The organism is Hymenobacter lapidarius (assembly GCF_001816145.1).
GTDB classification, from domain to species: domain Bacteria; phylum Bacteroidota; class Bacteroidia; order Cytophagales; family Hymenobacteraceae; genus Hymenobacter; species Hymenobacter lapidarius.
In genome coordinates this window covers 1-97,500 of record NZ_MDZB01000044.1, presented here as the reverse complement: position 1 = coordinate 97,500, position 97,500 = coordinate 1, and the positions used below count along the sequence as shown (strand labels likewise).

The following is a 97,500-nucleotide window of genomic DNA, read 5'->3' as shown; positions in this document are numbered from 1 at the left end:
GCCGGCGGGGGCGGAGTCGGGGCCGGGCGCGCCGTGGGAGCGGGCCGGGGCCGGGGCCATTAATGCTTACTGAACCATCCGCCATGACTGTTATTGCTTCTCCCCGCCGGTGGTTGGGCCTGCTGTTGTTGACGGGCTGGCTGTTCGAAAGCCAGCCGGCTGCTGGGCAGGCCGTGGGCAGCGGCCAGCCCACCGGCAGCCCGGTCGTGGGCGCCGATAGCGCGGCCCGGCACGGCGGCTTCACGGCGGCGCTCAGCTACGGCAGCAACTCGTCGTTCTTCGGGCGCACCCAAACCACGCGATACCCCTACCTGGCTGGTGAGTTGACCTACAAAAGCCGCTGGGGCGTTTGGGGCTCAGCCGTGAGCTACGACTTGTTGGGCACCAGCAGCTTCGTGGACGAAACCGACCTATCGGCGGGCTGGGACTTCGACGTGTCGAGGAAAGTGGACGCTTCGGTGAGCTACTCGCGTTTCCTGTTCGCGGCCAGCAGCCCGCTGGTGAAGTCCAGCGTCAACAACTCCTTCGACGGCTATCTGGGCTGGGACTGGGGCCACGTGTACTCGCGCCTGAACGCGGCCTACCTGTTTGGCGACACCAACGACCTGTTCCTCGTGCTCGATAACTCCCGCAACTTCGAGTTTGAAAAGGTCTTCACGTCCAAGGGCTTCCTGGCTATCGAGCCCCGCGTGAGCGCTACTGCCGGCACCCAGCGCTTTGCCGAAACCAGCCTGACGCAGCAGGTGCAGCGCGGCAACAATCCCGGCCGGGGCCGGGGCAATGGCGGCACCCCCCCTGCCGTCGTGACCACCACGACCACCCGCTTCCAGGTACTCAACTACGAGCTGCGCCTGCCCGTGACCTACTCGCTGGGCGCGGTGTCGGTGCAGGTGGCCTGGCGCTACGCCGTGCCCGTGAACCTGCTGCCCGACGACGTGTCCGGGGCGCGCTCCTACTTCACCAGCAGCCTGTCGCTGAACCTTTAACCTCGCTTTTGTCACCTATGACCGTTTTAATCGTAGAGGATGAGCGCACCTTGGCCCGCGAGCTGGGCATCTTCCTGCACAACCACAACTTTGCCTGCACCGTGGCCCGCACGGCGGCCGAAGCCCGCTGGCAGCTGGCCGACACGCCCTTCGACTTCGTGCTACTGGACCTGGGCCTGCCCGACGGCGACGGGCTGGACGTGCTGGCCGAGGCCAAGCAGAACGAGCTGAGGGCAGCCGTCATCATCCTCACCGCCCGCTCGGCCGTGGAGGACCGCATCGGTGGGCTGGAGCTAGGGGCCGACGATTACCTGGCCAAGCCCTTTTCGCTGCCCGAGCTGCTGGCCCGGATGCACGCCATCACCCGCCGCCGCTTCGGGTTGCACAAGCCCACGGTGCCGGTGGGCGCGTTTTCGCTCGACCTGCAAAACCGCCGGCTGCTGCACGCGGGCCAGGATGTGAGCCTGTCGGTGAAGGAGTACGACGTGCTGAGCTACCTCGTGCTCAACAAAAACCGGGTGCTCACCCGCCTGCAGCTCACCGAGCACATCTGGGGCAACCTCTCCGAAGCGGGCTTCGATTCCAACTACATCGACGCCCACATCAAAAATCTGCGCAAGAAGCTGGGCCAGTTTGCCGACACCGACTGGCTCGAAACCGCGCGCGGCTTGGGCTACCGCGCGCGGCTGTGAGGCGGGGGGCGACAGCAACCACTGCAAGCCGAAGCGTCGTACTGAGCTTGCCGAAGCATCGCTACCTCAATCGTAAACAATACCGTTGCAACGCAGCAGTAGAGATGCTTCGGCAGGCTCAGCACGACGGTTTTCTTATCTACTTACCACCTCCCGCTTGAAGCTCAGTACCCAATTCTCTCTCTTCAATGCCCTTTCCCGCGTGGCCATTCTGCTGCTGCTGGTGGGGGTGCTGCCGCCGGTGATGAGCCGGCTGGCGCTGCTGGCGACCGACCAGCGGCTGGAGCAGAAGAAAGAGAAAGTGCTGCGCCTGATTCGGCGCAACGGTATTTCGGATTTCATCGAGAGCGGGCAGTCGTCTTACGGCAGCTACAACCTGCTCAAGGAGGAGTTTATTTCCCTGGAAGCCATTGTGCCGGGCCCGAGGATTGACGTCATCGACGACTCGAAGCGGGCCGTGGAGGACGAGATTGTGGAGTACCGGGTGCTGAGCTACTCCTTCGCGCAGGGCCGGCAGAACTACCTGCTCGAAATCGGGCGCAGCACGGGCAGCATCGGCGAAACGGAGCGCAACTTCCGCCGCTACGCCCTCTACATCCTGCTGGTGGCCGCGGCCCTGACCACGCTGGCCGATTTGGCCTTTTTCCGCTACCTGCTGGCTCCGTTCTACACCATTATCCGCCAGCGGCTCCGCAATAGCCATTACCCGCCGGCCTTCGACTTCGAGCCCATCGCAACCAGCACCGCCGATTTTCGCTACCTCGACCAGAGCCTGCGGGAGATGATGGCCACCATCCAGGCCTCGTTCAGTAAAGAGCGCAAGTTTATCGCCGACGCCTCGCACGAGCTGCTCACGCCGCTGGCCGCCCTGCAATACCGCTTCGACAACATGCTGGCCGACGAGGGCCTGTCGGACGAGAACCTGGTGCGCGTGGTCGAATCGCAGCGCACCGTGTACCGCCTGCGCACCATTATCAAGTCTTTGCTCATGATTTCCAAGATTGAAAACGACCAGTTTGCCCGCACCGACACCGTGTCGCTGGCCGAGTTGGCGGCCGAGGTATGCGAGGAAGTGCGGGACCGCCTGGAGGTGTTGCAGCTCACGCTCACCTGTATCGTGGAGCCCGATTTTACGGTGCCTCACTGCAACCGGGGCCTGCTCTTCACGCTCGTGTTCAACCTGGTGAGCAACGCCATCAAATACAACCGCGAAGGCGGGCTCATCTACGTGCTGGGCCGGCCGGCCCCGATGGGCGGCGGCCACGTACTCGAAGTGCGCGACACTGGCCACGGCATTGCCAAAGAGCAGCTGCCGCGCCTGTTTCACCGCTTCGACAAGGGCGCCACCGCCGACCCCGACAGCTACGGCCTGGGCCTCTCTATTGCCCGCACCATTGCCGACCTGCACGGGATTGAAATAGACGTCAATTCCATCGAGGGCCTGGGCACCTCGTTTCTGCTCACATTCCCGGAGCGGAAATAATGCCCGCCCAGAGCCGGGCCTCCTGCTGAAGCAACCGTTCAAAAGTAAACGGGCTGTCCTGTGCCATAGCACCTGACTGGCCCAGACGCAAAAACCCGGAAAACCCCTTTCCGACGGGAGAAGGCATTTTCCGGGTGCTCCGGTTGTGAATGTGTGAGCCTCTTATTGGACTCGAACCAACGACCTGCTCATTACGAATGAGCTGCTCTACCAGCTGAGCTAAAGAGGCGTAATCCCCGGCCAACGTTTTGGATAGGACTGCAAAGATAGGCACCGCGCCGGAAGCCGCGCAACCACTGTTCGGGAAAAGTTTGGCAACCCCTTCGCCGGGCAGGCGTTTTACTTCACAACCACTCCTTCCTGCCATGAAATTGCTTCCTTCTCTCGCCGCGGGCTTTTCGGGCGCCGTGGCCCTCACTGTCCTGCACGAAACCGTGCGCCACCTGCGCCCGCAGGACGCCCCGCGCATGGACGTGCTGGGCATGCGCGGCCTGCGCAAGCTGTTCGGCAAAGCCAACCTGCCCCAGCCCGACCGCGACACCCTCTTCGACCTGACCATGGCCGGCGACGTGCTCAGCAACGGCTTGTATTTTACGATGGTGGGCAGTGGGCGCCACGCGCTGCGCCGGGGCTTGCTGCTGGGCGTGGCCGCGGGTGCCGGCGGCGTGCTGCTGCCCGGCCCGCTCGGACTGGGCGAAGCCCCCAGCAACCGCACGCCCCAAACTCAGGCCATGACCGTGGCGTGGTATACCGTGGGCGGGCTGGTGGCCGGCGCCGTGGCCCAGGCGCTGCGGAAGAAGTAGGGGCACCAAAATAAGTCCAAAACATGTTGCTCAGGGGTACGTCTGCATGCGCTGGCCGTATCTTGCGGCGGCATTTACGTTTTTAGCTCTATGCGTTTCTGGTTTATCTTTATTCTGGTTTTTATTGCGCTGCGCTACGTGCTGCCCATTGTGTTGCGGCTGGTGCTGGCGGGCTTCGTGCGCAAGCAGATGCGTAATGGCGGCTTCATGGTACCCCCGCAGCAGCAGCCGGGCCCGGCTGCGGTTCCCGGCGAAGTCCGGGTGGACTACGTGCCGCCCGCAGCCGCTGAGCCGGAGAAGCCGCAGGGCTTTAAGGGTGGCGAATACGTTGATTTCGAGGAGGTAAAATAGCGCGCAAGGTTACGCGAAGTAAAAAGTAAGTCTCGCTAGGTGTTGTACTCACATCCTGGCGAGACTTACTTTTTACTTCGCGTAACCTTGCGCGACTGTACCTTCGGGCACGTTTTTGTGTTTTTTAAAATCGCCCCGATGGCTGCTGTTGCTTCTGCTTCTCCTATTTCGTCTGCGCCCTGGTGGCAGCGGGCTTTGCCGCACGTGCTGGCAGTGCTGTTTTTTGTGGCGCTGGCCTGCCTGTACTTCTCGCCCATCGTGTTCGAGGGCAAGAGCTTGGCCCAGCACGACATCACCCAGTTTCAGGGCGGTGCTCACGAGGCCCAGGAGTACGCCAAGGCCATGGGCCGCGAAGCGCTGTGGACGAATTCCATGTTTTCGGGCATGCCCACCTACCTCATCAGCCTGCACTTCCCGGGCGACTGGTCGGGGTACCTGCAAACCATCATGACCCTGGGCTTGCCCGCCGTGGTGGCCAATTTGTTTCTGGCGCTGCTGTGCGGCTACATACTGCTGGTGGCGCTGGGCGTGCGGCCACTCATAGCCGTGGCCGGGGCCGTGGCGCTGGGCTTTTCCAGCTACAACCTCGCCATTCTGGCCGCGGGCCACAACACCAAGAGCATTGCCCTGGCCTACGCGCCGCTGGTGCTAGGCGGCGTGCTGGTGGCGTACCGCCGCGATAAGTGGTTGGGCGCCGCGCTGTTTGCCGTGGGCCTCACCCTGAACGTGCGCGCCAACCACCTGCAAATCACCTATTACCTGCTGCTGTTGGTTGCCATTTTTGGCGTCATGGAGCTGGTGGCGGCCTACCGCGCCGGGCGTCTGCCCGAGTTCTTCAAGCGCACGGCCTTGCTGGGCTTGGGCGCGGCGCTGGCCGTGGGCGTGAGCTTCGGCCGCCTCTACACCACCCTCGAATACAGCAAATACAGCAACCGCGGCCGCACCGAGCTGAAAACCCCGGCGCTCGGCCAGGCCCCCGCAACGGCCGCCGGTGACGAGAGCACGGGCGTGGACCGCGACTATGCGTTCCAGTACAGCTACGGCGTGGGCGAAACCATTACCCTTCTTATTCCCAACTTTTACGGCGGCGCCAGCGCCATGCCGCTCGGCACCGATTCTAACCTGGCCAAGGCGGGCCTGCCGCAGGAATACCTGGCCGGTATGCCCACCTATTGGGGGCAGCAGAGCTATACGGCCGGCCCGGTGTACATGGGCGCGGTGGTGTGCTTCCTGTTCATACTGGGCCTGTTTGTGGTGGACAAGCGCACGCGCTACTGGCTGCTGGCTGGCACCATCTTGTCTATTCTACTGGCCTGGGGCAAGAACTTTGAGACGTTCAACTACCTGATTTTCGACCTGCTGCCGGGCTACAACAAGTTCCGGGCGGTGAGCATGGCGCTGGTAATTGCGCAGCTGGCCATGCCCATTTTGGGTGCTTGGCGCTCAGCCGCGTGCTGCGCCCCCGCGCCACGCCGCAGCCCGTGGCTCCCGCCGACGCGCAGCTGCACCCAGCCCTGGCCAAAGCGGTGAAGGCTGCCGGTACCACGGTGGCCGCTCCGGTGTCGGGTGAGGTGGCGGCCCTGCTGCCCCAAGTGCTCTACGCGGGTGCCATCACGGCGGGTCTGTGCGTGCTGGCGTATCTGGCCAGCTTTAGCTTTGATTTTGCTGCCCCTATTGATGGGGAGCTGACCAAACAGGGCTTCACGCCGGAGCTGCTCACGGCCCTGCGCGCCGACCGCGCCGATCTGCTGCGTAGCGACGTATGGCGCGGGCTGCTGTTCATTGGCGCGGCGCTGGGCGTGCTGTATTTTCATCTGAAGGGCAAGCTTAATACAATGCCGGCCGCCGCTATTATGGTGCTGCTGGTGCTGGTTGATTTGTGGGGCGTGGACAAGCGCTACCTCGGCAGCGACAAGTTCCAGCCCACCAGCATTGCGGCCAGCTTCCAGCCCACCCCGGCCGATGAGCTGATACTGCGCGACACCGACCTGAGCTACCGCGTACTCAACCTGGCCAATCCGTTCAACGAAGCCCAGACGTCGTACTTCCACAAGAGCATCGGCGGCTACCACGGCGCCAAGCTGCGCCGCTACCAGGACCTCATCGAGCGCCAGATTTCCAACAATAACCAGCAGGTGCTCAACATGCTGAACACCCGCTACCTCATCACCGGCGACCCCAAACAGCCCGTGCAGCGCAACCCCGGCGCGCTGGGCAACGCCTGGTTTGTGCGGGAGGTGAAAGCTGTGAACAGTCCCGATGAAGAAATGGCGGCCCTCACCACGCTCAATCCTGCCACCGAGGCCGTGGTGGACGTGAGCAAGTTTGCCCAGCAAAAAGCAGCCAGCTACGACGTGACCGGCTCCACCATCGGCTTGGCTGGCTACACCCCCGACGAGCTCAAATACCGCTACACCGCTACGAAACCCGGCCTGGTGGTTTTCTCGGAAATCTACTATGCCGATGGCTGGCAGGCCTTTATCGACGGCAAGCCGGTGCCGCACATTCGGGCCAACTACGTGCTGCGCGCCCTGCAGGTGCCGGCCGGCTCGCACACCATCAGCTTCAAGTTTGAGCCCAAGTCCTACGCTGTTGGCAACGGGGTTTCGCTGGCTTCGAGCATTGCCTTGCTGCTGGTGCTGGCGGGGGCGGGCGTGTACGCGTTCCGCCGCAAGCGGGTAGCTGATGTGCCGGTGGTTGCCGTGCCGGTAGCTTAGTCTGGAGCAGTAACGGCCCGGCACCGAACTTTTTAATTCAGGTTTTGTGGAGGAGCTTTTGCAGGAAATCAACGAGCCCGTAGCAGGCGCGCACGGCGTGCGCCTGTTGCTGTGGCGCGATGATTTGGTGAACCCCACTTTGCCCGGCAACAAGGCCCGCAAGCTGAAATACAACCTGGTGGCGGCCCGGCAGCAGGGCCACCACGCCTTGCTAACCTTTGGCGGCGCGTACTCCAACCACATAGCCGCCTTAGCCGCTGCGGGCCGCCTGTTCGGTTTCAAAACCATTGGCCTGATTCGGGGCGATGCGCCAGCGAAAGGCTCTGGCCCCGCGCGGCTAAACCCCACCCTGGCCCAGGCCACGGCCGATGGCATGGCCCTGCACTACCTGGACCGCAGCAGCTACCGCCGCCGCGCCGCGCCGGAATTCCTTGCCGAGCAGCTGGCGCGCTTCGGCCCGGCTTACGTGCTGCCCGAAGGCGGCACCAACGCGCTGGCCATCCCCGGCTGTGCCGAGCTGGTGGCCGAAATCCGCCAGCGCACGGCTTTTGATGCCCTGGCCGTGGCGGTGGGCACGGGCGGCACCCTGGCCGGGCTGGTAACAGGGCTTGCCGGAACCGAGCAGGCGCTAGGCGTGGCAGCGCTGAAAAACGGCGGCTTTTTGCAGACCGAAGTTGATGGGTTGACCCAGCTGGCGGCCGGGCAGGCGTTCACCAATTTCTCCCTGCACACGGACTACCATTTCGGCGGCTACGCCAAATATTCTGCGGAGCTGTTGGGCTTCATTCAGCAGTTTCAGGCCCGAAACGGGGTTCTGCTCGACCCCATTTACACCGGAAAGCTGCTCTTCGGAGTGCTGGATTTGATTGGGAAAGGCTATTTCCCGCGGGGCAGCACGGTGGTGGCCATTCACACCGGCGGCCTGCAAGCCTGGGCCGGCTGGCGGGAGCGGTTTGGGGGCAGCGAAGCTTAGGAGGCAGGTCGCGGTTCTCACTCTGCACCATTTAGGCCGGGACGGCCGCTACCCGCAGGTAGAGCGCATTAACGGCGCGGGTGCTCAGGCCGGTGAGTCGGGCCGCGTCCGAGGCTGTCAAATCCAAGGCAAAGAGCCGCAACAGGTAGCGAAATTTGACCTCTTAAAGTTTGCTGCACTAGTAATAGCGGTTATAAAGCTGAATAACAGTAAGTTATGTCCAAATTTCTGATTTTTGCTTCCTAAGCCCCTTATTTAATAACGCCCTTTTATAGACTTTTGCCGCCCTCCAAACCCCGTTCAAAGCCCTTGGATGCTGACCCACGGGCACCAATACGCCGCTTGGACTTCGCCTCGGGCACCGCACCGGCATTAATGAGGGCCACGGCCACGTCCTTACGGCAATTGATACGGGCCACGTCCACGTCCTTGCGATAGGAGAAGTATCTGGTAAGCACGGTACCAAAAAATAGCAGCAAGATGCTCAGCATGTTGGATTCCATAGGTTCGGGTCAATAGTCCCACCAGTACCCCACGACCAGAAAACTGCCGCTCCAGTGCTTTGCCATTGCTTAAGCAGAGCGGAGGAGGATACAATAATTTCATGGTGTGAGGCTGGCATGGTGAAAAGCTAGAATTCTTCACCTTCCCACAATTTCGGGACAATTGCACCCAGAAAAAAATCAAACTTGGTTTGAAAATATCCTGGCTGTCACAGGCCATAGCAAGCTCGTGTTCGCCGCCGTTAATTCCGATTGCCCTATTTGTTTAACAGCGCCCCATTGTTCCGGGCGAGTAGTGCTGGGCAAGGGCAAGCAGGGAGCGTGTCTAGAGGCACTTTCTATCTTGGTAGTGCTCCACTTCCAGGGCGGCCAGGACGAAAACCATGGGCAAGACTGGCGCCAGAAACCGCACGTCCCAGTCATCAACAGTGAGCATGGTGATGGCAGTTTGCAGGAGGAAAATGCCGGCCAAGAATAGCCGGCCGGGCCGCCAGATGCCAGTCCGCTGGGTGGCCAGGGCCGCCAGCACGTAAGCGGGCCACAGCACGGCCACGCCCACCACCCGGTGCGCCAGCGAATAATGCGGCTTGAGGTAGCTGATGAAAACGAACAGCTTGCCCAGCATCAGCCGGCTTAAATAAAGCGGGTTGTGCAGGGCGAAGTACACGACCCGCGCCACCGGTCCGGTGCCCGGCGGCGGCATGTTGAGCGGCTGGGCCTGGTGCACTGCCCACAGTTGGTACTGGAAAATAAGCTCGCCGCGCTGGTAGGTATCCATCAAATAATAGGTGGCGAGCTGGTGGTTGAGCAGGCGCCAGAGCAGGGGCGAGAGCAGCACCAGTACCAGGAGCGCCAGGCGCCACGGGCGCGGGTTGGGGCGCCGGCGTAGGGCATCGAGGCCCGCCAGCCCGGCCGCGAGGGCCACCATGAAACCATTGGGTCGGGCCAGCGCCGTTAAAATCAGCACCAGAATCAGCAGCGCCCAGTCTTTGCGCTGGCCCTGGCACACCCGGGTGAAAGCACCGAAGGACAAGGCCACCAGGCTGATGAACAATGACTCGGTGAGTAGGAAAACGTTGAAACGCTGAATGTCGGGCCAGGCAATGAAGAGGAAGGTGGCCAGCGCCGCCGCCCCGCACCGGCCGCCCGCCAGCCGCCGGGTGCCCCGGTAAATGGCCCGCGTGGCCAGCGCGGAAACGGCCATTTGCCCGGCCACTATGCCCCACCAGCCCAGGCCCAGCCACAGCCAGAAGCTCTGAAACAGCGGGTAGAGGATGTAGCGCAGGGTGTGGCCCGGCTCGAAGTAGCCGCGCTCGGCAATGTTGGCGGCGTAGCCGAGGTAGTGGCCGCTGTCGTTGACAAAGTGGGGGCCCCGGAACTGTCCCAAAAACGCCAACTGCACCAGCACCCACAGCCCCGCCAGGAGCGCCGGGTGGTGCGGGCCCAGGCGCTGGCCGAGCGAACGAAACAGGGAAAGCAAGTGCATTGGCCACAAAGCTAGGGCACTGCCCGGCCCAACGCCGAGGCGTGGCGCCCGTACTTTACCGTATATGAACATCATTCGCCTTTTTCGCCGCCTGCTCCCGCTGCTTTTCCTGGTGGGATTGGGGTGGTTTTTGTGGCGCCAGGTGGCCCCCACGCTGAGCACCTGGACCGGCTTGGTCGACCCCAATCCCCAAATAACCGTGACGCACAACACCGTGCTTACGCAAGTGGAAGCGCTGGGCCGGCTGGAATTGGTGCGCTACCGATTCAAGGACGTGGTGGAGTACAAGCGCCGCACCTACCGGTTTTTGCCGGAGTCGAAAGTAGCGCTGGTGGTGGCCGGCGAAGCCGTGGGCTGCATCGACCTGCGCAAGCTGAAGCCGCAGGACGTGGTGCTGGAAGGCGACTCGGTAGTGCGCGTGTCCCTGCCCGCGCCCGAGCTGTGCACTTTCCAAATCAACCACAAGCAAAGCCGCGTGTTCAGCACCGAAAACGGCTTCTTTCAGGATGCTGAGCTGGTAGACGAAGGCTATAAATACGCCGAGGCGCAGGTGCGCAACGCTGCCCTGCAATCCGGAATCCTGGCCGAAACCCAGCGCAACGCCGAGCAGATTCTGGTCCCTTTGCTGCGCACGCTCACCGGGCGCCGCGTGATACTGGGGCAGCAGATGCGGCTGCCGGAAACGGGACCCAAGCAATAAGCCGCGCTACTCCTCGTCCTCCGGTGCTTTGCCCAAGTCGTCGAGGGCCATTTTTATCAGGTCCTGCTCGTAGCCTTTGCCGGTGAGGTACTGCGAGATTTTCATGCGGCGCACGCGCGGGTTCTTTTCTTTTTCCTGGCGGTCTTTCTTCTCCATCACGTCGACCAGGTTCTGGTAGTATTCCTCGCCGTCGATTTCCTTCATGCCCGACTTGATGCAGTACTCGCTGAGGCCCTTGTGCTTGAGCTCTTGCAGGATGCGGCGGCGGCCCCACTTTTTGTGGCGGTAGTGGCCCCGCACAAAGGCCTGGGCAAACCGCTCCTCGTCCAGTAGCTTTTCGCGGCTCAGGCGGATGATGATTTCGCCGGCTTCGTCCTCGTCCAGGCCGTAGGAGCGCAGCTTTTGCTCTACTTCTTTCTGGGTGCGCTCCTGGTAGGCGCAGAAGGCGGCAATTTTTTGCAGGGCCTCGCCGGGCGTGTACTGCTTGGGCGTTTTGTCGGGGCTTTTGAACATAGAGGGGAAGCAAGTAGCTAATAATCCTGAACAATGCGACCGGCACTTCGTTACCCAAGCCGGCGCACATTTGTGCAATTACTACTCCGGAGCCTATGCTCCCCGCTGCTTGAAACTGGAATTGACCCCCGGCGTCCGCCAGATGCTGCTGAGCACCTTATTCTTTGCGGGCATGAATGCCTGCGTGAAGCAGCTGCACCACCTGCCCGCGCTCGAAATTATTTTCTTCCGGTCCATCTTTTCCATTGTGGCCAGCTACGTGGCCCTGCGGCGGCTGCACGTAGCCCCCTTCGGCAATAACTACCGCCTGCTCATCAGCCGGGGCAGTACCGGGGCGCTGGCGCTTATTTGCTACTTCCTGGCGCTGCAAAATCTGCCGCTGGCTACGGCCGTGACGGTGCAGTACCTGGCCCCGATTTTTACGGCCGTGCTGGGTATCTGGCTGGTGCGCGAGCCGGTGCGCCGCTGGCAGTGGGCGTTTTTTGCGCTCAGCTTTGGCGGCGTGCTGCTGGTGCAGCAGGGTGGCCCGGCCATCTCCGCTACCAGTGCCGCGGCCACGGGCGGGCTGGCCTTTCTGGGCATTGGGGTGCTGGGGGCCTTTGTTTCGGGCCTGAGCTACAACGCTATCCGGAAGCTGCGCGGGCGGGAGCATCCGTTGGTTATCGTTTTTTACTTTCCCCTGATTTCGCTGCCGCTGGCGGCGGTGGCCTGCCTTTTCCAGTGGACCACGCCGCACGGCACCGATTGGCTCTGGCTGCTGGCCTGTGGCGTTTTCACCCAAGGCGCCCAGCTCACCATGACGCGGGCCTACCAGATGGAGCGTCTCAGCCGCGTGGCCCCGCTCAACTACCTGGGCATGTTCTACGCCCTGGGCCTGGGCTACCTGTTTTTTGCCGAAGCCTTTGGGCCGCTGGCGTATGCGGGCATGGCGCTGGTGCTGCTGGGCGTGGGCCTGAACGCTTGGTACACCAACCGCGTGGATGCCCGCGCCGCCGCGCTGCCGCCCGCCGAGGAAGTAGTGGCGTAAAGTGGCCCGCCCCCGAAAAGAAGCACAGGCCACGCCAAGCGCAGAAAAAGGGGGCGTGCGGCCAAAAGTCGGGTTAAAACGTTTGAATTAGAGGTTTCCCCTTTTTCTTAACAACACCCCTAAACAGAAACAAGGTGATAAATTAAAAATGGGGCTGAGAAAGCGCTGGAAAGGGGCCTAAAACTTGCAGTCGAACCGGCCCTCGGTGACGCGCGCGGTTTTTCCGCCCGGAATTGGCGTTCCGTTGCCCGTCAGCCCGCTCGTGACCTCGGCGGGCGTGAACTCGAAGGTGCCCGACACGACGCGGGCCACGGTATCGAGGCGGGTCACGACCAGGCGGCCCGGAGCGCCGGGGCCGGTGAGTAGCTCCTGGGCCGGGCTCCGCTTGAAGGTAAAGCGGGCGTAGGCGGTGGGTCCGTTGACGACGGACGGGTTGGCGCTTTGGTCGAACGTGAAGGTGCCGGGCCCGGTAATGTCGGGCACGTACAGTTTCAGGCTCGTTTCGCCATGCACGTGCGTCCGGTCGTCAATGTTCTTGGTCAGGGTAAGCTCCAGCGGGTGCCGCCCGCCCCGGACTTTGCGCCACAGGGCGTCAATGGCCGGTAGGGGGGTGCCGTTCATCATCTGGCCGTTGTGGCGGGGCACCCAGGTAAGGCCGTCCACGACGCAGCCGGCGGTGTTCGCGCCGGTCTGGGTGGCGGCCGGCATCTTGTCCTCGGGCACGGGCGCGAGTTGCGGGTTGCACCGGGTCAGGCCCAGCAGGGCGGCGAGCAGCAGAACGGGGGTAGAAAATTTCATGGGCAGACGCAAAAAAAAATTATTGAAAACCAGCTCCTAACGGAGGTTAGGTACGGAGCAGCGTGTTTCTGTTCACGCACAATTTAGGACCCCGGCTGCTGGAAGCAGCCATCGTCCGGGATGCAAAGGCAGGGGGGAGCAACACGACCCCTGCAAAACAATGGGTACTGCTCAATTGGGATGACCACGATGTTCGTCAGCACGAGTTCTGGTAACGGAACGGCCCCGGGCGGCTGAATCTCAGCCGGGACTGCGTACCACTCGTATATCGTCGCCCATGGGGTTTGTTGCGTTTGCGGAGTGAGTTTGTACCGGGCAGTAAATTGGGTGCCGACCCCATAGCACAGGGTGTCTGGGAGGTCGAACACTTTCGCTTGTGTGTACAGCCTTCCGGTCCAACCGGGCAGTTCCAACGGAGCAATATCAACAACCCACCGGGGACGGGGATTCTTTGAATTCGCATTAACTGTCGTTTCAATCCTGACTACTCGAGCAGTTACCACTTCAGTTTCCGAAGTAAATTCTTCTTTTTGACAACTGTTGCTCATGGCCACAGCACCAAGGCCAACCAAGGCTAATATCCGCATGGTTATCATCATTAAGACTTAAAAGGTGAAGTGGCGAAAAAAGGACAAGCCTGATTTCTATCGAAGACGACCGGTGACGATGTGCGTTGGTTGCATGATGCGGTTCGAAACAACTCGGTGGATACGGCAAACATCCTCTTTTCGTGAAGAGCTGGATGCGTATAGACGATGAGCAATGCTAGGATGTTGTTAATCAAATAGGGCAAAACCTCCAACTCAAACAGGTTGAGCCGGCCTTCAGCTTCACGCCACCTTTTCCGCCCCTGGCGCGACCTGTACTCAGCTTTCCGACAGTTCCTAACGTACAGCGGCTGCAATTGCGTCAACCCACAAGGCAACCTTATGGCCCTGGCTGGCATTTGTTGCTGCATGGGCCCGTAACTTGGACGAGCCTTTTTCTGCCATTTGCTGCTTCTATGTTGTCGACTGCGTTGCGTCTCGTTGGGTTTGTGTTGTTGCTGAGTGCCTTGCCAGGGTTGAGCTGGGCCGGCCTCATCAAGGGCACGGTGCGCGGGGCCAACAGCGAGGGCCTGGCGTTTGCCAACGTGGCCGTGCGCGGCGCCTCCACCAGCACCGGCGCCAACGAGCAGGGCCAGTTCCAGCTGCGGCTGCCAGCGGGGCAATACGAGCTGGTGTTTCAGTACGTGGGCTACCGGCCCCAGATTCAGCCGGTGCGCGTGCAGGGCGGCGACACCCTGCTGGCCGTGAACGTGACGCTGCAGCCCGAGTCCTACAACCTGGGCGAAGTGCTGGTGAAATCCACCGACCGCGACCCGGCCTACGCCATCATTCAGCAGGCCCAGCAGTGGCGGGCCTACCACCGGCGCGAGGTGGCCTCCTACCGGGCGCGCATCTACATCAAAAGCCTGGGCCGCATCAACGACACGCCGGAGAAAATCATGGGCCTGTTCAAGCTCGGTCCCGACATCAAGAAAGGTATTTTCTACCTCTCCGAAAGCCTGTCCGACTTCAGCTTTACGCAGCCCAACGTGGTGAAGGAGCGTATGATATCGAGCCGGGTGAGCGGCGACTCGCGGGGCCTGAGCTTCAACCGTGCCAGTGCGGGGCGCAACCTGGGTTTCTACGACAACCTCATCAAGCCGGGCTTCTCGGAGCGGGGTTTTGTGTCGCCCATCGCCAGCAACGCCATGCTGTTCTACAAGTACGAGCTGGTGGGCAGCACCCCGCAAGGGGGCGCGACGGTGCATAAAATCCGGGTGACGCCTCGCCGCCGCACCGACCCAGTTTTCACGGGTTTCATCTACATCGTGGACGGGTCGTGGCGCATTCATTCCGTGGCGTTGAACCTCGACAAAGACGCGCAGATTGACTACGTGGACGAGCTGACCATTGCCCAGCAGTACGCCCCGGCACCCGGCAACGCCAACGTCTGGCTCCTGCAGTCGCAGCAGGTGCGGGCCAACCTGTCGGGCCTGGGGTTCAAGGGCTCGGGCTACATCACGGCCGTGCTTTCCAACTACGCCAGCGTGGTGCCCACCTACCCCACGCCGCCCGTGGCCGCCACCCCGCCGCCCGTGACGGAAAAAGACGATGCGCCCCTGGGCCAGGAAACCGCCGCTCAAATTCGCAAGCGCAAGCCCGACCTGCGCGGCCTCAGCGCCCAAGTGCGCAAGCAGGTGAAAAAGGCCCAGCGCGACTCGCTCAAAACCGACGTGCTGGCCCAGATGCCGCGCGGCCAGGTGCAACTCATCGAGAAGGGCGTGAACGAGCGCGACTCCGCCTACTGGGACCAGGTGCGCCCCGTACCCCTCACGGCCGAGGAGCAAAAAGACTACGCCGTGAAGGACAGCACCGAAGTCATTCGGGCCTCGCGCCCTTACCAGGACTCGCTCGACCGCAAGCGCAACGAGTTCCAGCCCATCAACTTGGTGCTGGGCGGCTACACGTACCAAAACAGCTTCAAAAAGCAGTCGGTGTCGGTGCTGCCGCTCTCGCGCATTGTGCAGTATAACACCGTGGAAGGGGGCGTGCTCAACGCCCAGGCGGTGTTCCGGCAGCGCACCGACGACCGGCGCTCCTTCACCTTCACGCCCACGCTGCGCTACGGCTTCAGTAGCAAGGAGCTGAACCCCAGTCTGGAAATTGCCTGGCAGCTGCACCCGGCCAAGGTGCAGCGGGTTTCGCTTTCGGTGGGCCGCACCATCGAGAATTTTGACCGCAACTCGCAGCTCACGCCCGCCATCAACAGCGTGTACACCCTGCTGGCCAACCGCAACTACGCCAAGCTCTACCGCCGCGAGGGCGCCGAGTTTTCCTTTGCCACCGAGCCCCTCAACGGCCTCAATCTGAACGCCAGCGCGGCCTACTTTGACCGTTACCAACTATATAACACCACCACTGAGCTGCTGCGCGACGTGCGCGGCCGGGCGTTCACGCCCAACCTGCCCGTGAGCGAGGAATTGCCCAACGCCAACTTCGGCCAGAGCCAGGTGCTCACTCTGGGGTTGTCGCTGGATTTCAAGCCCGGCCAGCGCTACATCAGCCGGCCCGATGGCAAGTTCAACCTGGGCTCCAAGTACCCCACTTTCAACCTGCAGGGCCGCTTGGCCGTGCCGAGCGTGCTGGGCTCCGATGTGCGCTACCTGCTGCTGCAAGCCGGCGTGCGCGACAACGTGCCGCTGGGCCTGCTGGGCACCAGCAGCTACCGCGTAAGCGTGGGCGGCTTCGTGGGCCGGCAGCAGAGCATGACCTTCGTCGATTACCGCCACTTCTCCGGCAACCAGACCGTGCTGGCCGGCAACTTTAGCAACTTCCAGCTGCTGGACTACTACCGCTTCAGCACCAACAACTCCTACCTCGAAGCCCACTACGACCACCACTTCAACGGCTTCTTCCTCAATAATATTCCGCTGCTGCGCAAACTGAAGTGGCAGGAAGTGGCCACGCTGAACTACCTCACCACCCGTCAGGCCGGGCACTACGTGGAGTTGGGCGCGGGCATCGAACACATCTTGAAAGTAGTGCGGGTTGACTTGTACACCGCCCTGCAAAGCGGGCAGAAGCTGGGCACGGGCGTGCGGGTTGGCATCGGGTTCTAGGGGGATGCAGGGATAGTACCCGAAACGTCATGCCGAGCGCAGCCGAGGCATCTCGCTCGATTCGTTAGACGGTGCGAGCGAGATGCCTCGGCTCGCTCGGCATGACGTTTTAATAGTGGTTCTCACGGCTTTCACTGCACGCTCTGAGTCCGCCCTCGTGCCGGCCTCAACAGCCCGCTGTCCGCAATTCAATCTAAGCACCAAGCCCATGCCGTAGCTTGCCTGGCCGGTACCGGCCTTATCTTGCTCGCTATGCGTTTATTTCCTTTGTTGATGCTGCTGGTGCTCAGCCCGCTGGTGCTGCTGGCCCAGGCCCAGGTGCCCGAAACGCCCTCCGAGCCCGCCCCGGCTGCGGAGGCCAAGCGCGACAAGCCCAGCTTTATTCCCTTTCCCATTGTGTTTTCGCAGCCGGAAACGGGCCTGGGCTACGGGCTGGCCGTGCTGCCGGTCTTCCGGCTGGGCACCGACACCACCACGCGCAAGTCCAACGCCCGGCTCATCGGCTGGCGCACCCAGAAAAAGCAGAGCCTGATTCAGCTCACGCACAGCGTGTTCACGCCGGGCGAGCGGTATCTCTTCTCCGGCGAGGTGAGCTTCTACAACCAGTTTCCGATTAACTACTACGGCTTCGGGCCCGAAACGCGGCTGGAGGACAAGTCGGTTATCGAGTACAAAGTCCTCATTTTCAACCAGCGCGCGCTGAAGCGGCTTGCGCCGGGCTTGTTTGCCGGCCTGCAGTACCGCCTCACCGACCTGCGCGACGTGCAGCTGAACGAGGGCATCGACGACGACCCGCTGCGCAGCCGGCTCTTTGACCGGCCCGCCCGCGAGTACCAGCAGAACACCTTCATTTCCGGCCTGGGCCCGGCCCTGCTCTACGACGCCCGCGACAACGTGCTGAGCACTTTCCGCGGCAACTACCTGGAAGTATCGGCCCTGCTCAACGGTGGCGCCCTGGGCAGCGACTACCGCTTCGGCCGCTACCTGCTCGATGCCCGCCACTTCCGGCCCCTGACCACCGATAATAAAACCATTCTGGCCCTGCAGCTGGTGGGGCAGTTCCAGGGCGGCAATGTGCCCTTCCGGGAGCTGGCCAACCTGGGCGGGTCCAACCTGCTGCGGGGTTTTTACGAAGGCCGCTACCGCGACCGGCAGCTGCTGGCTGCCCAGGCCGAAGTGCGCCGGGTGCTGTTCGGCCGCTTCAACGGCGTGCTCTTTGGTGGCGTGGGCCAGGTGGGCAACACCCTCGGCGATTTCGACCAGGGCGGGCTGAAGGTGGCGGGCGGCGCCGGCCTGCGCTTCCGCTTCAACCGCCTCGACCGCCTCAACGTGCGCCTCGACTACGGCGTGGGCACCGGCAAATCCACCGGCGTGTACTTCAGCATCGGCGAAGCATTTTAGCGCCGGGTTTATGCTGCTGCTTGCCTTTTGCTGGACCATTTACTTCGCGCTGCACAGCCTGCTGGCCACCACTTGGGTGAAAAGCGCCGCGGCCCGGCAGTTTCCCCGCGCGGTGCGCTTCTACCGCTTGGCCTACAACCAAGTATCGGTGTGGGGCTTCCTGCTGATACTGCGCTACCAAACCCAGCTGCCTGCTACGCTGTTTTTTGCGCCCGGCCCGCTGGTGTTGGCCTTGGGCTACGCACTGCTCGCGCTGGGCGTGCTGGTGGCCGTGGCCGCCCTCCGGGGCTATGACCTGGCCGAGTTTGCGGGTTGGGCCTACGTGCGGCGGGGCCCCGCCGCCGCCGATGGCACCCTGCGCGTTGCGGGGCTCAACCGGCTGGTGCGCCACCCGCTGTACCTGGGCTTGTTGCTGGGGCTGGCGGGATTCTGGCTGCTGGCTCCCTCGGATGTTCGCAGCGTTTTTGTGGGCTGCAATGTGGCCTACATCTTGGTGGGCACGCGCCTCGAAGAACGCAAGCTATTTGCCCGGTTTGGGGCGGCCTATGCCCGCTACCAGGCCCGCGTGCCGCAGCTGCTCCCCCTGAAATGGCGAACCACCCCGCCAGGCAACGCGCCCAGTTAACGGCTGCTTAAACGAATAAGCCCAGTAGGGTAGGGCCTTCAGCATTACGTGCGGCTCCTGCCTTTGGCGCGCTCCGTTTTATCCCTGGCCAGTATCCATCCCGTGGTCGTTCCGCCCTGGAAGCAAGCTGCTGGGGCTTCTCTCCTTCCACTTCTGCTTCTTCGATTATGAAACACTTCCTTCTGGCGCTGTGCCTGCCAATTGCCCTTGGAATGGCCCTCCCCGCACGGGCCCAAACCACGTCCGTACCGTCCGTACCTCCAGCAAATGCTAATCGAACGGAGGAATACTGCCAGGTGAAAGCACGGGGCAAGTGGAACGGCCGGGTTGTGGTGTCAATCGATTACGGGCAGCAGCAAAAGCCACTTTCCGAGAATCTGTTTCGCGACCCGGCGGCCAGCCGGTAGAATTCAATTCGGCCATGGACGCGCTGAACTGGCTGAACGCCCAAGGCTGGGAGCTGGCCAGCACCTTCGTTCTCGTCGATGACGGCGATAGCGCGGCGTACTACGTGCTGCGCCGTCGTTTGCCGAAGTCTGGTTAAAACCACCGCTAAAATAAACGCGGCCAGTACCTTCGCTACTACTCCTTGCGTTGACGTTTTCCTACTATGCCCTTCTTAGAAATACTGTCCCTAGGGCTGTTTTTTTTCGTGTTCCTGCACGTTCCAGCCTTTGTGTTTTACAACCGCACCCGCATTCAGCAGATGCTTTACTACATAAACCTATGCCGGGGGCGCGAGCTAAAAGAGATAGATTATTTGGACTTGCTGGATGAATACACCTCCTTTTTGGGATACGCCAGCTTCTCGCCCAACCGCAAGTACTACCCGAGCCTGTACACAAACGCGGCCTTTGCTGCCTTTGCCCACCGGTCCAAACGCATCATGCAATACTTCGCGTTGGTGCTGGTAGTCGGGGTGCTGAGCATGATGCTCCTAGACCTCGTCCAAAAGTAGTGGACCTCCTCCTATACAAGTCCTTCGCGGCCACCTCAACTCTCCTGCTGTTCAATGCTCAATGCTATTTTTTTTATCCTCTTCATTCACGTAGGAGTGGGGGCGTTCTACAACAAGTACCGCATCCGGCAACTCCTGAAGTACATCAGCTTGAGTCGAGGGCGGGAGCTAACCGAAGCGGAGTTTCTGGTGTTGTTGCGGACTTACACCTCATTTTGGGCCCCCTACCGCTTTTCCCCCAGCCGCACGCGCTACCCGGCGCTCTACACCAACGAGGACTTTGTGACCTTCGCCCGGCAATCCAAGTACGTGATGATGTACGTCTACGCCGTCGCAATTCCGTGTGTCGTGTGGATGTGGAGTTTGACCTAACTCGCGCAGACCCACCGCTAGTACTGTTCGGCTAAAACCTCCTTTCTCTGAACTACGGGCTACAGCCCAGCACTTGGTGCCTCCACACCTGCTGAGGGGTGACGCAAGTTCAAGAAATTAGTTTACCATTCAAAGTTTAAGTAACCTCACTTAGGGATGAGTTTGCTAAACTCGTTTTGAGACTACTTGAAGCAGTTGATATCTGTCAGGATATTCCCGCTTGAGGGGCAAAAAGCAAACGGGAAAACATGACTGGCTCTGAGCCCAGTCCCGCCTCGCCCGCCTGCCCGGGTTGCTCCTGGTATCGCAGCGCGGCTGGAAAATCCATTGGTACGCGTTGGGAGTAGATAAGCCAGCGGCGCGTTGCCCCGCTGAGTCGGTTACCTTGCGACTCTTTTCTTGCTTTAGCCCCTGGATATGCGCTTGTTGGAAGTATTGACCCCCGCTCAGGTCCGCGAATTCATTGAGTTTCCGGTGCGGCTGTACGCCGGCGACCCCAACTACGTGCGGCCCCTGGACCGGGACATTGAAACGGTGTTCAACCGGGAGAAAAACAAGTATTTCCGCCACGGCGAGCTTATTCGCTGGCTGCTGGTGGATGGCGCGGGCAAGACCCTGGGCCGGGTGGCGGCCTTCGTGAACGAGCGCACCGCTCACACCTTTGCCCAGCCCACGGGCGGCATGGGTTTCTTTGACTGTGTGGACGACCAAGCGGCGGCCGACGCGCTGCTCAACGGCTGCCGCGAGTGGCTGCAGGGCCGGGGCATGCAGGCCATGGACGGCCCCATCAACTTCGGCGACCGTGACCAGTGGTGGGGCCTGCTGATTGACAACTTTGGCCCGCCGCTGTACACCCAAAACTACAACCAGCCCTACTACCAGCGCCTGCTGGAAAACTTCGGATTTCAACTGTATTTCAATCAGTTCACCTACTTCCGTAAGGTGGCGGCGCCGCTCACGCCCGAGTACCAGGAGAAAGCCTCGGTGCTGTTCGAGGACCCCAACTACAGCTTCGAGCACCTACGCGTAGCAAACCTGACCAAGTACGCCGAGGACTTCCGCCAGATATACAACAAGGCCTGGGTGAAGCACGACGGCGTGAAGGAGATGGCGCCCGAGCAAGCGGCCAACATCATGCGCAAGCTGCGGCCCATCATCGACGAGAAAATCTGCTGGTTTGCCTACCACCACGGCCAGCCGGTGGGTTTCTTCATTGCCCTGCCTGAGCTCAACGAGCTGTTTCGGCACGTGGGCGGCAACCTTAACTGGTGGGGCAAGGCCCGGTTTGCCTGGTACCGCTGGCGCGGGGCCGTGCGCACCATGACCGGCATTGCCTTCGGCATCGTGCCCGACCACCAACGCAAGGGCCTGGAAATGGCCTTCATCCTGGCCGCTTCCAAAACCGTGCAGGACACCAGCAAGGTGCATTACGAAGACTTTGTGATGAACTGGATTGGCGACTTCAACCCCAAGATGATGCGCGTGGCCGAAACCATCGGGGGCGAAATCTGGCGCACCCACGGCACCTTCCGCTACCTGTTCGACCGAAGCCAGCCCTTCGAGCGCGCCCCGGTGATAGAGTAGCTGGTGAGGTGCCCGGGCACCTCACCCCCGGCCCCACGCCGCTTGCAGCTTCACCCGTGCCCAAAATTCTCACAAAAAAAGCCCTGACCAGTTGGTCAGGGCTTTTTGCTGCGCCTGCTTTTTGGGCAGGTTTAGAAGGAGTAAGCGACGCTTACGGTCACATTGCGGGGCAGGATGGGCCGCACCAGGTTGTAGGCGTTTTCGGCGATGGTCTTGCCGTTGGCGGCGCGGGTTTTGAGGTATTCGGCCGAGAAGTTTTCGCCGTTGCGGGCGGCGGCATCGCCGAAGCCGATGGTGTTGAGCAGGTTGGAGCCCTGCACGCGCACCTGCACGCCTTTCAGGTTGCCGCTGGTTACGTCGTACACAATGCCGCCGAAGAGCACGCCGTAGCTGGGCAGCAGCAGGTTGTTGCGCTTGGTGGCAAACCGCTCGCCAAACCAGCGGTAGTTGGCAAACAGGTTGAAGCCGCGGTAGGTGTAGTCGGCGCCACCTTCCAGCAGTAGGTCGGGGGTGTCTTCAAGCTTGTTACCCTTCAGGTTGATAACCTGGGTGCCGGTGCGGGCGGGGGTTTGCGGGTCGAAAGGCACCTGAATGTTGAAGTCCAGGAAGCGGGGGCGCTGCACCGTGCCGATGCCGCGCAGGGTCAGGCCGGCCACTGGCGAGTAGGCGGCTTCCACTTCCACACCCAGGTTGTCCACGTTGCCGCGCTGGGGCACCAGGGTCAGGCCGCCGTTGGCGTCCGAGGTCTGGATGGTGAACGGAATGTTGGTGTTGCGGCTATAAAAAGGCACCACGCCGGCACTAAACTTGCCGCTGGCCACTTTCACGCCCGCTTCGGCCTGCAGCACGCGCTGCACCTCGCCGCGAATGGTCACGCTCTGGTCGCGGGGGTTCACGCCGTATGCAAACTGGTCGTTAGTCGGAGCCACGCCCGAGTTGCTGTAGCGGGCATAAGTAGCCACCTGGTCCGAGAACTTATAGTTGGCGCCCAGCGAGTAGTTGAAGGTGCTGAAGTTGAAGTCCCAGGTGCGCAGGTCGCTCACGTTCTGCAGGAAGCGGTTGTCGTAGAACGTGCGGTACTGGCCATCAAGGCCGCCGTTGGAGCCGCCGAAGCCGTTGGCGGCCGTGGGCGGGCCCACGAAAGGTGTGAACCGCGAGTCGGGATTGATGAGCACCGCCGTTTTGGGCGAAAAGCCCTTGGCGTGGCTGGTCTCGAGGCGCACGCCGCCGTCGAAGCGCAGCTTATCGGTGGCCTGCCACTGGTCGCCGGCGTAGTAGCTCAGCACCTGCGTGGTGTTGGTGGAATTGAAGAGCACGCCGCTGCCCAGGCTCTGGAAAAGGAAGCCGTTTTTGGTCACCTCAATGGGCTGACCGCCAAACAAAGGGCCCTGCGTGGGAATGGTAATGTTGAGCAGGCGCGGCCGGTTGGCCACCTCCTGCACCACCAGGTTGTAGCTCAGGCGCTCCTTGATGGTGTAGCGGCTGGCGTAGAAGCCGCCGGTGAGCTGGTGCTTGCCCACCGTTTTCTGCAGCTTCAGGTTGTTGATGGCGTTGGTGGCGGGTTTGTCGTCGGGGAAAATACCGGCGAGGTTCACCAGGCCATTGCCGTTGAGGTTGGCAATGTCGATGGGCGTGCGGGTGGGGTCGTCGGCGTAGGTAAACACCGGCGTGCCGGCGCCCAGCGGCCGCAGCGCGGCGTACTGCGCCGCCAGGCCCAGGCCCGGAATGGGCGGCTGGATGTCGTACACGCCGTCGGTGCTCAGGTTGGCGTCGAGCAGGCGGGCGTTGTCGGTAAGGGTGAAGCCGTTGCCCAAATCAAAGAACACCTCCGACGACACGGCCTTGTAGCGGGTGTGCTGGCCGTTGGCCAGGTCCCGGGTGAGGTCGCCCTGGCCGTTGTTGAAGGGGTTCGGGATGGTGGTGACCTGCTGAAACTGCGAAACCATGGTGCCGCGGCGGAAGTCGGGGCCGCCGGGAATCTGCTGCGGATTGTTCAGGTTTTGATAGGGAATGCTGGTGTAGTAGGCCACCCGGTCGTTGAGGTACTTACCGTAGAGCCGCACGTAGCCGTTTTTCAGGTTATAGGTCACGTTGGCTTTCACGCCGCCGCCCACGTTGGCCGGGAAGCCGGCGTAGCGCGTGCCCACGTCGTAGCGGTAGAAACCGCCGATGTTGAAGCGCAGCGGCGTGCCCTTGATGGGGCCGCCCAGGTTGGCATCAATCCGCTGCAGGCCGCCGAGCTGGGCCAGGCCGGTGCGGTCGGAGTAGAAGCCCTGGTCGCCGCCGGTCAGGCGCACAATGCCGTGCAGCTTGTCGCCGGTGCCGGTCTTGCTCAGGAAGTTGACGATGCCGCCGGGGGCGTTGTTGGCCGCTAGGCCCGCCGAGCCGCCGCGCAGCACCTCGAGCCGGTCGATGGTTTCGTCCACGCGGAAGTGAATGTCGGACTTGGCAAAGGTGAGCGAGCCCACTTCCAGAATGGGCAGGCCGTCTTCCATCAATTGCAGGAAGCCGAAGCCCGACTCCGCGTTCACCGGCAAGCCGCGGGGCGAGACCGAGTTGGCCGCTTCGCCGCCGTCGGAGTTTACCCGGAAGCCGGGCACGGCCATGAGCAGGTCGGCGGTACCGCGCGACACCCGGTTCTGAATCTGCCGGGCGTTGAGCGTGGTGACGGCCGTGGAGCTTTCCAGCTTGCTCTGGGGGTTGAAGTTGCCGGTAACCACCACGCCGTCCATTAGCAGGGGGTCCCGGGCCAGCGAGGCATTGAGGGTGGCGGTACCGCCGGCGGTGACGGTGATGGCTTGGTTAGCCACCTTATAGCCCAGGTACGACACCGTGGCAGTGTAGCTGCCCGCCGGCGCGGTGAGCGAAAACGACCCGTCGGCGCCGGTGGTGGTGCCGAGGTTGCCGGGGTTGAGCACGACCGTGGCGCCGACCAGGGGCTGGCGCTGCTCGTCGGTAACGGTGCCCGTGACTGGGCCGGAAGCGGCGTTCTGCGCGTACGCGGCCGGTGCCAGCGCACAGACGATGGCCACCGCGGGAAACAGTCGCCCTAAAAGGGTAGTGTTTGGAGTCATGAAGGATGAAATTAGACGGAAATGCGAAACTACTCGGTCGTAGCGCCAAGACAATACGGACCACGTTACTCGCTGGATTTTCAGCAAGGCAAATTGTGCGGCCTGCCCCCCCCTAAACCGTCAGGAACAGCCGTGGCAGCATCCAAACTAACATTCGCTGCGTAGGTTTGTGACGGGACCGATTCTGGTTCTGTTTTGGCTGTTCAGTGCCTCTTGCCTTATGACGTTTAACCGTTTCTCGCAATCAACTTCGCGCCGGGCCGTCCTGGCTCTGGTGCTGCTGGCGTCGCTCCTGATGGGTAGCTGCAAGTACGTGCGCTACATCAAGCAACTGGACCCCACGATGGCCGGCACCAAGCCGGTTGACCACGTGCCCTATAACGCCCTGCTCAAAAAGCACGTGGACGCGCAGGGCATGGTGAACTACCGCGCCTTCCTGGCCGATTCGAGCCAGCTCAACGAGTACCTGACCACGGTGAGCAACAACCTGCCCAACGAGCAGTGGAGCAAAAACGACCGGCTCGCCTACTGGATAAATGCCTACAACGCCTTCACCATTCAGCGGGTGTTGCGCGGCTACCCGGTGAAAAGCATCCGCCAGCTGGGCGGCGACGAAACGCTGGTGAATACGGTGTGGGACCAGCAGTTCATTCGCTTGGGTAACGACAAGGACAAATACAGCCTCAACGATTTGGAGCAGCGCCTGATTCGGCGCAAGTTCAGCGGCGAGTACCGGGTGCACTTTGCCCTGGTGTGCGCGGCCATCTCGTGCCCCAAGCTGCGCAACGAAGCTTATGTGGGCAGCCGCCTCGAGCAGCAGCTGGAGGACCAGTCGCGCGATTTCATCAACAACCCCACCAAGAACAAGCTCACGCCCGCCAACGCCCCGCAGGTATCGTCCATCTTCGACTTCTACCCCGGCGACTTCAAGAAAGACGACAACACGCTCTCAAAAACCATCAACAAGTACTCGACCGGCCCCAAAGTGGATGCCGAAATCCAGCCCACGTTCATGACGTATAACTGGGACTTGAACGAGCAGAAGTAACTGCTGCCGCTATGCCGTCCGGCGCCCCGGTCACGCTTCGCTTTGGCGGCGCGTAGCCGGGGCGCTGTCGTTTGAAGGGCGCCGCCCCGTGCACTCGGTCATCTCTTTGGGGTGTTGAGCCCAGTACGTTCACCCACAAGCCACTTATCACATCCCCAGCTATTGGGTGCAGGCATTTCCCCGGCATAAAACCCCTCGCCCGCAGGTCTGATTTCCCTGTTTTGCGCCGCCTAACCCGCGAATGTCCCTGAACCGGTCCGGCCAAACCTTTTTTGCGCTTATCAGCAAAAACATTATGACGGGCCCAGGCGTTAGGCAAGCGTAATTCTTTTTTAATCATCACTTTATTGCATCCCATGAACCGCATTTTCTCTACTCTCCTGCTGGCCACCGGCCTTTTGGCCGCCAGCGGTTGCTCCGACGACAGCAACGACACGGCACCCGCTGCCCCAGCCCTGCCCGTTGTTTCGGCCGCCTTTTCAGGCGCCCAGGAAGTGCCCGCCGTGGCCACAGCCGCCACGGGCAATTTCGCCGGCACCTTCGACCGTGCCACCCGGGAGTTGCGCTTTACTGTCACCTACTCTGGCCTGACGCCCACCGCCGGCCACCTGCACACCGGCGCGCCCGGCGCGAACGGGGCAGTCTTCCTGCCGTTCCCTTTCAACAACGCGGCCAGCACCGGCTTCGAGTCGCCCATTAATGGCACCACCATCCTGAGCCCGGCACAGGCAACTGCTCTGTTGGCCGGCGGCGTGTACGCCAACCTGCACACCGCCGCCACTCCCAGCGGTGAAATCCGCGCCAACCTCACGGTTAAATAAGCATAGCGCCTGCCCATTGGCATGCCCCGAAAGCTCAGAAAGCACCGGTCCATCAGGCCGGTGCTTTCTGAGCTTTCGGGGCATGCTGGTCAGGATGCCATTGGGTTCCGGAAGGTTCGTTCGGGAAGCCGGTAAGATATCCGAAGCGTCTCGTTACTGATTCTTAATAGCCCGCATCAGATTGGCCAGGGCGGGCGCCGGGTAGGCTTTGCCGCGCGACACCACCGTGTCAATTTTCCTGATGTTGTTGATGTCCTCCAGCGGGTTGGCGGTCAGCAGCAGCAGGTCGGCGTCTTTGCTTGGGGCGATAGTGCCGGTGCGGCCGGCCACGCCCATAAACCGGGCCCCGTTGATGGTGGCCGTCTGCAGGGCTTGCAGAGGCGTGAGGCCGGCCTGCACCAGCAGCAGCAGCTCGTCTTGTAGCGAGGCGCCGGGGTAAATAAACGAGTTGAAGGGCCCGCTGTCGGAACCGGCCAGAATGGGAACCCCTTCGGCCTGCATCAGCGGTATCAGGCTCATAAACTTGGCGTTAAGCTTGCGGCTGAAGGCGTTGGCGGCGGGCGACTGCAGGCGGGCGCTGGCCAGGCGCCGCGCATACGTGGCCTGAATCTTCGGGTCGATGTAAGCCCGCAGGGTGTCCTGGCTGTGGTCGTTACCGGGCAGCTCGGCCAACGTTTTCTGGATGTGCAGCGTGGGCACTGCGGCCGTCTGGCGCTTGGCCATCAGCTGGAAAATTCGGGTGGCGGCGGCGGGGCTGTAGGTGTCGTATACGGTGGGCAGCACGGCAAACAGGCCCAGCGGCTTGGGCGTTTTCAGGCTGGCTTTCACCAGCGCCGTGAGGCTGTCTTCCTTGCTCGAACAGGCTTTGAATACGTAATAGAGGTGCTCGGTTGCATCCAGGCCATTCTTCACGGCGTCGCTCAGCTTCACCGAGTAGGGCATGTGGCCGGTGGTTTTCATGCCGCGCCGCTGGGCGTACTTGATGGTGTTGAGGTAGGCCGCACCGGAGATTTTGCTGTCGTAAATCTTCACGTAGTCCACCTTCAGCCGTTGCAGGGAATCGAGGGCCCGGCGAATCTGGGCGGGCGTTTCCACTTCCAGCGAGCCGGGCCAGTACGCCTGGGGCCCGTCAATCTTGGGGCCGGAGGTGAAGATGTTCGGCCCCGCGATGCGGCCGGCTGCCAGCTCGCTGCGCCACTGGTACACGCTGGGTGTGAGGTCGCCGCCAGCGTCGCGCACCGTGGTGATGCCGTGGGCCAGAAAGAGCGTCAGGCTCTTTTTGTTGGCCGCAATCAGGCTGTCGCCGCCCCGGAAATGCACGTGCATGTCCCACAGGCCCGGAATGAGGTAACGGCCGTTGCCGTTCACGTACTGTTTGGCGGCGTAGCTGTCTTTGTCGGCCACTTGTATCTCCACAATCTTGCCCCTGGCAATGGCCACCACTTGATTGGGGCGCAGCTCCCCGGTCACCACATCCACAATGGTGACGTGGTTGATAACCACATCGTAAATCTCCAGCTTGGTGGGCCGGCGGGCGCAGGTGGCCAGCAGCACGGTCACGGCCAGGCCCAGGAGTAGTCGAAGAAATATCATGCGGAAACGAGCAAGCGGGGGCGGCAAAGTTAGGCGGGTATTCGGACCGTGAACTCGGCAAATTCTCCCGCCTGGGTTTCCATGGCCAGGTTGCCCCGGTGGCCTTTGGTAATGATGTCGTGCGCGAGCGACAGGCCCAGTCCGGTGCCATCGCCGGGGGGCTTGGTGCTAAAGAAAGGATGGAACGCCTGCGCCGCCACGGCCGCCGACATGCCCACGCCGTTGTCGCGCACCCGGATTTCCACCTCCGGCCCCACGCGCTGCGTCGTCACGCTCACCATGGGTTGGTAGCCCGGTTCCTGGGCCTGCCGCTGCCGCACCGAATAAAGGGCGTTGTTGAACAGGTTGAGTAGCGCCCGGCCGAGCTCGTCGGGTACCACCGCCACCGGCTGCAAGCCAGGGGCGAAAGACGTGTGCAGCTCAATAGCCGACGCCGCGCCCGGCATCGGCTTGCCGTGGTCGGTGCGCAGCAGGTACTCGGCCACCAGGGCGTTGATGTCGGTGGGCTGCGGCTCGCGGGTGCCGGTGCGCGCATGGTCCAGCATCTCTTTGATGATGGAAGAGGCGCGCCGGCCGTGCTGGCTGATGTTCTTCAGGTTCTGCTTCAGGCCGGCCATTATTTCCCGCTCCAGCTCCGCCGAACGCGCCGTGCCGGGCTGCTCTTTGTCAATCATGGCCATGCTCACTTCGGCAAAGTTCTGCATGAAAGCCAGCGGATTGCGCAGCTCATCGGCAATATCAGCCGATAGTTCTCCCACGAAGCTCCATTTCTCGGCCGCCACCAGCTGGGCCTGGGTGCTCCGCAGCTCGGCCAGCGCGGTTTCCAGCTCCTGGCGCTGCGCTTCAATGCGGGTGTTGCGCTCGTTGAGCAGGAGGTTGGCCTGCCGCTGCTGCCGGTTGTTGCGCCACAGCAGGAACGCCACCGCCCCAATCACGGCCACCAACGCCAGCAACGCCAGCCGTTGGTAGCGAGCGGTTTGCAGTTCCTGCTCTTCGCGCTGGGCCTGCTGGCGCTGCTGCTCATTGAAGGCCAGCAGCTGCAGCCGCTGGAATTTCTCGGGGCCGAATAAGCTGTCGTGCGTGGCCATAGCCAGGCGCTGGTAGTGGAAAGCGCTGTCCACGTTGGCGCGGGCCTGGTACAGGCGCGTGAGCAAGTTGCTGGCCTCCAGCATGGTCATGCGGTAAGACACCTGCCGGGCGGTGCGCAGGGCTTGGTAAGCGTAGCGCAATGCCGAATCCGGCTGTTGCTGCGTGTGGTACAGGTCGGCCATGAGATACGCCGCCATAGCGCGGTTGCGCAAATCGTTGCTGGCGTAGGTTTCCCGGATAGACCGTCGGAAGTAGGCAAAAGCGGCCGCGGTGTGGCCCAGGCGGGCCTGCACCGTGCCCATGTTGCGCAGGGCCAGCGCCACCGCCAGCCGCGGCTGCGGATGCCGGGCAATCAGGGCTTCGGCGCGCTGCTGGGCCAGCAGGGCCGAGTCCAGCACGCCCAGCTTCTCGTAGCAGCTGCCGATGTTGGTGAAGGCGCCGGCCACCCAGGCCTGCTGGCCGCGCTGCTCGAACACGGCTTTGGACTGCTGGTAGTAGCGCAGGGCCTGCCGGTACTGGCGCAGGTCCAGGCTGATGTTGCCCAGCGCATTCAGGCTGCTGGCTTCGCCCTCGGCATCGGGCAGCTCGCGGCACAGCTGCAGGGCCTGCAGCTGCGTGGCAAATGCCTCGGGCAGCTGGCCGCGCTCGCGTTGCACGGCGCCCAGCATGCTCAGGGCCCGGCCTTCGCCCTTGCCAAAGCCCACGCGGCGGGCCACCGCCAGGGCCCGCTGGGCCAGGCGCACGGTAGAGTCCGGCCGGGAAGCCCGGTAGGAGTAGGCCAGCTGCAGGAGCAGCAGCACGCGGCCGGAGTCGGCGGGGGCCTGCGCCACGGCCCGCCGCAGGCTGTCGCTGGCGGCGGTTTGCGCGTTAGCCACTGGCGCAAGGCCAGCCAGGAGCAGCCACAGGAGCAGCACCCGGCGCAACACAGAAATCGAGAGGCAAATGGCGATAATGAGAGAAGCTAGGTGAGCCAAGCCCCCTGGCAGGTAGGTGCGGCTAATGGAACGGTCGGGAGTAGGGTAAGCGGGGCCGGGCCTCACGGCCGGCTTCGAGGGGAGCACACAAGTACGAGAAAACTAACTGATGTGGCTGGGGTCGGGATGTGCAGGCGATTGTTAGCTAATGGTTTATCAGGGCTGGGCTCATCGCCAGCGCACCTTCTGGCCAGCCTGGCCGGCGTGCAGCCGGGCCGGTACGCTGGCCAGAATCATGTCGCGCAGAGCTGCGAGCAGGGTGGTTCGCACAAAGCCGTGGTGCACCACCAGGCTCACCTCGCGCACCGGCGCGGGCGCCTCAAACCGCTTGATGCAGGGGTTGTGGTCCACCTCGTCCAGCATGGCCAGCTCGGGCACCACGGTGTAGCCGTGCTGCCGGCGCACCAGCTCCTTGAGCGTTTCAATGGACCCGCTTTCGTAGGTGACGACCCCGCTGGGGGAGGCTGCCTCGCACAAGCTCAGCACCTGGTTACGGAAGCAGTGGCCCCGTTGCATCAGCCACAGGCCGGGGCGCTGCAGGTCGGCGGGGCTCACGGTGGCTTTTGCCGCCAGCTCGTGGGTTTCGGAAGCCAGCACCAGAAACGGCTCGTCCAGCAAGGGCAGCTCCTGCAGCTGCCGGTCGTCGAGCGGCGTCACCAGCAGGCCCACGTCGAGCCGGTGCTCCTTGAGCTGCTGCATGATGTCCTCCGACTGCAGCTCTTCTATCCGAATGCGCAACGCGGGATACGCCGTGGTCAGGGCCACCAAAAAGCGCGGCACCAGGTAAGGCGCCAGCGTCGGAATCACGCCCAGGCGCAGCTCGCCCACCACGTCGCCCTTCTCCTCCTGCACCAGCTCGCGCAGCAGCTGGGCTTCGCGCAGCACCAGGCGAGCCCGCGCAATGACTTTCGTGCCCACCGCGGTGGGTTCGGCCCCGCGCTGGGTGCGGTCAAACAGCAGCACGCCGAGCTCTTCTTCCAGCTTCTGCACCTGCACGCTGAGCGCGGGCTGGCTCACGTGGCTTTTTTCGGCCGCCAGACCAAACTGCCGGTGCGTGTCCAGCGCGACGAGGTAGGTGAGCTGCTGCAGGTTCATGGGGTTCGGCTTAGTAGGGTCTGGACGAAAGCTCAGCACAGTCATGAGGCGATGACGAGGTACACAAATATAACCTAAGATTATTAGTTGAAATGTTGTATTTGTTCTGACTATGAGAATGTGCTACTGTCTCTGTCTTCCGGCATGGCATCGTGGCGGCTATCGATTGGCAACAAATAAAAAGCCGTCCTGACTGCTCAGAACGGCTTTTTTTAGCGTGGATTATGGCTGCCTATTGGGCCTTCACTTTGAGGTTTTCAAAGCTGCCTTCCAAGATGATGGTGCACTTGGGGCCGCCAAACGTAATGGTTGCGCTGGGCTCGTTCTGCTCGGGGGCCCGCACTTCGTAGGTGCCGCTCACCAGCTGGCGCTTGGCGTCGTAGGCCGTAATGGTGACGTTGCCGGTGAGCTCGCGGGTCGTTTCGCTGAAGCGGTAGAAGGCCCCGCTGCTGCCGGTGGCGGTGCGCACGGTGTAGGTATAGGAGGTAAAAACCGGGTCGGTGGGGCGGTTACGGCAGCGTAGGGCGTAGGTGCCCGTCCACTTGGCCGAGAGCTTGGCGCGGTCTACTTCGAAGTACGCATTGTCGGTGCCCGCCTCAAAATCCAGCGCCAGCACCTGCGGCCCAAGGGTGGCGGTGGCTGTGATGTCGGACGGCCGGTAGCCGGTGCCGTAGCCCGAGTGCGCGGCGCCGCCTGCGGGGGTGGTGGTTATGAAGTCAAAGTAGCTGCTCATTTGAAAAGCCGGCTTGGGGTCGGCGGGGGCGGGAGTGTCGTCCTTGTCCTTGTTGGAGCAAGCGGCGAAGAGTCCGGAAGCAGCGGTGAGGGCCGCCAGCAGCAGCGTGCGGGTAAAGGTTTTCATAGAAATGCAGATGTGGCAGTCAGCCGGGTGAGACGCTTACTGCTTAGGCAAAGGTTGCGCCAGTTCTGGGTGTGCCCCGGCAAAAAAAGTTCCTTTCCGCAGCAAATCCTGTGAATCACTGCGGAAAGGCACTACGTTAGTATGCACAAAATTGAGTTGGTCAGCGCTATAAGGATTTTTTACGCTCGGCTTGAAATTTCTTTAGTTGCGGCGCAATCACCTTTTTATCGCCCACTACCACAATGGTCATGGCTTCGGGGCGCACGTACTTGCGGGCCGTTTCGCTCACCTGCTGCGGCGTCACGGCGTTGATATTTTTTACCTGCTCGGTGAGGTAGGTTTCGGGCAGGCCGTGCAGGTCCAGGGTGTTGAGCTGGCCGATGATGCCGCCGGGATTGGAATTGCGGAGCACGAACATGCCGCCCTCGTAGTTCTGAATCCCCTGGAGCTCATCGGCCGAAGGCGGGTTTTTTTGCAGCAGCTCAACCTCCTTCATGATTTCGCGCAGCGAATTGTAGGTATCGGCCGTGGTCACGTCGGCGTTCTGCGTCCAGTTGGAGGTTCGGTATTTGGTGTCGAGAAAGCTGTAGGGCGAGTACGTGTAGCCCTTGTCTTCCCGAATGTTGCGGGTGATGCGCGAGCCAAACGAGCCGCCGAGCAGCGAGTTCATCACGCGCAGCCGGATGTAGTCCGGGTGGCTGGGGTCGATGACCGGCAGGCCCACCACAATGGTCGACTGCGGCGCGTTGGGCCGGTCCTGGGTCAGCACCTCGCCTTTGTTCACGGGCGTGGCTACTTCAATGCTGGGGGCGGGGCCCTTCGGGAAGCTGGCCCACGCCGCCGTGATGGCCTGCCGCAGCGGCGCGGCGTCGAACCGGCCGGCCACGTACACGCTGGTGCGCTGCCCGCCGTACTGGGTTTGGTAGAAATTCCGGGCCTGTTCCAGTGTCAGGGCATCCACTTGGGCATCAGTGGGCAGGGCGCGGCCGTAGGGGTGGCTGCCGTAGAGGGCGCCCGAGAATTTCTGCCGGGCCTGCACGCCGGGCTGCGACCGTGCCAGGGACATTTGCCGTTTCAGGTCGGTTTTGAGGCGGGCTATTTCCGCGGCGGGCATGGCCGGGTGCAGCACCACATCGGCTAGCAGCGTGGCCATTTCCGGGGCGTACTCGCTCAGGCAGGAAGCCCACAGGTAGGTTTGGTCGGCGCCGGCCGAGATGCTGAGTGTGCCGCCCATGCGCGCCACCCGCTCCGCCAGCTGCGTGGCCGACATCGTGGCCGTGCCCTCCTGCAGCAGCCGGGCCACTAGGTCGGCAATGGCAACTTCGGTGGGCGCTTCGTGCACGTTGCCGGCCTGAATGGCCACCATCATTGTCACTTTCGGCACCTGGCCGTAAGGCACCAGCCGGGCCTTTAGGCCGTTGTCCAGGGTGAATTCTTCTTTGGCGGGCAGGGCAAAATCGCGCGGCGTACCGCCGGCGGGCGGGGCTTCTTTAGGCGCGGCCGGGGCTTTGGTGATGGCCGCTGCTTTGGCTGCACTGGCCGGCCGGCCGGAGACAGCTGGTTTGATGATGCTCTCGGGTTTGGCTGATGCGGGCCGCATTAGCGTGGCTGGCTTAGGCGGCCTGGGTTTCTCTGGGTTCACCTGGGCCCAGCCTGCCGGGGCAGCGGCGGCAACAAGGGCAGCGCTGAGCAGCCCAATTACTAGCTTGTTCATGGCGAAAGGAGGGAGGGCTAGCTTTTGGCCAGCGGGTTGATGGTGATGATGGTGCGGTTGGTGGGCCGCAGGTACTCGCGGATGGTGGCCTGCATGAGCGCCGGCGTCACCTTGCGGAATTCGCTTTCGAGGCGGTTGATGCGGCCCGGGTCGTTGTCGAACAAGGCGAACGCGGCCAGCAAATCGGCCCGCCCGAAGTTGTCGGACCCGCTCACCTGGTCGTAAAACGCCGAGCGGATTTTCACCATCGCCAAATCCATGGTGGCCTGGTCGATGCCGGTGCGGGCCAGGCGGTTGATTTCCTGGTCGAGCACGCTCACCACCGAATCGGCCTGCACGGTGGGGTCGTACACTAGGCTGCCCATCCACAGCATGGGCCCGTTGTAGTTGAACTGGTTGCCCAGGTCCGAATTGATGCCGCCGCTCACGCCGTCGGAGTAGCCGCGCTTCTGCACCAGGGCCTGGTAGAGGCGGCTGTCGTTGCCTTGCAGCAGAATCTGGTCCAGCATAATCAGGGCGTAGTATTCGGGGGTGTTGCGCTCGGGCATGTGGTAGGCAAAGGCCAGGGCCGGTTTGGTGGCCAGCTTGTCGTCCTCCACAAAGCGCTGCTCCTGCTCCTGGCGCGGCTCGGCCAGGTCGGGCTTGGGCGGCTGCGGGGCGCTGGGGATGTTGCCGTAATACTTCTCCACCCAGGCCTTGGCCTCGGCGGGCTCAAAGTCGCCCACCACGGCCAGCACGGCGTTGTTGGGGGCGTAGTAGGTCCTAAAGAAGTCCTTGGTATCAGCGAGTGTGGCAGCGTCGAGGTCTTTGAGGTCGCCGTAAAAATTGTGGGCGTTGTTCCAGTTTTTGTTGGCCTTCTGCGGCATCATCAGCCACGGGAAGCCGCCATAGGGCTGGTTGAGCACGTTCACGCGCACCTCGCTTTTCACCACCCCTTGCTGGTTGGTCAGGTTGCTTTGCGTGATGGCCAGGCCGCGCATCCGGTCGGCTTCGGCCCACAAAATGGTTTCGAGCTTGTGGGCCGGCACCACCTCGTAGTAGTTGGTGAAATCGAAGCGGGTCGAGCCGTTCAGGGCCCCGCCATTTTTCTGAATCAGCCCGATAAACTCGTTCTTGCCCAGGTTCTGCGAGCCCTGAAACATCAGGTGCTCAAATAAATGCGCAAAGCCGGTGCGGTTGCGCGGCTCGGTGCGGAAGCCCACCGCGTAGTACGCGGCCACGGTGGCCGTGGGCGCCGTATGGTCGGGCGAGAGCACCACCCGCAGCCCATTGGGCAGGGTGTAGTACTCCACCGGAATCTGAAAAGCGGGCCCGGCCGGCGCTGCCGCCGCCGCCGGCGCGGCGCTGGTTGCCGAGGCGGCCGTTACGCCCGTGGTGGCTTTGGGGCTACACGCGGCCAGTGCCAGCGCTGCCGCCGGGGCCCACAGCAGGGCGCGCCCCAATATAGGGTACTGTCTCATGGGAAAAAGGTGTGGAGTGGGTGAAGAAAGTAAATTCGATTTACATAATATTTGGCAAAGTCACAGGGAATCTTGCACTTGCCTCAGTCAGCAAAGGGCCCACGCCGCATTTTCCGCCGTGCCGCCGACCTTTGCGCCGTGTTCTTCTTCTCTGCGCTGCCCGCCCTGCTGGCCCGCCCGCTTCTCCAGGCTCCCGCCGACCCGGCCGCCGAAGTCCGCCACCTGCTGCTCGACAGCCGGCGGGTGGGCCTGCCCGCGGGCGCCCTGTTTTTTGCCCTGCGCGGCCCCAGCCACAACGGCCACCGCTACCTGCCCGACCTGTATGCCCAGGGCGTGCGGCTCTTTGTAGTGGAAGAGGCCGCCTTCCTGCCGGGCGGGCTGGCGGCGTACCCGCAGGCGGGCTTTGTGGCGGTAGCAAGCCCGCTGGCCGCGCTGCAAGCCGTGGCGGCCGCCCACCGGGCCACGTTTGCCGGCCCGGTTTTCGGCATCACCGGCTCCAACGGCAAAACCATTGTGAAGGAGTGGCTGGCCCAGCTACTGAGTCCTGAGGAAGATATTTGCCGCTCGCCACGCTCTTATAATTCGCAAGTGGGCGTGCCCCTCAGCGTGTGGGAGCTGCTACCCGACCGTCACACCCTGGGTATTTTCGAAGCCGGAATTTCCGAGACCGGGGAAATGGCCCGGCTAGCTGCCATCATTCAGCCTACCGAGGGGATTTTTACCACGCTGGGCACGGCGCACGACGCCGGCTTTGTCTCTGGCCAGGAGAAGCTGCTCGAAAAGCTGCAGCTGTTCCAGGGCCCCCGGTTTCAGCGCTTGTTCTATTGCCACGACCAGGCCCTGGTGCGCCACGCCGTGGCCAGCCAGCAGCTGCCCGGTTTCAGCTGGACGCGCCACCCCGGGCAGCCCGCCGATATTTATTTCGCCCTCGACCAGAGCACCAGCGGCAGCACCAGCCTGCACGTCCGGTATGCCGGCGTGGGGCTGGAAGCCGCATTCACGCTGCCCTTCTCCGATGAGCCCTCAGTGGAGAATGCCCTACACTGCCTGGCCGTGCTGCTGCACCGCCAAGTCGAGCCAGCCGAAATCCGGCGCCGCCTCGCCCGCTTGCATCCCGTGGCCATGCGCCTCGAAATGAAGCTCGGCCGCCACGATTCCTACCTGCTCGACGATACCTACAACAACGACCTGGCCGGCCTGGCGCTGGCCCTCAATGCCCTGGGCCGGCAGTCCCGCCCCGGCCGCCGCACCCTGATACTGAGCGACGTGCTGGAGTCGGGCCTGAGCGGACCCGAACTGTACGGGCGGGTAGCGGCGCTGCTGCCCGCCGCGGGCGTCACACGTCTGGTAGGTATCGGGGAGGAGATTTTTCAGTTAAGAGTGAAGAGTGAAGGGTTAAGAGTTGAAGGTTTGAACACCAAGTTCGACGAACCTGCCGGACAATTCTCAACTTCTAACCCTCAACTCTTAACTCAATTCTTCCCTACCACGGAGGCTTTCCTTGCCCAGCTTGACCCCGCCGCTTTCGCCCGCGAAGTCATCCTGATAAAGGGCGCCCGGCGGTTTGGCTTCGAGCGCATTGTGGCCGCCTTGCAGGCCCAGCAGCACGGCACCGTGCTGGAAGTCAACCTCGATGCGCTCAGCCACAACCTGCAGCACTACCGCCGCCAGCTGCAGCCCGGCACCAAACTCATGGTAATGGTGAAGGCCTTTGCCTACGGCGCGGGGTCTTACGAAGTGGCCAGCCTGCTGGAGTTCCAGCGGGCCGACTACCTCGCCGTGGCCTACCCCGACGAGGGCGTGGCCCTGCGCGAAGCCGGCATCAGCCTTCCCATCATGGTGATGAACCCGGCGCCCGATTCCTTCGGCACGCTGCAGCACTACCGCCTGGAGCCCGAGATTTATTCGTTTGAAATGCTCGCCGAATACCTCGCGGCATTTCCGCCCGCGGCCAGCCCTGGGCCGCCCATTCACCTCAAGCTCGACACCGGCATGCGCCGCCTCGGTTTCGACGAAGCCGACCTGCCAGAACTGGTGGCCATGCTCCGCCAGCACGCCGGACGGTTGCCCGTGGCCAGCGTCATGACCCACCTCGCCGCCGCCGACGATGCCGCGCACGACGACTTCACCCAGGCGCAGCTGGCGGCCTTTCGGCGCATGGCCACCGCCCTGGAGGCCGCCCTAGGCCATCCGGTGCTGAAACACGCGCTGAACTCCGCCGGCATCCTGCGTTTTCCCACCGCGCATTTCGACATGGTGCGCCTCGGCATCGGCCTCTATGGCGTGGACGCCAGCGGCCGCGACAGCGCGGCCCTGCGCCCCGTGAGTCAGCTGCGCACCACCATTTCCCAAATCAAAACCCTGCCCGCAGGCCACACCGTGGGCTACGGCCGCCGCGGGGCCGCCGCCACCAGCGAGCGCCGCATCGCCACGCTGGCCATCGGCTACGCCGACGGCTACGACCGGCGCTTCGGCAACGGGGCGGGCCTGGCGCTCATCCACGGCCAGCTAGCGCCGGTGGTGGGCTCGGTGTGCATGGACATGTGCATGGTCGACGTCACGGACATCGCCCAGGCCCGGGCCGGCGATGTGGCCCTGCTGTTCGGCGAGGGGCTGCCGCTCCCGGAGCTGGCGGGCCGCATCGGCACCATTGCCTACGAGCTACTCACCAACGTGAGCGAGCGGGTGAAACGGGTGTTCGTGAGCGAGTAACGGCCGACCCACCCCCGCTGCAGAGAAACTTTGTTGGCCGAACGCGAAACATTTTCGCCCAAAGCCCGAGGCGAAGTACTGTTGGCAAAGTATTTATTTTGCTACTTTACAGTTGGCCTGCTGAGTTCCGCTAGGATTAGGACGATGCCGGGCTTTTTATTGCCTTTCTTAATTATGACAATCAATACGTTCCGTCTATCAGCCTTCTTCGGCGGTTTTTTTATTTGCCTGGCTTTGGCCGCTGCCCCACCGGTCAGCGCTTATCAGCTCCCAACTACTCCCGCCGTAGCCGACGCCCCGGCCCTGGATGGCCTGTGGAAGGGGCAGCTGAAGGTGCCCGGCGGCCAGCTTGATGTCATCTTCCGGTTCATGAAGCTCAGCGGGGGCGAATACTTCTGCTCGCTTGATGTGCCGATGCAGAAGGTGAGCCGCATGAACGTGAAAATGGAAGTGAAAGCGGACACCGTGCTGCTATTTGCCGAGGAGTCCAACAGCCGCTTCGTGGGGAAGCTATCCGCCGACAGCAAGCAAATCAACGGCATCTGGCAGCAGCCCGGCTTCAAAACGCCCATGGTGCTGAATTTTAGCCCACTGCCGGATATGAGCGCCAAAAACGTGCGCCTCACCCCACCGTACCGCGAGGAAGAAGCTACTTTCACCAACCTCACTGCCAATGCCCGGCTGAGCGGCATGCTCACCATTCCGGCCGTCCGGGGCCGTTTCCAGCCGTGGTGCTCCTCAGCGATGCCGGCTCGCAGGACCGCGACGGCACCGTGGGCGACTTCGCCCCCCTGGGCCTGCTCGCCGATTTTCTGACCCGCCGGGGCGTGGCCGTGCTGCGCTTCGATGACCGGGGCGTGGGCAAATCCGGCGGCACGCCGGCCGTCACCACCGCCGACCTGGTGAGCGACGCCCAGGCGGGCCTGAACTTCCTGCGCACCCGCCCCGAAATTGATTTGGCGCACCTGGGCCTCGTCGGGCACGGCGAAGGCGGCAACGTGGCCCTGCTGGCCGCGGCTCAGCCATTGCCCCCGGCCTTTGTAGTAGCCATGGCCGCGTATGGCTTGCCCGGCCGCGATATTGTGGTGCAGCAGCAGGCCACTACCCTGCGCACTCTCGGCACCGAGACTTCCCAGATTGAAGCCGCCACCAAGCGCCAGATGGCCATGCTTGAAATCATTCGGCAAACTACCGATAATGCCCAGGCGCAGGCCATTGTGGCCAACATGCTGAAGCAAAACAACGCCGCTATTGACAACGCTACCGCGCAGTCGAGCGCGGCCGAAATGACATCGGCCCGCTACCGCTTCTTCCTGGCCTTCAACCCCGTGGAGAAACTGAGCGCCGTGGCCTGCCCCGTGCTGCTGCTCAACGGTACTGCCGACCTCACCATCAACGCCGACACCAACCTGAAGGCCCTCAGCTCGGGCCTGAACAAGAACAAGGGCCTGACTTCCAAGAAGCTGGCAGGGGTCAACCATTTATTCCAGCCGGAGCCTGCCAAGTGGCCCATCGTCAACGGCCAGCAGCAGCCCAACTTCTCCCCGGAGGCCCAGGAAGTCATCCGCGAATGGGTAATGGCCCAAAGTAAAAAGTAACCGCGCAGGCGCGTGGCCTGGCCCAGGCTGCGGGCTGGCGTACAGCACAAAAAAGTCTGCTCACGAGCAGGACCTTTTTTGTGGTAGCGTAGGATATATAGTATAGAAGCTTTGAAGCGCAGACTGCGAGGCAGTGCCCTACTTAATCATGTCAACTTCGGCCTTAATCATGGCGTTGTAGCGACGGCCCTGGCCGTTGGCCAGCGTCAGCAGGTTCCAGCCCTTGCCGATGGTGTAGCTCCAGGTGCGGCTCTCCTTATACTCGAAGGTGGGCCGCATAATCTGGCCGTAGGGCGTGTAGTTGTCCATGAAATTGGTGGTGTAGAACTTGTCGCCGCCCACAATCCACTCCATGGCCACAAAGAAGCCTTCTTCCGGGGCGGCAATGTTGTAGGTGCTCAGGTCAATGGTGTACCATTCGCCACCGCGGGAAGCCGACACCACCACGTTTTCGGTGAGCAGGTCGGTGTTGGGGGCGTTGTAGTTGCCATCGGCCTTGTAGATGCGCACGCGGAACGGCTCGCGGGGGAAACCGTTCTCGCCGATGTAAAACGACACCGTGCGCACGTTGCCGAGGCGCTTCTGCTTGTCGTTTTTCACGAAGAAGGCGTATTGGCTGCCGGGCAGGCCCTGAATCATGCCTTCGCCGGGGCTGTTCGACTTAGATCCGAGCTCCAGGTTCTTCAGCTTGCCGCCTTTTACCACCACGTTGTCGAGAACCACCACCCGCTTCTTGAGCTCAATGATGAGGTCTTCGGTGCTGCCGCGCTTGATTAGTGTAGCACTGGTACCATAGCCCAATGTCATCACAATCAGGGAGTCCTGACTGGTTTTCTCCAGGCCTGCCAGCTGGAAATAGCCGTACTCGTTGGTGAGGGCTCCGGTGCCTTCCTCGCGAAGGCCAATGGAAGCGAAGGGGACGGGGTCTTTGGTCTTGGCGTCTACCACGCGGCCCGTAATACGGTTTTCTTGCGCCCAGCTAAGTGCGGGCAATAGCAATAGAACCCATAAAGCAAGAAAATGTAAGCGTTTCATCATTGTCGAAAATAATATAATGAATGGTAGACTGGCAAATTTACAAATTCCCAACCATTATATCGTCATCTCCAGGTACTGAGCGTAGTAAATGATTTGCTGGACGCACCATTACAAAAGAATCGTAGCGGCGCTGGTATAATTTTATTGCTATTAATCTACATTATGGATATTCTTTCTGGATAATCATCAGTAGGTTAAAAGAATGACTGCTATGTCAAAAAAGGCATGAAAAATTATTATGAGCTTAAGTGTCGGATTTTTTCGTCCTAGTTTAAAATAAAGCTGTTCAGCCAAAAACATTCCTTTTCGTTTGGCTTTCGTTGTAAATTAATGCCTGGTATTTTAGGAGCCTGCCTACTTCCTGGAATAGGATTATAATACTGTAGCGTGTAGCTGCAGCGGGCTCCGGAGGCATGGCCTAATCCGCATTAGACCCCGCCGGGCAGGCACCGGCCTGCAAGAACTGCGCGCAAAGCGCGGCTACCAATCACGGTGGCTGGCCGCACGCGGCAGGTAGCGCGACAGAAGGCCCGCTGCGACTGCCTACTGGCCTTGGGTCTGCTCGTTGCCGCATTTCAGTTTGGGAACAGACGCAGCAAGCGAAGCCTGCGGCACTGCTCCTGGCAGCAATGGGTGCGTACCTTTAGGCTGCATAATTCAATTTAATGCGGTTATAATATGATAAGGGGTTTGATTTTGGTTCTCGTACTGTTGTCCTTGCTGTACGGCGGGGCCACGGGGGCCAGGGCGGGTTCGCCCGGAGCGGGCGGGCTTCCTTTGGGAGGATTATGGAAGGGAAGCTTGCCGCTACTGGGCGGCGAGCTGGACGTAACCATCAGCATCGTGCCGCTGGCAAACGGCCGGTATTTCGCGGCTCTGGATGTGCCCGCCCAAAAAGTAAGCCGCCTGCCCACCGAAATCACGGTGCGCGGCGATTCGGTGCTGATGCGGATGCCGGCGGCCGGCAGCCACTACGCCGCGCTGCTTGATACCGTCAGGCGCCAGCTGAGGGGCGTGTGGACCCAGGCTGGCGTGCAATCGAAAGTGCTGCTGCGCTACTCGCCGATGCCCACCGCCACGGGCACGGGCACCCGCTTGGCGCCACCGTACCGCGAAGAGGAAATCGTGTTCAACAACCCGATGTCGCGTCTGAACCTGAGCGGCATGCTGACGGTGCCGGCGGGCTCTGGCCCTTTTCCGGCCGTGGTGCTGGTGAGCGACCTGGGCGCGCAGGACCGCGACGGTACCGTGGGCGACTACCACCTGATGGGCTCGCTGGCCGACTACCTCACCCGCCGGGGCATTGCCGTGCTGCGCTACGACGACCGTGGCGTGGGCCAGTCGGAGGGCAGCACCGCGGCTACCACCACGCAGGCCCTGGTGAGCGACGTGCAGTCGGCCATCAATTTCCTGCGTGCGCGGATGGAAATCAGCATCAGCCGCATTGGCGTAATAGGGCACGGCGAGGGTGCCAACGTGGCCTTGCTGGCGGCCGGCCAGCCGCTGCCGCCCGCCTTTGTGGTGGCGTTGGCGGGCTACGGCCTCACCGGGCAGCAAACGCTGCTGGAGCAGCAGGTGGCGCTGCACAAAGCCAGCAAGCTGAGCCCTGCGCTGGTGCAGGCCGTCTATGAACGCAAGCGCACCATGTACGACATCATTCGGCTGACCAGCCCGGCGCAGGCCCTTTCCATTGTGAGCAACATGCTCCGGCAAGACCAGCCCGCCCTTGCTGCTCCGGCCGCGCAGGCCGCCGCCCGGCAGCTGCTCACCCCGTGGCACCGGTACTTCCTGTCCTTCGACCCGCTGGAGCAGCTCGACCAGGTGCGTTGCCCGGTGCTGCTGCTGAGCGGCACCAGCGACCTTGAAGCCCCGGCAGACCTGCACCAGATGGCTTTGGAAAAAGAATTGAAAAGCGTCAACCGTCAAACCGTTTCCAGGCGCTTGCCGGGGGTCAACCACCTTTTCCAGCCTGCAAAATCGGATTGGACGCTGATGAACGGCGAAATGAAGCCCCTGTTTTCGCCCATTGCGCAGGAAACGATTCGTCAGTGGATGGTTGATTTGGAGAAACCGGGCAAGGCTCTATTCGCTAAATAAAAGAGGGCCCGCTACTGAGCAGGCCCTCTTTTATTGGGGTTGTAAAAAGGTGAGTTCACCATTTCATTTGGCTACTTAATTATGTCAACCTCGGCCTTAATCATGGCGTTGTAGCTGCGTCCCTGGCCGTTGGGCAGCTGCAGGAGGTTCCAGCCATTGCCGATGGTGTACGTCCAGGTGCGGCTTTCTTTGAATTCGAAGGTGGGACGCAAAATCTGGCCGTACGGCATGAAATCTTCCGTAGCGTCAGTAGAAGAAGGATGCTTGGCGTCCGTAATCCATTCCATAGCCACAAATAAGCCTTCCTGTGGTACTGAAATGTTGTAGGAAGCTACATCAACAGTAAACCACTTGCCTCCCTGCGTTGCCGCCGCCACAACACTTTGGGTTAATAGGTCAGAACCGGGCTTGTTTTCGTCACCATCAGCCTTGTACAAATGGACGCGGAACGGTTGGGTGGGCGAACCGTTCTTGTCGATAAAAAAAGACACGGACCGGACGGTGCTGGCAGTTGCCGGCTGCTTGTTCTGGACGAAAAGGGCAAACTGAGAACCCGGCATGCCCTGAATCATACCTTCTCCAGGAACACTTTTATGAGAGCCCAACGTAAGCGTTTGAGGCTTAGTAGCATTTCTGCTTTGACCATCGCAGTGCCCGGTAAAGAGAATGCCAATGAAAAGCAGCAAAAATCGACGCTCGGTAGATAACATAACCAATGATACGTTAGAGCTAAAGGCCCAATTACATTAGAATTAATTGACGTAAGAAGCCTGATTTACTTAATCATATCAACCTCAGCCTTAATCATGGCGTTGTAGCGCAGGCCCTGGCCGTTGGCGGCCGTAATCAGGCTCCAGCCCTTGCTCATGGAGTAGTTCCAGGTGCGGCTTTCTTTGAATTCGAAGGTGGGGCGCATAATCTGGCCGTAAGGCGTGTAGTCGTCCATGAAATTGGTGGCGAAGAACTTGTCGCCGCTCACCACCCATTCCATGGCCACGAAGAAGCCTTCTTCGGGCGCCATGATGTTGTAGGGCGTCAGGTCGACGGTGTACCACTGGCCACCCTGGGGCGCCGACACCACCACGTTTTCAGTGAGCAGGTCGGTGTTGGGGGCATTGTAGTTGCCGTCGGCCTTGTAGAGCCGCACGCGGAAGGGCTCGCGGGGAAAGCCATTTTCGCCGATGTAGAACGACACCGTGCGCACATTGCCGAGGCGCTTCTTCTTGTCGTTTTTCACAAAGAAAGCGTACTGGCTGCCAGGCAGGCCCTGAATCATGCCCTCGCCCGGGTTGTCGGTTTTGGCGCCCAGGCCGAGGTTTTTGATTTTCCCTGCCTTCACCACCACGTTGCCCAGGGCCACGGCCCGCCGGGGCACCTCAATTGTCAGATTGGGCAGGCTGGTACCCCGCTTCACAAATACTGACCGGCGGGCATAGCCCAGGGCGGTTACGATGAGGGAGTCGTCGGCATTCTTGGTGGGGGCTGGCACAATGAACTGGCCATGCTCGTTGCTGAGCGCCCCAATCTGCTCGTTTTTCAAGCCAACAGAAGTGAATGGCAGGGGCTCTTTCGTGTCTTTATCCACAATAACCCCCTTAATTTGAACCTGCTGGGCCCAACCGGAAGTTACAGTGCTGACTACGAATAATACTATGAGAAGTAGGTGTTTTAACATATAGGTGCAGGGTAGAGCGCACAAAATTACAAATAGCAGCCAGAAAGTTATCAGAAAATATTAGTACTGGCAAACCTTGCTTTAATCCAGAAGTGTAAGGAGTGCGAATTAGCCGGTGAAGTATCCATAATACCGGCCCAAAAAAACTCTTGGAAGGCGGTAAGCGTTTGGTGGTGTACCTTTGTTTGTATTCTTTCTAAATAAGCTTTTACCCCTTTCCTGCCCGTGGCATTCTTCCGCAATTCCTCTCCGCTTGTTGCTGCTGGTGTGGCCGCCCGCCGCACCGCCAAAGACCTGCGCGTGGGCGAAACCGGGACCATTTGCTGCCTCGAAGACCCCGAAATGGCGCTCAAGCTGCTGGAAATGGGGTGCGTGCCAGGCGTGCAGGTGCGCCTGAGCGGCCGGGCGCCGTTAGGCGACCCGCTCATGCTGGTGCTCGGCGACCAGGAATACACGCTGTCGGTGCGGGCCAGTGAGGCTGCTACTATTTTATTGAAAGAATAAGGCGCAGCGTATGGCGGCGATAGAGCGCAACCCCGCGACGGCCGAGTCCCTCGCCCCGCCGGCCGGACCGGCTACCAGCCCGCGGCCGTTGCGCATTGCCCTCATTGGCAACCCCAACAGCGGCAAAACATCGTTATTCAACCAGCTCACCGGGCTCAACCAGAAGGTGGGCAACTTCCCGGGCGTAACCGTGGACCGCAAATCGGGCTTCGCGCAGCTCACGCCGGTACAGCGGGCCGAGATTGTGGACCTGCCGGGTACGTACTCGCTCTACCCCAAGAGTCTGGACGAGAAGGTGATTACGGACCTGCTCTACGACCGGGCCGCCGGCAACTACCCCGATTTTGTGGTGGTGACGGTGGACGCCAACAACCTGCGGCGCAGCTTGCTGCTATTCACCCAGCTCGGCGACCTGGGCCTGCCGGCCGTGTTGGCCCTGAACATGATGGACGTGGCCGAGCGCCACGGCATCCGCATCGATTTGCCGGCGCTGGAGCGGGAGCTGGGCGTGCCCATTATTCCGATGAACGCCCGCAAGGGCATTGGCGTGGCGGCGCTCAAGATTGTGATGGCCCAGCGACTGGATGCGGCGCCGGAACGCTTCTGGGAGCCCGATGAAGCGCTGCTGCCGTTGGTGCGGCAAATCCGCTACTACTTCGACCTGCACAACGACTACCTGGCGCTGCACTACGCCCAGCAATACCGCCACATTGGTTTTCTGAGCGACGACGACAAAGCGTACCTGCAGGAGCTGACGCACCAGTACGAGTTCGACGCCACCGCCCGGCAGGCGGCCGAGACCATTGCCCGCTACGGCCGCATCAACGACATTCTGCTCGAAACCGTGACGGTGACGCGCACCGAAACCCGCGAGCCGATTAGCAACCGCATCGACAAGGTGCTGACGCATCGCATCGGCGGCTACCTGATTTTTCTGAGCATTCTGTTCCTGTTGTTCCAGGCCATTTTTGCCTGGGCGCAGTACCCCATGGATTGGATAGACCAGGGCATTGCGGCCCTGAGCGCCACCATTCAGGAAAATTTCGATGGGCCGCTGGTGCGGCTGCTCACGGAGGGCGTGCTGGCGGGCCTGGGCGGGGTGCTGATATTCATCCCGCAGATAGCCTTGCTGTTCGGCTTCCTGGCCGTGCTGGAGGAAACGGGCTATATGGCCCGCGTTACTTTTCTGATGGACAAGCTGATGCGTCCTTTCGGATTGAGTGGTAAAAGCGTGGTGCCGATGATATCGGGGCTGGCGTGCGCGGTGCCAGCTATTATGGGCGCCCGCACCATTGAGAGCTGGAAGGACCGGATGATAACCATTTTCGTGACGCCGCTCATGTCGTGCTCGGCGCGCATTCCGGTGTACACGGTGCTGGTGGCGCTGGTGGTGCCCGACCAAGCCGCGTGGGGCGTGTTCAACCTGCGCGGGGTCACGCTCATGGGGCTGTACCTGTTGGGGCTTTTTTCGGCCCTGGGCTCGGCCTGGGCGCTGAAAATCGTACTCAAAGCCCGGGAGCGCAGCTATTTCATCATGGAGTTTCCGGTGTACCAGTGGCCGCGCTGGAAGAACGTGGCCCTGACCATCTACCAGAAAGTGCAGGCCTTTGTGATGCAGGCGGGCAAGGTGATTGTGGCCATTTCGGTGCTGCTGTGGGTGCTGGCCACCTACGGCCCCGGCCAAAAACAGGAAACCGCCGAAGCCCAGGTGCGCCAGCAAGTGGCCGCCCAGGGCTGGAACGAGGAAGAAACCAGCCGCCGCGTGGCCTCGGCCCGCCTCGAAAACTCCTACGCTGGTTCGTTTGGGCGGGCGCTGGAGCCAGCCATCCGGCCCTTGGGATACGACTGGAAGATTGGCATTGCGCTGCTCACGTCGTTTGCGGCGCGGGAGGTGTTCGTGGGCACCATTTCCACCATCTACAGCGTGGGGCAGGACGCCGACATGGGCACGCTGCAGGACAAGCTGCGGGCCGAAAAAGACGAGAACGGACAGCCGTTTTTCACGCCGGCCCGGGCGTTTTCGCTGCTGGTATTCTACGTGTTTGCCATGCAGTGCATGAGCACCTTGGCCGTGACGTACCGCGAAACCAAGAGCTGGAAGTGGCCGGTGGCCCAACTGGTGTACATGACCGGGCTGGCCTACGTAGCGGCCTTGGCGGTGTACCAGGTGCTGGCGTAGCGGGCTGTAATGGGTGCCGAAAGCGCCGTGCTTAACTTTTCGGACGTAGCCGGGTTCGGGAAGGAAAAGCCATGGCCAAGCGCAACTCACCCAACGACATCAGGGAAATTGACGACCTCAACCGGTTCGGTGAAATTGTGGTGGACAAGCGCAACGGCAAGCGGGCCAATGCCAAGAGAAGCCGGCGCAACCGACACTACGACAAACAATTCATAAAAGGGACGCTGAAGGACAACCTGTACGGCGACGAGCCGGGCTTGGAACCTGTGTGAGCAGAGCTCGGCTGATGGGAGGGAGCGGGCGCACTGTCCGATTTAAAACCAGTTGTCCGGTAACGGACACTTTTTAGGAGAATCAGTTCGGCCTATTTATGCGTTATTTAATGATAATCAAATAGTTGTATAAATGGCACGGGCCTTGGCAATAGGTAGTGGAATCATACCCATTCCCGCCCGAAAATGGACAGAGCCATTGCCCCTTCAATTCAAAACCAACGACAGCGGCGCCGCTGGCTGCTGGGGGCCGGTGTAGTATTGGCACTGTTGGCGGCGGTGCTGGCTTTCCGCACGGTTCTAAAACCCAGCATCAACCGCAACGACATTCTCACGGCGCGGGTCGAAACCGGTGACGTGGAGGCTTCGCTTACTGCCGCGGGCACCATTATTCCGGGCCGGGAAGCGGTGCTGACCAGCCCCATCCAGAGCACGATTCGCCGCGTGGCGGTGGCGGTGGGTGCCCGCGTACAGTCCGGCGAAACCATTCTGGAGCTGGATAAAGAGCTGGCCAATTCCGCACTGGCCAAGCTCGACGACGAGCAGCTGCGCAACCAAAATAAGAACTCGCAGCTGCAGCTGACCCTGGAGCGCAGCCTCAATGACCTGCGCGTGCAGGCCCAGGTGCAGGCCGTGAAGCTGCGCAGCCTGCAATCGAGCCTGCGCGACGAGCAGCAGCTCCTGCAGCTGGGCGGCGGCACCGCCGAAAACGTGCGCCAGGCCGAGCTGAACCTGTTCGTGGCCCGGCTGGAAGCCCAGCGCCTGACCCGCCAGATTCAGACCCAGCAGCGCTCCAATGCAGCTGATGTGCGGGAGTTGGGCTACACGGTTTCGATGCAGCAGCGCAGCATCTCGGAACTGGCCAGTAAGCTGCGGCAAGCCGATATCAGCAGCCAGCAGCCGGGCGTGCTCACTTGGGTGAACGAGAATATTGGTACCACGGTGCAGGCCGGCGACCCGCTGGCCCGCGTGGCCGACCTGAGCAGTTTCCGGGTGCGGGCCACGATTTCGGACACCTACGCCGATGCCCTGCGCGCCGGCGACCCGGTGGTGGTGCGCATCAACGACACCGATTTGCGGGGCAGCATCGCCAGCATCAGTCCCAGCGTGGACAAGGGCGTGATGACCTTTTATGCCCAACTGGAAAACCCGCGCCATCCGGTGCTGCGCCCCAACCTGCGGGCCGATGTGTTCGTGGTGACCCGCGCCCATCACGGCGTATTGCGCCTGAAAAACGGTCCGTTCTACCAAGGCGGCAAAGAGCAGCCTGTGTATGTGGTGCAAAACGGCAAGGCCGTGCGCCGCACCGTGCGCTTCGGCGACAGCAATTTCGACCACGTGCAAATTATTGATGGTCTGCGGGCTGGCGATGAGGTGGTGGTGTCGGACATGAAAAGCCACGCCGAAACGCCGGAGCTTCTCATCAAGGAATAAATCGGCCCGGTGATGAAACTTCAACTCCTTTTTCTGCTCGGAATGCTGGCGCTGCTGATGCGGCCGGCCGGGGCGCAACCCACCGCCAATGGCCTCACTTTGGACGGCGTTATTGCCCTGTCGCTCGACCAATCAGCAGTGGGCCGGCAGGCTTATACCACCCGCGAAACCAGCTATTGGGCGTGGCGCGGCTACCAGGCCAACTACCGGCCGCAACTGGGGCTGGCGGGCACGCTGCCCAATTTCAGCCGGGCTATTGCGCCGGTGGTGCAGCCCGATGGCACCACCAGCTTCCAGTCGGTGCGCATCAACAACTCGGATTTGGGCCTGACCCTGAGCCAGAACATTGGCCTCACCGGTGGGCAGGTATTTGTAAGGTCGGTGGTGCAGCGGTTCGATGATTTTAACGGGCAGCTGCGGCGCTACAACAACCAGCCCTTTGCCGTGGGCCTCACGCAGCCGCTGGGCCAGTTCAATGGCCTGCGCTGGGCCCGGCGCCTGGAGCCGCTGCGCTACCAGGAAAGCCAGCGCCAGTACGTGGAAGAGCGCGAAACCATCGCCCAGCGCGTCACGGAGCTGTATTTTGACGTGCTGCTGGAGCAGGTGAACGCCGAAGTAGCCCGCCAAAACGCCGAAGCCACCGCCGAGCTGCTGCGCATCGGCCAGGAGCGATTCCGGCTGGGGCGGCTCTCGCAGAGCGACTTGCTGCAGCTGGAGCTGAACCTGCTCGATGCCCGCCAGGCCCAGACGCAGGCCCAGCTCAACGCCCAAAACGCCACGGTGGACCTGCAAGCTTACACCGGCCTGGCCGAAGCCCCGGCGTTGGCCGTGCCACGCCCGGCGCCGCAGCCGGTGGTGCGCCGGCTCGCGCCCTGGAGCAGGCCCGGCAGCACCGCAGCACCACGCTGGCTTTTCGCCGCCGGCTGCTGCAGGCCGAGCGCGACGTGGCCCAGGCCCGCGGTACCACCGGATTTCAAGCCACGCTCACGGCCAACCTGGGCTACGTGAATCAGGCCACTTCCTTCACCGATACTTACGCCAACCTGCAAAACCAGCAGCAGGTGGGCCTCGTGTTTTCGATGCCGCTCGTGGACTGGGGCCGCCGGAAATCCATTGTCAAAACCGCCGAGCTGACCCGCGACCAGGTGCAGCGCTCCGTGGCGCAGGAGGAACGCAGCTTCGAGCAAACCGTGCTCACGCAAGCCAGCCAGTTTGCGGCCCTGGCCGAGCAGCTGCGCCTCGCCGAACGGGCCGACTCGCTGGCCCAGCGTCGCTACGACATCACGCGGGCCACCTACCTGCTGGGCCGCCTCAGCCTCACCGATTTGAGCCTGGCCTCCAACGCCAAGGACAGCGCCAAGCGCACCCGCATCTTCGCGCTGCGGGCGTGCTGGGTGGCGCACTACCGCCTGCGCGCCCTCACGCTCTACGACTTTGATAAACAGGCGCCCATCGTGGCCAACCGCTGATTACGACTTAATTATTGCCCGCGCTTTTCTCGCCTTTTCTGCATCTTTCAGCCTCTGCTTTTCTCTCTTTTTTTATGGAAAACCTGCTCGCCACCCCGCCCGATACCCGCCCCCAGCCGCCGCTGAACAGCCCGGCCGCCGCGGAAACGCCGGTGCTTCAGCTCACCAACATCGAGAAGGTGTACCAAACCAACACCATTGAAACGGTGGCGCTGAACCGGGTGAACCTGACCATTAACCGGGGCGAATTCGTGTCCATTATGGGGCCCAGCGGCTGCGGCAAGTCCACGCTGCTCAGCCTGATGGGCCTGCTCGACGAGCCCACCGGCGGCACCATTGCCATCGACGGCCGGGCCGTGACTTCCTACTCCGACCGGGAGCTGGCCGGGCTGCGCAACCTCAAAATTGGCTTCGTGTTCCAGAGCTACCACCTGATAAACGACCTCTCGGTGCTCGACAACGTGGAGCTTCCGCTGCTCTACCGGCCCAGCCTGAGCGGCAAGGAGCGCCGCCAGCGGGCACTGGCCGCGCTGGACAAAGTGGGCCTAAGCGCCCGCACCAGGCACTTTCCCGGCCAACTCTCGGGCGGGCAGCGGCAGCGGGTGGCCATTGCGCGGGCCCTGGTGGGCAGCCCCGAAATCATTCTGGCCGATGAGCCCACCGGCAACCTCGACTCGGTGATGGGGGAGGAAATCATGGACCTGCTCCTGGGCCTCAACCGCCAGGACGGCGTGACCATCGTGATGGTGACCCACGACGAGCAGCAGGCCCTAAAAACGAAACGGCTGGTGCGACTTTTCGACGGTAGCCAAGTGGGGTAGGGAAGGGTTGAGGGTTAAGTTTTGACTGCTGAGTTGGGCACGAATAGCAATTGCCGCGCTCCTATGATTGAACTGATAATCAAGCATTCAAAGCTTAAAAATTAACATTAAACACTCAACACTTCAACCATGCTTCTCTCTTACTTAAAAATTGCCTGGAAGGTGCTGATGCGCCGCAAGTTTTTCGCCTTCATCAGCTTGTTTGGGGTGAGCTTTACGCTGATGATTTTGCTGGTGATGATGGCCCTGTTTGACCACTTGGTAGGACCCAGCACGCCGGCCAGGCGCCTGGACCGAATGCTGTTTGTGAATACCATCCGGCACCAGATGGCGGAGGGCAACGGCTGGATGAACATGCCGGCTAGCATTCACTTCGTGGATGATTACGTACGCAAGCTGAAAACCCCGGAAAAGGTGGGCATCATCACGGCTTCCTCTAATGCCACGGCCTTCACCAAAAGCAAGCTGCTGGCGTTGGACTTGTCCTACACCGACGGCAATTTCTGGCAAATCATGGACTTTGATTTCTTGGGCGGCCGGGCCTTCACCGGGGCCGAGGTGCAAGCCGCCCAGCACGTGTGCGTGCTGAACGAGGCCACCGCCCGCGGCTACTTTGGCACCGCCGATGTGGTGGGCCGCACCATCGAAATCGACCTGAAACGCTACCGGGTGGCGGGCGTGGTGCGCAACGTGTCGGCGGGCCACTTGTATGCGTATGCCGATGTATGGGTGCCCTACACGCTGAGCCCGCAGTACTTCAAGGACAACCGCATCGAAGGCGAGTTTCTGATGGTGATGCTGGCGCCCTCGGCCGCCACCGTGCCGGCCGTGCGCGAAGAATACCGCCAGATGATGCGCCGGGTGGAAATTCCCAACCCGAAGGAGGTGCAGGCCCTGTTTTCCTACGCCGACCCGGTACTGGAGTCCTTCACCCGAGCCCTGTTAAACCACGAGGACCAGACCGTAGACGAAGACAACCTGGAGGCATTTTACCTGATAGCGGGTAGCCTGACGCTCCTCTTCATGCTGCTGCCGGCCCTGAACCTGGTGAACCTGAACGTGACCCGCATTCTGGAGCGCTCGGGCGAAATCGGGGTGCGCAAGGCGTTCGGGGCCACGGGCCGCGATTTGGTGGGCCAGTTTCTGGTCGAGAACGTGGTGCTGGCCCTGGTGGGCGGACTGCTGGGCCTGGGCCTGGCCGCCGGCGCCCTGGCGCTGCTCAACCAGAGCCACACCTTGGCCTACGCGCATTTCGCCCTCAACTGGTGGGTATTTGGCTGGGGCATGGTGCTCACGCTCCTCTTCGGGCTGATGAGCGGGGTGTACCCGGCCTGGAAAATGTCGCGCCTCAACCCCGTGGTGGCCCTGCGCGGCAGATGAGGGGTTTTTAGGGTAGGAGGGCAAGGGGGTAGGAGGGCAGGAGTCGCCAGTGCGCTGCCCTTTTCCGATTCTCTTATCCTACCACCCTAAAACACCTCTTACCCCCTTACCCTCCTACCCTAAAAAAACCTGTCAGCCATGCTCCGTCACCTTTTTACCCTTATCTGGAATCGCAAGCGGGCCAACATGCTGCTGATTTCCGAAGTGTTTTTCTCGTTTGTGGTGCTCTTTGGGGTGGGGGCGGTGCTCATCACCATCGGCAAGAATTACCTGGCGCCGCACGGCTTCGACTACACCGACGTGTGGCGGCTGCAGGTGCGCGCCGGCCAGGGCCAGCAAATGCCCCGTGCCCAGCTCGACGACGTGCTGCGGCAGGTGAAAGCCCTGCCCGGCGTGCGCACCGTGGCCCTCACCAGCGGCAATATGCCGTTCATTTTCAGTACCAACAATTCGACGTTTGGCTACGAAGGCAACACGGCGCTGGCCAACGTGTACGACGCCGACGACCGCTATACCGACGTCATGCGCCTGCACCTGCGCGAGGGCCGCTGGTTTGAGGCGGCCGACGACGCCAGCAACCACCGGCCGGTGGTCATCAGCCAGGACCTGCGCGAAACCCTATTTGGCAAGGGGCCGGCGCTGGGCAAAATCTTCACCTGGAGCCACCACGGCCCCGAAGCCACCAAGCCCGAAGACGAGTTTCTGGTGACCGGCGTGGTCGATAACGTGCGCACGGCCAACGACTTTGCCGCGGCCGAGCCCGGCGTGTGGAAGCGCCTGCTGCCCCACGATACAACCAGCTGGGAAACGGCCAACGTGCTGGTGCGCGTGGCCCCCGGCCAGGGCGGCGAGCTCCAGGAAAAAATTGCCCGCACCGTGGCCGGCGTCACCCGTCAGTGGACCACCGAAGTGCGCGTGATGAACGACGACCGCCTCAGCAAGCGCCGCTACACGCTGGTACCGGTGGTGGGCCTGTCCATCATGGGCCTGTTTCTCATCGTCAATGTGGCGCTGGGGCTTTTCGGCGTGCTTTGGTACAACATCAGCCAGCGCCGGGCCGAAATTGGGCTGCGCCGGGCGATGGGCGCCACTGGGGCCAGCATCAGCCGGCAGTTTCTGGGCGAAATGCTGGTCGTGACCACGTTGGGCGTACTGGGCGGGCTGCTGCTGGCCGTGCAGTTTCCGTTGCTGGGCGCCTTCGACCTGCCCGCGCAGCCTTATATGCTGGCTATTGCGGCGGCCACCGTCGCGGTGTACGTCATCACGGCGCTGTGTGCCTGGCAGCCCAGCCGGCTGGCGGCGGGCATTCATCCGGCCGTAGCCCTGCGGGAAGAATAAACGCCCGAATAAGTCAGCTTTACACTTTATTTTACGAGAAACGCTAACGAACCGTGGAATTACCGGTAGCCGGGGCAACCCGCCGCAATCAGAACGCATCTGGGTAGTCGAACGCTGTTACTTTTTCTCATCCTTTTCTCCTTTTTTCGCATGAAAAACCTCACCATCCTCGCCCTGCTTTGGCTCCTGGCTCTGGTGCCCGCCCTGGCCCAAACCGCGCCCGAAGTCCGCTCCCTGGGTAATTTTACCGCCGTTGATGTTTCCGGCGGGGTGCAGGTGACCCTGGCTGCGGGCCCCATTCAGCGCGTAGAAGCCAGCGCCGATACCCCCGAGCTACTGGCCCGCCTCAAAACCGAAGTGCGCGACGGCGTGCTTAAAGTCAGCTTCGACCACAAGCTCAACGAAGCCTGGAGCAAGGACAACCGCCCCCGCAACCTGCGGGTGAGCATTGTGGCCGCTCCGCTCACGGCCCTGGAAGTTGGCAGCGGCTCAAGGGTAGAAGTGAAAAATGGCTACACCGTGGGCGACTTCCGGCTGGAAGTGGGCTCGGGCGCCGTTGTCTCGGCTCCTGATTTTACGGCCAAAAGCGTCCAGGCCCGCGTGAGCAGCGGCGGGGTGGCCACCTTGAGCGGCAATGTGGAAAGCCTGAACGTGCAGGCCTCCAGCGGCGGCGTATTCAAGGGCGACAACCTGCAGGCCACCGCTTGCGAGGCTTCGGCTTCGAGCGGCGGTACCGTGGCCGTGGCCGTGCAGAAGAAGCTGACCGCCAATGCTTCCAGCGGAGGTGACGTGCGCTACGGCGGCTCACCGCAGGCGGTCACCAAGCACACCAGCAGCGGCGGCAGCGTGAAGAAACGGTAAATGCCTCGTTGTTAGAATTTAGCCATTCGCCATTAGCCGTTAGCTTGGTGAAGACCCCAAAAAGCTAACGACGAACTGCTAAAAGCTAAATTTTCGCACCTTTTTTCTGCTTCATGTTGCTTATTGTTGACGACGACCTTGCCGTCCGGACTTCCCTAAAACTGCTGCTTAAGCAGGCGGGCTACGACGCGCAGGCTGTGGCCACTGCCCCCAAAACGCTGGCCGTAGTGCGCGAAATGCCGCCTCAGCTGGTGCTGATGGACATGAATTTTTCCCTCGCCACCACCGGCGCCGATGGGCTGGCCCTGCTGCGCGAAGTGAAAGCGCTGGCCCCGCAAGTGCCCGTGATTCTCATCACCGGCTGGGGTTCTATCGGCCTGGCCGTGGAGGGCATGAAGGCCGGCGCGGCCGAGTTCGTCACCAAGCCCTGGGACAACGAAACCCTGCTGCAAACCATCCGCACGGTGCTGGCCCTGAATGCCGGCCCGGCGGCCCGCGAAACCGACCCTTCCGAAACCGCCAGCCCCGCCGCCAGCCGCCGCCAGCTCGACCAGCAGTACCGCCTGGCCGGCATCGTTGGCCACGACCCGCAGCTGCTGCACGTGCTGCGCCACGTGGGCCAAGTGGCGCCCACTGATGCATCGGTGCTGATTGAAGGGGAAAGCGGCACCGGCAAGGAGCTCATTGCCGAAGCCATTCACCACAACAGCCACCGCCGGCACCAGCCGTTCGTGAAGGTGAACCTGGGCGGCATTTCGGCTTCGCTGTTTGAAAGCGAGATGTTTGGCCACCGGCGCGGGGCCTTCACCGACGCCAAGGCTGACCGGGCGGGCCGCTTCGAGCTGGCTAATGGCGGCACCATATTCCTCGATGAGATTGGGGAGCTGGAGTTGGCTTCGCAGGTGAAATTGCTGCGCGTGCTGCAAGACCGGACCTACGAGGTACTGGGCGACAGCAAGCCCCGTCGCCTCGACATCCGCGTCATCGCCGCCACCAACCGCAACCTGGCCGAGATGGTGGCGCAGGGTCTTTTCCGCGAAGACCTGTTCTACCGCATCAACCTGATTACGGTGCGCCTGCCGGCCCTGCGCGAGCGGCCCGCTGACGTGCCGCTCCTCACCCAGCACTTCGTGGACCAGCTGCGCGCTACTTACCACCGCCCGGCCCTGCGCGTGAGCACCCGCGCCCTGCACTGGCTCCGCGAACAGCCCTTGCCCGGCAACATCCGCGAGCTTAAAAACCTGGTGGAGCGCGCCGTGCTCGTGAGCGGCAAAGAAGAGCTGGGGCCCGAAGACTTCCAGGCCAATGCCCAGCATCTGCCCGCCCGCGTCCCTGCCGGGCACGGCCCCGCACCCGGCGAGCTGCCCGCGCCCGGCACCATGACCCTGGACGAGTTGGAAGCCCACATGATTCGGCAGTCCTTGAGCCACTACGGCGGCAACATCAGTCGCGTAGCCAAAGCCCTGGGCCTGAGCCGGGGCGCGCTTTACCGCAGGCTGGAAAAGCACGCCATTCCCTTCGAGTAGGAACGCGCCTCGGTGCGTTCAATCGTTGAACGTGCCATATTGGGTTCCGCAACTGAACACAGCGCGCCAGATTCAACGATTGAACGCGCCAAGGCGCGTTCCTACAGCATGACGCTTCGTACCCAATTTCTGCTTTTTGTAGTCATCATCCATGCCGTGCTTATTGCGCTGGCGGCGCAGTTGCGCACGACCAACCCTGTGCTGTTTGTGGCGGCTGAAGCGCTGCTCCTGGTGAGTATTTTCCTCACTATACAGCTCTATCGGGGCTTCGTGCGGCCTTTTGAGTTGATTGCGGCGGGCACGGCGGCCATCGAGGCCAAGGATTTTTCGATGAAATTCGTGCCCGTGGGCCAGCGCGAGATGGACCAGCTCATTCACGTTTATAACCAAATGATTGACGCCCTGCGGCAGGAGCGGGTGAGCCAGCACGAGAAGAGTTTTCTGCTCGAACGCCTTATTCAGGCCTCGCCGGCGGGCATTCTCATTCTGGATTTTGATGGGCGCATTGAGGGCGTGAACGCCGCGGCGGAGCAGTTCCTCAACCAGCCGGGCGCGGCTTTGCTGGGCCAGCTGCCGGCGGCGCTGCCCGGCGCCTGGGGCCCCGCGCTGGCCGGCCTCGCCGACAACCAGCCCCAGGCCCTGCGCCTGTCCGGCCTGCAAACCTTCCGGGCCCACGCCGCGCACTTCCTAGACCGGGGCTTCACGCGCCGCTTTATCATGCTGGAGGAGCTGACGCAGGAACTGATTCAGCAGGAAAAAGAGGCCTATGGCAAGCTGATTCGCATGATTTCCCACGAAATCAACAACTCCATCGGGGCCATCAACTCCATTCTGCATAGCTTCCACCACTACGCCCCCCAGCTCCACGCCCACGACCAGCCCGACTTCACGCAGGCCCTGGACGTGAGCATTGCGCGCAACACGCAGCTGGCCAACTTCATTGCCAACTTCGCGCACCTGGTGCGGCTGCCCCCGCCCACGCCCCAGCCCACCGACCTGCACGCTCTGCTGCGCGGCATCGGCCGGCTGCTCCAGCCCCAGAGCGAGGAGCGCCGCATCAAGTGGCACCTGGAGCTTCCCGCTAGCCCGCTCGTGCTCCGCTTCGATGCCCAGCAGCTGGAGCAAGCAGTGCTCAATATCACCAAAAACGCCCTCGAAGCCATCGGGCACGACGGCAATGTGTGGGTCCGCACCACCGCCCAGCCGCCCGCCGTGTTCATCGAAAACGACGGCCCCTGCCTCTCACCGGAGGTGAGCCAACGACTCTTCACCCCCTTTTTCAGCACCAAGCGCGACGGCCAGGGCATCGGCCTAACGTTGGTCCGGGACATTCTCATGGCCCACGGGTTCGCTTTTCAGCTGCATTCCGAGGAAAACGGCCGCACCGTCTTCGCCATTCGCTTCAACTAAGAGTGGCTCTGATTTAATTTGTCAAATTTTAGGTAACTACCATTGAATTTAAGGCCCATTTAGGTTTTATTTTAAGAGAAACAGCTGACACCCCTTATTTTAAAAGGTTATTTTCGAAAATAAATGTAATTTAGTAGTAGCATGACTACTAAAAACATACTTGCGATGACTCGCAAACAGAATCTGGCTGCTGTCTGCCTCGCCCTTCTATTACTGCTGGCTCTTGTAGCAGCCGTGATACCACAGGACCACCCCGACGCCCGGCCCGATGCTTTCGTTGCCGCCGACCTGGCGTGGATGCTCACGGCTTCCGGGCTGGTGCTGTTTATGGTGCCGGGCCTGGCGTTTTTCTACGGCGGGATGGTGAGCAAGCGCAGCGTGATTTCAACCATGCTGCAAAGCTTTATTGCCCTCGGTGTGATTTCGGTGCTGTGGTATGTGGTGGGGTTTTCGCTTGCTTTTGGCAACAGTATCGGCGGCATCATTGGCAATCCGCTCACGTTTCTGCTTTTCAACCACGTGGGTACGGCCCCGCACCCACGCTTGGCTCCCAACCTGCCCCTGGTGCTCTACGCCGCCTTTCAGTTAAAATTTGCCATTATCACGCCCGCCCTGATTAGCGGGGCTTTCGCGGAGCGCATTCGTTTCTGGGGCTACCTGCTGTTCATGTGCTTGTTCAGCCTGTTTATCTACTGCCCCCTGGCCCACTGGACTTGGCACCCTGACGGCTTCCTGTTCCGGTGGGGTGTGCTGGACTTTGCGGGCGGCACGGTGGTGCACATCGCGGCGGGGTTTGCGGCGCTGGCCGGCGCGCTGGCCCTGGGCCGGCGCGAGGCGCACAAAGCCGGCCATCAGCACATTCCCGTGAACATTCCCTTCGTTCTGCTGGGGACAGGCCTGCTGTGGTTCGGGTGGTTCGGCTTCAACTCCGGTTCGGCGCTGGCAGCCAATACGGTGGCGGTGCAGGCCTTTTTTACTACCCACATGGCCTCGGCCGCGGCCATGCTGACGTGGATGCTGATTGAGGCCGTGCGCGGGCAGCGTCCTTCGGCGGTGGGCGCTGCAATAGGCGCGGTGGTGGGCCTGGTGGCCATTACGCCCGCGGCGGGCTACGTGAGCTACGGCCCGGCGTTGTTCATTGGAGCCAGCGCGTCGGCCATCAGCGCCTGGGCCGTGGCCCTAAAAACCCGCACCACGCTGGACGATACCCTCGATGTGTTCCCCTGCCACGGCGTGGGCGGCATCGTGGGCATGATAATGACAGCCATATTTGCCAAAGAAGGCGGGCTCATCACTGGGTCGCCTACGCTGCTTTGGCATCACCTCGGCGCGCTGGCGTTCATCTCCTTGTTCACCTTCGGCGGCTCGTTCGCGCTCTACAAATTCACCAACCTGCTGATTCCCATTCGGGTAAATGCCTGCCACGAAGCCGCTGGCCTCGACGTCAGCCAGCACGGCGAAACGGTGATGGCCGTAGCGTAGCTGCACATCAAGTTTCCCTCCTTTTTTAAGGAGGGGAGCTTGTGCTCACGTGCCAATCACGAATACCGTAGGAATCTTGTGCAGCTCAGGCGTCGGCAGGCGGCGCCAGTCACTCACCGTAAGGGTTTTGATGAATTCGCCTGCTCCGGTTACATCCGCCGCCACGCACAGGCGGGTGCCGGGCTGCAGGTGCGCCACCAAATCGGCGAACAAGGCCCCGTTGCGGTAGGGCGTCTCAATAAACAGCTGCGACTGCTGCCGCTGCTGCCCTTCCCGTTCCAGCGTTTTGATGGCCGCGATGCGCGGCGCTTTCTCAATGGGGAGGTAGCCGTGAAACGCAAACTGCTGCCCGTTCAATCCCGACGCCATCAAGGCCAAAAGCAACGATGACGGGCCCACCAGTGGCACCACGCGCAGGCCCAGGCGGTGGGCCTCGCGCACCAGCGCCGCGCCGGGGTCGGCAATGCCGGGGCAGCCGGCTTCGCTGAGGATGCCGCCGTCGATGCCTTCTTTCACCAGCGGCACCAGGGCGGCGCGCACCTCGGCGTCGGTGCTGTCTTTGTCGATGACGGTGAAGCGGATGTCCTCAATCACGCGGGCGGGGGCTACGCTTTTCACGAAGCGGCGGGCCGTGCGGGCGTTTTCTGCCAGGAAGTAGGGGAGGGCTGCCACGGCGGCCAGCACCTGCGGCGGCAGCACTTGCGGGGCAGTGTCCTCGGCGAGGGGCGTGGGCAGGAGGTATAGCGTAGCGGGCATAAGCAGCGGGTTGAGCGCGCAAAGGAACGGCCCCGCGGCTTGGGACCCGGCTCCAGGTTGCGCCTACTTGCTTCTACTGCTGCACAAAGGCCTTCACCAATTGGAATACCTCCTCGGGTTTTTCGGCGTGCAGCCAGTGGCCGGCGTCGACCACGGTTTCTACCTGCGAGTTGGGAAAGAGGGCCGGAATGCTGTGGAGCTTGTCTTCGGCGGTGATGTAGTTCGATTTGCCGCCCCGCACAAACAGCGCGGGCTTCAGAAAAGGCTGCGCGGCCGTGGTTTCCTCGCCCACGGCCGCCATGGAGGTAGCCAGGGTTTCCAGGTTGATGCGCCAGGCAAAGGAGTTGTCGTCGCGGCGGTAGAGGTTTTTGAGCAAAAACTGCCGCACGCCCAGCTGCGGAATGTGCACGGTCATGGCCTCGTCGGCTTGCTGGCGGTTTTCAAGCGTGGTCAGGGGTACGGCCTGCAGGCCCGCCAGAATGTCGTCCTGGTGCTGCATGTCGGAAAAGCGCGGGGCAATGTCCATCACTAGCAAGTTGGCCAGGCGGTCGGGGTAGTCGAGGGCAAAGCGCATGGCCACCTTGCCGCCCATGCTGTGGCCCAGCAGCGAGGTATAAGGCCCCAACTGCAAGTGGTCGAACAGCGCCAGCACGTCCTGGGCCATGAGGTCGTAGGAATGCTCCGGGCTTTGAAAGGAGCGGCCGTGATTGCGCAAATCCACGCTGATGACACGCAGGCCAGCTTCGGTAGCCCAGCGTCGGGCCAGGGTCTGCCAGTTGTCAAGCGTGCCGAACAGGCCGTGGAGAATGACCAAGGGCTGGCCCTGGCCTTGGTCGAGGTAATGAAGGAGGGACGACATGTGGCAAAATTAGGCCAACTCACGCCAGCGTGTAGCAAAAGCACTTTTATGCAAATAAACAGTCAGCAAAGGCGCCGTGCGAGGCCTGCATCCTACTGCCTGCTCCCAAGCCATTGGGTAAGCCACCTGACATTTACAGCAGGCAATCCCTATAACTTTCTATTCGCGTGCATCGCCCCGTTGCTGGTTGCGGGGCTAATGGTTAGCGGTGGTGCGCTACCTTGTTTCAATGCAGAAATCACCACCAACAGCACCCTTCAGAGTGTAAAATTCGGGCATATGAGCAGCTATTCAGGCTGCCGGGGGCCCGGCGCCGTACCTTTGCCAGACTGTTTAGCGCGCTATAATATCCCACCCAACACCACCCTGTGTATCTTCATCATGTGGCTGCCTACCTCCCGGAGGCAGTCGTAACCAATGCGCATTTCACCCGCCTGAATGGCCTTGCCAGCGAGTGGATAATTGAGCGAACCGGCATTGAGGAGCGCCGTAAAGCCGCTCCGGGCGAAAACGCCAACACCATGGCCATTGAGGCTACCCGGGCCGTATTGGCTGCCGCGCCTTCCTTCGCCCAGGATTCTATCGACCTGGTCGTGGTGGGGACCTATACGCCGCACGATACCATCTTTACGGCCGCCCACGCCGTGCAGCGCTACCTCGGCATCAACGAAATTCCGACGGTCAGCATCTCCTCGGCGTGCTCCTCGCTGCTCAATGCGGTGGAAATCGTGGAGGGATACTTTGCCATGGGCAAAGCCACCCGCGCCATTGTGGTGGTAACGGAGCACAACACCGCCTACAACAACGAGGAAGACACCATGGCCGGCCACCTGTGGGGCGACGGCGCTGCAGCGCTGCTTATTTCCAAGGAGCGCATCAGCCCCGACGACCTGCACATTACCGAAGTCATCACCGGCGGGGCTGCGCCCGTGGGCAAAGCCGACGAAGCAGTGACCCTCAAACCGGTTGAAAAGGGCATTGTGATGCCTTTCGGCCGCGACGTGTTTCAGCAAGCGTGCACATACATGGCCAAGGTAACCCAAACCTTGCTCGACAAGCACCACATTGCCACGGCCGACCTCACGTACCTCATTCCGCACCAAGCCAACCTGCGCATTTCCAAAAACGTGGTCAAGCAGCTGGGTCTTGACCCCAGCCGGGCCGTCAACAACATTGACCGCCTGGGCAATACCGGCTGCGCCGGCGCCGCCATCGGCCTATCGGAAGTCTGGGACACGCTGAAAGGGGGCGATAAGGTGATTATCACCGTATTCGGCGGCGGGTACTCCTACGGTGCCATGCTGCTCTACAAATAATTACGAATTATAAGTTATGAATTATAAGTTGGTGTTTATGCACGAGCTAAATGGCCCAATTCATAACTCATAATTCTTAATTCATAATTAAAAAAGTGCTGCCGCCCGCTACCGCTTTCCTGCCCGAAATCACTTTCCAAACCAGCCGTTCCAGCGGCCCGGGCGGGCAAAACGTGAACAAGGTGGAGTCGCGGGTGGAGCTGCGCTTTCACCTGCAGGATTCGCAGGTCTTGACTGAGGCGCAGAAAGCGCTGATTCTGGAAAAGGTTGCCAATCAGCTCACCGCCGAGGGCCTGCTGCTCATCACGGCCCAAGACGACCGCAGCCAGCTGCGCAACAAGGAAATTGCCTTGGCTCGGTTTCACGAGCTGCTGCTCAAGAGCTTGCGCCGTCCCAAGCCCCGCAAGGCCACCAAGCCCAGCAAAGGCGCCGTGCGCAAGCGGCTGGAGGGTAAGAAGAAAGACGGCGAGAAAAAAGCCAACCGCCGCCGGGTGGAGTAGCGCCCGGGCTTAGTTCAGGTCTAGGCCAAACAGCACCCCAAACCAGGGCTTGCGGCGGTACACCCAGTGCGGGCCATCGGGCCCCAGCAGCTGGTCGGCACCCACGGCCACCCCAATGTTGAAGGCACGGGCATCGTAGATGGCGGCCAGCCCGCCGTGCACCACCAGTCCTTCGTAGTCGGCAATGGTGGCGCGCTGCCGCGTCACGTCGGGGTTGACGACGGTGGAGCCCACGCCCACGAAGGCCCCGTAGCCGATGCCCGTGGCTCGCACGTGCGGCGTGGCCCCAAACGGCGTGCTGCGTTTGGTTCGCAGCGCGTAAAAATCCAGGCGGCGTCCCAGGTAAATGGCGGCGTTGAAGTTGGTGTTGAGTTGCACCGGCACGCTGCCCTGCGAGGGACGCATTTTGAAGGGAATGGTAAACACGTCAACGTCCAGACGGCGGCGCAGCAGCACCACTCGTTGGTTGGGCTGCAGGCGGTAGCGGTAGGTGAGCAGGGCGGCGCCGGAAGGAGGCGTCAGGAGCAACGTGTCGGCGCGCTGCTGCACGTAGAAATCCTTTTTCGCCTGCAGCGCTGCCACCAGTGAATCTGGTGATTCGCGCCGTATCAATCGGTAGTAGTCGTCGTCGAGCTGCGTTACGTTGCCCACCACCGTGCAGCTGCTGAGCGCCAGCATGCCGCTGGCAGCTGCTCCCGCAAGGAGGCGCTTCATTCCTATCCAACCGATGAGCTTTCCTACGGTGGCAACCATGACAAGCGGACTAGAGCAGCGTGCCGCTCAGGAATAAGAGGGCGAACGCAAAGTAAATCACAACCCCGGTCACGTCGACCAGCGTGGCCACGAAGGGGGCCGAGGACGTGGCAGGGTCAGCGCCAAGCCGCTTGAGCAACAGGGGCAGCATGGAGCCGCACAACGAGCCCCACAGCACGATGCCGACCAGCGATGAACCCACCGTGAGGGCAATGCCCCAGTAATAGGTCCCGTACTCGCCGGGGAAGATGCGCGACCAGAGCAGGATGCGCAGCAAGCCTACCGCGCCCAATATTGCGCCCAGCATGGCCCCCGTCGCCAGCTCGCGCCGCATCACGCGCCACCAGTCCCCAATGGTCAGCTCGCCGAGGCTCATGGCCCGGATGATGAGCGAAGTGGCCTGCGAGCCAGCGTTGCCCCCGGCGCTGATAATGAGGGGGATAAAGATGGTGAGCACCACGGCCTTGGCAATTTCTTCCTCAAAGGACTTGAGCGCCGTGGCCGTGAACATTTCCCCAATCAGGAGGATAACCAGCCAGCCGGCGCGCTTCTTGAGCATGCCCAGCAGGGGCGTGGCCAGGTAGGGCTCGTCCAGGGCTTCGGAGCCGCCCAGCTTCTGCATGTCCTCGGTGTCTTCCTGCTCGCGAATGCTCAGGATGTCGTCGATGGTCACGATGCCGAGCAGAATGCCCTGGTCCGATACCACGGGCAGGGCGTTGCGGTCGTTGCGCCGGAACACGTCGATGGCTTCTTCCTGGTCCTGCACGGCGGTGAGCTGCACGAAGCGGCGGTCCATGAGGTCGCGCACCCGGATGGTGGGGGCCGAGAGCAGGAACTCCCGAATGCGAATGTCGTCGATGAGCACGCCGTGCGCATCGGTTACGTAGAGCATGCTCAGCGTTTCGGACTGCCCGCCGTGCTGGCGCACGTAGTCGAGCACCTGCTGCACCGTCCACGTCTCGCGGATGGCAATGTAGTCGGGCGTCATCAGGCGGCCTACGGAGTCCTCCGGGTAGCCCAGCAGCTGCAGCGTCACCTTGCGCTCGGGCTCCGAAAGGCTTTGGATGAGCTCGGCCACGAAGTTGGCGGGCAGGAACTCCAGCAGGGCCGTGCGGTCGTCTGGCGACATCTCGTTGAGGATGTCGGCCATCTTGTCCTGGGCCAGGTTATCGAGGAAGTGCCGCTGAATTTCCAGGTCCAAGTATTCGAACACCTCGGTGGCCAGCTTCAGGGGCAGCAGCCGGAAGATGATGAGCTGCTCGCGTTCCTCTTCCTCTTCAATGAGCGTGACCAGCTCCGACGGTTGAAACTCGCGGAGCACCTGCTTCAGCTTGAAAAATTCGCCCTCCTGAATCAGGGACGTGATGGTTTCCACGGTCTGCGGCTGCATGTAAAGAGGAAGGAGAGTGCTTCGCTAGGCAAGCGGGATTGAAAGGAGGGAGAAGTAGCCCGACAAAAGTAGGGCTAAAGCATAGCTTTGGGCTAAAAATAACCGTTAAGTGATAAAGGCGGGGGCTGTATTGTAACCAAAACCGCCATCTTGCTGACTTAAATTCATGTTGATGCCTTTTACTACTTCTGCGGGTGCACCGCGTGGCACCCTGGTCATGCTGGGCGGTGGCGACGACGACCCCATGCTGGCCCTGTTGGCCGGGCTCATTCCCGGCCAGTCGGCCATTATTGAGGTGCTCACCACCGCTACCCGGCGCCAGCCCGCCCGCACTGCTGCCGCCTACGCCCACTCCTGGCACCAGCTGAACTGCCCGCACGTGCGGCACCTGCGCGTGGACGAAACCCACCCCGCCGACGACCCCGCCACGCTGGCGCGCCTGCGCAAGGCCACACTCGTTTTCATGAGCGGCGGCGACCAGGAGCGCCTCACGGAATTCCTGTTAAACACCGAGTTTCTAACCATTCTCAAGGACAAGTATCGGCACGAAGATGGCTTTGTGCTGGCCGGCACCAGCGCCGGAGCGTCGGCCATGGCCGAGTACATGCTGGTGTACGGCCACGGCTGGCGCAGCCTGCTGGGCGGGCGCATTGAGGTGAAGCCCGGGCTGGGCCTGCTGCCCGGTGTGCTCCTCGACCAGCACTTTGCCGAGCGGGGCCGCTACCCCCGCCTGATGCACGCGGTGCTGGCCCAGCCCAGTCTGTTGGGCATCGGCCTGAGCGAGGAAACCGGCCTCCTTCTGCACCCCAACCAGCCCGCAGCGGTATTTGGCGAAGAAGTGGTGGTGGTGGTAGACGCCAGCGACACGACCCACAATAACGTGCCGACCATCGCCGAAGGCCGCCCCATCAGCGGGCACGGGCTGCGGCTGCACCTGCTGGTAGCGGGCCAACGGCTGCATGTAGCGACCCGGAGGGTGGAGTGCTGACCCAGGCCAGGCGCTGCGTGGCCGCCGCCAGTTCTTCCTTTATTCACCAACTCGGCCCCATTCCCCAAGGCACCAAACCGGTATACCTTTACGTTAGTGCCGCAAAATCATCCCGTGCGATTCATGCCTAATTCCCGTTTGTGGCTGCGGCCGCTGCGTTTCCTTGCTTTTGCGCTGCTGCTGGCCACCTTGCTGCCATGGGCGTGCACCCGCAAAGCGGTTTCCTTCAACAGCAATCCGGCGCAGGCCGTGGCGGTGCTGGCTTCGGACACGCTAACCCGCACCGCCGACACGCTCAAGGGCAGCCCATCGCTCAGCACGGCCCGCAAAGTGGTGATTACCAAAGAGCAGGAGCGTGCTGCCAAAGAGGCCGAAAAGGCAGCCCAGCGCAAGCCCAGCAAGAAAAAGAAGGTATTTCTGGGTGAAAAAATTAAAAAGGGCTTTGCTAAATCGGGTCCCAAGGGCCGCAACCAGATTGTCGAGGTTTTCTATTTTCTGAAGTACCCACTGCCGCTCAATGCCTACGCGCCGGCCCATTACTACTTCGATACCAAGAAGCACAAAATCCTGAAGCTGGCGGCAATTGAGGAAGACATTGCGAGCCTGAAAATTCTGCACGGTCCTTATAAAAAGCTGCAAAACAATAAGGTGATAGAGACGGGCTATTACGCCCTGGGTACCCGCCACCTGCGCTGGGAGCGGTTTGACCGGAACGGGGTGCTGCTGACCAAAATCCACTACGAAATGGGCTTCCCGCGCGACGCCAACGTGAGCTACTACGGCGAAGACCGTAGCCTCATCAACGAAGTAGTGCCCTACGTGAACGGCAAGCTGGAAGGCGACTACGCCAAGTTTCTCATCAACGGGCAGGCCGACTGGCGCGGGCAGTTTGAGAACGGCAAGCGCGTGGGCACCTGGACCAAATACTGGGGCTTCCGCAACCGCCGCCACTACGAATACCAGTACGCCGAGTCTGGCTACGACCCGGAAGTGGCCGAGCCCGAACTCGTGCGGGAGTACAACCGCAACGCCACCATCATCTTCGATAAGGACAAGAACATCGACAAGCGCGGCCAGCCCGAGGCCGTGGACCGGCCCGGCCAGCGCCGTCCCGTGCCCCGCGCCGCCCCCAAGGTGTTGCCAAAACGCGCCAAGTAAGCGGAACGCTACCGGGGCCATGGGCGCGTTGTAGCAGTAGAGCAGTTGTCAGTTGTTCGCATCCAGACAACTGGCAACAAGCAGCCAACAACTACTGTCTGACAACTCAATAGAACGCATCTTCGAAGTGTTCGATGAAAAACCCCTGGCTGAGCAGGGTGAGGGCCAGGATATCGAAGCGGATGTCGCCGCGCCAGTCCATTTCTTCCTGCAGGTGGGTGGCCGCTAGTCGGAACAATTCCTTTTTTCGGGTCGAGACGAACGTCTCGGGCGCCCCGTACTGCCCCGAGGAGCGGGTCTTCACCTCCACAAATACCAGTAGCGCCACGCCACGTCGCACCACCAGGTCGACTTCGGCGCGGCCGTGTCGGTAGCTACGTGCCACCACCTCGTAGCCCAGCGCCAGAAAATGGTCGGCCGCGGCGGCTTCGCCGGCGCGGCCTAACTCGTGGGGGGCATGGGCCATCAAGCAGGGGTTAAGGAGTGAGGCGGCGGCCATAAAGCAAGAGCCAAAGAACCGCCGCAAGCTAGCCGCTGGCCGGCAAATCTCCGGCCGCCGCAAGCTCGTAGGTTGCGAAACGAAAAACGGGAAGTCCGCGGACGAAGGAGCCGGGGAAAGCCTACCGCGCTTAGTACCTTTGCGTCCCGTTGTCCTCTTTCCCGCTCATGGCCTCCTCCGTAGACCAGTTTCCCCACCAACTGCTCGACGCCCTCCCCGTTGGCGCCGCCGCGCCGCTACTCAACCCCACCCTGCAGGTGCAACGCCTCGGGTTGGTTGAATACGTGCCCACCTGGCACTACCAAGAGGAGCTGATGGACGCCACGCTGGCCGTGAAAACCCAAAACCGCCAGGCCGAAACCACTGGGGCCGCCCCGGCTCCCACCCCCAACCACCTGCTGCTCTGCGAGCACCCGCACACCTACACCCTGGGCAAAAGCGGCAAGCCCGAGCACCTGCTCCTCAACGAAGCCGCCCTCACGGCGCACGGCGCCAGCTTCCACCGCATCAACCGCGGCGGCGACATCACCTACCACGGCCCCGGCCAGCTAGTGGGGTACCCCATTCTCGACCTCGACAACTTCCGGCCCGACATCCACTGGTACTTGCGTACCCTGGAGGAGGCGGTCATTCGCACCCTGGCCGAATACGGCCTGCGCGCCGGCCGCATTGCCGGGCTCACCGGCGTGTGGCTAGACTGGGAGGAAGGCGCCGCCAACCCCCGCAAGATTTGCGCGCTGGGCGTGAAGTGCAGCCGCTGGGTCACGCTGCACGGCTTCGCCCTGAACGTCAACCCCGACCTCAACTACTTTGGCCACATCGTGCCCTGCGGCATCACCGACAAAGCCGTGACTTCTCTGGCACAAGAGTTGGGGAGCGGAGCGTCCGTATCGGTCGCCGACGTTCAGGAACGTCTGTTGCCTCACTTACTCGAACTGCTCGGAGCCAGCGAGGTCCGTGCGTAGCCGCCGGCAAGCGCCCGCCACCGCCTCCCAATCCGTAGAAACTGCCTAAAGTCCGCTGCCTTGAAACGAGACATTTCTTTTGACCCTGTAGAAGGCGTTTCGGTAGCCGTCATCCCCGACGAAGCGGCGCTGACGCCCGAAGGCCAGGCCATCTGGCAGGTTTACCTGCTCAATCACAACGCTTTCCCGCTTCAAAACGTCATTGTGAATGCCAACGGCTACGGCCTGCAGGATGACGGGGAGAAGGTGCGCACGTCCACGCTGCGTTACGTCTTCGAAGAAGTGCCGCCCCACACCGCAGTGCCCGTCGAACCCATCGATTCGGCGCTTTTTCATTTGAATAACCAGTACTGGGTCAGCTACTACAATGGCCCTCAGATTTTTGATAAGAAATTCATTTTCGTGCCCGACTCCATCGTAGCCGATAATTTCACCCACATTGCCTTGCTTGACCGGGTCGGAATTTTACACAGCTAACGGTTTTTAATCCCGTGCCGGGGTTTTCAAAAATTTGACCTTCCCGGGCGGCCTATTGTATTCTTTATGACTCATTTTGATATTCCCTTGGCACTTTCCTGGATGTGGGCGCTGCTGGTGTCCCTCTTTGCGGTGCCCTCCATCATCTACATTGCGCACCTCAAAAACATGCTCGACACGCCCAACGGGCGCACGGTGCACCAGTCGCTCACGCCGCGCCTGGGCGGCGTGGCTGTGTTCGCGGGGTTCATGTCGGCCCTCACCATATTTGCTCCGCTGCAAAACGGCGCCAAAGAGCTGCTGGCCGGTTGCATCATCCTCTTCTTTGTGGGCTTGAAGGACGACTTGGTGGGCATGTCCGTTTCCAAGAAGTTTGTGGGCCAACTCCTGGCCACGGGCATTGTGATGATAATGGCCGACGTGCGCATCACCAGCTTTCAGGGCATTCTGGGTATCTGGACCCTGCCGGTTGGCGTTAGCTTCGCCTTCACCCTGGGTGTCATTGTGGGCATTACCAACGCCATCAACCTTATCGACGGCCTCGATGGCCTCGCCGGTACCATCGTGCTGATTGCCTGCATCACGTTTGGGTATTACTTCTATAAGTACGGCGGCCCGGCCTATAGCAACTACGCCTACGTGGCGGTGTGCCTCATTGGCGGCTTGATGGGCTTTTTGCGCTACAATTTCCACCGGGCCCCCATTTTCATGGGCGACACGGGCTCCCTTGTGTGCGGCTTCATTGTGTCGGTGCTGGCCATTCAGTTCATCGAAATGGGCGCGCGGGTAGGGGAGCCGTTCGGGTCTTCGTCGCCGTCGGTGGCCGTCGGCATCCTGTTTGTGCCGCTGTTTGATACCCTGCGGGTTTTCTCCCTGCGCATGCTGGCCGGCCGCTCCCCCTTCTCCCCCGACAAAAACCACATTCACCACCGCATCCTGGCCATGGGCTTTCAGCAAATCAGCACGGTGCTGCTGCTGGGCTTGCTCAATATTCTGGCTATCCTGTTCGTCATCCGGTTTGCTGCCCTGGGCAATACCGTGCTCATCGTGGCCCTGGCCGCCTTCTCGGCGCTGCTGAGCATTTTCTTTGGGGTGTACCAAAGCCGTATCTCGCGCCGCCAGCTCCTGGCCGCCGACACCGGCAATTAACGCGCTTCGTCTCATGGCACTGCCGGGCTTTTTGCGCACCTCGTGGCTGCTGGTTTGCAGCCTGTTGCTGGCAATGGTGGGCCTGGTGGCGCCTGCGCGAGCCAGCGAGTACAAGCAGCTGCCCCCGTCGTCGCCCTCCGCCCTGTCGGAAGATTGGCTCATCCACGATGCCAAGCGCAACCTGCTGGTACTGTACCTGCAGGGCTACCACCAGCCGGCCCATGCTTACTATCAGTGGGTGCGGGTCGAGCGCGACCAGTCCTTCCCGCTCTCCTTCGCGGCTCAGCCCGGCCTGAGTCTGTTCCTCGATAACCAACTTGTTTTTTCGGCCCGCACGGCCACCACGTATTCCCTCGACCTGTCGCAGCTCTTGCCTGCCCAGCTTGCGCCCGGTACGCACCTGCTGGCCGTGTGGCAGCCCGACGGCGAGCCGGCCCTGGCATCCTTCTCCGGGGTGAGCGTGAGCAGTGCTGTTGCGGGCCTCCCCCGGGCCCAGGCGGGGCAGGCCCAGCCCCGGTTTCCCGGACCGCAGGGCCAAAACGTGTACCTGGGGCTCCTGCTGGTGCTGGGCCTTTCCTATGGCGCCGTGCGCACCACCTACCAGCCCGGGTTGGCCCGTATTTTTCAGCTCGATGAGTTGTTCGGTACCGGCAGCGACCAGGTCTTTCTGGTTAAGCCAGCTTTCTCGCTGCTGAATCTGTTATTGGTGGTGCTCTTTGCCCTGTCGTTTGGCTTGTTGCTCACCGCCATCCACACCGATTTACAGAACCTGCCGCTGTTGCGCCGTTTTTTCAACGTGCCCGAAACGGCAATTGTCGCCCGCGTTGTCCTCTACACTGGTCTTATTACGGTGTTTGTTTTTGCCAAGTATCTGTACATTAATATTATGGCCTACATCTTTGGCCTGCAGGGGCTGGTCAATATCCAGTATCGGGAGTTCCTACGCACTACGTTGCTCAGCGGCTTGTTTCTGCCAGTAGCGCTTCTTCTTTACCTCAGCCTCAACGCCAGCTACCCCCGCACCGTGGCCTGGGCCGCCAGCGCGGTTATTGGCATCGTGCTTGTTGGTACAGTTCTGCGAGTTGCCCGCACGTTGCACACCTACGCTTCCCTCCTGAATCTGCATTTGTTTGCCTACCTTTGCGCTACTGAAGTATTGCCATTATTGGTTTTGCTTAAGCTTATCGTCTTTACATACTAATTGGCATTCGTCAATTCTTTCTGCAATAGCTCAAATATCTCCTCTTATTGTCCTAACATTACCCTTTTCTTTTTCCTGTATGGCCGAGAGTGCAGACAAGCCGGGTACAGGCCGGCATGCCAAGCGAATCAGCAGCATCCTGGTTACCCAGCCCAAACCTACCAGCGACGTATCCCCCTACTTCGCCATCGCTGAGAAATACGGCATCAAAGTCGATTTTCGGGAATTTATTGATGTGCAGCCCGTATCCTACAAGGATTTCCGGCGCGAAAAAGTAAACATCTCGGAATTTACGGCGGTGATTTTCACCAGCCGGAACGCTGTCGACCATTTTTTCCGCATCTGCCAGGAAGCCAAGCTGGAAATGCCCGCCGAGATGAAGTATTTCTGCATCTCGGAGCAGACCGCCAACTACCTGCAGAAGTACATTGTGCTGCGCAAGCGCAAGCTCTTTGTGGGCCAGCGTACCGCCGCCGATTTGTTTGAGGTCATCAAGAAGCACAAGGGTGAGAACTTCCTCTACCCGTGCTCCGACATCCGGAAGGACGACCTGCCGGTGTTTATGCGCGCCAACAACCTAAAGTTTTCGGAGGCCGTAATCTACCACACGGTAGCCAGCGACCTGTCCGACCTTTCGGACGTGAAGTACGACTGCCTGGCGTTTTTCAGCCCTTCGGGTATCAGCTCGTTGTTCATCAACTTTCCTGGTTTCGTGCAGGACGGCACTCGCATTGCCGCCTTTGGGCCCACCACCGCCAAGGCAGTCATCGATGCGGGGTTGATATTGGACATTGAGGCCCCGCACCCCAATGCGCCCTCCATGACCGGGGCCATTGAGGCATATATCCGCCAGCACACGCAGGCAGAAGTCGGCAAGACCAGTCAGAAAAACGGCAATCCAAACGGTTAGCTGATTATGGTATCGGGAACCGACTTAATCTCTGCTTATGTAGGGACTTGAGACAGGTGTGCAGAAGGAGGTTTTTGGCTTACATTTGGAAGCTAGTACCCCTATTGCGCCCGCTACCTTTCCTTTCCACACTGCCGCCCGCCCGCCCCTATGAAAGTAACGCTATTTGCGACTTTGCTGCTCACGGCAGCAACTGGTACTGCGCTTGCTCAGCAGCAGCCGCAGTTTACCCACTACGGGCTCAATAGCATGTACCTGAACCCGGCGTATGCCGGCATCAAAGGGCAAGGGGAAGTAGGCTTAATTCTGCGGTACCAGTACCTGAACTACAACGGTGTGGATGCCGGAGGCTCCCCCCGCACGGGCCTCGTCACGCTTTCGCTGCCGGTGCTGGCTCTGGGCGGGGGCGTAGGCGTGGCGGTGTACTACGACCAGGCCGGCCAGGCCAAAATGACCAACGCCGCGCTTTCCTACTCGCAACACATCAAGCTGGGCGCGGGCAAGCTGGGTATTGGCATCCAGGGCATCTACACGTACCTTGGCAAGGGCACCTACCGCGCCATCGACCCTGACGACATCAACGTGCCCCGCGACGCTTCCGACAACAAGTTTGATTTGGGAGCGGGCCTGTGGTACGAGTCGCCGAAGCTCTACGCCGGCCTCAGCCTGAACAACCTGGCCCGTTCCGAATACTCGTTCAAGAGCGCGGGCACCAACGGCAACAAAAGCAACTACTTGGCCGAGAACCACGCCTACCTCACGGCGGGATACAATATCGACGCCACGGCGAACGTTGTGGTCACACCTATGGTGCTGGCAAAGGCCGTGTTACCCGGCGATTTTTCCAGTTCCAGTAAATTCAACAACGCGAAGAACTACTCTTTCGAAGGCGGCGTTCGTGCCACTATCGACGATAAATATTGGATAGGTGCCAACTATCGGCACGAAGAATCTATTTCGGGCCTGCTTGGCCTGAGCTTTGCGAAGGACAACGCCATGCGCGTTGGCTACGCATTCGACTTCATTGCCTTCAACCAAGATGCGCGGGCATTTAGCTCACACGAAATTATGCTCTCCTACCGGTTGCCCAAACCAGGACTGATTACCCGTCCGGCCATCCGCACGCCACGCTACAGCTTCTAATTTTCCTATTTCTCGGTACTATATTTACGGAGCAATTATTTGCCTAGGGTAGGACAAATTTTAGGCTGCCCCAAAAAAAATAAAACAGATTAACCGAGTTATTTGCGCTATTCAGCGTGTTTGCCCTGAATTTGGCCGTGTGCAGAAAAAGTTAGGTATTGCACATCACCCTAAATACATGTAGATTTGCCAACCCATCCAAATGCACTTTAGCGGTATTGGTAATTAAAACAGAATTTCTAACTCTCATGAACAAGCTTCTAGCACTATCCCTTTTCGCTATCTCCGGAGCATTATTGGGTGGATGTGGATTTGGTAAAGGACCTCAGGGTGACCTGGTTGGTTCGGAAGACCGGCCCATCTTCAACCCCCAGGAAGTGCCTTTTGGCATGGTTCCCTGTCCAGGTGGTACTTTCCACATGGGCCAGACGGACCAAGACATCTCCGCTTCTATGGTCAACATGAACAAGCAGGTGACTATCGCCGGCTTCTACATGGACGAAACGGAAATCACCAACAACGAGTACCGCCAGTTCATGGACGCCATCAAGATGGACTCTCTAGACGTGCTGGGCGAAGAATATGTGATGACGGAACTCTACCCCGACACCACGGTGTGGGTGCGGGACTTCACCTACCACATGGGCGACCCCCTGCTGGAGTACTACTACACCCACCCGGCCTTCGACCAATACCCGGTGGTAGGCGTGGACTGGTTTGCTGCTAAATATTTTTGCAATTGGCGCACCAAATTCCGGAACGCGGCGCGTGAGGAAAGCGGCTATGCCAACGACCCCAACTTCCGTCTTCCTTCGGAAGCCGAATGGGAATACGCCGCTCGCGGTGGCCGCGACCTGGCTACTTATCCGTGGGGTGGCCCGTACTTGCGCAACAGCAAGGGCTGCATGCTGGCCAACTTCAAGCCCGGCCGCGGCGATTACGCTTCCGACGGCTTTGCTTACACCTCGGAAGTAGGCTCTTTTTTCCCGAACGATTTCGGCCTGTACGACATGGCGGGCAACGTCTCGGAATGGTGTGACGATGCGTATATGGAGGCTTCGGTGCCGGTGGTGTGGGACTTGAACCCCACCAATCCCGACGACAACGAGCCCCGCAAAGTGGTGCGCGGCGGTTCGTGGAAAGACATTGCGTACTTCCTCGAAACCGGTACCCGCAACTTCGAATACCAGGATTCGGCCCGCTCCTACATCGGCTTCCGCTGCTCGATGATTCAGATTGGCATGGGCTCGAATAGCTCCCTCAACTAAGCTTTATTCTAACGGCTAAGGCCCTGTTTCATCACCCCTCCCTACAACACCTACATTAACACCTTTCAATCAGTTAAATTCTCATGGCAGCTAAAGGAAGTTTTCTCTACGATACGTTGATGCCCAAAATCTATGGCATCGGTGCAGCAGTTGTTATTATCGGCGCATTGTTTAAAATTGAGCACTGGAAAGGTGCCGACGAAATGCTTATCGTAGGCTTGGGCACGGAAGCAATTATCTTTTTTCTGAGCGCGTTCCAGCCCCAGTCCAAAGAGCATGACTGGTCGCTCGTTTACCCCGAGTTGAACGAGGGCTACGACCCTTCGACTGGCAACAATGCCATTGAGAGCAGCAATGCCAAAGGCTTGACCATGAAGCTCGACGACATGTTGAAGAATGCCAACGTAACTCCGGAGGCACTCACCAACTTGGGCCAGGGCCTGAACCGCCTCAGCACCACCACGTCGCAGCTGGCGCAGCTGGGCGAGGCGACCAACGTAACCGACGAGTACACCAAGAAAGTACGCACGGCGGCTGATTCGCTGGACAAAATCAACGTGGCCTACGGCAACACGGTAGAAGCTATTTCGGCCATGTCGAACGCTACTTCGGATGCCAAGGAGTACCACCTGCAGGTACAGAACGTGACCAAGAACTTGGGCGCACTGAACGCGGTGTACGAAATGGAGTTGCAGGATGCCAACACACACCTCAAGTCCATGAACCAGTTCTACGGCACGCTGAGCAACGCCATGGAGAACATGACCCAGGCAGGCAAAGACACCGAGCAGTTCCAGAAGCAGGTAGCTGACCTGACCGGCAACCTCACGTCGCTCAACCGTGTGTACGGCAACATGCTGAACGCCATGCGGGCTCCGGCCCAAGCCTAATTGCTAGGCAGCAATTCAGTTCTTCATCCAATTTTTAGAGGAAACAGATAATGGCAGGCGGAAAAGAAACCCCGCGGCAGAAGATGATTGGCATGATGTACCTCGTGCTAACGGCCCTTCTGGCGCTTCAGGTGAACTCAGCAATTTTGCTGAAGTTCAAATTCATCGACGACAGCTTGCTGAGCGTTAACGACAAGACCTCGGTAGCAGCCGACGGTACCGTGAAAGGTATCCAGGCGGCCGTGGTGAAGAACCAAAACCAGGCCCGCGACAAAGCAGTATTGGCTCAAAGCGAAGAAATTCGTCAGAAAACCAAGGAACTGGTGTCGTACCTGCGCGGTGTGCGTGAGCAACTGCTGAAGGCTACTGATAACACCGCCACTGATGTGAAGAACATGAGCGGCGAGGACAAAGTAGCCATCACCATGCTCGGCGGCAAAAAGAACGGTGTTGCTTATACCACCATGAAGCCCAAGTTGAACGAGTACGCTGCTTACATGAAGCAGTTTGTGCCCGATGCTTCTCCTTTGGCACTCGACGGTAAAGAAGACAACCGCGTAACGAAAGACCAGCGCACCAAAAACTTCGCTGAGCTCAACTTCGAAAACACGCCGGTGGTAGCCGCTTTGGCCACCATCTCGCAGAAGGAAACCGAAATCCTGAAAATGGAAGCCGAGGCGCTCCAGAAGCAGGCCGAGAAAGTAGGTGCCAAGACCATCGTATTCGACAAAATTGGGGCTTTCGCCAGCGCCGAGTCGAACACGGTAGCTGCCGGCACCAAGTACAAAGCCGAGTTGTTCCTGACGGCTTCGGCTACCAGTATCAGCCCCCGCATGACGTTGAACGGTAGCCCGCTGTCGGTTGGTCCTGATGGCAAAGGCAAGGTGGAGTTCACGGCTCGTCCCGGCAACTTTGATGCTGCAGGTAGCGCCAAAAACTCCTGGACTGGTACCATTCGCTTCAACCAGAACGGCCGCGACACCACCTTCACGGTGAAAGTGCCTTACACGGTGACCAAGCCGGTGATGCAAATCCAGTCGGCTTCGGTGCAGGCCCTGTACCTGAAGTGCGGCAACAAACTGAACGTGTCGGTGCCCGCTTTGGGCGCTCAGTACAAGCCCAGCTTCTCGGCTTCGGGGGCCTCGGTGCTCTCCGGTGCCAAAACCGGCGACGTAACGCTGGTGCCTAACTCAAAGGAAGTGACGCTGAATGTGAGCAGCGGCGGCAACGCCATCGGTTCGCAGACTTTCCAGGTGCGCACCATCCCCAAGCCTACCATTGAGTGCTTCGTGGGTGGTAAGCAGGTGAACGAAAAGCAGGGCACTCCCGGCACTGCCATGCGCTCGATGACGCTCCGTGCCATTCCAGATGCCAGCTTTGCCACCTTCTTGCCTGATGATGCTAAGTTCCGCGTGTCGAGCTACGAGGTAACCCTGGTGCGTGGCCGTCGGCCCGCCCTGCAACCCCGCACCATCAACGGCCCTACGGCTGATTTGAGCGATGTGGTGAATGCGTACCGCGAAGGCGACCGCCTCTACATCGAAGTAAAGGGCGTGCAGCGCCAGAACTTCCAGGGCAACGTAGAGCCGGTGAATGTATCCAAGCAATTTAACGTTCCCCTGTTGTAATATCCTCGGCCCAGGCCGCGTTATCGAACTATCTTAAAGTAAATCTGCTTTTGCCCGATATGAAATCCATCCACACTTTGGCCGCTATTGCGGCAGGCTTGACGTTGTCGTTGACGGCGGCTGCCCAGGAGCAGGCCACCACGGCCAGCAGCACGGGCTCGCACCGCCCGATTCCGCCATCCGACCAAATGTTCCGCAAGAGCATCTGGCGGCAAGTGGACCTGCGCGAGAAGCAGAACAAGCCGATGTTTTCGGAAGGCAAAGAAATTAGCCGCGTTATCCTGGAAGCAGTAAAGCGGGGTGAGTTGCAGGCTTACAAGAACGACTCGCTGACGTCTACCTTTAATGCACAGGAAGTAACGGGTAATTCTTCGTACGTTGACGAAGGCTTTAAACTGAGCGACGAAGAAAAAGCAGCCGGTTTCAGCGAAAAGGACCTGCAGGGCGGCGGTGATGACTGGGGCGCTCCGGCCCCCAAGAAAGCTGCTGCGGTTAAAAAGGTAGCCAAACTGGACGCCAACGGTAAGCCGATGAAGGACAAGAAAGGCAAAACCATTATGGTGGCGGCGGCTCCGGCCCCCGCAGCGGCTCCTGTTTCCCTCGGCAACCAGTACCGCTACAAGGACCTGTTTTCGATGGAAGTGAAAGAGGATATGATTTTCGACAAGAAGCGGTCGAGAATGTACCACGACATCAAATCCATTACTTTGTATGTTCCTTCGACCTTGCCTTCGAATGCTTCAGGTATCGAGAAGCCAATCGCGACGTTCAAGTACAGCGACCTGGTGAAGATGTTCCGCGCCAATCCGGAAAGCGCTATCTGGTTCAATTCCGAGAACGATGCCCAGCACAAGAACCTCGCTGACGCCTTCGAACTGTGGTTGTTCAACTCGTACATCACCAAAGTATCGAACGTAAGCGACAGCCGCCTCGACGATATCTACGGTGGTGCCCAGCAGGGCATCCTGGCTGCTCAGCAGACAGCGGCCGACCTGATTGAGTACGAGTACAACCTGTGGAGCTTCTAAACCACGGATTAGCTCGGATTACACGGATTTTGTAGTCGGTTGCAGCTAAGCAAAAAAGACCCTCGCGTTGCTGCGAGGGTCTTTTTTTGCTTAGCTGCAGCTGGGTTATCCTGGGAGTTGGCGGGCGGGCATGGGGTGGGAGGGCGCATCGTTTTGGGCGAAGTAGTCCTGGAGGACTTTGGCTTTGGCTTTGCCCACTTCGGCGATGAGCTCGGCTTCGGTGAGCTCGCGGATTTTCTTGACGGACTTGAACTTGTTGAGGAGCTTGTCGGCGGTGACGGGGCCGAGGCCCTTGACGTCGGTGAGTTCGGTTTTGAGAGTGCCGGCGTCGCGGCGGGAGCGGTGGAAGGTGATGCCAAAGCGGTGCACTTCGTCGCGCATGCGCTGGAACAGGCGCAGTGACTCACTCCGCTTGTCGATGTAGATGGGTAGCGGGTCGTTGGGCACGTAGATTTCCTCCAGGCGCTTGGCGATGCCAATGACGGGAATCTGGCCCCACAGGTTGAGGTCCTTCAGGGCCTTGACGGCCATGCTGAGCTGGCCTTTGCCGCCGTCTACGATGACGAGTTGGGGCAGACTGGCGCCTTCGTCCACCAAGCGGCGGTAGCGGCGCGATACCACTTCGTACATAGAGTCGAAGTCATTGGGGCCGATGACAGTTTTGATGTGGTAGTGGCGGTAGTCCTTCTTGCTGGGTTTGGCATTGCGAAAGCACACCATGGCGGCCACGGGGTTATCGCCCTGGAAGTTGGAGTTGTCGAAGCACTCGATGTGCTTGGGCAGCTCGGTGAGGCGCAGGTCTTTTTTGATGGTTTCCATGATGCGCACCTCGTTCACGTCCTTGCTGCGCTCATTCATGCTCTCCTTTTCCTTGCGGGCGTAGAGCACGTTTTTGAGGGCCAGCTCAAGGAGTTTGCGCTTGTCGCCAATTTGCGGAACGGAGAGGGTGACGCCGGGCAGGGGCAGCTCGATGGCCACGTTGGTCATGATTTCGCGCGACTCGCTTTCGAACTCCTGGCGCATCTGCATCACGAGCGGCGCCATGATTTCGGCGTCTTCCTCGTCCAGCTTCTTGGTGACTTCCAGGGACTGGGTGAGGATGATGGAACCGTTCATGACCTTGAGGTAGGTGATGAAGGCCGACTTCTCGTTGCTGGCAATGGCAAACACGTCAATGTTGGTGAGCGTGGCCGAGACAATGGTGCTCTTCACCTGGAAGGCGTCAATCTTATCCAGCTTCACCTTGAACTGGTGGGCCAGCTCGTACTGCATGTCCTGGGCCGCGGCGCTCATCTGCTCGCGGAAGTACTGCTTGGGAATGCGCAGGTCGCCGTTGAGAATGTTGCGGATTTGCTGGATGTAGCCGTTGTACCGGGCCTCGTCCTCGTGGTTTTCGCAGGGGCCCTTGCAGTTGCCGAGGTGGTATTCGAGGCAGACCTTGAACTTGCCGGCTTCCACGTTCTCCGGGCTCAGCCGGAAGTTGCAAGTACGCAGTGGGTACAGCGCCCGGATGAGCTCCAGCAGCACGTTCAGGGCCGTGCCGTTGGCGTAGGGGCCGTAGTAGCGCGAGCCGTCGTTAATCTTGTTGCGGGTGGGAATGAGGCGCGGAAACCGCTCGTTGGTGAGGCAGAGGTAGGGGTAGGTTTTGCCGTCCTTCAGCAGAATGTTGTACTTGGGCTGGTGCTGCTTGATGAGGTTGTTCTCAAGCAAGAAAGCATCAGACTCTGAGTCCACGATGGTAAACTCCAGGCGCTTGATATTGCGGACCAGCTGCTGGGTTTTCTTGTTGTGGTCCTGCTTGGTGAAGTAGCTGCTCACGCGCTTGCGCAGGTCAATGGCCTTGCCAACGTAGATAATGCCCTCGTCGTCGAAGTATTTGTACACGCCCGGCTTGTGGGGCAGGGCGGTGATTTGGGCTTGCAGTTCGGGGTTGGCTGCCATATATCGCTGATTACCGCTGATTGATATGATTACGCTGATTCTAGGGGCGCGTTGGAGGAAGGGAATACGGGGCGCGATTGAAAACTGCTGCGGTAGGCGCTGTTCGTAACAAAAAATGACCGGCAAAAGTCGCCGGTCATTTCTGCTAAACACCAACAAACCTGCTGCCTAGCCACCTCGCCGAAGAAAAAATCAGCGAAATCACTTCAATCAGTGGCAATCAGCGATTATATGTCCTCATCGCTGAGGTCGACGGGGTCGCGGCGGTTCAGCTTCTGGGCGTCGGGGATGGTGTCGCGCTGGCCGCCGTAGTACTTCGAGCAGTCGAGCTCGATGCCGAGCGGCGCGGCGGGCTTGGGAAACGGCGCGGTGCTGATGCCGATGCTCTTGTCCTTGTACACCTTCTGCATAAACAGGCCGTAGAGCGGCAGCGCCAGGCGCGCGCCCTGGCCGTAGGTGCCCGTGCGGAAGTGAATGCTGCGGTCTTCGCCGCCCACCCACATGCCGCACACCAGGTCCGGGGTGATGCCCATAAACCAGGCGTCGGAGTAATTGGAGGTGGTGCCGGTTTTGCCACCTATTTCATAGGGAAACTTGAAGCCGGTGTGCAGGATGGTGCTGGTGCCGCCGGGCTCGGTGGTGCTGGCCTGCAGCATGTTGGTCATCACGTAGGCGGTTTCTTCACTGAGCACCTCGCGGGTACGAGGCACAAATTCGCGCAGCACGTTGCCGTTTTTGTCCTCGATGCGCGTCACCATGGTGGGCGAAGTCCAGACGCCCTTGTTTACGAAGGTGGCGTAGGCACCGCACAGCTCGTATATGTTGACATCCGACGACCCGAAGCCGATGGCCGGCACCGCCTCAATTGGCGACTCGATGCCCATGCGCTTGGCGTAGCCGGCAATGGTCTCGGGCGTGAGCTTCATCACCAGCCACGCTGTGATGGAGTTCATGGAGCGGGCCAGGGCCTGCCGCAGCGTAAACACCCGGCCCGAAAAGCTGCCCTCAAAGTTCCTGGGGGTGTAGGGCGCCCGGCCCGCTACGGCTGGGAAAGTGGTGGCCACGTCGGGCCGCGGGTAGCAGGGCGAATAGCCCTGGTCGATGGCCGCCGTGTACACAATGGGCTTGAACGTGGAGCCGGGCTGGCGCTTGCCCTGGCGAACGTGGTCAAACTTGAAAAACTTGTAGTTCGGGCCGCCCACCCAGGCTTTTATCTGGCCGTTCAGGGGGTTCATGGCCATGAAGCCGGCGCGCAGGTAGCGCTTGTAATACGCCAGCGAGTCGAGCGGCGACATCAGCATTTCCTTTTCGCCCTGCCAGGTGAACACCTGCATCTTGTACTTCTTGCGCAGGTAGTAATTCACCGAGTCGCGGTTGCCGTCGTAGTTGTTCATCAGCGACTTGTAGCGCTGGGTGCGGCGCATGGCAATGTTCAGGAACTCGGGAATGACCTTGCCGTTTTCGTCGCGCCAGGGCAGCTGGCCCTTCCAGTGCTGGGTAAACCATTTCTGCTGCAGGGCCAGGTGCTCGGCCACCGATTTCTCGGCGTAAGTCTGCATGCGCGAGTCGATGGTGGTGTAAATCTTCAGGCCATCGGCATACAGGTCGTGGTCGGTTTCGCGGGCCCAGGCCACCAGCGACTTGGCCACTTCCGAGCGGAAGTACGGCGCCAGGCCCTTGGTGGGGTTCTCCACGGAGTAGTGCAGCACGATGGCCTTGGCGGTGTCCTGGGCCAGCTGGGCATCGGTGATGTAGTTCGACTTGGCCATCTGGCGCAGCACCCAGTTGCGGCGCTTGCGGGAGCGTTCGGGGTGGTTGATGGGGCTGAAGCGGCCCGGCGCGTTCACAATGCCCACCAGCGTGGCGGCTTCGGGGGTGGTCAGGTCCAGCGGCTTTTTGTTGAAAAACGTCTTGGCAGCGGTGTTGATACCGAACGAGTTCGACCCGTACTCCACCGTGTTGAGGTACATGCGCAGGATTTCGCGCTTGGTGTAGTTGCGCTCCAGCCGAATGGCCAGAATCCACTCCTTGGCCTTGGTAATGAGCAGGCCCACCTTGCCGTTGCCGTTCAGCGACCCGTTGTTGAGGTCTTCGGCGCGGGTCTTAAACAGCACTTTGGCCACCTGCTGGCTGAGAGTGGAGCCGCCACCGTTGCGGTTGAAGGTGGCCACACCCACCACGGCCCGGAACACGCTTTTCAGGTCGATGCCCGAGTGCTGCTCAAAGCGCACGTCCTCGGTGGCTATTAGGGCATCAACCAGATTTTGGGGCAGTTCGTTGAACTCAACCGGCGTGCGGTTTTCCCGGAAGTACTTGCCCAGTAGTACCCCATCGGCGGAGTAGATTTCCGAGGCCAGTTCCGAGCGCGGGTTTTCCAGGGTTTTCAGGTTGGGCATGCGCCCGAACAGGTTCAGGAAGTTGCCGCTCACGGCCAGCACAAACAAGGCCAGGCCCACCACGCCCGCGCCAAACAGCACCCACATGGTGCGCGTGAACGCCGTGAACCGACCACTGCGCACGGGCTTCAAGGGCGTCGGCTTCGAACGGCGGGCAGGAGAGGAGGTTGGCATTTTTAGAGTTAAGAGTTAGGAGTTAAAAGTTATGAGTTAAAACTCAAGCAGGCCTAACCACGGCGCAAAGGTCCGACTGCAAACCCATAACTCATAACTCCTCACTTTTAACTCATTTATAAACGCGCTGATAAAAGCTCAAGTACCCGGCCAAATCACCGGTAGCTTGCAGTAAGGTAAGATTTTCAAGGCTGATAACCACCGTCTGATAGCCGGCCCCGCGCAGCCGGGCCAGCGGCGATTGCGGCCCCCGCAACTTGGTGGCGTAGCTCTGGGCCACCTTGGCGCCGGGCAGCGCCCGCACCACCACCAGGTCCTGGTCGGTGCCGAGCGGTGGGGTTTCCACGCGTAGGTTGTTGGCCCGGAAAAACCGGTTGTTGTACGTGCCCAGCTGGGTGGTCAAATCGGCCGCGGCCGGCGCGGCTTTTGGAAACACCAGCACCACCGCATGGGCGCCGCTTAGCTGCGTGACGTAGGCCGTGGCGGGCACATCTGCAGGAGCCTCCACCGCAGCGGGAGTGGGCGCCGCTGCCGGAACTACCCCAGCGGGCGGGGTGCCAGCCGCTGGGGGCACCGCCGCAACGGAGCCCGGCGCCGCCGCCGGAGCCGGAATAGCAGCGGCAGGAGCAACGCCCGCGTCGGGCACGGCAGCGGCCGTAGGAGTACCCGCCAGCGTCTGGGTAGGCGCGGCGCTGGCTGCGCTTGCTCTGCGCGTACCCAGCAAGCCCGGCGCAATGGGAGAGGTAGGCGCGGCCGGCGCGGTATTCAGCGCCTTGGCGGGCGTCTCGTCTTCGCGGTACTGAATGCGCAGGCGGTTGTCTACCTCACCCGGCCGGAAAACGGACACCACGGGTTTTTCGGTCGAGGCCAGTGCGCCGGCAATTTGTCCGGCACCCTGCTTTTTGTAGGTTTCAGCCAGCGCCTGGGCCTGGGGCACGAGCGGGCTGTCGGGGAACTTAGTGTAGAAAGCCTCCACCGAGGAGCGGGCCGTGAGTGGGGGCTGGGTGCGAATGACCAACAGCGTTTTCAGGTAAGCCACCCGGTCAGCAAGGTCGCTCTTGGGGTACAGCTTTTCGCTGCGGGCCAGCACCGCCGTGGCCTTCCGAAATTCCTGGTTTTTGTAGAGCGTGAAGGCCGAGTCCACGCGGCTCGCCACGGCGTTGTGCAGGGCCAGCTCGTGCTCACGGTACAGCGGGTCGGCAATCAGCTTGGCATAAATGGAAGTGGGAAACTCCCGCTGCAGCGCCGCGGCGTACTGGGCCATTTTAGCGGCGTCGGACTTGTCCTTGTTGTGCAGGTACAGCAAGTAGTAGGCATCGGGGGCGTGCGCGCCCGTAGGGTAGCGGCCCACCTGCTTTTCGTAGGTCTCGAAGCCCTTCTCCCGCTCCTTCAGTTGCTCTTTGTAAATGCCGGCCAGCTCGTACAGCGCGCCCTCCACCTGGGTGTCGGAAGCTTGCAGTAGTTCCGGCGTGGTGGGCAGGGTGCTGCGGTATTGCGCCACCAGCGTCCGCTTTTCGGCTTCCGGGTCGGCGGCAGGGGCCGGAGCGGCGGGGTCGGTTTGGCCGCCGTTCACGGCGGTTTGGTCGTTGCCGGTAATGGCAACAGGCACCCCACCGTTGGCAGTGGTATTGGGGGAGATGCTGGCCTGGCTGCTCGTGCGCCAGTTGTCCTGCAGCTGGCGGTTGCCCCACTTCCGGATAAAGTCGGCCCGTGCGGTGCCCAGCGTAGCCGGGTTATCGAAGTACCATTTGGCCCCCGTGCCGGCGGCGGTGGGGTCGAAGGCCAGCAGGTCGTCGCTGGCCCGGCCAATGGTCCCGTCCGGGGAGAATCCGGAGGAGCTGCTGGTGGTTCGGGAGGCAAATTCCGCGGCCCGGTCGTTCACCTTTTGCAGCGCCGCGAGCCGGGCCGCCTCCTGTTGGGCCGCCACGATGGCCGCGTCGGCATACAGATTAAGCTTCTCGTCCAGCGCCCCGGCGGGCAGCCGTGCCAGGGCCTGCAGACTGTCCTGCGTTTCGATGATGGTGTACTGCTTGGCGAATTCCCGGAGAATGTCGCTGCGCTCCTTGATGGCGGCGTAGGTTTTGGCATCCTGCGCCAGGTTCTGCACCGTGCTGTCGTAGTAAGCTGCCGCGAGGCGGTACTTCTGCAGGTCTTCGTAGTAAATGCGGCCCGCCATCAGGTAGGTGTAGCTCTTCTGCAGCCGGTTGGTGGTGGTGGCCTGCACGGATTGCCGCAGCAGCTTCAGGGCTTCGGGAATGTTCTTTTCGCGGTAGTTCAGCCGCGCCATCTCATAGTAAATCTTGTCGCGGTAGTCCTTGTTCTTGGTGTCCTTGAGCAGCGCCACAAAATTTTTGTCGAGCCGCACCCGGTCCTTTTCGCTGAGGTCCGACACCTGCGCCAGCAGCAGCTTGGCCTGAAAATCCAGCTCATACGGCGGGTTGCGCGCCAGAATCTGGTCGAGCTGCTCGTAGGCTTTCTTGTTCTCGCCGGCATTCTGGTAGAGCTGGGCCAGCAGGTAGCGGGTCCGCGACCGTTCGTTCTTCAACTCGATGAGCGGAATGGCCCGCTCCAGCTGCGGAATGGCCTTGGCCGGCTCATCGGTGCGGATGTAATAGTCGGCCCGGGTCAGAAATAACTGGCGCGCATCCTCGGGCAGGCCTTTTTCCTTGTCCAGCAGGTCCGACACCGCTTTGGCGCTCTCCATCTCGCCCTGCGCTACGAAAGTGCGCATCAGCCCAATCAGCGCTTCATGCTTGGCATTGGGGTCTTTGCTGGTCGAATTGACGTACTTAAACGTCAGGGCCGCGTCATCGAATTGCATCTGGTAAAAGCGCGACCAGCCCACCAGAATGTAGGCGTCATCCGTCCAGTCCGACCCCGGCCGGTGCTGAATCGGCATCGATGCCTTCTTGATGATGTCGTTCAGCTCTGCCCGGTTGGCCCGTACGCTGGCGCTGTCCAGCGTGGGAAACAGCGTCAGGGGCTGGTTGTAGTCGTTGATGCGGCCCGCGTATAGCTTTTCTTCCGTGGCTTGCAGCTTTTCCCGGGCAATGAAATACGCATTGTCCCGCGCCGCTACGTTGTTGAACGCGTGCGCCACCAGGTTTTTATCCGAAGCACAGCCCGCTGCCCCCATTCCCAACAGGAAGAGAAGTAGCGCCGGCCAGCGGGGTATCAGCAGATGTTGTGTCAAAGCCAAGGAGAAAAAAAGGCAGCCAATTGCCTCCGCAACGTCGGAGGCAACCCGAAATGTTCGTTATAGCAGACAAGCGCCAGCCGGCTAACGAAGGCGAACGGGTAAAATTACGTTTTTCCCGGACCAAACGGTCCTTCGCACCCGCCGTACCTTTGCGCAACGCTCCACTTCTCCCTTTCCATGCCCATTCCGCCTGTTCCTGCGCCTGCCAACAAGCCCGCCGTGGGCCCCAACCGCGTCCGCGCATTCGCCAAGTACTCGGGCATTGCCTTCCAAATGCTAGGCATCATCGGCGGCTTCACTTGGCTGGGCACGTGGCTCGATGAGCGGTACCAGTCCAAAAACCCGTGGTTCACGGTGGGGCTCATGCTGGTGGGGGTATTTCTCGCCATGTTCCAGATTATCCGCAGCCTCACCAAAGAGTAGTTGTCGGTTGTCGGTTGGCGGTTGTAAGTCATACAGCCAACAACTGACAACTACCAACCGACAACTAAACCGCACCGCACCTTTATGATTCGATTTCTGCGCCAGTTTTTATTGTTTGGCGGGGTGTTAGGGGGGCTGCTCTACGCCCTGCATTTGCTCTTCGGCCCGGCCATAATTCACCGGTACACGGGGTTGCTGTTTGGCTTCATGGCCGGGCTCACGTTCCTTATCTACAGCCTCACGGCGCGCCTCGTGGCAGTGTCGCCCACCAACCTGGGCATCGGCTACCTCATCGGCATGACGGTGCGCATGCTCACTTCCCTGGCCCTAGTCACGGTGCATCTGGCCAGAGGCGGCGCCCAGGAGGGGCGCGGCCTCTGGACCTTCCTCGGCGCCTTCTTCCTGCTGTACTTTTCGTGGGCTGGGTTTGAAATATGGGCTATTTTGAGTAACTTGCGGCCGATTTCGAAAAAGCAAGTAGCGCAAACATAGCGCTTTAGCCTGAAATCTTCAATTAAACATCTTTGAATGAAGCGTTTACTCTCGATACTTCTTTGCTTCGTATCCCTGTCCGTTTTTGCGAACGAGCCTGCCGTTGAGGCTTCCAAAGGGGAAGGCTTCAATCCCGGCGAAATGATTTTGGAGCACATCGGCGATTCGCACGAGTGGCACCTGGCCACCCTCGGCGAGGGCGAGCACGCCACCCACGTCAGCGTGCCACTGCCCATCATCGCCTACCAGCCCACCAAAGGCCTGAGCATGTTCTCGGGTGGCCAGCTGGCCCACGGCCACAGCCACAACGGCCTGAAGCTGGAAGAAGACAAGCTGGTGGCCGAAGACGGCAGCAAAGTATACGACTTTTCCATCACCAAAAACACCGCCTCGCTGCTATTCAGCGCCGCGCTCATGCTAATTGTGTTCACGGCCGTAGCCCGTGGATATAAGAAGAACCATGGCCGGGCGCCCAGCGGCCTGCAATCGTTCTTCGAGCCCGTTATCATTTTCATCCGCGACGAAATTGCCCGGAAGAACATCGGCCCCAAGTACGAGCGCTACATGCCATACCTGCTCACGGCCTTCTTCTTTATCTGGTTCAACAACTTGCTGGGCCTCATGCCTGGCGCGGCCAACCTGAGCGGCAACATTGCCGTGACCCTGGTGCTGGCCGTGATGACGCTGGTTATCACGCTGGCTTCCAGCAACAAGAACTACTGGGCCCACATCTTCGCCACGCCCGGCGTGCCGAAGCCGCTGCTGCCCATCATGATAGTGGTAGAATTCCTGGGCATCTTCACCAAGCCTTTCTCCCTGATGATTCGTCTGTTTGCCAACATCACGGCCGGACACATCGTGGTGCTGAGCTTTATCAGCCTGGTGTTTATCTTCAAATCGTGGGCGGTGGCGCCGGTTACGCTGGCGTTCGGCTTGTTTATCAACATTCTGGAGCTGTTGGTGGCCATCCTGCAGGCCTTCATCTTCACGCTGCTCACCGCCATGTACATTGGCGGCGCAGTAGAAGAGCACCACGATGCTGACCACCAGATTGGTGGTGGCGACGGGGCCGACCAGGCCCACGCTCCCTTGCACGCGCACTAATCAAATCATACGACTTATTCAGGTAGGCCCTGTGCCCGACCTGCTGGCTGTTTTAGTCAGACCGCAGCATCCCTCCCCCCCCGCTGCGGGATTGGCTAGCTTTTTCTCTTTCCCCTTTTTCTTTTTTTTATGCTTCTTTCTTTGTTGTTGCAGGCTGCTGCTGAAATGGCCGCCAACTACGGTCCTGGTTTGGCTGTAATGGGTGCCGGTATCGGTGCAGGTTTGGTTGCTTTGGGCGTAGGCCTGGGTATTGGTCGCATTGGCGGCAGCGCTATGGATGCCATCGGCCGTCAGCCCGATGCTTCGGGCAAAATCCAGACGGCTATGATTATCGCCGCCGCTCTGATTGAAGGCCTCGGCCTGTTCGCAGTCGTAGTTTGCGTACTTATCTGGACCAAGCTCTAAGATGATTTGCCGGGCCGCTGCGCCCGGAAGTAGTTGGAAGCCCGCCGCCCGCTGCTGCTATTGCAGTTGGCGCGGCGGGCTTACCTGCTCCTACAAGATGTAGCAAGCTTAACCAGCCTTTACCGGCGGTTCCCTAATACTAAATTCCCTATGCCAGCTTTCTTAAATCCTGAACTCGGCCTGATTTTCTGGCAACTGGTTATCTTCCTGTTGGTGTTGTTTCTGTTGGGCAAATTTGCCTGGCGGCCCATCCTGCTGTCGCTCAAAGAGCGGGAAGACACCATTGATAATGCCCTGCGCATGGCCGACCAGGCCAAAATTGAAATGCAGCAGCTGAAAGCCGGCAACGAAAAGTTGCTCGCCGACGCCCGCCACGAGCGCGACCGCATGATGCAGGAAGCCACCGTGATGGCCAACCAGCACCGCGACGCCGAAAAGGCCCGCGCCACCGAAGAAGCCAACCGTATTATCGCCCAAGCCCGCGAAGCCATCCAGCAGGAGAAAAACGCGGCCCTGGCCGAAGTGAAAAACACCGCTGCCAAGCTGTCGGTCGACATCGCCGAGCGCATCCTGCGCCGCGAACTCGCTGAGCCCGCCGCTCAGACGCAGCTGGTTGATTCGTATTTGAAAGACGTTAAACTTAATTAGTTGCTGATTGCTAGTTGTCAGTTGTTGGGCCACAAAATGGCTCGTACCAACAGCCCTGATAACTAACAGCTGACACCTAACAACTAAAAATAAAATGGCTGACCAACGAGTAGCGGCCCGCTACGCCAAGTCGCTCCTCGACTTGGGCAAGGAGATGGGCACGCTGGAGAGCGTGAAAGAGGACATGGACTTGCTGAGCAAGACCATGGCCGAAAGCCGCGAGCTGCGGCTGTTGCTGCGCAACCCCATTGTGAAGCACGACAAAAAGCTGGCCATCCTCACCGCCATTTTTGGTGGCAAGGTGTCGGAAATAACCATGCGGTTTTTCACCATCCTCACCCAGAAAAACCGGGAATCGGCGCTGGAAGGCATGGGCACCGAGTTTCAGGTGCAGTACAATTCCATGCAGGGCATCCAGATGGCCGAGGTGACTTCGGCCACCCCGCTCACGCCTGCCTCGCGGGCCGAGATGGAGAAGCTGGTAACCCAGCAAACCGGCCTGACTGACGTGAAGCTGACCGAAAAGGTGGACGCCGACCTCATTGGCGGCTTCATCCTGCGCGTTGGCGACAAACAGCTGGATGATTCCGTGCGCACCAGCCTCCGCAAAATGCGCACCTCTTTGCAAGACACTACGTTTCAACAAAAAGTGTAAGCCGATAGTCGGTGTAGTGCGAACACAGTTGTTCGTGTCTCCGCGCCGACGATACTAATTCAATTGGCGCAGGCACGCGAAGCACCGTTTCGCGCTACTGACTACTCAATACTACATACTCAATTCCCAAAAAAATGGCAGAAGTACGTCCGGACGAAGTATCCGCAATCCTGCGGCAGCAACTGTCCAATTTCAAGTCCGAAGCCGAGCTGGAAGAAGTCGGCACCGTGTTGCAGGTTGGCGACGGTGTGGCCCGCATCTACGGCTTGAGCAAAGCCCAGGCGGGTGAGCTGATTGAGTTCGAGACGGGCCTGCAAGGCCTGGTGCTCAACCTCGAGGAGGACAACGTAGGTGCCGTATTGCTCGGCGACTACTCGGGCATTCAGGAAGGCGCCACCGTGCGTCGTACCAACAAAATTGCTTCCATTAAAGTAGGCGAAGGCATTGTAGGCCGGGTGGTAAACACCCTCGGCCAGCCCATCGACGGCCGCGGCCCCATCCAGGGCGAGCTGTACGAAATGCCCCTGGAGCGCAAGGCGCCCGGTGTAATCTACCGCCAGCCCGTGACCGAGCCGATGCAAACCGGCATCAAGTCGATTGACGCCATGATTCCGATTGGCAGGGGCCAGCGCGAGCTGATTATCGGCGACCGCCAGACTGGTAAGTCGGCCGTGGCCATCGATACCATCCTGAACCAGCGCGAGTTCTTCGAAGCCGGCAAGCCGGTGTACTGCATCTACGTGGCCATTGGCCAGAAGGCTTCGACCATCGCCCAGGTGGTGCAGTCGCTGACCAAAGGCGGTGCCATGGACTACACCGTGGTGGTAGCTGCTCCGGCCGCCGACCCCGCGCCCCTGCAATTCTACGCGCCGTTCACCGGTGCCGCCATTGGCGAATTCTTCCGCGACACGGGTCGTCCCGCCCTCGTGGTGTACGACGACTTGTCGAAGCAGGCCGTGGCTTACCGCGAGGTGTCGCTGCTGCTCCGTCGTCCTCCCGGACGTGAGGCGTATCCCGGCGACGTATTCTACCTGCACAGCCGTTTGCTGGAGCGGGCCGCCAAAATCAACGCGTCGGACGAAATCGCTCAGAATATGAACGACCTGCCCGAAAGCATCCGGCACCTGGTGAAAGGCGGCGGTTCGCTCACGGCACTGCCCATCATTGAGACGCAGGCGGGTGACGTATCGGCCTACATCCCGACGAACGTGATTTCCATTACCGACGGCCAGATTTTCCTCGAGACCAACCTGTTCAACTCGGGTGTTCGCCCGGCCATTAACGTAGGTATTTCGGTGTCGCGCGTGGGTGGTAACGCCCAGATTAAGTCGATGAAGAAAGTGGCCGGTACGCTGAAGCTCGACCAGGCCCAGTTCCGTGAGCTGGAAGCCTTCGCCAAGTTCGGCTCCGACCTCGACGCCTCGACCAAGCTCACCATTGAGCGCGGCCGTCGCAACCTCGAAATCCTGAAGCAGCCCCAGTTTTCGCCCGTGAAGGTAGAAGACCAGGTGGCCATCGTGTACGCCTCCACCAACGGCCTCCTCGACACCGTACCGGTTAACCGGGTGCGGGAGTTTGAGAAGGAGTTCGGCCAAGTGATGAACTCCCGCTACCCCGACGTGCTCAAGGCGCTCAAGGCCGGCAAACTGGAGGACGCTGGCACCAAGGCCATCCGCGAGGTAGCCAAGGACGTGGCGGCGAACTACGCGGTGAAGTAGAAGGGCCAAAAGAACGTCATGCTGAGCGCAGCCGAAGCATCTCGCGTGCAGCAGTAATTATTTTCGGTGAACGATTGAGTTAGTGGTGGCGCGCGAGATGCTCCGGCTACGCTCAGCATGACGTTCAATTAATACCTATCAATGGCAAGCTTAAAAGAAGTCCGCAGCCGCATTCAGTCGGTGAGCAGCACGCAGCAGATTACCAAAGCCATGAAAATGGTGGCGGCGGCCAAGCTGCGTCGTGCCCAGGACAACATCATCCGGATGCGGCCCTATGCGCAGCGCCTGAACACCATTCTGGCAAACCTGACGCGCACGACCGATAACGACATCGTGAGCGACTACGGCGTGGCCCGCGAGGTGCGCCGGGTGCTGATTATTGCCGTTACCTCGGACCGGGGGCTGGCGGGTGCGTTCAACTCGAACGTGTTTAAGGGCGTGAACGCGGCCATTGCGGAGCGCTACGCCAACCTGCCGGCAACCAGCATCTCGGTGCTGGCTATTGGCAAGAAAGCCCACGACTACTATACCCGTAAGGGCAACATCGTGGGCAATTTCACCCACGTCTTCGCCAAGCTCTCGTTTGAAACGGTGCGTGAGGCGGCTGAGCTTGCTATGGACGGCTTCCGCGCCGGTACCTACGACGAGGTGGTGATGGTGTATAACGAGTTTAAGAACGTGGCCACGCAAATTGTGCGTGCCGAGCAACTCTTGCCGCTGGTGCCATCGGCAGCACCCGCTACTGCGTCGGCTACTGCCAACGTGGACTACGTTTTTGAGCCTTCGAAAGAGGAAATCATTCAGACCCTGATTCCGCAGTCGCTGAAAATCCAGCTCTACAAAGCGGTGCTGGAAAGCAACGCTTCGGAGCACGGCGCCCGCATGACGGCCATGGACAAAGCCACCGACAACGCCGGGGAGCTGCTCAAGGCCCTCAAGCTGACGTACAACCGGACGCGTCAGGCGGCCATCACGACCGAGATTCTTGAAATTGTGGGTGGTGCCGAGGCACTGGCGGCTGGTTAGCAGTCGAACACATAAGGAAAAGGAAGGCCCGTCTCCATTGGAGGCGGGCCTTTTTCGTACGGTTGAGGCTATGGGGAATCCCGGTATACGGGCGGTAAGGAGCCGCACCGGGTTCGTCGCGAAAGAGTACGAATTGGGCGCGAATGTGAGCCAGTTGGGCAAGGCGGGCATACGGGCTGGCGCCATACTGCGTTGAATCGGCATCGCCGCGCTGCCGGTGAAGCCGCCGCTTCTATTCTTTCCTCCTTTTTTGTGCCCTGCTATGTTTACTATCACCTCCTCCGCTATTCTGACCAGTGGGCGGCATATGGCCATGCCGCTGCCGTTGTTTATGCTGCTGGCGAGCCCGGCGGCCCGCGCCCAAGCTCCCACCGCGCCGGCCGACCTCACGGTGTACCCCAACCCGGCCCACATTCGGGCCACGGTGGCGGTGCCGGCCGTGGCGGGCGCCACCCGCGCCACCGTGACGCTGAGCGACGCCCAGGGCACGGTGGTATTTGAGCAGCCCGTGAGCCTGACGGAGGAGGGCGGCAAGGCGGAAGTGCCGCTGCTGGGCCGCGCACCGGGACTGTACCGGGTAATGGTGCAGGCGGGCGAAGAGCGCGTGGCCAGGACGCTGGCGGTGGAGTAGGCGCGGCGCGGGACCCCAAAACCCCATCCCCAGCCCTTCCCCTCCGGGGGAAGGGTGCGTTCTGAAACAGCAGTCGTCTGGCACGCTAAAGGCCACCAAGCTGGTGCCGTGCATTCTGAAACAGCAGTCGTCTGGCACCCCTCCCCCGGAGGGGAGGGGCAGGGGCCGTGCCCGGCAGGGGTGGGGTTTTTGGGGCCGACCTCTACATTTGCCCCCATGCTCCTTCCCAAGCTTCTACCGCCCGACCTGGCCACGGCCGCCCTGCGCCGCCTGCGCCCCACCACCGCCCAGCTCAACGACTTCAGCGCCCACCTGGCGGAGATGCTCCGGCACCTGGACCCGACCAAGATTGAGCGGCACGGCGAAACCCACATCCTGGACTTTCTGCGGCAGGTGACCAGGCCCGAGGGCGGCTCGCGCTACGGCAACGTGCACAACAAGCGCGACCTGGTGCTGCACCTGGCCGACACGGCCGACTCGCCCGTGGCGGTGGTGCTGGAGGTGAAGGGACCCAGGAACCCCCTGGAGATGCTGGCCCCCGACGACCTCAACCGCAAGGCGTTTCAGCAGCTGCTGCTGTACTACCTGGAGGACCGCAGCGACGACCGGGCCGACGACTTCAAGCGCCTCATCGTAACGACGGGCTACGAGTGGTACATCTTCGATGCCGTGGACTTTCACCGGCTGTTCTGGAAGGATAAAAGCCTGGTGCGGGCGTTCCAGGACTGGAAGGCGGGCGGCAAGGCCAGCCCCGACACCGACTTCTTCTACAAGAGCATTGCGGGGAAGAAGCTGGCCGCCCTGGACGGCGAGCTGCGCGCCGCCTACGTGGACCTGCGCCCCGGCGTGCCCACCCGGCCGGGCGAGCTGATGAGCCTCTACCGCCTCTTTCACCCCGCCTACCTGCTGAAGGAGCCCCTCACCGGGCGGCGCGACCCCAACACCCTCAACCAGGAGTTCTACAACGAGCTGCTGTACCTGATGGGGCTGAAGGAGGACAAGGCCGGCGGCGTGCGCCGCATTGCCCGCTGCCCCGAGCCCGAGCGCCAGCCCGGCTCCCTGCTCGAAAACACCCTGCGCAAGCTCAGCACCGGGCACGGGCTCAACAACCTGCCCAGTGCCGCCCGCGACCAGTACGGCGAAGGCTACGACCAGCAGCTCGAACAAGTGGCCCTGGCCCTGTGCCTGATGTGGGTGAACCGCCTGCTGTTTCTCAAGCTGCTGGAGGGGCAGCTGGTGCGCTACCACGACGCCACCCTGGCCGACACCTTCCGCTTCCTGACCCCGGCGCGGCTGCCCGAGTACGACGAGGTGCAGACCCTCTTCTTCGAGGTGCTGAACCGGCCCCCGGCCGAGCGCAGCCCCGACGTGCTCGCCGACTTCCCGCAGGTGCCCTACCTCAACTCCTCGCTCTTCGAGCCCAGCCTGCTGGAGGGCCAGACCATCGACATCAGCGGGCTGCGCGACGGGCTGGGGCTGGCCCCGTTCCCGGGCTCGGTGCTGCGCAAGGCGGGGGCGCCGGCCGTGCCCGCGGCCAAGGCCCACACCGCCCAGGCCCCGCAGTGGGCGGCCTTGCCCTACCTGCTGCACTTCCTCGACGCCTACGACTTCGCCACCGACCCCACCACCAGCCACGCACCGGCCCCCGCCGAGGGCGGCGCCCCCCGCCGATGCGCCCCGGCCCGATGCCCACGGCCCCACCCGGCCGCTGCTCTCGGCCGCCGTGCTGGGGCTGGTGTTTGAGAAGATAAACGGCTACAAGGACGGCTCGTTCTACACCCCCGGCTTCGTGACCATGTACATGGCCCGCCAGACGCTGGGGCGCGCCGTGGTGCGCCACTTTGCCCAGGCGCCCGCCTGGCCCGAGCTGGCCGGCTGCGACTCGCTGGAGGAATTGCAGGACCGGCTGGCCCCCGCCCGGCGGCCCCAGCGCCTGGCCTACGCCGCCCACTTCAACACCCTGACGGTGCTGGACCCGGCCGTGGGCTCGGGCCACTTCCTGGTGAGTGCCCTCAACGAGCTGCTGCACCTGAAAAGCCGCCTGGGCTTGTTTCTGGACGAGGAGGGCGGCGTGCTGCCCTACACCCTGGAGGTGGAGCACGACGAGCTGATTGTGACCGATGCCGACGGCCTGCCCGCGCCCTACCGCGTGGCCACCTTTGAGGTCGCCACGGGGGCGCGCACCGTGGGGCCGGCCCGCACCCGCTTGCAGCAGGCCCTGTTTCGGGAGAAGCGCGCCCTGATGGAGCACACCCTGTTCGGCGTCGACCTCAACCCCAACTCGGTGCGCATCTGCCGGCTGCGGCTGTGGATTGAGCTGCTCAAGCACGCGTACTACCGGCCCGAAACCGGCTTCCGCGAGCTCGAAACCCTGCCCAACCTCGACCTGAACGTGAAAACGGGCAACTCCCTGCTGGCCCGCTTCGGGCTCGACGCCGACCTGTCGGAGGTGTGGCAGAAGGGGGCGTTTTCGCTGCCCGAGTACCGGGCCGCCGTGCGCGCCTACTTCGGCAGCCGCGGGCGCGACGAGAAAAACCGCCTGCTGGGCTTCTTCGGGCAGCTCAAGGAGCAACTCACGGCCGTGCTGCACCGCAAGGACAAGAAGCGCGAGAAGCTGCGCCTCTACCGCGGCCAGTTTGCGGCCCTCGACACCCAGCACTTCCTCATCCCCGAAACGGCCAGGCAGCGCGAGGCCCGCGAGTGGGAAATGAAGCGCCTCCAGCAGTACGCCGACCAGCTCGACCAGGAAATAGCCGCCCACGAGCAGGGCGCCCTCTTCCGCGAGGCCTTCGAGTGGCGCTTCGAGTTCCCCGAGGTGCTCGACGAGGCGGGCCGCTTTCGCGGCTTCGATGTGGTGATGGGCAACCCGCCGTATATCCGGCAGGAAGCCTTCACCGCCCTCAAGCCCCACCTCAAACAGCGCTTCGGCCACGTTTTTGCCGGCACGGCCGACCTCTACGTGTACTTCCTGCAACTGGGCGCCGAGCTGCTGGCCCCCGGCGGCGAGCTGTCCTACATCGTGCCCAACAAGTGGCTGCGGGCCGGCTACGGGGCGGCCCTGCGCGGCTGGCTGGCCAGCACCCAAACCCTGCTCGAATTCGTGGACTTCGGCGACTTACCCGTGTTCCCCGAAGCCACCACCTACCCCGCCATCGTGGCCCTGCGCCAGGGTGCGCCCGCTGCGGAAAGCACCTTCCGCGCCGCCGCGTTGCTCAAATTGCCCCCAATTGGAGTAGGATTTAATGGTGTTGTGTCTGGCTTAGCTCGGCTAGTAAATCAACAGGGACTTAACTCAAAGGGATGGAACCTTGCTGAAGCTGAAGCGCAGGAAGCGTTGGATAAAATGCGTGCTGGTTGTCTGCCACTGACGGAGTACGTTGATGGGAAGATGTACAATGGCGTCAAGACTGGTTTTAATGAAGCCTTTGTTATTGACGAAGCCACCCGGCAGGAATTGATTAACGCGGACCCTAATTCGGTTCAGTTCATCAGGCCTTTTCTAGCAGGGCGAGACGTGAGACGTTACCAGCAGCCCGATTCCAAAACCTATCTGCTATACATTGATTGGGGATTCAACCTGCCGAAGTTCCCTGCAATTGAAGCGCATTTATTGAAGTACAAGAAGCAACTTGAAGCTCGTGGGGAAGCAAAAGCCGGCCGCTACCCTTGGTATGCGTTGGAGCGCCCACGGCCTGAGACGCAACAGGAATTTGAGAAGCTCAAGATTAGCTGGCCTGGGGTAAGTAAGGAACCTTCGCCTTTTGCTTTCGATACGCGCGGCTTTATGGGGAATGACAACGTTCAAATAATTGTCACAGACGACAAATTCCTACTAGGCGTACTGAATTCGAGCAGTGCAGCTTTCTTCATCGACAGCGTTTGCGATAAGGTGATGAATGGGTACCTGCGTATGAAGATGAGCTATATCGGGCAGCTTCCCATCCCCGCCGCCACGACCGCCGAGCAGGCGGCCATTGCCGCGCTGGTGCAGCAGATTCTGGACGCCAAAGCCGCCGACCCCGCCGCCGACACCGCCGCGCCCGAAGCGGCCGTGGATGCCGCCGTGGCCGCGCTGTATGGGGTGGCGCTGCCGGCGGCCGTGGCCCCGTAGCGCGAACTTTTCAGTTTGCGTCCCCGCGCTGGTGGCACCCGTCTCAACGGCGCGGGGGCGCAAATTGGAAAGTGCGCGCTGCTGCCCGGCGAGGCCGCCGAGGCCGCCCGCTACACCGTGGCCCTGCCGACGGTAGCGCGGGCCGTGGCATAACTTTACCAGCCGGCGGTTTGCTTTGGGCACGGCCCCGCAGCTTGTTTCCCTTTTCCTGTCCCTTTCTCTACTATGCCCGCTACTCGGTACTTGTTGTTTGTTGGGCTGGCCAGTGGGCCGTTGCTGCTGGGCCCGGGCGGGGCCGCCCGGGCCCAGGCTCCCACCCTCACCGGCCTCAGCCCGGTGGCCAACGCCCGGGCCGTGCCCCGCAGCGCCAGCGTGATGGCCACATTCAGCCAGCCGCTCACCGCGGCCTCGGCGGCGGCCCTGCGGGTGTTCAGCAACCAGCGCGGGGGCTTGCGCAGCCGCGGCGACACCACCCTGAGCGGCAGCACCCTGAGCTTTGCCCCCACGGCCTACGACTTTCGGCCCGGCGAAACCGTGCAGTACACCGTGACGCGGGCA

At 61.3% G+C, this 97,500-nt stretch carries 84 protein-coding genes, 1 tRNA gene and 2 pseudogenes; 63 read left to right on the top strand and 24 right to left on the bottom strand.

Going from position 1 to position 97,500, the window contains the following annotated elements:
- Window positions 1–83 precede the first annotated feature (83 nt).
- From BEN47_RS02155 to BEN47_RS02145, 3 genes are all read left to right on the top strand, one after another.
- Window positions 84–986: a hypothetical protein gene (locus BEN47_RS02155; RefSeq protein ID WP_125921451.1), complete on the top strand. Its 903-nt coding sequence runs from the start codon at window positions 84–86 to the stop codon at window positions 984–986.
- 17 nt (window positions 987–1,003) lie between these two features.
- Window positions 1,004–1,678 carry a response regulator transcription factor gene (locus BEN47_RS02150; protein WP_070724582.1) on the top strand — a complete coding sequence of 225 codons (675 nt, stop codon included), beginning with the start codon at window positions 1,004–1,006 and terminating at the stop codon, window positions 1,676–1,678.
- A 157-nt stretch (window positions 1,679–1,835) separates the two neighbouring features.
- Window positions 1,836–3,161 carry a sensor histidine kinase gene (locus BEN47_RS02145; protein WP_070724579.1) on the top strand — a complete coding sequence of 442 codons (1,326 nt, stop codon included), beginning with the start codon at window positions 1,836–1,838 and terminating at the stop codon, window positions 3,159–3,161.
- A gap of 156 nt (window positions 3,162–3,317) precedes the next feature.
- On the opposite strand, the gene BEN47_RS02140 is transcribed toward BEN47_RS02145, so the two are convergent.
- Window positions 3,318–3,390, bottom strand: a tRNA-Thr gene (locus BEN47_RS02140).
- A gap of 136 nt (window positions 3,391–3,526) precedes the next feature.
- Between BEN47_RS02140 and BEN47_RS02135 the strand changes: the two genes are divergently transcribed.
- From BEN47_RS02135 to BEN47_RS02115, 5 genes are all read left to right on the top strand, one after another.
- Entirely contained in the window at window positions 3,527–3,964 is a 438-nt protein-coding gene (locus tag BEN47_RS02135; protein WP_070724577.1) for a hypothetical protein, read from the top strand.
- Window positions 3,965–4,054: 90 nt separating this feature from the next.
- Entirely contained in the window at window positions 4,055–4,315 is a 261-nt protein-coding gene (locus BEN47_RS02130) for a hypothetical protein (protein WP_070724574.1), read from the top strand.
- Between the two features lie 138 nt (window positions 4,316–4,453).
- Window positions 4,454–5,845 (top strand): hypothetical protein, encoded by a 1,392-nt coding sequence (locus BEN47_RS02125; protein ID WP_125921450.1) that lies wholly within the window; start codon window positions 4,454–4,456, stop codon window positions 5,843–5,845.
- Window positions 5,752–7,032, top strand: coding sequence for a YfhO family protein (locus BEN47_RS02120; RefSeq protein WP_070724569.1), 1,281 nt, complete (start codon window positions 5,752–5,754; stop codon window positions 7,030–7,032). Before BEN47_RS02125 ends, BEN47_RS02120 begins: the two co-directional genes overlap by 94 nt.
- A gap of 46 nt (window positions 7,033–7,078) precedes the next feature.
- A complete protein-coding gene (locus tag BEN47_RS02115) occupies window positions 7,079–8,005 on the top strand; it encodes a 1-aminocyclopropane-1-carboxylate deaminase/D-cysteine desulfhydrase (RefSeq protein ID WP_070724566.1) in 927 nt (308 codons plus the stop codon).
- Between the two features lie 49 nt (window positions 8,006–8,054).
- On the opposite strand, the pseudogene BEN47_RS22995 reads toward BEN47_RS02115, so the two are convergent.
- From BEN47_RS22995 to BEN47_RS02105, 3 genes and pseudogenes are all read right to left on the bottom strand, one after another.
- Window positions 8,055–8,150, bottom strand: a pseudogene (locus BEN47_RS22995) (IS1595 family transposase); the annotation flags it as partial.
- A gap of 124 nt (window positions 8,151–8,274) precedes the next feature.
- Window positions 8,275–8,508 carry a hypothetical protein gene (locus BEN47_RS02110; RefSeq protein ID WP_070724564.1) on the bottom strand — a complete coding sequence of 78 codons (234 nt, stop codon included), beginning with the start codon at window positions 8,506–8,508 and terminating at the stop codon, window positions 8,275–8,277.
- A 325-nt stretch (window positions 8,509–8,833) separates the two neighbouring features.
- Window positions 8,834–9,994, bottom strand: coding sequence for a hypothetical protein (locus BEN47_RS02105; protein WP_070724561.1), 1,161 nt, complete (start codon window positions 9,992–9,994; stop codon window positions 8,834–8,836).
- Window positions 9,995–10,058: 64 nt separating this feature from the next.
- On the opposite strand from BEN47_RS02105, the gene BEN47_RS02100 reads away from it, so the two are divergent.
- A complete protein-coding gene (locus tag BEN47_RS02100; protein ID WP_070724558.1) occupies window positions 10,059–10,694 on the top strand; it encodes a DUF4230 domain-containing protein in 636 nt (211 codons plus the stop codon).
- A gap of 6 nt (window positions 10,695–10,700) precedes the next feature.
- Here BEN47_RS02100 and BEN47_RS02095 read toward each other — a convergent pair whose 3' ends face one another.
- A complete protein-coding gene (locus BEN47_RS02095) occupies window positions 10,701–11,207 on the bottom strand; it encodes a regulatory protein RecX (RefSeq protein ID WP_070724557.1) in 507 nt (168 codons plus the stop codon).
- A 109-nt stretch (window positions 11,208–11,316) separates the two neighbouring features.
- On the opposite strand from BEN47_RS02095, the gene BEN47_RS02090 reads away from it, so the two are divergent.
- Window positions 11,317–12,234, top strand: a complete 918-nt coding sequence (locus tag BEN47_RS02090) for a DMT family transporter (RefSeq protein ID WP_239691479.1) — start codon at window positions 11,317–11,319, stop codon at window positions 12,232–12,234.
- A 177-nt stretch (window positions 12,235–12,411) separates the two neighbouring features.
- Here BEN47_RS02090 and BEN47_RS02085 read toward each other — a convergent pair whose 3' ends face one another.
- Window positions 12,412–13,032 carry a Riean_0653 family protein gene (locus BEN47_RS02085; protein ID WP_070724552.1) on the bottom strand — a complete coding sequence of 207 codons (621 nt, stop codon included), beginning with the start codon at window positions 13,030–13,032 and terminating at the stop codon, window positions 12,412–12,414.
- Window positions 13,033–14,035: 1,003 nt separating this feature from the next.
- Here BEN47_RS02085 and BEN47_RS02075 point away from each other — a divergent pair.
- From BEN47_RS02075 to BEN47_RS02050, 8 genes are all read left to right on the top strand, one after another.
- Window positions 14,036–16,678 carry a DUF5686 and carboxypeptidase regulatory-like domain-containing protein gene (locus tag BEN47_RS02075; protein WP_083322027.1) on the top strand — a complete coding sequence of 881 codons (2,643 nt, stop codon included), beginning with the start codon at window positions 14,036–14,038 and terminating at the stop codon, window positions 16,676–16,678.
- Between the two features lie 252 nt (window positions 16,679–16,930).
- The gene (locus tag BEN47_RS02070; RefSeq protein WP_083322026.1) at window positions 16,931–18,079 is read left to right on the top strand and encodes a BamA/TamA family outer membrane protein; all 1,149 of its coding nucleotides are present in this window, start codon (window positions 16,931–16,933) and stop codon (window positions 18,077–18,079) included.
- 10 nt (window positions 18,080–18,089) lie between these two features.
- Entirely contained in the window at window positions 18,090–18,704 is a 615-nt protein-coding gene (locus BEN47_RS02065) for a methyltransferase family protein (RefSeq protein ID WP_070724546.1), read from the top strand.
- Window positions 18,705–18,871: 167 nt separating this feature from the next.
- Entirely contained in the window at window positions 18,872–19,111 is a 240-nt protein-coding gene (locus BEN47_RS20740; RefSeq protein ID WP_125921449.1) for a hypothetical protein, read from the top strand.
- A gap of 14 nt (window positions 19,112–19,125) precedes the next feature.
- The gene (locus tag BEN47_RS22410; protein ID WP_262490369.1) at window positions 19,126–19,248 is read left to right on the top strand and encodes a hypothetical protein; all 123 of its coding nucleotides are present in this window, start codon (window positions 19,126–19,128) and stop codon (window positions 19,246–19,248) included.
- A gap of 66 nt (window positions 19,249–19,314) precedes the next feature.
- A complete protein-coding gene (locus BEN47_RS02060) occupies window positions 19,315–19,662 on the top strand; it encodes a hypothetical protein (RefSeq protein WP_070724544.1) in 348 nt (115 codons plus the stop codon).
- Window positions 19,663–19,716: 54 nt separating this feature from the next.
- Window positions 19,717–20,034 (top strand): hypothetical protein, encoded by a 318-nt coding sequence (locus tag BEN47_RS02055; RefSeq protein WP_070724542.1) that lies wholly within the window; start codon window positions 19,717–19,719, stop codon window positions 20,032–20,034.
- Between the two features lie 417 nt (window positions 20,035–20,451).
- Window positions 20,452–21,618 (top strand): hypothetical protein, encoded by a 1,167-nt coding sequence (locus BEN47_RS02050; protein ID WP_070724541.1) that lies wholly within the window; start codon window positions 20,452–20,454, stop codon window positions 21,616–21,618.
- Window positions 21,619–21,749: 131 nt separating this feature from the next.
- Here BEN47_RS02050 and BEN47_RS02045 read toward each other — a convergent pair whose 3' ends face one another.
- Window positions 21,750–24,692 carry a TonB-dependent receptor gene (locus tag BEN47_RS02045; RefSeq protein WP_083322025.1) on the bottom strand — a complete coding sequence of 981 codons (2,943 nt, stop codon included), beginning with the start codon at window positions 24,690–24,692 and terminating at the stop codon, window positions 21,750–21,752.
- A 220-nt stretch (window positions 24,693–24,912) separates the two neighbouring features.
- On the opposite strand from BEN47_RS02045, the gene BEN47_RS02040 reads away from it, so the two are divergent.
- Entirely contained in the window at window positions 24,913–25,740 is an 828-nt protein-coding gene (locus tag BEN47_RS02040) for a DUF547 domain-containing protein (RefSeq protein WP_070724534.1), read from the top strand.
- Between the two features lie 356 nt (window positions 25,741–26,096).
- Window positions 26,097–26,561, top strand: coding sequence for a CHRD domain-containing protein (locus BEN47_RS02035; RefSeq protein WP_070724532.1), 465 nt, complete (start codon window positions 26,097–26,099; stop codon window positions 26,559–26,561).
- Window positions 26,562–26,714: 153 nt separating this feature from the next.
- Here the strand turns inward: BEN47_RS02035 and BEN47_RS02030 are convergent, their stop codons facing one another.
- From BEN47_RS02030 to BEN47_RS02005, 6 genes are all read right to left on the bottom strand, one after another.
- Entirely contained in the window at window positions 26,715–28,154 is a 1,440-nt protein-coding gene (locus BEN47_RS02030) for an amidohydrolase family protein (RefSeq protein ID WP_070724531.1), read from the bottom strand.
- 29 nt (window positions 28,155–28,183) lie between these two features.
- Window positions 28,184–30,304 (bottom strand): tetratricopeptide repeat-containing sensor histidine kinase, encoded by a 2,121-nt coding sequence (locus BEN47_RS02025; protein ID WP_125921448.1) that lies wholly within the window; start codon window positions 30,302–30,304, stop codon window positions 28,184–28,186.
- 81 nt (window positions 30,305–30,385) lie between these two features.
- On the bottom strand, window positions 30,386–31,312 hold the full coding sequence (locus tag BEN47_RS02020; RefSeq protein WP_070724529.1) for a hydrogen peroxide-inducible genes activator: 927 nt from the start codon (window positions 31,310–31,312) through the stop codon (window positions 30,386–30,388).
- Window positions 31,313–31,544: 232 nt separating this feature from the next.
- A complete protein-coding gene (locus BEN47_RS02015; RefSeq protein WP_070724528.1) occupies window positions 31,545–32,171 on the bottom strand; it encodes a hypothetical protein in 627 nt (208 codons plus the stop codon).
- 166 nt (window positions 32,172–32,337) lie between these two features.
- Window positions 32,338–33,885 carry a M16 family metallopeptidase gene (locus BEN47_RS02010; RefSeq protein WP_239691478.1) on the bottom strand — a complete coding sequence of 516 codons (1,548 nt, stop codon included), beginning with the start codon at window positions 33,883–33,885 and terminating at the stop codon, window positions 32,338–32,340.
- Between the two features lie 17 nt (window positions 33,886–33,902).
- A complete protein-coding gene (locus BEN47_RS02005) occupies window positions 33,903–35,345 on the bottom strand; it encodes a M16 family metallopeptidase (protein ID WP_070724527.1) in 1,443 nt (480 codons plus the stop codon).
- A 138-nt stretch (window positions 35,346–35,483) separates the two neighbouring features.
- On the opposite strand from BEN47_RS02005, the gene BEN47_RS02000 reads away from it, so the two are divergent.
- Both BEN47_RS02000 and BEN47_RS01990 read left to right on the top strand, forming a co-directional pair.
- Entirely contained in the window at window positions 35,484–38,057 is a 2,574-nt protein-coding gene (locus BEN47_RS02000) for a bifunctional UDP-N-acetylmuramoyl-tripeptide:D-alanyl-D-alanine ligase/alanine racemase (RefSeq protein ID WP_083322023.1), read from the top strand.
- A 680-nt stretch (window positions 38,058–38,737) separates the two neighbouring features.
- Window positions 38,738–39,655: pseudogene (locus BEN47_RS01990) on the top strand (alpha/beta hydrolase family protein); the annotation flags it as partial.
- Window positions 39,656–39,793: 138 nt separating this feature from the next.
- On the opposite strand, the gene BEN47_RS01985 reads toward BEN47_RS01990, so the two are convergent.
- A complete protein-coding gene (locus tag BEN47_RS01985) occupies window positions 39,794–40,648 on the bottom strand; it encodes a carboxypeptidase-like regulatory domain-containing protein (RefSeq protein ID WP_070724524.1) in 855 nt (284 codons plus the stop codon).
- Between the two features lie 846 nt (window positions 40,649–41,494).
- Between BEN47_RS01985 and BEN47_RS01980 the strand changes: the two genes are divergently transcribed.
- Window positions 41,495–42,790: an alpha/beta hydrolase family protein gene (locus BEN47_RS01980; protein WP_070724523.1), complete on the top strand. Its 1,296-nt coding sequence runs from the start codon at window positions 41,495–41,497 to the stop codon at window positions 42,788–42,790.
- A 71-nt stretch (window positions 42,791–42,861) separates the two neighbouring features.
- Here BEN47_RS01980 and BEN47_RS01975 read toward each other — a convergent pair whose 3' ends face one another.
- On the bottom strand, window positions 42,862–43,500 hold the full coding sequence (locus BEN47_RS01975; RefSeq protein WP_125921447.1) for a hypothetical protein: 639 nt from the start codon (window positions 43,498–43,500) through the stop codon (window positions 42,862–42,864).
- 65 nt (window positions 43,501–43,565) lie between these two features.
- Window positions 43,566–44,465, bottom strand: coding sequence for a carboxypeptidase-like regulatory domain-containing protein (locus tag BEN47_RS01970; RefSeq protein ID WP_083322020.1), 900 nt, complete (start codon window positions 44,463–44,465; stop codon window positions 43,566–43,568).
- 225 nt (window positions 44,466–44,690) lie between these two features.
- Between BEN47_RS01970 and BEN47_RS01965 the strand changes: the two genes are divergently transcribed.
- From BEN47_RS01965 to BEN47_RS01910, 13 genes are all read left to right on the top strand, one after another.
- Window positions 44,691–44,969 (top strand): FeoA family protein, encoded by a 279-nt coding sequence (locus tag BEN47_RS01965; RefSeq protein WP_239691476.1) that lies wholly within the window; start codon window positions 44,691–44,693, stop codon window positions 44,967–44,969.
- A gap of 10 nt (window positions 44,970–44,979) precedes the next feature.
- Window positions 44,980–47,148: a ferrous iron transport protein B gene (gene feoB, locus BEN47_RS01960; RefSeq protein ID WP_083322019.1), complete on the top strand. Its 2,169-nt coding sequence runs from the start codon at window positions 44,980–44,982 to the stop codon at window positions 47,146–47,148.
- Window positions 47,149–47,219: 71 nt separating this feature from the next.
- Window positions 47,220–47,420 (top strand): hypothetical protein, encoded by a 201-nt coding sequence (locus BEN47_RS01955; protein ID WP_070724519.1) that lies wholly within the window; start codon window positions 47,220–47,222, stop codon window positions 47,418–47,420.
- Window positions 47,421–47,606: 186 nt separating this feature from the next.
- Window positions 47,607–48,854: an efflux RND transporter periplasmic adaptor subunit gene (locus tag BEN47_RS01950; RefSeq protein WP_070724518.1), complete on the top strand. Its 1,248-nt coding sequence runs from the start codon at window positions 47,607–47,609 to the stop codon at window positions 48,852–48,854.
- Window positions 48,855–48,866: 12 nt separating this feature from the next.
- Window positions 48,867–49,862 (top strand): TolC family protein, encoded by a 996-nt coding sequence (locus BEN47_RS01945; RefSeq protein WP_083322018.1) that lies wholly within the window; start codon window positions 48,867–48,869, stop codon window positions 49,860–49,862.
- Complete coding sequence (locus BEN47_RS20035; RefSeq protein ID WP_317039446.1) at window positions 49,760–50,323, top strand: TolC family protein; 564 nt, start codon at window positions 49,760–49,762, stop codon at window positions 50,321–50,323. Before BEN47_RS01945 ends, BEN47_RS20035 begins: the two co-directional genes overlap by 103 nt.
- A gap of 152 nt (window positions 50,324–50,475) precedes the next feature.
- Window positions 50,476–51,144: an ABC transporter ATP-binding protein gene (locus BEN47_RS01940; RefSeq protein WP_070724594.1), complete on the top strand. Its 669-nt coding sequence runs from the start codon at window positions 50,476–50,478 to the stop codon at window positions 51,142–51,144.
- Between the two features lie 129 nt (window positions 51,145–51,273).
- Window positions 51,274–52,524, top strand: a complete 1,251-nt coding sequence (locus BEN47_RS01935; protein ID WP_070724517.1) for an ABC transporter permease — start codon at window positions 51,274–51,276, stop codon at window positions 52,522–52,524.
- A gap of 138 nt (window positions 52,525–52,662) precedes the next feature.
- Window positions 52,663–53,862: an ABC transporter permease gene (locus BEN47_RS01930; protein WP_070724516.1), complete on the top strand. Its 1,200-nt coding sequence runs from the start codon at window positions 52,663–52,665 to the stop codon at window positions 53,860–53,862.
- 150 nt (window positions 53,863–54,012) lie between these two features.
- Window positions 54,013–54,723 carry a head GIN domain-containing protein gene (locus tag BEN47_RS01925; RefSeq protein WP_070724515.1) on the top strand — a complete coding sequence of 237 codons (711 nt, stop codon included), beginning with the start codon at window positions 54,013–54,015 and terminating at the stop codon, window positions 54,721–54,723.
- Window positions 54,724–54,836: 113 nt separating this feature from the next.
- Window positions 54,837–56,249 carry a sigma-54-dependent transcriptional regulator gene (locus BEN47_RS01920; protein WP_070724514.1) on the top strand — a complete coding sequence of 471 codons (1,413 nt, stop codon included), beginning with the start codon at window positions 54,837–54,839 and terminating at the stop codon, window positions 56,247–56,249.
- Between the two features lie 108 nt (window positions 56,250–56,357).
- Window positions 56,358–57,659, top strand: coding sequence for a sensor histidine kinase (locus BEN47_RS01915; RefSeq protein ID WP_070724513.1), 1,302 nt, complete (start codon window positions 56,358–56,360; stop codon window positions 57,657–57,659).
- 165 nt (window positions 57,660–57,824) lie between these two features.
- Window positions 57,825–59,141, top strand: a complete 1,317-nt coding sequence (locus BEN47_RS01910; protein WP_070724512.1) for an ammonium transporter — start codon at window positions 57,825–57,827, stop codon at window positions 59,139–59,141.
- A 45-nt stretch (window positions 59,142–59,186) separates the two neighbouring features.
- Here the strand turns inward: BEN47_RS01910 and BEN47_RS01905 are convergent, their stop codons facing one another.
- Together BEN47_RS01905 and BEN47_RS01900 are read right to left on the bottom strand one after the other, a co-directional pair.
- Window positions 59,187–59,897: an SAM-dependent methyltransferase gene (locus BEN47_RS01905; RefSeq protein ID WP_070724511.1), complete on the bottom strand. Its 711-nt coding sequence runs from the start codon at window positions 59,895–59,897 to the stop codon at window positions 59,187–59,189.
- Between the two features lie 73 nt (window positions 59,898–59,970).
- Window positions 59,971–60,756 (bottom strand): alpha/beta fold hydrolase, encoded by a 786-nt coding sequence (locus BEN47_RS01900; RefSeq protein WP_070724510.1) that lies wholly within the window; start codon window positions 60,754–60,756, stop codon window positions 59,971–59,973.
- A 368-nt stretch (window positions 60,757–61,124) separates the two neighbouring features.
- On the opposite strand from BEN47_RS01900, the gene BEN47_RS01895 reads away from it, so the two are divergent.
- Window positions 61,125–62,072 carry a 3-oxoacyl-ACP synthase III family protein gene (locus BEN47_RS01895; RefSeq protein ID WP_070724509.1) on the top strand — a complete coding sequence of 316 codons (948 nt, stop codon included), beginning with the start codon at window positions 61,125–61,127 and terminating at the stop codon, window positions 62,070–62,072.
- A 95-nt stretch (window positions 62,073–62,167) separates the two neighbouring features.
- A complete protein-coding gene (arfB, locus tag BEN47_RS01890; RefSeq protein ID WP_070724508.1) occupies window positions 62,168–62,572 on the top strand; it encodes an alternative ribosome rescue aminoacyl-tRNA hydrolase ArfB in 405 nt (134 codons plus the stop codon).
- A 9-nt stretch (window positions 62,573–62,581) separates the two neighbouring features.
- On the opposite strand, the gene BEN47_RS01885 is transcribed toward arfB, so the two are convergent.
- Window positions 62,582–63,325: a hypothetical protein gene (locus BEN47_RS01885; protein ID WP_204378262.1), complete on the bottom strand. Its 744-nt coding sequence runs from the start codon at window positions 63,323–63,325 to the stop codon at window positions 62,582–62,584.
- Window positions 63,326–63,335: 10 nt separating this feature from the next.
- Complete coding sequence (gene mgtE, locus BEN47_RS01880; RefSeq protein WP_070724506.1) at window positions 63,336–64,715, bottom strand: magnesium transporter; 1,380 nt, start codon at window positions 64,713–64,715, stop codon at window positions 63,336–63,338.
- A 172-nt stretch (window positions 64,716–64,887) separates the two neighbouring features.
- Here mgtE and BEN47_RS01875 point away from each other — a divergent pair, with 172 nt between their 5' ends.
- Both BEN47_RS01875 and BEN47_RS01870 read left to right on the top strand, forming a co-directional pair.
- Window positions 64,888–65,703, top strand: coding sequence for a cyanophycinase (locus tag BEN47_RS01875; RefSeq protein WP_158010801.1), 816 nt, complete (start codon window positions 64,888–64,890; stop codon window positions 65,701–65,703).
- A gap of 123 nt (window positions 65,704–65,826) precedes the next feature.
- Complete coding sequence (locus tag BEN47_RS01870) at window positions 65,827–66,861, top strand: toxin-antitoxin system YwqK family antitoxin (RefSeq protein ID WP_125921445.1); 1,035 nt, start codon at window positions 65,827–65,829, stop codon at window positions 66,859–66,861.
- A 106-nt stretch (window positions 66,862–66,967) separates the two neighbouring features.
- Here BEN47_RS01870 and BEN47_RS01865 read toward each other — a convergent pair whose 3' ends face one another.
- A complete protein-coding gene (locus tag BEN47_RS01865) occupies window positions 66,968–67,327 on the bottom strand; it encodes a YraN family protein (RefSeq protein ID WP_070724503.1) in 360 nt (119 codons plus the stop codon).
- Window positions 67,328–67,527: 200 nt separating this feature from the next.
- On the opposite strand from BEN47_RS01865, the gene lipB reads away from it, so the two are divergent.
- The 10 genes from lipB (at window position 67,528) to porN (ending at window position 78,019) form a co-directional block, all read left to right on the top strand.
- On the top strand, window positions 67,528–68,325 hold the full coding sequence (gene lipB / locus BEN47_RS01860; protein ID WP_083322015.1) for a lipoyl(octanoyl) transferase LipB: 798 nt from the start codon (window positions 67,528–67,530) through the stop codon (window positions 68,323–68,325).
- A 60-nt stretch (window positions 68,326–68,385) separates the two neighbouring features.
- Window positions 68,386–68,802: a hypothetical protein gene (locus tag BEN47_RS01855; RefSeq protein WP_070724502.1), complete on the top strand. Its 417-nt coding sequence runs from the start codon at window positions 68,386–68,388 to the stop codon at window positions 68,800–68,802.
- Window positions 68,803–68,868: 66 nt separating this feature from the next.
- Complete coding sequence (locus BEN47_RS01850) at window positions 68,869–69,951, top strand: MraY family glycosyltransferase (RefSeq protein WP_070724501.1); 1,083 nt, start codon at window positions 68,869–68,871, stop codon at window positions 69,949–69,951.
- A 13-nt stretch (window positions 69,952–69,964) separates the two neighbouring features.
- The gene (locus BEN47_RS01845; RefSeq protein WP_070724500.1) at window positions 69,965–71,152 is read left to right on the top strand and encodes a DUF4271 domain-containing protein; all 1,188 of its coding nucleotides are present in this window, start codon (window positions 69,965–69,967) and stop codon (window positions 71,150–71,152) included.
- A gap of 79 nt (window positions 71,153–71,231) precedes the next feature.
- Window positions 71,232–72,062 carry a uroporphyrinogen-III synthase gene (locus tag BEN47_RS01840; RefSeq protein ID WP_070724499.1) on the top strand — a complete coding sequence of 277 codons (831 nt, stop codon included), beginning with the start codon at window positions 71,232–71,234 and terminating at the stop codon, window positions 72,060–72,062.
- A gap of 150 nt (window positions 72,063–72,212) precedes the next feature.
- Window positions 72,213–73,205, top strand: a complete 993-nt coding sequence (locus BEN47_RS01835; protein ID WP_070724498.1) for a PorP/SprF family type IX secretion system membrane protein — start codon at window positions 72,213–72,215, stop codon at window positions 73,203–73,205.
- Between the two features lie 248 nt (window positions 73,206–73,453).
- On the top strand, window positions 73,454–74,473 hold the full coding sequence (gene porK, locus BEN47_RS01830; protein ID WP_070724588.1) for a T9SS ring complex lipoprotein PorK/GldK: 1,020 nt from the start codon (window positions 73,454–73,456) through the stop codon (window positions 74,471–74,473).
- Window positions 74,474–74,592: 119 nt separating this feature from the next.
- On the top strand, window positions 74,593–75,363 hold the full coding sequence (gene porL, locus BEN47_RS01825; protein ID WP_193427121.1) for a type IX secretion system motor protein PorL/GldL: 771 nt from the start codon (window positions 74,593–74,595) through the stop codon (window positions 75,361–75,363).
- Window positions 75,364–75,413: 50 nt separating this feature from the next.
- The gene (porM, locus tag BEN47_RS01820) at window positions 75,414–76,991 is read left to right on the top strand and encodes a type IX secretion system motor protein PorM/GldM (RefSeq protein WP_070724496.1); all 1,578 of its coding nucleotides are present in this window, start codon (window positions 75,414–75,416) and stop codon (window positions 76,989–76,991) included.
- Between the two features lie 59 nt (window positions 76,992–77,050).
- The gene (gene porN, locus BEN47_RS01815; RefSeq protein ID WP_070724495.1) at window positions 77,051–78,019 is read left to right on the top strand and encodes a type IX secretion system ring subunit PorN/GldN; all 969 of its coding nucleotides are present in this window, start codon (window positions 77,051–77,053) and stop codon (window positions 78,017–78,019) included.
- 105 nt (window positions 78,020–78,124) lie between these two features.
- Here porN and uvrC read toward each other — a convergent pair whose 3' ends face one another.
- The 3 genes from uvrC to porW form a co-directional block, all read right to left on the bottom strand.
- Window positions 78,125–79,960 carry an excinuclease ABC subunit UvrC gene (gene uvrC, locus BEN47_RS01810; protein ID WP_070724494.1) on the bottom strand — a complete coding sequence of 612 codons (1,836 nt, stop codon included), beginning with the start codon at window positions 79,958–79,960 and terminating at the stop codon, window positions 78,125–78,127.
- Between the two features lie 227 nt (window positions 79,961–80,187).
- Window positions 80,188–82,530, bottom strand: coding sequence for a penicillin-binding protein 1A (locus BEN47_RS01805; protein ID WP_239691475.1), 2,343 nt, complete (start codon window positions 82,528–82,530; stop codon window positions 80,188–80,190).
- A gap of 112 nt (window positions 82,531–82,642) precedes the next feature.
- Window positions 82,643–85,723 carry a type IX secretion system periplasmic lipoprotein PorW/SprE gene (gene porW / locus BEN47_RS01800; protein WP_125921444.1) on the bottom strand — a complete coding sequence of 1,027 codons (3,081 nt, stop codon included), beginning with the start codon at window positions 85,721–85,723 and terminating at the stop codon, window positions 82,643–82,645.
- Between the two features lie 183 nt (window positions 85,724–85,906).
- Between porW and BEN47_RS01795 the strand changes: the two genes are divergently transcribed.
- The 13 genes from BEN47_RS01795 to BEN47_RS01740 form a co-directional block, all read left to right on the top strand.
- A complete protein-coding gene (locus BEN47_RS01795) occupies window positions 85,907–86,152 on the top strand; it encodes an AtpZ/AtpI family protein (protein WP_070724492.1) in 246 nt (81 codons plus the stop codon).
- Window positions 86,153–86,236: 84 nt separating this feature from the next.
- Window positions 86,237–86,644, top strand: a complete 408-nt coding sequence (locus BEN47_RS01790; protein ID WP_070724491.1) for a hypothetical protein — start codon at window positions 86,237–86,239, stop codon at window positions 86,642–86,644.
- Between the two features lie 36 nt (window positions 86,645–86,680).
- Window positions 86,681–87,748: a F0F1 ATP synthase subunit A gene (gene atpB / locus BEN47_RS01785; protein ID WP_070724490.1), complete on the top strand. Its 1,068-nt coding sequence runs from the start codon at window positions 86,681–86,683 to the stop codon at window positions 87,746–87,748.
- Window positions 87,749–87,877: 129 nt separating this feature from the next.
- Window positions 87,878–88,153, top strand: coding sequence for an ATP synthase F0 subunit C (gene atpE, locus BEN47_RS01780; RefSeq protein WP_070724489.1), 276 nt, complete (start codon window positions 87,878–87,880; stop codon window positions 88,151–88,153).
- Between the two features lie 150 nt (window positions 88,154–88,303).
- A complete protein-coding gene (atpF, locus tag BEN47_RS01775; protein ID WP_070724488.1) occupies window positions 88,304–88,801 on the top strand; it encodes a F0F1 ATP synthase subunit B in 498 nt (165 codons plus the stop codon).
- Window positions 88,802–88,895: 94 nt separating this feature from the next.
- A complete protein-coding gene (atpH, locus tag BEN47_RS01770; protein ID WP_070724487.1) occupies window positions 88,896–89,456 on the top strand; it encodes an ATP synthase F1 subunit delta in 561 nt (186 codons plus the stop codon).
- Between the two features lie 134 nt (window positions 89,457–89,590).
- A complete protein-coding gene (gene atpA / locus BEN47_RS01765; RefSeq protein WP_070724486.1) occupies window positions 89,591–91,174 on the top strand; it encodes a F0F1 ATP synthase subunit alpha in 1,584 nt (527 codons plus the stop codon).
- A 141-nt stretch (window positions 91,175–91,315) separates the two neighbouring features.
- Entirely contained in the window at window positions 91,316–92,200 is an 885-nt protein-coding gene (gene atpG, locus BEN47_RS01760) for an ATP synthase F1 subunit gamma (protein ID WP_070724485.1), read from the top strand.
- A gap of 262 nt (window positions 92,201–92,462) precedes the next feature.
- Window positions 92,463–92,831, top strand: a complete 369-nt coding sequence (locus tag BEN47_RS20575) for a T9SS type A sorting domain-containing protein (protein ID WP_070724484.1) — start codon at window positions 92,463–92,465, stop codon at window positions 92,829–92,831.
- Between the two features lie 216 nt (window positions 92,832–93,047).
- Complete coding sequence (locus BEN47_RS01750; protein ID WP_070724483.1) at window positions 93,048–94,574, top strand: type IIG restriction enzyme/methyltransferase; 1,527 nt, start codon at window positions 93,048–93,050, stop codon at window positions 94,572–94,574.
- A complete protein-coding gene (locus BEN47_RS01745) occupies window positions 94,555–96,942 on the top strand; it encodes an Eco57I restriction-modification methylase domain-containing protein (protein WP_070724482.1) in 2,388 nt (795 codons plus the stop codon). Before BEN47_RS01750 ends, BEN47_RS01745 begins: the two co-directional genes overlap by 20 nt.
- Before the next feature lie 15 nt (window positions 96,943–96,957).
- On the top strand, window positions 96,958–97,095 hold the full coding sequence (locus tag BEN47_RS21265; RefSeq protein ID WP_158010798.1) for a hypothetical protein: 138 nt from the start codon (window positions 96,958–96,960) through the stop codon (window positions 97,093–97,095).
- A gap of 72 nt (window positions 97,096–97,167) precedes the next feature.
- On the top strand, window positions 97,168–97,500 hold a 333-nt coding region (locus tag BEN47_RS01740), incomplete at its 3' end, for an Ig-like domain-containing domain (RefSeq protein ID WP_139147334.1).

Excerpts from the sequence above, each read along its gene's own strand:
- porM (WP_070724496.1), top strand. The coding sequence starts at position 75,414 with ATGGCAGGCGGAAAAGAAACCCCGCGGCAGAAGATGATTGGCATGATG.
- BEN47_RS01795 (WP_070724492.1), top strand. The coding sequence starts at position 85,907 with ATGCCCATTCCGCCTGTTCCTGCGCCTGCCAACAAGCCCGCCGTGGGC.
- BEN47_RS01835 (WP_070724498.1), top strand. The coding sequence starts at position 72,213 with ATGAAAGTAACGCTATTTGCGACTTTGCTGCTCACGGCAGCAACTGGT.
- BEN47_RS01750 (WP_070724483.1), top strand. The coding sequence starts at position 93,048 with ATGCTCCTTCCCAAGCTTCTACCGCCCGACCTGGCCACGGCCGCCCTG.
- BEN47_RS02015 (WP_070724528.1), bottom strand. The coding sequence starts at position 32,171 with ATGAAAACCTTTACCCGCACGCTGCTGCTGGCGGCCCTCACCGCTGCT.
- BEN47_RS01905 (WP_070724511.1), bottom strand. The coding sequence starts at position 59,897 with ATGCCCGCTACGCTATACCTCCTGCCCACGCCCCTCGCCGAGGACACT.
- porN (WP_070724495.1), top strand. The coding sequence starts at position 77,051 with ATGAAATCCATCCACACTTTGGCCGCTATTGCGGCAGGCTTGACGTTG.
- BEN47_RS20575 (WP_070724484.1), top strand. The coding sequence starts at position 92,463 with ATGTTTACTATCACCTCCTCCGCTATTCTGACCAGTGGGCGGCATATG.
- BEN47_RS02060 (WP_070724544.1), top strand. The coding sequence starts at position 19,315 with ATGCCCTTCTTAGAAATACTGTCCCTAGGGCTGTTTTTTTTCGTGTTC.
- BEN47_RS02065 (WP_070724546.1), top strand. The coding sequence starts at position 18,090 with ATGCTGCTGCTTGCCTTTTGCTGGACCATTTACTTCGCGCTGCACAGC.
- BEN47_RS02110 (WP_070724564.1), bottom strand. The coding sequence starts at position 8,508 with ATGGAATCCAACATGCTGAGCATCTTGCTGCTATTTTTTGGTACCGTG.
- BEN47_RS01950 (WP_070724518.1), top strand. The coding sequence starts at position 47,607 with ATGGACAGAGCCATTGCCCCTTCAATTCAAAACCAACGACAGCGGCGC.
- BEN47_RS02050 (WP_070724541.1), top strand. The coding sequence starts at position 20,452 with ATGCGCTTGTTGGAAGTATTGACCCCCGCTCAGGTCCGCGAATTCATT.
- BEN47_RS02105 (WP_070724561.1), bottom strand. The coding sequence starts at position 9,994 with ATGCACTTGCTTTCCCTGTTTCGTTCGCTCGGCCAGCGCCTGGGCCCG.
- BEN47_RS01970 (WP_083322020.1), bottom strand. The coding sequence starts at position 44,465 with ATGTTAAAACACCTACTTCTCATAGTATTATTCGTAGTCAGCACTGTA.
- BEN47_RS01930 (WP_070724516.1), top strand. The coding sequence starts at position 52,663 with ATGCTCCGTCACCTTTTTACCCTTATCTGGAATCGCAAGCGGGCCAAC.
- BEN47_RS02020 (WP_070724529.1), bottom strand. The coding sequence starts at position 31,312 with ATGAACCTGCAGCAGCTCACCTACCTCGTCGCGCTGGACACGCACCGG.
- BEN47_RS02155 (WP_125921451.1), top strand. The coding sequence starts at position 84 with ATGACTGTTATTGCTTCTCCCCGCCGGTGGTTGGGCCTGCTGTTGTTG.
- uvrC (WP_070724494.1), bottom strand. The coding sequence starts at position 79,960 with ATGGCAGCCAACCCCGAACTGCAAGCCCAAATCACCGCCCTGCCCCAC.
- BEN47_RS20740 (WP_125921449.1), top strand. The coding sequence starts at position 18,872 with ATGAAACACTTCCTTCTGGCGCTGTGCCTGCCAATTGCCCTTGGAATG.
- BEN47_RS01975 (WP_125921447.1), bottom strand. The coding sequence starts at position 43,500 with ATGTTATCTACCGAGCGTCGATTTTTGCTGCTTTTCATTGGCATTCTC.
- BEN47_RS01955 (WP_070724519.1), top strand. The coding sequence starts at position 47,220 with ATGGCCAAGCGCAACTCACCCAACGACATCAGGGAAATTGACGACCTC.
- BEN47_RS01870 (WP_125921445.1), top strand. The coding sequence starts at position 65,827 with ATGCCTAATTCCCGTTTGTGGCTGCGGCCGCTGCGTTTCCTTGCTTTT.
- porL (WP_193427121.1), top strand. The coding sequence starts at position 74,593 with ATGCCCAAAATCTATGGCATCGGTGCAGCAGTTGTTATTATCGGCGCA.
- BEN47_RS02130 (WP_070724574.1), top strand. The coding sequence starts at position 4,055 with ATGCGTTTCTGGTTTATCTTTATTCTGGTTTTTATTGCGCTGCGCTAC.
- BEN47_RS02075 (WP_083322027.1), top strand. The coding sequence starts at position 14,036 with ATGTTGTCGACTGCGTTGCGTCTCGTTGGGTTTGTGTTGTTGCTGAGT.
- BEN47_RS02040 (WP_070724534.1), top strand. The coding sequence starts at position 24,913 with ATGACGTTTAACCGTTTCTCGCAATCAACTTCGCGCCGGGCCGTCCTG.
- BEN47_RS02035 (WP_070724532.1), top strand. The coding sequence starts at position 26,097 with ATGAACCGCATTTTCTCTACTCTCCTGCTGGCCACCGGCCTTTTGGCC.
- BEN47_RS01790 (WP_070724491.1), top strand. The coding sequence starts at position 86,237 with ATGATTCGATTTCTGCGCCAGTTTTTATTGTTTGGCGGGGTGTTAGGG.
- BEN47_RS02100 (WP_070724558.1), top strand. The coding sequence starts at position 10,059 with ATGAACATCATTCGCCTTTTTCGCCGCCTGCTCCCGCTGCTTTTCCTG.
- feoB (WP_083322019.1), top strand. The coding sequence starts at position 44,980 with ATGGCGGCGATAGAGCGCAACCCCGCGACGGCCGAGTCCCTCGCCCCG.
- BEN47_RS22410 (WP_262490369.1), top strand. The coding sequence starts at position 19,126 with ATGGACGCGCTGAACTGGCTGAACGCCCAAGGCTGGGAGCTGGCCAGC.
- atpG (WP_070724485.1), top strand. The coding sequence starts at position 91,316 with ATGGCAAGCTTAAAAGAAGTCCGCAGCCGCATTCAGTCGGTGAGCAGC.
- BEN47_RS01935 (WP_070724517.1), top strand. The coding sequence starts at position 51,274 with ATGCTTCTCTCTTACTTAAAAATTGCCTGGAAGGTGCTGATGCGCCGC.
- BEN47_RS01910 (WP_070724512.1), top strand. The coding sequence starts at position 57,825 with ATGACTCGCAAACAGAATCTGGCTGCTGTCTGCCTCGCCCTTCTATTA.
- BEN47_RS02150 (WP_070724582.1), top strand. The coding sequence starts at position 1,004 with ATGACCGTTTTAATCGTAGAGGATGAGCGCACCTTGGCCCGCGAGCTG.
- BEN47_RS02055 (WP_070724542.1), top strand. The coding sequence starts at position 19,717 with ATGCTCAATGCTATTTTTTTTATCCTCTTCATTCACGTAGGAGTGGGG.
- BEN47_RS01920 (WP_070724514.1), top strand. The coding sequence starts at position 54,837 with ATGTTGCTTATTGTTGACGACGACCTTGCCGTCCGGACTTCCCTAAAA.
- BEN47_RS02045 (WP_083322025.1), bottom strand. The coding sequence starts at position 24,692 with ATGACTCCAAACACTACCCTTTTAGGGCGACTGTTTCCCGCGGTGGCC.
- BEN47_RS01865 (WP_070724503.1), bottom strand. The coding sequence starts at position 67,327 with ATGGCCCATGCCCCCCACGAGTTAGGCCGCGCCGGCGAAGCCGCCGCG.
- atpH (WP_070724487.1), top strand. The coding sequence starts at position 88,896 with ATGGCTGACCAACGAGTAGCGGCCCGCTACGCCAAGTCGCTCCTCGAC.
- BEN47_RS01840 (WP_070724499.1), top strand. The coding sequence starts at position 71,232 with ATGGCCGAGAGTGCAGACAAGCCGGGTACAGGCCGGCATGCCAAGCGA.
- BEN47_RS02005 (WP_070724527.1), bottom strand. The coding sequence starts at position 35,345 with ATGAGACAGTACCCTATATTGGGGCGCGCCCTGCTGTGGGCCCCGGCG.
- BEN47_RS02125 (WP_125921450.1), top strand. The coding sequence starts at position 4,454 with ATGGCTGCTGTTGCTTCTGCTTCTCCTATTTCGTCTGCGCCCTGGTGG.
- porK (WP_070724588.1), top strand. The coding sequence starts at position 73,454 with ATGAACAAGCTTCTAGCACTATCCCTTTTCGCTATCTCCGGAGCATTA.
- BEN47_RS02030 (WP_070724531.1), bottom strand. The coding sequence starts at position 28,154 with ATGATATTTCTTCGACTACTCCTGGGCCTGGCCGTGACCGTGCTGCTG.
- BEN47_RS02085 (WP_070724552.1), bottom strand. The coding sequence starts at position 13,032 with ATGAAATTTTCTACCCCCGTTCTGCTGCTCGCCGCCCTGCTGGGCCTG.
- BEN47_RS01850 (WP_070724501.1), top strand. The coding sequence starts at position 68,869 with ATGACTCATTTTGATATTCCCTTGGCACTTTCCTGGATGTGGGCGCTG.
- BEN47_RS02095 (WP_070724557.1), bottom strand. The coding sequence starts at position 11,207 with ATGTTCAAAAGCCCCGACAAAACGCCCAAGCAGTACACGCCCGGCGAG.
- BEN47_RS01885 (WP_204378262.1), bottom strand. The coding sequence starts at position 63,325 with ATGGTTGCCACCGTAGGAAAGCTCATCGGTTGGATAGGAATGAAGCGC.
- BEN47_RS01805 (WP_239691475.1), bottom strand. The coding sequence starts at position 82,530 with ATGCCAACCTCCTCTCCTGCCCGCCGTTCGAAGCCGACGCCCTTGAAG.
- BEN47_RS01925 (WP_070724515.1), top strand. The coding sequence starts at position 54,013 with ATGAAAAACCTCACCATCCTCGCCCTGCTTTGGCTCCTGGCTCTGGTG.
- BEN47_RS01915 (WP_070724513.1), top strand. The coding sequence starts at position 56,358 with ATGACGCTTCGTACCCAATTTCTGCTTTTTGTAGTCATCATCCATGCC.
- BEN47_RS01845 (WP_070724500.1), top strand. The coding sequence starts at position 69,965 with ATGGCACTGCCGGGCTTTTTGCGCACCTCGTGGCTGCTGGTTTGCAGC.
- BEN47_RS02010 (WP_239691478.1), bottom strand. The coding sequence starts at position 33,885 with ATGAACAAGCTAGTAATTGGGCTGCTCAGCGCTGCCCTTGTTGCCGCC.
- atpA (WP_070724486.1), top strand. The coding sequence starts at position 89,591 with ATGGCAGAAGTACGTCCGGACGAAGTATCCGCAATCCTGCGGCAGCAA.
- lipB (WP_083322015.1), top strand. The coding sequence starts at position 67,528 with ATGGCCTCCTCCGTAGACCAGTTTCCCCACCAACTGCTCGACGCCCTC.
- atpE (WP_070724489.1), top strand. The coding sequence starts at position 87,878 with ATGCTTCTTTCTTTGTTGTTGCAGGCTGCTGCTGAAATGGCCGCCAAC.
- BEN47_RS01875 (WP_158010801.1), top strand. The coding sequence starts at position 64,888 with ATGCCTTTTACTACTTCTGCGGGTGCACCGCGTGGCACCCTGGTCATG.
- BEN47_RS02135 (WP_070724577.1), top strand. The coding sequence starts at position 3,527 with ATGAAATTGCTTCCTTCTCTCGCCGCGGGCTTTTCGGGCGCCGTGGCC.
- BEN47_RS01900 (WP_070724510.1), bottom strand. The coding sequence starts at position 60,756 with ATGTCGTCCCTCCTTCATTACCTCGACCAAGGCCAGGGCCAGCCCTTG.
- mgtE (WP_070724506.1), bottom strand. The coding sequence starts at position 64,715 with ATGCAGCCGCAGACCGTGGAAACCATCACGTCCCTGATTCAGGAGGGC.
- atpB (WP_070724490.1), top strand. The coding sequence starts at position 86,681 with ATGAAGCGTTTACTCTCGATACTTCTTTGCTTCGTATCCCTGTCCGTT.
- BEN47_RS01945 (WP_083322018.1), top strand. The coding sequence starts at position 48,867 with ATGAAACTTCAACTCCTTTTTCTGCTCGGAATGCTGGCGCTGCTGATG.
- BEN47_RS02070 (WP_083322026.1), top strand. The coding sequence starts at position 16,931 with ATGCGTTTATTTCCTTTGTTGATGCTGCTGGTGCTCAGCCCGCTGGTG.
- atpF (WP_070724488.1), top strand. The coding sequence starts at position 88,304 with ATGCCAGCTTTCTTAAATCCTGAACTCGGCCTGATTTTCTGGCAACTG.